This is a genomic window from Streptomyces sp. DSM 118878 (assembly GCF_052936595.1).
The window spans coordinates 5,899,817-6,015,159 of the sequence record NZ_CP193622.1 but is presented as its reverse complement, the minus strand read 5'-3'; the positions used below and the strand labels follow the sequence as shown (position 1 = coordinate 6,015,159).

Annotated in this window: 98 protein-coding genes (2 of these 98 running past the window's edge); 45 read left to right on the top strand and 53 right to left on the bottom strand. The window is 71.0% G+C overall.

Features of this window, described 5'->3' with window-relative positions; genetic code table 11:
- On the bottom strand, nt 1-927 hold the 5' portion of the coding sequence (locus ACRAKF_RS26820) for an ATP-binding cassette domain-containing protein (protein WP_447040107.1). It extends 60 nt beyond the left edge of the window; only the first 927 of its 987 coding nucleotides appear in the window; it begins with the start codon at nt 925-927; its stop codon lies off the left edge, out of view.
- A 116-nt stretch (nt 928-1,043) separates the two neighbouring features.
- Complete coding sequence (locus ACRAKF_RS26815) at nt 1,044-1,715, bottom strand: DUF4097 family beta strand repeat-containing protein (RefSeq protein WP_447040106.1); 672 nt, start codon at nt 1,713-1,715, stop codon at nt 1,044-1,046.
- Nucleotides 1,716-1,952: 237 nt separating this feature from the next.
- On the opposite strand from ACRAKF_RS26815, the gene ACRAKF_RS26810 reads away from it, so the two are divergent.
- The 3 genes from ACRAKF_RS26810 to ACRAKF_RS26800 all read left to right on the top strand — a co-directional run bounded on the left by ACRAKF_RS26810 (nt 1,953) and on the right by ACRAKF_RS26800 (nt 7,157).
- Nucleotides 1,953-2,690: a helix-turn-helix domain-containing protein gene (locus ACRAKF_RS26810; RefSeq protein ID WP_447040105.1), complete on the top strand. Its 738-nt coding sequence runs from the start codon at nt 1,953-1,955 to the stop codon at nt 2,688-2,690.
- A 430-nt stretch (nt 2,691-3,120) separates the two neighbouring features.
- Nucleotides 3,121-5,199: a M4 family metallopeptidase gene (locus ACRAKF_RS26805; protein WP_447040104.1), complete on the top strand. Its 2,079-nt coding sequence runs from the start codon at nt 3,121-3,123 to the stop codon at nt 5,197-5,199.
- Nucleotides 5,200-5,525: 326 nt separating this feature from the next.
- The gene (locus tag ACRAKF_RS26800) at nt 5,526-7,157 is read left to right on the top strand and encodes a M4 family metallopeptidase (RefSeq protein ID WP_447040103.1); all 1,632 of its coding nucleotides are present in this window, start codon (nt 5,526-5,528) and stop codon (nt 7,155-7,157) included.
- 71 nt (nt 7,158-7,228) lie between these two features.
- Here the strand turns inward: ACRAKF_RS26800 and glgP are convergent, their stop codons facing one another.
- Complete coding sequence (gene glgP / locus ACRAKF_RS26795) at nt 7,229-9,877, bottom strand: alpha-glucan family phosphorylase (RefSeq protein WP_447040102.1); 2,649 nt, start codon at nt 9,875-9,877, stop codon at nt 7,229-7,231.
- Nucleotides 9,878-10,128: 251 nt separating this feature from the next.
- Here glgP and ACRAKF_RS26790 point away from each other — a divergent pair, with 251 nt between their 5' ends.
- From ACRAKF_RS26790 to glgB, 6 genes are all read left to right on the top strand, one after another.
- Nucleotides 10,129-12,675: a protein kinase domain-containing protein gene (locus ACRAKF_RS26790; RefSeq protein ID WP_447040101.1), complete on the top strand. Its 2,547-nt coding sequence runs from the start codon at nt 10,129-10,131 to the stop codon at nt 12,673-12,675.
- Nucleotides 12,676-12,731: 56 nt separating this feature from the next.
- On the top strand, nt 12,732-15,038 hold the full coding sequence (locus ACRAKF_RS26785; RefSeq protein ID WP_447040100.1) for a protein kinase domain-containing protein: 2,307 nt from the start codon (nt 12,732-12,734) through the stop codon (nt 15,036-15,038).
- A 398-nt stretch (nt 15,039-15,436) separates the two neighbouring features.
- Nucleotides 15,437-17,458, top strand: a complete 2,022-nt coding sequence (locus tag ACRAKF_RS26780) for an alpha-1,4-glucan--maltose-1-phosphate maltosyltransferase (protein ID WP_447040099.1) — start codon at nt 15,437-15,439, stop codon at nt 17,456-17,458.
- Complete coding sequence (treS, locus tag ACRAKF_RS26775; RefSeq protein WP_447040098.1) at nt 17,455-19,173, top strand: maltose alpha-D-glucosyltransferase; 1,719 nt, start codon at nt 17,455-17,457, stop codon at nt 19,171-19,173. The genes ACRAKF_RS26780 and treS overlap by 4 nt, the downstream gene beginning before the upstream one ends.
- A 115-nt stretch (nt 19,174-19,288) precedes the next feature.
- Nucleotides 19,289-20,734: a maltokinase N-terminal cap-like domain-containing protein gene (locus ACRAKF_RS26770; RefSeq protein ID WP_447040097.1), complete on the top strand. Its 1,446-nt coding sequence runs from the start codon at nt 19,289-19,291 to the stop codon at nt 20,732-20,734.
- 26 nt (nt 20,735-20,760) lie between these two features.
- Nucleotides 20,761-23,418 (top strand): 1,4-alpha-glucan branching enzyme, encoded by a 2,658-nt coding sequence (glgB, locus tag ACRAKF_RS26765; RefSeq protein ID WP_447040096.1) that lies wholly within the window; start codon nt 20,761-20,763, stop codon nt 23,416-23,418.
- 32 nt (nt 23,419-23,450) lie between these two features.
- Here glgB and ACRAKF_RS26760 read toward each other — a convergent pair whose 3' ends face one another.
- From ACRAKF_RS26760 to ACRAKF_RS26745, 4 genes are all read right to left on the bottom strand, one after another.
- Nucleotides 23,451-25,688: a HelD family protein gene (locus tag ACRAKF_RS26760; RefSeq protein ID WP_447040095.1), complete on the bottom strand. Its 2,238-nt coding sequence runs from the start codon at nt 25,686-25,688 to the stop codon at nt 23,451-23,453.
- 203 nt (nt 25,689-25,891) lie between these two features.
- A complete protein-coding gene (gene trxA, locus ACRAKF_RS26755) occupies nt 25,892-26,224 on the bottom strand; it encodes a thioredoxin (RefSeq protein ID WP_447040094.1) in 333 nt (110 codons plus the stop codon).
- A gap of 37 nt (nt 26,225-26,261) precedes the next feature.
- Nucleotides 26,262-26,654, bottom strand: coding sequence for a MerR family transcriptional regulator (locus tag ACRAKF_RS26750; RefSeq protein WP_447040093.1), 393 nt, complete (start codon nt 26,652-26,654; stop codon nt 26,262-26,264).
- 45 nt (nt 26,655-26,699) lie between these two features.
- Nucleotides 26,700-27,653, bottom strand: coding sequence for a MerR family transcriptional regulator (locus tag ACRAKF_RS26745; protein WP_447040092.1), 954 nt, complete (start codon nt 27,651-27,653; stop codon nt 26,700-26,702).
- A gap of 156 nt (nt 27,654-27,809) precedes the next feature.
- Here ACRAKF_RS26745 and ACRAKF_RS26740 point away from each other — a divergent pair, with 156 nt between their 5' ends.
- Nucleotides 27,810-28,607, top strand: coding sequence for an alpha/beta fold hydrolase (locus tag ACRAKF_RS26740; protein ID WP_447040091.1), 798 nt, complete (start codon nt 27,810-27,812; stop codon nt 28,605-28,607).
- A gap of 20 nt (nt 28,608-28,627) precedes the next feature.
- On the opposite strand, the gene ACRAKF_RS26735 is transcribed toward ACRAKF_RS26740, so the two are convergent.
- Nucleotides 28,628-29,221, bottom strand: coding sequence for a dihydrofolate reductase family protein (locus tag ACRAKF_RS26735; protein ID WP_447040090.1), 594 nt, complete (start codon nt 29,219-29,221; stop codon nt 28,628-28,630).
- A gap of 221 nt (nt 29,222-29,442) precedes the next feature.
- Nucleotides 29,443-31,158: an MFS transporter gene (locus tag ACRAKF_RS26730; protein ID WP_447040089.1), complete on the bottom strand. Its 1,716-nt coding sequence runs from the start codon at nt 31,156-31,158 to the stop codon at nt 29,443-29,445.
- 186 nt (nt 31,159-31,344) lie between these two features.
- Between ACRAKF_RS26730 and ACRAKF_RS26725 the strand changes: the two genes are divergently transcribed.
- A complete protein-coding gene (locus tag ACRAKF_RS26725) occupies nt 31,345-31,935 on the top strand; it encodes a TetR/AcrR family transcriptional regulator (RefSeq protein ID WP_447040088.1) in 591 nt (196 codons plus the stop codon).
- A gap of 141 nt (nt 31,936-32,076) precedes the next feature.
- On the opposite strand, the gene ACRAKF_RS26720 is transcribed toward ACRAKF_RS26725, so the two are convergent.
- Nucleotides 32,077-33,480, bottom strand: coding sequence for a cation:dicarboxylate symporter family transporter (locus tag ACRAKF_RS26720; RefSeq protein WP_447040087.1), 1,404 nt, complete (start codon nt 33,478-33,480; stop codon nt 32,077-32,079).
- A 278-nt stretch (nt 33,481-33,758) separates the two neighbouring features.
- Between ACRAKF_RS26720 and ACRAKF_RS26715 the strand changes: the two genes are divergently transcribed.
- From ACRAKF_RS26715 to ACRAKF_RS26680, 8 genes are all read left to right on the top strand, one after another.
- Nucleotides 33,759-35,570, top strand: coding sequence for a sensor histidine kinase (locus ACRAKF_RS26715; protein ID WP_447040086.1), 1,812 nt, complete (start codon nt 33,759-33,761; stop codon nt 35,568-35,570).
- Entirely contained in the window at nt 35,567-36,250 is a 684-nt protein-coding gene (locus ACRAKF_RS26710; RefSeq protein WP_447040085.1) for a response regulator, read from the top strand. The genes ACRAKF_RS26715 and ACRAKF_RS26710 overlap by 4 nt, the downstream gene beginning before the upstream one ends.
- Nucleotides 36,251-36,448: 198 nt before the next feature.
- Nucleotides 36,449-37,810, top strand: coding sequence for an extracellular solute-binding protein (locus ACRAKF_RS26705; protein WP_447040084.1), 1,362 nt, complete (start codon nt 36,449-36,451; stop codon nt 37,808-37,810).
- A gap of 126 nt (nt 37,811-37,936) precedes the next feature.
- Nucleotides 37,937-38,887, top strand: coding sequence for a carbohydrate ABC transporter permease (locus ACRAKF_RS26700; RefSeq protein WP_447040083.1), 951 nt, complete (start codon nt 37,937-37,939; stop codon nt 38,885-38,887).
- A complete protein-coding gene (locus ACRAKF_RS26695; RefSeq protein WP_447040082.1) occupies nt 38,888-39,751 on the top strand; it encodes a carbohydrate ABC transporter permease in 864 nt (287 codons plus the stop codon).
- 155 nt (nt 39,752-39,906) lie between these two features.
- The gene (locus ACRAKF_RS26690) at nt 39,907-40,557 is read left to right on the top strand and encodes a hypothetical protein (protein ID WP_447040081.1); all 651 of its coding nucleotides are present in this window, start codon (nt 39,907-39,909) and stop codon (nt 40,555-40,557) included.
- Nucleotides 40,545-41,579 carry a hypothetical protein gene (locus ACRAKF_RS26685; protein ID WP_447040080.1) on the top strand — a complete coding sequence of 345 codons (1,035 nt, stop codon included), beginning with the start codon at nt 40,545-40,547 and terminating at the stop codon, nt 41,577-41,579. The genes ACRAKF_RS26690 and ACRAKF_RS26685 overlap by 13 nt, the downstream gene beginning before the upstream one ends.
- Nucleotides 41,580-41,717: 138 nt before the next feature.
- Nucleotides 41,718-42,419 (top strand): helix-turn-helix domain-containing protein, encoded by a 702-nt coding sequence (locus ACRAKF_RS26680; RefSeq protein ID WP_447040079.1) that lies wholly within the window; start codon nt 41,718-41,720, stop codon nt 42,417-42,419.
- A 22-nt stretch (nt 42,420-42,441) separates the two neighbouring features.
- Here the strand turns inward: ACRAKF_RS26680 and ACRAKF_RS26675 are convergent, their stop codons facing one another.
- Nucleotides 42,442-43,467 (bottom strand): ATP-dependent 6-phosphofructokinase, encoded by a 1,026-nt coding sequence (locus ACRAKF_RS26675; protein WP_447040078.1) that lies wholly within the window; start codon nt 43,465-43,467, stop codon nt 42,442-42,444.
- A 290-nt stretch (nt 43,468-43,757) separates the two neighbouring features.
- Between ACRAKF_RS26675 and pta the strand changes: the two genes are divergently transcribed.
- The 3 genes from pta (at nt 43,758) to pyk (ending at nt 48,611) form a co-directional block, all read left to right on the top strand.
- Complete coding sequence (pta, locus tag ACRAKF_RS26670; RefSeq protein ID WP_447040077.1) at nt 43,758-45,836, top strand: phosphate acetyltransferase; 2,079 nt, start codon at nt 43,758-43,760, stop codon at nt 45,834-45,836.
- A gap of 23 nt (nt 45,837-45,859) precedes the next feature.
- Nucleotides 45,860-47,080, top strand: coding sequence for an acetate kinase (locus ACRAKF_RS26665; RefSeq protein WP_447040076.1), 1,221 nt, complete (start codon nt 45,860-45,862; stop codon nt 47,078-47,080).
- Between the two features lie 106 nt (nt 47,081-47,186).
- On the top strand, nt 47,187-48,611 hold the full coding sequence (pyk, locus tag ACRAKF_RS26660) for a pyruvate kinase (protein ID WP_447040075.1): 1,425 nt from the start codon (nt 47,187-47,189) through the stop codon (nt 48,609-48,611).
- 84 nt (nt 48,612-48,695) lie between these two features.
- Here pyk and ACRAKF_RS26655 read toward each other — a convergent pair whose 3' ends face one another.
- The 4 genes from ACRAKF_RS26655 to ACRAKF_RS26640 form a co-directional block, all read right to left on the bottom strand.
- Nucleotides 48,696-50,081: a hypothetical protein gene (locus tag ACRAKF_RS26655; RefSeq protein ID WP_447040074.1), complete on the bottom strand. Its 1,386-nt coding sequence runs from the start codon at nt 50,079-50,081 to the stop codon at nt 48,696-48,698.
- On the bottom strand, nt 50,071-50,586 hold the full coding sequence (locus ACRAKF_RS26650) for a DUF6114 domain-containing protein (protein WP_447040073.1): 516 nt from the start codon (nt 50,584-50,586) through the stop codon (nt 50,071-50,073). The genes ACRAKF_RS26655 and ACRAKF_RS26650 overlap by 11 nt, the downstream gene beginning before the upstream one ends.
- 156 nt (nt 50,587-50,742) lie before the next feature.
- The gene (locus ACRAKF_RS26645) at nt 50,743-51,360 is read right to left on the bottom strand and encodes a DUF6230 family protein (protein WP_447040072.1); all 618 of its coding nucleotides are present in this window, start codon (nt 51,358-51,360) and stop codon (nt 50,743-50,745) included.
- Nucleotides 51,361-51,993: 633 nt separating this feature from the next.
- Nucleotides 51,994-52,977, bottom strand: a complete 984-nt coding sequence (locus ACRAKF_RS26640; RefSeq protein ID WP_447040071.1) for a tetratricopeptide repeat protein — start codon at nt 52,975-52,977, stop codon at nt 51,994-51,996.
- A 352-nt stretch (nt 52,978-53,329) separates the two neighbouring features.
- Here ACRAKF_RS26640 and ACRAKF_RS26635 point away from each other — a divergent pair, with 352 nt between their 5' ends.
- The gene (locus ACRAKF_RS26635) at nt 53,330-53,974 is read left to right on the top strand and encodes a TetR/AcrR family transcriptional regulator (protein ID WP_447040070.1); all 645 of its coding nucleotides are present in this window, start codon (nt 53,330-53,332) and stop codon (nt 53,972-53,974) included.
- 13 nt (nt 53,975-53,987) lie between these two features.
- On the opposite strand, the gene ACRAKF_RS26630 is transcribed toward ACRAKF_RS26635, so the two are convergent.
- The 5 genes from ACRAKF_RS26630 to ACRAKF_RS26610 all read right to left on the bottom strand — a co-directional run bounded on the left by ACRAKF_RS26630 (nt 53,988) and on the right by ACRAKF_RS26610 (nt 59,310).
- Entirely contained in the window at nt 53,988-55,079 is a 1,092-nt protein-coding gene (locus tag ACRAKF_RS26630; RefSeq protein ID WP_447040069.1) for an alpha/beta fold hydrolase, read from the bottom strand.
- A gap of 150 nt (nt 55,080-55,229) precedes the next feature.
- Nucleotides 55,230-56,930 (bottom strand): acyl-CoA mutase large subunit family protein, encoded by a 1,701-nt coding sequence (locus ACRAKF_RS26625; protein ID WP_447040068.1) that lies wholly within the window; start codon nt 56,928-56,930, stop codon nt 55,230-55,232.
- Nucleotides 56,931-57,004: 74 nt separating this feature from the next.
- Nucleotides 57,005-57,337 carry a DUF3817 domain-containing protein gene (locus tag ACRAKF_RS26620; protein ID WP_447040067.1) on the bottom strand — a complete coding sequence of 111 codons (333 nt, stop codon included), beginning with the start codon at nt 57,335-57,337 and terminating at the stop codon, nt 57,005-57,007.
- Between the two features lie 115 nt (nt 57,338-57,452).
- Nucleotides 57,453-57,962 (bottom strand): MarR family winged helix-turn-helix transcriptional regulator, encoded by a 510-nt coding sequence (locus tag ACRAKF_RS26615; RefSeq protein ID WP_447040066.1) that lies wholly within the window; start codon nt 57,960-57,962, stop codon nt 57,453-57,455.
- 10 nt (nt 57,963-57,972) lie between these two features.
- Nucleotides 57,973-59,310, bottom strand: coding sequence for an MFS transporter (locus ACRAKF_RS26610; protein WP_447040065.1), 1,338 nt, complete (start codon nt 59,308-59,310; stop codon nt 57,973-57,975).
- 102 nt (nt 59,311-59,412) lie between these two features.
- Between ACRAKF_RS26610 and ACRAKF_RS26605 the strand changes: the two genes are divergently transcribed.
- Both ACRAKF_RS26605 and ACRAKF_RS26600 read left to right on the top strand, forming a co-directional pair.
- Entirely contained in the window at nt 59,413-60,411 is a 999-nt protein-coding gene (locus tag ACRAKF_RS26605; protein WP_447040064.1) for a DUF5937 family protein, read from the top strand.
- Nucleotides 60,412-60,477: 66 nt separating this feature from the next.
- On the top strand, nt 60,478-61,515 hold the full coding sequence (locus ACRAKF_RS26600; RefSeq protein ID WP_447040063.1) for a glycoside hydrolase family 6 protein: 1,038 nt from the start codon (nt 60,478-60,480) through the stop codon (nt 61,513-61,515).
- Nucleotides 61,516-61,521: 6 nt separating this feature from the next.
- On the opposite strand, the gene ACRAKF_RS26595 is transcribed toward ACRAKF_RS26600, so the two are convergent.
- The 4 genes from ACRAKF_RS26595 to ACRAKF_RS26580 form a co-directional block, all read right to left on the bottom strand.
- On the bottom strand, nt 61,522-63,489 hold the full coding sequence (locus tag ACRAKF_RS26595) for a galactose oxidase-like domain-containing protein (RefSeq protein ID WP_447040062.1): 1,968 nt from the start codon (nt 63,487-63,489) through the stop codon (nt 61,522-61,524).
- A 3-nt stretch (nt 63,490-63,492) separates the two neighbouring features.
- Nucleotides 63,493-65,268: a glycosyltransferase family 2 protein gene (locus ACRAKF_RS26590; protein WP_447042193.1), complete on the bottom strand. Its 1,776-nt coding sequence runs from the start codon at nt 65,266-65,268 to the stop codon at nt 63,493-63,495.
- Between the two features lie 287 nt (nt 65,269-65,555).
- The gene (locus ACRAKF_RS26585; protein ID WP_447040061.1) at nt 65,556-65,849 is read right to left on the bottom strand and encodes an MTH1187 family thiamine-binding protein; all 294 of its coding nucleotides are present in this window, start codon (nt 65,847-65,849) and stop codon (nt 65,556-65,558) included.
- Complete coding sequence (locus ACRAKF_RS26580) at nt 65,846-66,190, bottom strand: DUF3817 domain-containing protein (RefSeq protein WP_447040060.1); 345 nt, start codon at nt 66,188-66,190, stop codon at nt 65,846-65,848. The genes ACRAKF_RS26585 and ACRAKF_RS26580 overlap by 4 nt, the downstream gene beginning before the upstream one ends.
- Nucleotides 66,191-66,355: 165 nt before the next feature.
- Between ACRAKF_RS26580 and ACRAKF_RS26575 the strand changes: the two genes are divergently transcribed.
- From ACRAKF_RS26575 to ACRAKF_RS26560, 4 genes are all read left to right on the top strand, one after another.
- Nucleotides 66,356-66,994: an AIM24 family protein gene (locus ACRAKF_RS26575; protein ID WP_447040059.1), complete on the top strand. Its 639-nt coding sequence runs from the start codon at nt 66,356-66,358 to the stop codon at nt 66,992-66,994.
- Between the two features lies 1 nt (nt 66,995).
- Nucleotides 66,996-67,646 (top strand): AIM24 family protein, encoded by a 651-nt coding sequence (locus ACRAKF_RS26570; RefSeq protein ID WP_447040058.1) that lies wholly within the window; start codon nt 66,996-66,998, stop codon nt 67,644-67,646.
- Between the two features lie 47 nt (nt 67,647-67,693).
- Nucleotides 67,694-68,449: an AIM24 family protein gene (locus tag ACRAKF_RS26565; RefSeq protein WP_447042191.1), complete on the top strand. Its 756-nt coding sequence runs from the start codon at nt 67,694-67,696 to the stop codon at nt 68,447-68,449.
- Nucleotides 68,450-68,566: 117 nt separating this feature from the next.
- On the top strand, nt 68,567-69,043 hold the full coding sequence (locus ACRAKF_RS26560) for a MarR family winged helix-turn-helix transcriptional regulator (protein WP_447040057.1): 477 nt from the start codon (nt 68,567-68,569) through the stop codon (nt 69,041-69,043).
- 78 nt (nt 69,044-69,121) lie between these two features.
- Here ACRAKF_RS26560 and ACRAKF_RS26555 read toward each other — a convergent pair whose 3' ends face one another.
- Both ACRAKF_RS26555 and ACRAKF_RS26550 read right to left on the bottom strand, forming a co-directional pair.
- Nucleotides 69,122-70,630, bottom strand: coding sequence for a sensor histidine kinase (locus tag ACRAKF_RS26555; protein ID WP_447040056.1), 1,509 nt, complete (start codon nt 70,628-70,630; stop codon nt 69,122-69,124).
- Nucleotides 70,627-71,292, bottom strand: coding sequence for a response regulator transcription factor (locus ACRAKF_RS26550; protein WP_447040055.1), 666 nt, complete (start codon nt 71,290-71,292; stop codon nt 70,627-70,629). The genes ACRAKF_RS26555 and ACRAKF_RS26550 overlap by 4 nt, the downstream gene beginning before the upstream one ends.
- 150 nt (nt 71,293-71,442) lie before the next feature.
- On the opposite strand from ACRAKF_RS26550, the gene ACRAKF_RS26545 reads away from it, so the two are divergent.
- The gene (locus ACRAKF_RS26545) at nt 71,443-72,153 is read left to right on the top strand and encodes a PepSY domain-containing protein (protein ID WP_447040054.1); all 711 of its coding nucleotides are present in this window, start codon (nt 71,443-71,445) and stop codon (nt 72,151-72,153) included.
- A 151-nt stretch (nt 72,154-72,304) separates the two neighbouring features.
- Here the strand turns inward: ACRAKF_RS26545 and meaB are convergent, their stop codons facing one another.
- Nucleotides 72,305-73,261 carry a methylmalonyl Co-A mutase-associated GTPase MeaB gene (gene meaB, locus ACRAKF_RS26540; protein WP_447040053.1) on the bottom strand — a complete coding sequence of 319 codons (957 nt, stop codon included), beginning with the start codon at nt 73,259-73,261 and terminating at the stop codon, nt 72,305-72,307.
- Nucleotides 73,262-73,309: 48 nt separating this feature from the next.
- Nucleotides 73,310-74,512: an acetyl-CoA C-acetyltransferase gene (locus ACRAKF_RS26535; RefSeq protein WP_447040052.1), complete on the bottom strand. Its 1,203-nt coding sequence runs from the start codon at nt 74,510-74,512 to the stop codon at nt 73,310-73,312.
- 135 nt (nt 74,513-74,647) lie between these two features.
- On the opposite strand from ACRAKF_RS26535, the gene mce reads away from it, so the two are divergent.
- From mce to ACRAKF_RS26500, 7 genes are all read left to right on the top strand, one after another.
- Nucleotides 74,648-75,088: a methylmalonyl-CoA epimerase gene (gene mce / locus ACRAKF_RS26530; RefSeq protein WP_447040051.1), complete on the top strand. Its 441-nt coding sequence runs from the start codon at nt 74,648-74,650 to the stop codon at nt 75,086-75,088.
- 229 nt (nt 75,089-75,317) lie between these two features.
- Entirely contained in the window at nt 75,318-79,304 is a 3,987-nt protein-coding gene (gene scy / locus ACRAKF_RS26525; protein ID WP_447040050.1) for a polarized growth protein Scy, read from the top strand.
- A gap of 180 nt (nt 79,305-79,484) precedes the next feature.
- Nucleotides 79,485-80,420, top strand: a complete 936-nt coding sequence (locus tag ACRAKF_RS26520) for a cellulose-binding protein (RefSeq protein ID WP_447040049.1) — start codon at nt 79,485-79,487, stop codon at nt 80,418-80,420.
- Nucleotides 80,421-80,504: 84 nt separating this feature from the next.
- Nucleotides 80,505-81,485 carry an ATP-binding cassette domain-containing protein gene (locus ACRAKF_RS26515; protein WP_447040048.1) on the top strand — a complete coding sequence of 327 codons (981 nt, stop codon included), beginning with the start codon at nt 80,505-80,507 and terminating at the stop codon, nt 81,483-81,485.
- Nucleotides 81,486-81,488: 3 nt separating this feature from the next.
- Nucleotides 81,489-82,259, top strand: a complete 771-nt coding sequence (locus ACRAKF_RS26510) for an ABC transporter permease (protein ID WP_447040047.1) — start codon at nt 81,489-81,491, stop codon at nt 82,257-82,259.
- A gap of 124 nt (nt 82,260-82,383) precedes the next feature.
- On the top strand, nt 82,384-83,583 hold the full coding sequence (locus ACRAKF_RS26505) for an ABC transporter ATP-binding protein (protein ID WP_447040046.1): 1,200 nt from the start codon (nt 82,384-82,386) through the stop codon (nt 83,581-83,583).
- Nucleotides 83,580-84,539, top strand: coding sequence for an ABC transporter permease (locus tag ACRAKF_RS26500; RefSeq protein WP_447040045.1), 960 nt, complete (start codon nt 83,580-83,582; stop codon nt 84,537-84,539). The genes ACRAKF_RS26505 and ACRAKF_RS26500 overlap by 4 nt, the downstream gene beginning before the upstream one ends.
- Nucleotides 84,540-84,546: 7 nt before the next feature.
- Here ACRAKF_RS26500 and ACRAKF_RS26495 read toward each other — a convergent pair whose 3' ends face one another.
- Entirely contained in the window at nt 84,547-84,879 is a 333-nt protein-coding gene (locus tag ACRAKF_RS26495; RefSeq protein WP_447040044.1) for an ATP/GTP-binding protein, read from the bottom strand.
- 222 nt (nt 84,880-85,101) lie between these two features.
- Here ACRAKF_RS26495 and ACRAKF_RS26490 point away from each other — a divergent pair, with 222 nt between their 5' ends.
- On the top strand, nt 85,102-86,136 hold the full coding sequence (locus tag ACRAKF_RS26490) for an LLM class flavin-dependent oxidoreductase (RefSeq protein WP_447040043.1): 1,035 nt from the start codon (nt 85,102-85,104) through the stop codon (nt 86,134-86,136).
- 60 nt (nt 86,137-86,196) lie between these two features.
- Here ACRAKF_RS26490 and ACRAKF_RS26485 read toward each other — a convergent pair whose 3' ends face one another.
- Complete coding sequence (locus tag ACRAKF_RS26485; protein WP_447040042.1) at nt 86,197-86,589, bottom strand: SCO5389 family protein; 393 nt, start codon at nt 86,587-86,589, stop codon at nt 86,197-86,199.
- A 252-nt stretch (nt 86,590-86,841) separates the two neighbouring features.
- Between ACRAKF_RS26485 and nucS the strand changes: the two genes are divergently transcribed.
- A complete protein-coding gene (gene nucS, locus ACRAKF_RS26480) occupies nt 86,842-87,513 on the top strand; it encodes an endonuclease NucS (protein WP_447040041.1) in 672 nt (223 codons plus the stop codon).
- 6 nt (nt 87,514-87,519) lie between these two features.
- Here nucS and ACRAKF_RS26475 read toward each other — a convergent pair whose 3' ends face one another.
- The 4 genes from ACRAKF_RS26475 to ACRAKF_RS26460 all read right to left on the bottom strand — a co-directional run bounded on the left by ACRAKF_RS26475 (nt 87,520) and on the right by ACRAKF_RS26460 (nt 92,417).
- Complete coding sequence (locus ACRAKF_RS26475) at nt 87,520-89,994, bottom strand: ATP-binding protein (protein ID WP_447040040.1); 2,475 nt, start codon at nt 89,992-89,994, stop codon at nt 87,520-87,522.
- Nucleotides 89,995-90,192: 198 nt separating this feature from the next.
- Entirely contained in the window at nt 90,193-90,516 is a 324-nt protein-coding gene (locus ACRAKF_RS26470) for an STAS domain-containing protein (RefSeq protein WP_030792181.1), read from the bottom strand.
- A gap of 229 nt (nt 90,517-90,745) precedes the next feature.
- Entirely contained in the window at nt 90,746-91,594 is an 849-nt protein-coding gene (locus ACRAKF_RS26465; RefSeq protein WP_447040039.1) for a 3-hydroxyacyl-CoA dehydrogenase family protein, read from the bottom strand.
- Between the two features lie 181 nt (nt 91,595-91,775).
- Nucleotides 91,776-92,417, bottom strand: a complete 642-nt coding sequence (locus tag ACRAKF_RS26460; protein WP_447040038.1) for a TetR/AcrR family transcriptional regulator — start codon at nt 92,415-92,417, stop codon at nt 91,776-91,778.
- A gap of 97 nt (nt 92,418-92,514) precedes the next feature.
- Here ACRAKF_RS26460 and ACRAKF_RS26455 point away from each other — a divergent pair, with 97 nt between their 5' ends.
- From ACRAKF_RS26455 to ACRAKF_RS26445, 3 genes are read left to right on the top strand one after another with little or no spacing between them, the layout of a single operon-like run.
- Nucleotides 92,515-93,297 carry an ABC transporter ATP-binding protein gene (locus ACRAKF_RS26455; protein ID WP_447040037.1) on the top strand — a complete coding sequence of 261 codons (783 nt, stop codon included), beginning with the start codon at nt 92,515-92,517 and terminating at the stop codon, nt 93,295-93,297.
- Between the two features lie 51 nt (nt 93,298-93,348).
- Nucleotides 93,349-94,104 carry an ABC transporter permease gene (locus tag ACRAKF_RS26450; protein WP_447042190.1) on the top strand — a complete coding sequence of 252 codons (756 nt, stop codon included), beginning with the start codon at nt 93,349-93,351 and terminating at the stop codon, nt 94,102-94,104.
- A 14-nt stretch (nt 94,105-94,118) separates the two neighbouring features.
- Entirely contained in the window at nt 94,119-94,706 is a 588-nt protein-coding gene (locus ACRAKF_RS26445; protein ID WP_447040036.1) for a cob(I)yrinic acid a,c-diamide adenosyltransferase, read from the top strand.
- A 3-nt stretch (nt 94,707-94,709) separates the two neighbouring features.
- Here ACRAKF_RS26445 and ACRAKF_RS26440 read toward each other — a convergent pair whose 3' ends face one another.
- Nucleotides 94,710-95,285: a hypothetical protein gene (locus tag ACRAKF_RS26440; RefSeq protein WP_447040035.1), complete on the bottom strand. Its 576-nt coding sequence runs from the start codon at nt 95,283-95,285 to the stop codon at nt 94,710-94,712.
- 235 nt (nt 95,286-95,520) lie between these two features.
- Here ACRAKF_RS26440 and ACRAKF_RS26435 point away from each other — a divergent pair, with 235 nt between their 5' ends.
- The 3 genes from ACRAKF_RS26435 to ACRAKF_RS26425 all read left to right on the top strand — a co-directional run bounded on the left by ACRAKF_RS26435 (nt 95,521) and on the right by ACRAKF_RS26425 (nt 99,443).
- Entirely contained in the window at nt 95,521-96,711 is a 1,191-nt protein-coding gene (locus ACRAKF_RS26435; RefSeq protein ID WP_447040034.1) for a sensor histidine kinase, read from the top strand.
- The gene (locus tag ACRAKF_RS26430) at nt 96,708-97,358 is read left to right on the top strand and encodes a response regulator (protein ID WP_447040033.1); all 651 of its coding nucleotides are present in this window, start codon (nt 96,708-96,710) and stop codon (nt 97,356-97,358) included. The genes ACRAKF_RS26435 and ACRAKF_RS26430 overlap by 4 nt, the downstream gene beginning before the upstream one ends.
- A gap of 279 nt (nt 97,359-97,637) precedes the next feature.
- The gene (locus tag ACRAKF_RS26425) at nt 97,638-99,443 is read left to right on the top strand and encodes a glycosyl hydrolase family 18 protein (protein WP_447042188.1); all 1,806 of its coding nucleotides are present in this window, start codon (nt 97,638-97,640) and stop codon (nt 99,441-99,443) included.
- A gap of 80 nt (nt 99,444-99,523) precedes the next feature.
- On the opposite strand, the gene ACRAKF_RS26420 is transcribed toward ACRAKF_RS26425, so the two are convergent.
- The 18 genes from ACRAKF_RS26420 to ACRAKF_RS26335 all read right to left on the bottom strand — a co-directional run.
- On the bottom strand, nt 99,524-99,973 hold the full coding sequence (locus tag ACRAKF_RS26420; protein ID WP_447040032.1) for a DUF2550 domain-containing protein: 450 nt from the start codon (nt 99,971-99,973) through the stop codon (nt 99,524-99,526).
- Between the two features lie 126 nt (nt 99,974-100,099).
- Nucleotides 100,100-100,474 (bottom strand): F0F1 ATP synthase subunit epsilon, encoded by a 375-nt coding sequence (locus ACRAKF_RS26415; protein ID WP_363253620.1) that lies wholly within the window; start codon nt 100,472-100,474, stop codon nt 100,100-100,102.
- Nucleotides 100,475-100,605: 131 nt separating this feature from the next.
- Nucleotides 100,606-102,048: a F0F1 ATP synthase subunit beta gene (gene atpD / locus ACRAKF_RS26410; protein WP_447040031.1), complete on the bottom strand. Its 1,443-nt coding sequence runs from the start codon at nt 102,046-102,048 to the stop codon at nt 100,606-100,608.
- Nucleotides 102,048-102,965 (bottom strand): F0F1 ATP synthase subunit gamma, encoded by a 918-nt coding sequence (locus ACRAKF_RS26405; RefSeq protein ID WP_447040030.1) that lies wholly within the window; start codon nt 102,963-102,965, stop codon nt 102,048-102,050. The genes atpD and ACRAKF_RS26405 overlap by 1 nt, the downstream gene beginning before the upstream one ends.
- Nucleotides 102,966-102,986: 21 nt before the next feature.
- Nucleotides 102,987-104,576 (bottom strand): F0F1 ATP synthase subunit alpha, encoded by a 1,590-nt coding sequence (gene atpA / locus ACRAKF_RS26400; protein WP_447040029.1) that lies wholly within the window; start codon nt 104,574-104,576, stop codon nt 102,987-102,989.
- A gap of 115 nt (nt 104,577-104,691) precedes the next feature.
- Complete coding sequence (locus tag ACRAKF_RS26395; RefSeq protein WP_447040028.1) at nt 104,692-105,516, bottom strand: F0F1 ATP synthase subunit delta; 825 nt, start codon at nt 105,514-105,516, stop codon at nt 104,692-104,694.
- Nucleotides 105,513-106,061 carry a F0F1 ATP synthase subunit B gene (locus ACRAKF_RS26390; RefSeq protein ID WP_447040027.1) on the bottom strand — a complete coding sequence of 183 codons (549 nt, stop codon included), beginning with the start codon at nt 106,059-106,061 and terminating at the stop codon, nt 105,513-105,515. The genes ACRAKF_RS26395 and ACRAKF_RS26390 overlap by 4 nt, the downstream gene beginning before the upstream one ends.
- A 42-nt stretch (nt 106,062-106,103) precedes the next feature.
- Entirely contained in the window at nt 106,104-106,346 is a 243-nt protein-coding gene (gene atpE / locus ACRAKF_RS26385; protein WP_447040026.1) for an ATP synthase F0 subunit C, read from the bottom strand.
- Nucleotides 106,347-106,419: 73 nt separating this feature from the next.
- Complete coding sequence (gene atpB / locus ACRAKF_RS26380) at nt 106,420-107,190, bottom strand: F0F1 ATP synthase subunit A (protein WP_447042186.1); 771 nt, start codon at nt 107,188-107,190, stop codon at nt 106,420-106,422.
- 276 nt (nt 107,191-107,466) lie between these two features.
- Nucleotides 107,467-107,916, bottom strand: coding sequence for a hypothetical protein (locus tag ACRAKF_RS26375; protein ID WP_447040025.1), 450 nt, complete (start codon nt 107,914-107,916; stop codon nt 107,467-107,469).
- Nucleotides 107,917-108,177: 261 nt separating this feature from the next.
- Entirely contained in the window at nt 108,178-109,518 is a 1,341-nt protein-coding gene (locus ACRAKF_RS26370; protein ID WP_447040024.1) for an MraY family glycosyltransferase, read from the bottom strand.
- 130 nt (nt 109,519-109,648) lie between these two features.
- Complete coding sequence (locus ACRAKF_RS26365) at nt 109,649-110,911, bottom strand: serine hydroxymethyltransferase (RefSeq protein WP_447040023.1); 1,263 nt, start codon at nt 110,909-110,911, stop codon at nt 109,649-109,651.
- A 49-nt stretch (nt 110,912-110,960) separates the two neighbouring features.
- Nucleotides 110,961-111,614: an arsenate reductase/protein-tyrosine-phosphatase family protein gene (locus ACRAKF_RS26360; protein ID WP_447040022.1), complete on the bottom strand. Its 654-nt coding sequence runs from the start codon at nt 111,612-111,614 to the stop codon at nt 110,961-110,963.
- Nucleotides 111,611-112,258, bottom strand: a complete 648-nt coding sequence (locus tag ACRAKF_RS26355) for an L-threonylcarbamoyladenylate synthase (RefSeq protein ID WP_447040021.1) — start codon at nt 112,256-112,258, stop codon at nt 111,611-111,613. Before ACRAKF_RS26355 ends, ACRAKF_RS26360 begins: the two co-directional genes overlap by 4 nt.
- Nucleotides 112,259-112,296: 38 nt before the next feature.
- On the bottom strand, nt 112,297-113,142 hold the full coding sequence (gene prmC, locus ACRAKF_RS26350) for a peptide chain release factor N(5)-glutamine methyltransferase (RefSeq protein WP_447040020.1): 846 nt from the start codon (nt 113,140-113,142) through the stop codon (nt 112,297-112,299).
- Between the two features lie 70 nt (nt 113,143-113,212).
- On the bottom strand, nt 113,213-114,289 hold the full coding sequence (gene prfA, locus ACRAKF_RS26345; RefSeq protein WP_447040019.1) for a peptide chain release factor 1: 1,077 nt from the start codon (nt 114,287-114,289) through the stop codon (nt 113,213-113,215).
- A gap of 125 nt (nt 114,290-114,414) precedes the next feature.
- Complete coding sequence (gene rpmE / locus ACRAKF_RS26340) at nt 114,415-114,636, bottom strand: 50S ribosomal protein L31 (RefSeq protein ID WP_355802802.1); 222 nt, start codon at nt 114,634-114,636, stop codon at nt 114,415-114,417.
- Nucleotides 114,637-114,823: 187 nt separating this feature from the next.
- Nucleotides 114,824-115,343, bottom strand: the end of a protein-coding gene (locus tag ACRAKF_RS26335; RefSeq protein WP_447040018.1) for an LCP family protein. It continues 590 nt past the right edge of the window; the window shows 520 of its 1,110 coding nt (coding positions 591-1,110); its start codon lies beyond the right edge, outside the window; the stop codon is at nt 114,824-114,826.

Below are 115,343 nucleotides of genomic sequence, written 5' to 3'. Positions count from 1 at the left end.
GGCGTCGCCGGTGAGGGCGAAGAAGACGTCGTCGAGGTCGGGGGTGTGCACGGTCAGCTCGTCGGCCTCGATGCCGGCGGAGTCGAGCCAGTCGAGGACGGAGCGCAGTTCTCGCTGGCTTCCGTCGCTGGGGATGGACAGCGACAGCGTCTCGTCGTCGCGGGCCGCCTCGCCCAGGGCCAGGGCCGCGGACCGGTACGCGGCGGGATCGGTGAAGCGGAGGCGGATGTGGCCGCCGGGGATGAGCCGCTTGAGCTGTTCGGCGGTGCCTTCGGCGGCGATCTTGCCGTCGTTCAGCACGGCGATGCGGTCGGCCAGTTCATCGGCCTCTTCCAGGTACTGCGTGGTGAGGAAGACGGTCACCCCGTCGGTGACCAGCTCGCGGATGATGCCCCACATGTTGTGCCGGGAGCGGGGGTCGAGGCCGGTGGTCGGCTCGTCGAGGAAGATGATGCGCGGGCCGCCGACCAGCGTCATGGCGATGTCCAGGCGGCGCTTCATGCCGCCGGAGTAGGTGGACGCCGGCTTCTTGGCGGCCTCCACCAGGTCGAAGCGCTCCAGGAGTTCGGCGGCGACCCGCCGCCCCTCACGCTTGGACAGGTGATGCAGGTCGGCCATGAGGAGCATGTTCTCCTCGCCGGTGATCAGACCGTCCACGGCGGAGAACTGCCCGGTGACACCGATCGAGGCGCGGACCGCCTGCGGGTCGGCGGCGAGGTCGTGGCCGCCGACGTGGAGGGAACCGGAGCCCGCGCCGGCGGAGACCAGGGTGGAGAGGATCTTGACGGCGGTGGTCTTGCCCGCGCCGTTCGGGCCGAGCAGGGAGAAGACCGTTCCCTCGGGGACGGTGATGTCGATGCCGTCCAGGACGGTCTTGTCCCCGTAGGACTTGCGCAGCCCGTACGCCGCGATGGCCAGGTCGGTCATGGGAAGAGCTCCTTCAGAGGGCTGTGGGATGCGGAGGGCTGTGGGATGCGGAGGGCTGTGGGGCGCGGAGACCTGCGGGGCGCGGAGGCCTGCGGGATGCGGGAGGTCCGCCGGGTTCAGAGGCTGCGGGCGGTGATGTCGCCCTGCGTGGTGGTCGCCTTGATGGCCAGGGCGGCGTCGGCGCCGTCGGTGTTCTTCAGCGCGTTGTCGATACGGCCGACGACCGTGCCGGCGTCCAGGGCCGCGGAGACCCCGCGGGCGGCGCCGACGGTGATGTTCCCCTGCTGGGAGCTCAGGGTGAGGGCACCGCGCACCGCCTCGGCGACGGTCACGTCGCCCTGCATGGTGCTGATCTCGCCGGGCCCGTTGAGCCGGCCGACCGTGATGTGGGCGTCCATACCGGTGAGGCGGGCGCTCGCGGCCTCGTCGAGCTTGACCGGTCCTGAGCCGCCGTCGAAGGACACGTCACCGAGCCGTCCCACACCGCGGAACTCCGCGGCGCCGGCCTTCGCCTCGACGTGGGAGCCGGCCGGCAGCTGGACGGTGACCTCGACGGACCCCCGGGCGCCGATGAGCCGGTTCGCCGCCTCCGGGCCCTGGATCCGCAGGACACCGTCGGTGTAGGTGACCTCGCTCCGTTCGGCCGCCTTCACGTCACGGCTCTTCGAGGCGTCCGCGGGCCGGATCTCGACCGTGGTGTCGGCGCGGTCGGCGGCGATGAACTGAATGCGTCCGGCGGAGATGTCCAGGACGGCGGAGACGGGGGCGGGGGTGGCGAACTTCTGCATGGTGTGCTCCTTGGGTTCTTGTTTCGTCCGGTCGTTTCCGGTGATGCAAACGCTACGTTGCATTTACTGATCCGGCAACGCTCATGTTGCACGCAAACCCTTTAATCGCAGGTCACAGCCAATATTTCATTGCAACGATCTACCGGTTAACGCAACAGTGCCACCACGTTCATTGCAATGAGTTGACGGTGAACGCTATGCTGAGGCCTCCAGGGACCCCAACGAGGAGAGATCGCGATGCCAGGCGGCAGGCTCACCCAGCAGGAACGTCAGCAGATCGCCCTCGGCCTGGCCGACGGCCTCGCCTACGCGGAGATCGCGAGGGGCCTGGACCGCCCGACCTCCACGGTCACGCGGGAGGTGATGCGCAACGGCGGCCCCACCTCCTACCGCGCGGACCTCGCCCACCGGGCCACCGAACACCGCGCGCACCGGCGCAGGCAGGCCGCGCCGGACGGGCGCACGGATGCCGCGCCGCGGCCCCACGGGCGCGACTCCCAGGCCGTACGCGACTTCGAGGAGGTCTTCGTCACCGTCATGATGTCTTCGGGCATGACCAAGATGACGGCCAGGGTGATGGCCTGCCTCAGCCTCACCGACTCGGGCAGCCTCACCGCGTCCGAGCTCGTCCAGCACCTCCAGGTCAGCCCGGCGTCCGTCTCCAAGGCCGTCACGTTCCTCGACGAGCAGGGCCTCATCCGCCGGGAGCGGGACGAAGGCCGCCGCGAGCGCTACGCCGTGGACGACGACGTCTGGTACCAGTCGATGATGGTCAGCGTCCGGTCCCTGAACCAGGTCGTCGAGACCGCCCGGCAGGGCGTCTCCGTCCTCGGTCCCGGCACTCCGGCCGCCACCCGCCTGGAGAACGTCGCCCGTTTCCTGGACTTCGTGTCCGAGAGCATGCTCCGCGCCACGGAGCAGGCCCGCGACATCCTCCACTCGAAGTCGCGGCCGGACACGGACACCACCGCCTGAACCTCGCGCCGCCGGGCGCGACGGCACCGCCCGGACCACGCCTCTTCGGCCTCAACGGCGAAAACCAGCCGCGTCGCGCGGACGCGCGCGGCGACCGAAAGCGTGCGCGAACCCTCGAACGCCCGCTCAACTCCGGTCGCCGCGCAGGCCCACCGCCCCGCTCCGCATACCGAACGTGCCCCACCGGCCAACGGACTGATTCCGGCCAACTCTTGATGCGCCCCTGACAGGCGCGTGGCTCTGGTGCCACTCTTCCCCTCGACCGCCGCACGACTTTCAACAACGCGACGGTTTCTCTTCACGCACCGCACTTCCCGGCAACACCTTTAGGCACCGCCCAGTTCTGCGTTCCGCCTTGCTCTGCCCGGACGGCGACCCAGCCCTCCGGTAGCTCTGGCCGCGCATCCCCGCGGCCGCGCAGAAGGAGTCCGTGTTGAGAACCACCTCCCACAGACACACCTCCCACAGCAGCCGTTCGGTCCGCACCCGTGCGACCGCCGTCGGCGCTCTCTCCGCAGTCGCCGCACTCCTGGCCGTGGCCGTCCAGGCGGGACCCGCGTCCGCCGACGACCCGGCGGCCAAGGCCGCCCCCGCCGCGGCCCAGAAGCTCGGCAAGGTCGACCCCGGCGCCCTGGCCGCCAAGCTCTCCCCCGCCCAGCGCGCGGAACTCATCCGCGACGCCAACGCCACCAAGGCGGAGACCGCCGAGGACCTCAAGCTCGGGGCCAAGGAGAAGCTGGTCGTCCGCGACGTCACCAAGGACGTCGACGGCACGGTCCACACCCGCTACGAGCGCACCTACGACGGCCTGCCCGTCCTCGGCGGCGACCTGGTGGTGGACACGGCGAAGTCCGGCAAGACCGAGGCCGTCACCAAGGCCGTGAAGACGCAGCTCAAGGGCGTCGACATGAGCGCCGACATCAAGGCGTCGGCCGCGGAGAAGCAGGCGCTGGGCGCCGCGAAGGCCGAGGGCTCCAAGAAGACGGACGCGGACCGCGCGCCGCGCAAGGTCGTCTGGATGGCCAAGGGCCAGCCCGTCCTCGCGTACGAGACCGTGGTCGGCGGGCTCCAGCACGACGGCACGCCGAACGAGCTGCACGTCATCACGGACGCCGCCACCGGCAAGAAGCTCTTCCAGTGGCAGGGCATCGAGAACGGCACCGGCAACACGCAGTACAGCGGGGCGGTCACCCTGGGCTCGGCCCAGTCGGGGTCGAACTACACGCTCACCGACACCGGCCGCGGCAACCACAAGACGTACAACCTGAACCGCGGCACGTCCGGCACCGGCACCCTCTTCAGCGGTCCCGACGACGTGTGGGGCAACGGCCTGCCCTCCAACCTGGAGACCGCCGGCGCAGACGCGGCCTACGGCGCGGGCCTGACCTGGGACTACTACAAGAACGTGCACGGCCGCTCCGGCATCCGCGGGGACGGCGTCGGCGCGTACTCCCGGGTCCACTACGGCAACAACTACGTCAACGCCTTCTGGTCCGACGCCTGCTTCTGCATGACGTACGGCGACGGCTCGGGCAACGCCAAGCCGCTCACCTCCATCGACGTGGCCGCCCACGAGATGACGCACGGCGTGACGGCCGCGACCGGCAACATGACCTACAGCGGCGAGTCCGGCGGCCTGAACGAGGCCACCTCGGACATCTTCGCCGCCGCGGTCGAGTTCAACGCCAACAACGCCCAGGACAAGGGCGACTACCTCGTCGGCGAGAAGATCGACATCAACGGCGACGGCACCCCGCTGCGCTACATGGACAAGCCCTCCAAGGACGGCGGGTCCAAGGACTCCTGGTACTCCGGGATCGGCAACATCGACGTGCACTACTCGTCGGGTGTCGCCAACCACTTCTACTACCTGCTGAGCGAGGGCAGCGGACAGAAGGAGATCAACGGCGTCCCCTACGACTCGCCGACCTCCGACGGCCTGCCGGTGACCGGCATAGGCAGGGACAAGGCGTCGCTGATCTGGTTCAAGGCGCTGACCACGAAGTTCACCACCACGACCAACTACGCGGCGGCCCGCACCGGGACGCTCGCCGTGGCCGGTGAGCTGTACGGCACGACCAGTGCCGAGTACAAGGCCGTCGCCCACGCCTGGGCCGCCGTGAACGTCGGCTCGCGCCCCGGCGGCGAGGAGCCCGGCGGCAAGACGTTCGAGAACACCGCGGACGTCAACATTCCGGACGCCGGTGCCGCGGTCACCTCGGCGGTCAACGTCACGGGCATCACCGGTAACGCGCCGAGCGCCCTCAAGGTCGGCGTCGACATCGTGCACACCTGGCGCGGTGACCTCCAGGTCGACCTGGTGGCCCCCGACGGCACGAGCTACCCGCTGAAGCCCACCAGCAGCTCGGACTCCGCCGACAACGTCAAGGAGACCTACACGGTCAACGCCTCGTCCGAGGTGGCCAACGGCTCCTGGAAGCTGAAGGTCCAGGACAAGGCGCGGCAGGACACGGGCTACATCAACGGCTTCAAGCTCACCTTCCCGTAAGCCGCACCACAGCCTGAACCGCACCACAGCCTGTACCGCACCACAGCCTGAACCGCACCACCGCGTAGTGCACGCCGCCGCCCCGGGTGAACAACTCCCCGGGGCGGCGCGCGCGTTCCCGGGCCGGTCCGTTCACACGCCGTTCGCAATGCGTATGTTGACCATCGCTCAACGGACGATTTCCGGCCAACATCCGGTCCAGTACTGACATGCACCTGACCCGAATGACACTCTTCCCAGGCATCACACGCACCACCATCGCACCGCGTCTTTCCTGCCCGGGTCGGTCCCCAACACCGCCCGGGCCCCCCACAGAAGGAGCCTGCGTGACCCCCCACATATCCCGTAAGCGTTCGTCTCTGGCCATCGCCACCGCTGTCGCCGCGGGAGCGATGCTCGCCGCCGGGCTGACCACCGGCGCGTCCGCGCAGCCCGCCGAGGACGCCGCGGCGTCCGGTGCTCCCGTCAGCCTCTCGGCCTCGACGCGCGCCGGCCTCCTCCAGGACGCGGACTCCGGCAAGGCCGCCACCGCCGACAAGATCGGCCTCGGCGCCAAGGAGAAGCTGGTCGTCCGTGACGTCGTCAAGGACGTCGACGGCACCACCCACACCCGCTACGAGCGCACCTACGACGGCCTGCCCGTCCTCGGCGGCGACCTCGTCGTGCACACCGCGAAGAGCGGCAAGGTGAAGGGCGTCACCAAGGCGACCGAGGCCACCGTGAAGGTCGCCGGCACCGACGCCGGGCTCAGCAAGGCGTCGGTCGCGAAGTCCGCCGAGTCGACGGCCGCCGACGCGAAGACCGCCAAGGCCGACGCCGGCACCCCGCGCAAGGTCATCTGGGCCGCCGAGGGCAAGCCGGTCCTGGCCCACGAGACCGTGGTCACCGGCGTGCAGAAGGACGGCACGCCCAGCCGCCTCCACGTCATCACCGACGCGGCGACCGGCAAGGAGCTGTACCAGTACCAGGCCATCGAGAACGGCACCGGCAACAGCCAGTACAGCGGCAAGGTCGAGATCGGCACCAAGAAGGGCGCGAGCGGCTTCGAGCTGACCGACGACGAGCGCGGCGGCCACAGCACCCTGGACCTGAACCACGGCCAGGGCGGCGAGGGCAAGCTCCTCACGGACGACGACGACACGTGGGGCACCGGAAAGCCGGACGACGCGCAGACCGCCGCCGTCGACGCCGCCTACGGCGCGCAGCTCACCTGGGACTACTACAAGTCCGTGCACGGCCGCAGCGGCATCAAGGGCGACGGCAAGGGTGCGACCTCCCGGGTCCACTACGGCGACAACTACGTCAACGCCTTCTGGGACGACAGCTGCTTCTGCATGACGTACGGCGACGGTGAGGGCAACAAGGCGCCCCTGACCTCGCTGGACGTCGCGGCCCACGAGATGACGCACGGCGTCACGGCGGCGACGGGCAACATGGAGTACAGCGGGGAGTCCGGCGGCCTGAACGAGGCCACCTCCGACATCTTCGCCGCCTCCGTCGAGTTCAACGCCAAGAGCCCCGAGGACGTCGGCGACTACCTCATCGGCGAGGAAATCGACATCAACGGCGACGGCTCCCCGCTGCGCTACATGGACAAGCCCTCCAAGGACGGCCAGTCCCTGGACAACTGGAGCGAGGACGCGGGCAACGCCGACGTCCACTACTCCTCGGGCATCGCCAACCACTTCTTCTACCTGCTGTCCGAGGGCAGCGGCGCGAAGGAGATCAACGGCGTCGCGTACGACTCCCCGACCGCCGACGGCTCCAAGGTCGAGGGCATCGGACGCGACAAGGCCGAGAAGATCTGGTTCAAGGCCCTGACGGCGTACTTCACGTCGACGACGGACTACAAGGCGGCCCGGGAGGGCACCCTGAGCGCCGCGAAGGACCTGTACGGCGCGGACTCCGCCGAGTACAAGGGCGTGGACGCGGCCTGGGCCGGGGTCAACGTCAAGTAGCACCGGCACGGTGGGGGCGGTATCCCGGGGTCCCGGGATACCGCCCTTTCACTCGTCACCGCATCAGCCCGTCACCGCATCAGCACCCCGGCGTCCTCCGCCACGCCCGCGGACGGCAGGGCCACGAGCCCCAGCTCCGCCCCGCTGGCCAGCAGCCGGTGCGAGGGCAGAATCCGCACGGTGTACCCGAAGGGCCCCGTCCGGTCCAACGCGAGGGGGCCCTCGTAGACCCGGCGGCCCTCGACGTCGGGCCCGCCCGTGGGCTTCAGCGGCACCGGAGAGGCGTCGGCGATGTGGTCCTCGGGGTCGACGCGCCCCGCGATGGCCTGCACCTCCACGTCGTCCGGCGTCAGCTCCCCGAGGTGCACCCGCACCCGCAGCGACAGCGTGGCCCCCAGCTCGGCCGTGGCGCCGGTGGCCGACGCCTCCACGTGGTCGACGGCCACCCGCGGCCAGGCGGCACGGACCCGCCCCTTCCAGGCGGCCAGCTCCCCGGCGGACGTGACGTCGAGCGCGCGGTGCGCCCGCGCGGCGGGAACGTACAGCTTCTCCACGTACTCACGGACCATCCGCCCCGCGAGGACCTTGGGCCCGAGCCGCGTCAGGGTCCTGCGGACCATCTCGATCCAGCGGTCGGGCAGACCGCCGGGGCCCTGCTCGTAGAAGCGGGGGGCGATGCGCCGCTCCAGGAGGTCGTAGAGCGCGGCGGCCTCCAGCTCGTCGCGGCGGTCGTCGTCGGTGGCGGCGCCGTCCGCGGTGGGAATGGCCCAGCCGAAGTCGGGCTCGAACCACTCGTCCCACCAGCCGTCGAGGACGGAGAGGTTCAGGCAGCCGTTGAGCGCCGCCTTCATGCCGGAGGTCCCGCAGGCCTCCAGCGGGCGCAGCGGGTTGTTCAGCCACACGTCGCAGCCGGGGTAGAGCTTCTGCGCCATGGCCATGCCGTAGTCGGGCAGGAAGACGATGCGGTGGCGCACCCGCGGATCGTCGGTGAACCGCACCAGCTCCTGGATGAGCCGCTTGCCGCCGTCGTCCGCGGGGTGCGCCTTGCCCGCGACGACGATCTGCACGGGCCGCTCGGAGTGGCGCAGCAGCTTCATGAGCCGGTCGCGGTCGCGCAGCATGAGCGTGAGCCTCTTGTACGAGGGGACGCGGCGCGCGAAGCCGATGGTGAGGACGTCGGGGTGGAGCACCTCGTCGATCCAGCCGAGTTCGGCGCTGGCCGCCCCGCGCTGGCGCCAGGAGTCGTAGAGGCGCCGCCTGACCTCGTCCACGAGCTGGGCGCGCAGGGTGCGGCGCAGCTCCCAGATGTCGGAGTCCGCGATGTCGGCGACCGCGTCCCAGCGGTCGGAACCGCCCACCGAGAGGGCGTCCTCGGTGCGCCGCTCGCCGATCTGCCGGGCGCCGAGCCGGAAGACCTCGGGGGCGACCCAGGTCGGGGCGTGCACGCCGTTGGTGACGGAGACGATCGGGATCTCCTCGGCGTCGAAGCCCGGCCAGAGCCCGGCGAACATGCCGCGGCTGACCGAGCCGTGCAGGGTGCTCACCCCGTTGGCCCTGCTGCCCAGGCGCAGCCCCATCACGGCCATGTTGAACAGGTTCGGCTCGCCGCCCGGGTAGGTCTCCATGCCGAGCCGGAGCACGGCGCCGATGTCGATGCCGGGCAGCTCGGCGCCGGGGCCGAAGTGGCGGGCGACCAGCTCGCGGTCGAAGCGGTCGATCCCGGCGGGCACGGGGGTGTGGGTGGTGAAGACGGTCCCCGCCCGCACCGCTTCGAGCGCCGCGTCGAAGTCCACGTCCGCCGCGATCATCTCGTGGATGCGTTCGAGCCCGAGGAATCCGGCGTGCCCCTCGTTGGTGTGGAAGACCTCGGGCTCCGGGTGCCCGGTCAGCCGGCAGAAGCTCCGTACGGCACGCACTCCCCCGATGCCGAGCAGCATCTCCTGGAGCAGCCGGTGCTCGCTGCCGCCGCCGTAGAGCCGGTCGGTGACGTCGCGCTCGCCGGGGTCGTTCTCCTCGACGTCGGAGTCGAGCAGCAGGAGCGGCACGCGGCCGACCTGCGCGTGCCAGACGTGGGCGAGCATCGCGCGCCCGCCGGGCAGGGCGAGCGCCACCTTGGCGGGGGTGCCGTCGGTCTCGCGGAGCAGGGAGACGGGGAGCTCGTTCGGGTCGAGCACGGGGTAGTGCTCCTGCTGCCAGGCGTCGCGGGACAGCGACTGGCGGAAGTAGCCGTGCCGGTAGAGCAGCCCGACCCCGATGAGCGGCACCCCGAGGTCGCTCGCCGCCTTGAGGTGGTCCCCGGCGAGGATGCCGAGGCCGCCGGAGTACTGCGGCAGGGCGGCCGTGATGCCGAACTCCGGTGAGAAGTAGGCGACGGCGCGCGGAAGTTCGGTGCCCGACCGCTCCGGGTCGTTCGGGTCACGGCCCCGGTCCTGGTACCAGCGGTCCCCGGTGACGTACTCCTGGAGGTCGTCGGCGGCCTCGTCGAGCCGCCGCAGGAAGTCCGCGTCCCCGGCGAGCTCGGCGAGGCGCGCGGACGGGACGCCGCCGAGCAGCCGCACGGGGTCGCAGCCTGACGCCGTCCACCGGTCCGGGTCGACGGACTCGAAGAGCTCACGGGTGCGCGGATGCCATGACCAGCGCAGATTGCGGGCCAGCTCGGCCAGCCGGCCGAGGGGTTCGGGAAGGACGGGACGTACGGTGAATCGTCGGATTGCCTTCACGGTCTCCACCTTCGCGGGGATTCGCCTGGATGCCACACATATTTGCCTCCGCGAGTCGAAGGTAGCGGCGGTCGGCGGTCCCCCACCACGGCGCACGCACAGGGCGCGCGGCGTGTCCGGGACGGTGCCACGGCTCCGGACGGCTTCCTTTCCCCGTTGTAATCTGCAAGCTCTCTGCGAGGAACGGGAATTGACGGCGGCACCACCCGGGGGGCGTGCGGATGATCGGCCAGTTGCGTGAGGCTTCACCCATGCGGGTGGGTCCCTACGAGACGGTGGGGCGGCTCGGGTCCGGAGGCATGGGCGAGGTCTTCCTCGCCACGCCGGACTCCGCGTCCCCCGGGCACTACGAACCGGACGCCCTCGTCGCCGTGAAGGTGATCCGCAGCGACATCGCGGGCGACCCCGCCTTCCGTGCCCGGTTCCGGCGCGAGATATCCGTGGCGGCCTCGGTGCGCAGCCCGTACGTCGCGCGTCTCGTCGACGGTGACGCCCAGGCCGCGGAGCCGTGGCTCGCCACCGAGTACGTCGCGGGGCCCAACCTCGCGGAAGCCGTGCGGGGGCACGGTCCGCTGCCCGCCGGGGCCGTCGCCGCGCTCGGCGCCGGGCTGGCCCACGCGCTGGCCGCGGTGCACGGGGCGGGCGCCCTGCACCGTGACCTGAAGCCGGCGAACGTGCTGCTCGGCGCCGAGGGGCCCAAGCTGATCGACTTCGGCGTGGCGCGGGCGCTCGGGGCGACCACGATGACCTCGACGGGCCTGCTCGTGGGCACCCCCGGGTTCATGTCCCCCGAGCACGTGGCGGGCGGGCGGCACGTGGTGGCCGCCTCGGACGTGTTCTGCCTGGCCTCGGTCCTCGCCTACGCCGCCTCCGGCAGTGACCCCTTCGGGGACGGTCCGGTGGCCGCCGTCCTGTACCGGGTGTCGCGCGCCGAGGCCCGCCTGGACGGCGTGCCCGCGGAGCTGCGGGAGATCCTCGCCGCCTGTCTGGTGCCGGAGCCCGGCGACCGCCCGGCCCCGCGGGAGGTCGCCGCCCGGCTCACCGCCCTGGAGGGCCCGGCGGCCTCCCCCTGGCCCGCGGCCGTGGTCGCCGCCATCGAGGAAGTCGGCCGCGACGCCCTGCGGTTGTGCGCCACGGGCCGGCCGCTGCTGCCGCTCCCCGAGCCCCCGCGGGCGGCCACGCCCACCCCGACGTGGACGCCCACGCAGATCCCGCGGGAGCCCACGCGGACCCCGCAGGAGCCCGTCGCGCCCGCGGTGCACGGCCTGCCCACCATGAGCTCGGCCCCGCCCGCCGCCCCGGCCCCGCTCCCGGCCCCGTCCCGATCCCGGCGCCGCGCCCTCGCGGTGATCCTCGCGGTGGCCGTGGCGGGAGGCGGCGTCGGGGCGCTGCTCGCGCTGCGGGGATCCGACGGGGGCGAGGGGGGAGGCGGCTCCGGCGGCTCCGGCGGCGGCGAGGGGCCGCCCGGCGTCTCCGCGGCCCGGCTCGCCGCCACGGCGGGCGTCGACGCGACGGGCACGCAGGACAGGAGCGGCTCCGTCCCGCAGTACGAGGAGCAGCGCCCCAAGGGCTGGAAACCCTGGCGCGGCAGGTTCCGCCACGCGCCGATGAACTGCGCGGCCGACATGGTGGCCGTGGTCTGCCTCCTCACCGACGGCACCTACGAAGCGCTCAGCGCCTCCGACGGCCGCAGGCTGTGGACCTCCGACGGCCGCACGGCCGCCGAGCGCGAGACGGGCGCAGACGCGTACGTCGGGCCGTCCGGCGCCTTCTTCACCTCGGGGGACACGGTCGAGCCGCGGGTCCGCGGCGGTACGACCGTCGTCGGGCACCGGGGCGGCGCGCAGGTGCGGGACTCCGCGTCCGGCGAGGTGCGCTGGACGGCGAAGCCGTCGCCCGGGCACTTCATCACCTCCGTACTGCTCACCGCGGACCGGCTCGTCGTCAGCGAGGAGGGCGCCACGGACGCGGCCACCGGCCGGACACCGGACGGCGCGCGGCTGCGGGCGTACACGCGCGGCGGCAGGCAGGTGTGGAAGGAGCAGCTCAGCGCCGACACCCTCGCCATGGCCGAGAAGCAGCACTACATCGCGGAACTGGCCCACGGCGGCCTCATCTACGCCCAGTCGAAGGAGGGCGTCATCGCGATCGACGCGCGGCGCGGCGGCCGGGTGGGCGGCGCCTACGCCAAGGCCCAGTGCCTCTCCTTGAAGGCGGTCGGCGGCAAGATCCTCTGCGCCCAGCCGCTCGGCGACACCAGCGACCTGTCCGACCCCACGGACGACCCGCAGACCCGGGTGGTCCGCCTCGACCCGCGCACGCTGGCCCCCGGGAAGGCGTTCGGCTTCACGTCCCCGCCCCTCGGTGACGACGGCGTCGCGGGCACCGACCCTGTGGTGAGCGCCGTCGGGAAGCGGGCCGCGCTCGCGTACGACATGACGGGCGAGCGGCTCGTGGTGGCCGACCCGAGGAACGGCAAGGTGGTGCGCGAGGAGCGCATCTCGATCGCCGAGTACAGCATCAGGCACCCGGCACCGTCGGGACCGCTGCTCGTCGACGGCCGCGCGCTGTACGCCGACAACTCCGCCCTCCTCTCCGTCCCGCTGACCTCGTCGGGCAAGGCCCGCAGGACCCCGGTGCCCGGCGCCCCCGGCGACCGCGAGCCGAAGAAGTCCGTGGAGGGCGGCCTCGTGATCGCCGACACCCCGAAGCACCCGTGGCTGCTGCCGCTCGGCGGCGTCGCGACGGTCGTGTACGACGAGGGCACGGTGGTCTCCCTGAAGATCCCGCCCTCCTGAGCCGTCACCTCCCTCGCCCGTCCCTCTTCCGCGCCACCGCATCCCCAGGAGGAGCCTTGCTCGACCCCCTGTCCGGACCGCCGCGCCACGTCGGTCCGTACCGGCTGCTGGCCGTCATCGGCGCGGGCGGCATGGGCGAGGTGTATCTGGCCCGCGAGCCCCGGCCCGGCGCGCCCCTGGTCGCGGTGAAGACCGTGCGTCCCGACCTCGACATCGACCGCGACTTCCGGATCCGTTTCCGCCGGGAGATCGCGGCGGCGCGCGCGGTCTCCGGGGCCGGCACCGCGGCGCTCCTGGACGGTGACGCGGACGCCGCGGTGCCGTGGCTCGCGACGGAGTACGTCGCCGGGCCCTCCCTGGCCGAGACGGTGCACCGGTGCGGTCCCCTGCCGGTGGCGGCGGTGCGCGCCCTCGGTGCCGGGCTCGCCCGCGCGCTCGCGGCGGTGCACGCGGCCCAGGTGCTGCACCGTGACTTCAAGCCGGGCAACGTCCTGCTCACCCCCGAGGGGCCGAAGCTGATCGACTTCGGCATCGCGCAGGCCTTCGACGCGACGGCCCTGACAGCGGCGGGCATGATTGTGGGCACCCCGGGCTTCATGGCGCCGGAGCAGATCGAGGGCAGCCACGCGGTGGTCCCCGCCTCCGACGTCTTCGCGCTCGGCGCGGTGCTCGGTTACGCGGTCTCGGGGCGCGGCCCGTTCGACGACCAGGAACTGGCCGCGGTCATCTTCCGCATCTCGCGGGGCGACGCGGACCTGTCGGCCGTGCCCGAGGAGCTGCGCGAGGTGATCGCCGCGTGCCTGAGCCCGGCGCCCGGCGACCGCCCGAGCGCGGCGCACCTCGCCGACCTGCTGCTGCCCGGCGCCACCGCGGCCTCCGGCGTTCCCTGGCCGTCCCCGGTCCTGTCGCTCTTCGCCGAGCACCGCGAGGCGGTGGCGCGCTGCGAACGGGCGGCGGCCGCCGACGCCTTCGCCACCGCGCCCACCGTCGCACCCACCGCCCCCCTCGGCCCGCCGACCGTCACGCCGGTCGCCCGCCGCCGCCGGCCGTGGGTCGTCGCGGCGGCGGTGGCGGTGGCCGGGGTCGTGGTCACGGCGGTACTGCTGCCCGACGGGGACGGCGGCGGATCCGGCGGCGGCGAAGCCGGGTCCGGACCCACCGGCGGGGCGTCGAAGAGCCCCGGCGGGGCGGGACCGAAGGGCGCCACCGGGATCGTCACGCAGTACGGCGACGCGGGCCATACGGGCGAGTTCGGCGCCGCGAACCGCCCGTCCGACCGCCCCGCCGGCTGGAAGCCATGGACCGTGCGGCGCCCCCAGAACCTGGACGACAGGGGCTACGGCTGTGTCCTCGCGAAGTCGCTCCTGGTCTGCCGCGACGGCAAGGGTGCGGCGACGGCCCTGGACGCGGCGACCGGCGAGCGGCGCTGGACGTCCCCCGGCTTCCGCGTGGGCCCGGCCGGCCTCCAGGGCATCCAGGAGCTGCCGCCCGAGAGCGACGGCACCCGCGTCTACGTGCCGAGCGAGCGCGGCACCATCGCGGTCGACCTCGCGTCGGGCGCCGAGCGCTGGCGCAAGCCGCTGCCGGCGGGCACGGCGGTGATGGGCCTGGCCCACGCCGACGGGGTCGTCCACACCGCGGAGTTCGGCTTCCCGGACGAGGCCTCGGGTACGGGCGACGCCCGGGTGCGCGCCCGCCGCGCCTTTGACGGCCGCGAGCTGTGGAGGTCACCGAAGCTGCCGGGCAAGGTCACGGGCGCGATGCCGGTCAAGGACGGCCGGCTGTACGCGTCGCTGGAGGGCCACGGAGTGGTGGCCCTGTCCGCGAAGAACGGCACGGTCACCAGGAGAGCCCCCGACCAGTCCTGCCAGGGCCTCCAGACGTACCGCTCCTCCCTCATCTGCTGGGACTACGACACCGCCGGCATACGGGAGCTCGACCCCGTCACCCTGAAGCCGCGCCGCACCCTGGCGCCCGCCGGCGAACCGGCGCTGCCGCCCGTGGTCGGCGACGCGGGCGTCCTGGTCGTCACCACCGCCAACCCCGACGCGGACCATCCCGTCACGCACCACATGACCGCCTACGACTGGCGCACCGGCAAGCGGCTGTGGCGCCACGGAGCCCCCCAGGACGCGGTGGCCGTGGGGCTCGCGGGCAAGCGGGTGCTCGCCGTCGGGGCGTACGAGATGTGGGGCAGGAGCACGGACGACGACATCAACTCCTACCGCAGGAAGGACATCCCGCGGCCCGCGGGCGACGACGAGTACGACACCGCGTCACCGCTGGGCGCCCCCCTGTACGTGGGCGGGGTCCTGTTCTCGGCCACGCGCGACGGCAGGATCCTGTCGGGGTACGCGCCCTGACGCACCGGGGGTGAGATTCCGCCATACCTGCGGCGGGACCCCGCGGCCGGGCCGAGTGGATCAGTTCGGCCGAGTCCGGCGGTCCGGCACCGCTCCAGGGGCGCGAGGGCGGTCCGAAGCGCCTGCGCCCGCCGTCGCAAGGGCCCGTACCAAAAGGTGCACTTCTCGTCGCATCAAACCGTGCATTTTCGGACCAGCCGCGCCATTCACGGCAAGGCCGGTCTTGCATGGGCCGTTACGCACTAGTAGTTAACAAAGCGCCGGATTGTTCACCCGACGGGTGTGGGAAGGCTCCTCCGGTACGCACTCCGGCACATCCCCCGGCGCACACCGGCCGGTAGCACGGCGGTACCTCTCCCCACCCCCGTATCCGTGCACGCGGACAGGAGCGGTCAGACATGCCTTTAGGCTCAACCCCGCAGCCCACCATCCCCGTATTGGACGTCCGGCCGGCGGTCCACTGCGGCCGAAAACCGGCGAAAGCGGTTCCGGGAGAAACGTTCCAGGTGAGCGCGACGGTCTTCCGCGAAGGCCATGAGGCCGTCGCGGCCAATGTCGTCCTGCGTGATCCGGAGGGGCGCGTGGGGCCATGGACACCGATGCGTGAACTGGCCCCCGGCACCGACCGGTGGGGCGCGGACGTCACCCCCGACAGAGAGGGCCGCTGGACCTACGCCGTTGAGGCGTGGGGCGACCCGATGACGACCTGGCGGCACCACGCCCGGATCAAGATACCGGCCGGCATCGACACCGATCTGGTCCTGGAGGAGGGCGCCCGCCTCCACGAACGCGCCGCCGACGGCGTCCCGGCCGCCGACCGGCCCGCCGTCCTCGCGGCCGCCGAGGCCCTGCGCGACACCGGCCGCCCGGCGGCGGCCCGCCTCGCCGCCGCCCTCACCCCCCGGGTGAACGCGGCCCTCACCCGTCACCCCCTGCGCGAACTCATCACGTCCTCGCCGGAGTTCCCTCTCCTCGTGGAGCGGAGCCGGGCCCTCTTCGGCTCCTGGTACGAGTTCTTCCCGCGCTCGGAGGGTGCGGTGGTCAGCGAGGGCGCGCCGCCGGTCACGGGCACGTTCCGCACGGCGGCCGAGCGGTTGCCCGCCATCGCCGGGATGGGCTTCGACGTGGTGTACCTGCCGCCGATCCACCCGATCGGCGGCACGCACCGCAAGGGCCCGAACAACTCCCTCTCCCCCGGCCCGTACGACGTCGGCGTGCCGTGGGCCATCGGCTCCGCCGAGGGCGGCCACGACGCGGTCCACCCGGACCTGGGCACGATCGACGACTTCGACGCCTTCGTGGCCAGGGCGGCCGGCCTCGGCCTGGAGGTCGCCCTGGACTTCGCGCTCCAGTGCTCGCCGGACCACCCGTGGGTGGACAAACACCCGGAGTGGTTCCACCACCGGGCGGACGGCAGCATCGCGTACGCGGAGAACCCGCCGAAGAAGTACCAGGACATCTACCCGATCGCCTTCGGCCAGGACATGCCGGGGCTCGTCGCGGAGACCGTACGGCTGCTGCGGTTCTGGATGGGGCACGGCGTGCGGATCTTCCGCGTCGACAATCCGCACACCAAGCCCGTGGTGTTCTGGGAGGAGGTGATCGCCCGGATCAACGGCACCGACCCGGACGTCATCTTCCTCGCCGAGGCCTTCACCCGCCCCGCGATGATGCACACCCTCGCGGCCATCGGTTTCCAGCAGTCGTACACCTATTTCACCTGGCGCAATTCCAAGGAGGAACTCACGGAGTACCTCACCGAGTTGTCCCGCGACACCGCGCACTTCCTGCGGCCGAACCTCTTCGTGAACACCCCCGACATCCTGCACGCCTACCTCCAGGACGGCGGCCGCCCCGCCTTCGAGACGCGCGCCGTGCTCGCCGCGACGCTCTCGCCGACGTGGGGCGTCTACAGCGGATTCGAACTGTGCGAGAACAGGGCCGTGCGGGCCGGCAGCGAGGAGTATGAGAACTCCGAGAAGTACCAGCTACGCCCGAGAGACTGGGCAGGCGCGGCCCGCAGAGGCGAGACCATCGCCCCCCTGATCACCCGGCTGAACCGGATACGCCGCGCCAACCCCGCCCTGCGGCAACTGCGCGACCTGCACTTCCACTCCACGGACAAGGAAGCGGTGATCGCCTACTCGAAGTCCGCCGCCGACACGCACGGTTCGAACACGGTTCTGGTGGTCGCCAACCTCGACCCCCACCACACCCAGGAGGCAACGGTCTCGTTGGACATGCCGGAACTCGGCCTCGACCGGCACGAGACCGTGCCGGTGCGCGACGAGCTGACCGGCGAGACCTACCACTGGGGCAGGACCAACTATGTGCGCCTTGAGCCGGGCCGTGCGCCCGCGCACATCTTGCGCGTCCTGCGACCGTCCTCACCGTTGATCGGAGGGTCACCCACATCATGATCTTCAATGAGCCCGTCCAGGACACCTTCGAGGACACGCCGAGCAAGGACCGCGATCCCGACTGGTTCAAACGCGCGGTCTTCTACGAGGTCCTGGTCCGTTCCTTCCAGGACAGCAACGGCGACGGCATCGGGGACCTGAAGGGCATCACCGCCAAGCTGGACTATCTCCAGTGGCTGGGCGTGGACTGCCTCTGGCTCCCACCGTTCTTCAAGTCCCCCTTGCGCGACGGTGGTTACGACGTATCGGACTACACGGCGGTACTTCCCGAGTTCGGGGACCTGGCCGACTTCGTGGAGTTCGTCGACAGCGCCCACCAGCGCGGCATGCGCGTGATCATCGACTTCGTCATGAACCACACCAGCGACCAGCACCCGTGGTTCCAGGCCTCGCGCACCGACCCCGAAGGCCCCTACGGCGACTACTACGTCTGGGCCGACGACGACAAGCAGTACAGCGACGCCCGCATCATCTTCGTCGACACCGAAGCCTCCAACTGGACCTTCGACCCGGTCCGCAAGCAGTACTTCTGGCACCGCTTCTTCTCCCACCAGCCCGACCTGAACTACGAGAACCCGGCCGTCCAGGAAGAGATCATCTCCGCCCTGCGCTTCTGGCTCGACCTGGGCATCGACGGCTTCCGCCTCGACGCCGTGCCCTACCTCTTCGCCGAGGAGGGCACCAACTGCGAGAACCTGCCCCGTTCACACGCCCTGCTCAAGCGGGTGCGCGCGGAGATCGACGCGCACTACCCGGACACGGTCCTGCTCGCCGAGGCCAACCAGTGGCCGGAGGACGTGGTCGACTACTTCGGGGACTTCCAGAACGGCGGCGACGAGTGCCACATGGCGTTCCACTTCCCCGTCATGCCGCGCATCTTCATGGCGGTGCGCCGCGAGTCGCGCTACCCCGTGTCCGAGATCCTCGCGAAGACCCCGGCGATCCCGGCCGGCTGCCAGTGGGGCATCTTCCTGCGCAACCACGACGAGCTGACCCTGGAGATGGTCACCGACGAAGAGCGCGACTACATGTACGCGGAGTACGCCAAGGACCCGCGCATGCGCGCCAACATCGGCATCCGCCGCCGCCTGGCCACCCTCCTGGACAACGACCGCAACCAGATCGAACTCTTCACCGCCCTGCTGCTGTCCCTGCCCGGCTCCCCGATCCTCTACTACGGCGACGAGATCGGCATGGGCGACAACATCTGGCTCGGCGACCGCGACGCGGTGCGCACCCCCATGCAGTGGACCCCCGACCGCAACGCCGGCTTCTCCTCCTGCGACCCCGGACGCCTCTACCTCCCCGCGATCATGGACCCCGTCTACGGCTACCAGGTCACCAACGTCGAGGCCTCCATGTCCTCGCCCTCCTCACTCCTGCACTGGACCCGCAGGATGATCGAGATCCGCAAACAGAACCCCGCCTTCGGCCTGGGCACCTACACCGAACTCCCCTCCTCCAACCCCGCCGTCCTCGCCTTCCTCAGGGAAGCGCCGCCGACGGAGGAGGAGGGCGACGACCTCGTGCTGTGCGTTCACAACTTCTCGCGGTTCGCACAGCCCACCGAACTGGATCTACAGGCCTTCAACGGACGCCATCCCGTCGAGCTGATCGGCGGGGTGCGCTTCCCGGCCATCGGTGAACTGCCGTACCTCCTGACCCTCGCGGGGCACGGTTTCTACTGGTTCCGGCTGCGCCAGGAACCGGCGTAGGCTCCGGCAGCGCGAAGCCCGCGCGGGGCGGTTTCCACCGCCCCGCCCTGGGCACCCAACGCAGACCGGCACCCCCGCACACTGCCCTGTCCGCCACGCGGAAGGACGCGACGCCATGTCGGAAGCCGCCACCCGCCCCACCGCACACGCCAGCGCGCTGCTCGCCTCTCTCGACCCGCTCCTGCGCGAGTGGCTGCCACGGCAGCGGTGGTTCGCCGGGAAGGGCCGCCCCATCAGCGGCTTCGAGCCGGTGGCGGTGACGGAACTCCTGCCGCGCAGCTCCCCCGCGGGCCTGCTGCACCTGCTCCTGCGGGTCCACCAGCAGCCGCTGGGCCCCCCGCAGGACCCCGCCCCCGAGGGCACGTCGGCCGAGGGTCCCGGCGACTGCTACCAGTTGCTGATCGGCGTACGCCGCGCCCTGCCGCCGCACCTGGCCTCCACCTTCATCGGCCACGTCACCGAGGGCCCGCTCGCCGGCCGGACGGTGTACGAGGCGCTGCACGACCCCCGGCTCGCGGCGCTCCTGCTTGAGCGGCTGCGGATGCCGGGACGGCACGGCCCGCTGCGCTTCCAGCGCGACATGGGGGTGGAGATACCCAGCGGCCTCACCCCGCGCCCGCTCAAGGCCGAGCAGTCCAACTCCTCAGTCATATATGGAGATACGTTCATTCTGAAGCTGTACCGCCGGGTCGTGCCCGGCATCAACCCCGATCTGGAGCTCCCGCTGAGCCTGGCCCGGCAGGGCTGCGCACGGGTGCCGGCGCCCGCCGCGTGGTTCTCCGCGGAGCTCGGCACCGGCCCCGGCACGGCCGAGGGGGAATGCGGGCTCGGCGTGCTCCAGCCCTATCTCGCCGCCGCCGAGGACGGCTGGGAGCTGGCCCTGCGCATGCTCGCCAAGGGTGAGTCCTTCACCGGCGAGGCACGGGCGCTCGGCCGCGCCACGGCCGATGTGCACGCGGCGCTCGCCGCCGCCCTGCCCACCGTCACGCTGGGCCGGGCCCAGGTGCGGCAACTGGCCGACGCCATGGCCGAGCGGCTCGGCGCCGCCGCGCAGGCGGTCCCCGCGCTGCGGCCGTACGCGCCGGGGCTGCTCACCGCCTTCGAGGCGCTGGCCGACCTGGGCAGCGAGGGCCAGTCGTGGACCGCCCAGCGCGTCCACGGCGATCTGCACCTGGGACAGTGCCTGCGCTCCCCCGACGGCGGCTGGTCGCTCATCGACTTCGAGGGCGAGCCCGCCCGCCCGCTCGCCGAGCGCCGGCTTCCGCAGCCGACGGTCCGTGACATCGCCGGGATGCTGCGCTCCTTCGACTACGCGGCATGCTCCACCGAGCCGTGGGCTCCCGCGTGGGCCACGGAGTGCCGGGCCGCGTTCTGCGCCGGCTACGCCGACGTCTCGGGCCGCGACCCCCGCACCGACCCCGTACTCCTTCGGGCCCACGAGACCGACAAGGCGGTCTACGAAGTCCTCTACGAGGCCCGCCACCGCCCCGGCTGGCTCCAGGTCCCGCTGGCGGCGGTCCGCCGCCTCGCCGGGACCGGCTCCGCCGACGACGCCCTTTGACCACTCCTCCACAGGAGGCTCCTCCAGTGACCCGCCGCCCCCGCAAACCGTCCGACGAAGCCGCCGAGCGGCCGTCCGGCCCCCAGCACACCGAAGAACCGCAGGCCCACGAGGGCCCACCGACGCCGGGCGGTGCGCGCCCCGAAGCGGCCGGGAAGGCCGTGCCCGCCAAGACCACCGAGACCACCGAGACCACCGAGACCACCGAGAACGCGAAGCCGACCCGGCCCGCGAAGACCGCGAAGCCCTCCGCGACCGCCAGGACCACCAAGGCCGTCAAAGCGGCCGCCAAGAAGGCGGTGCCCGCCAAGGCCGTGCGGAGCGCCAAGCCGCCGAAGCCCCCGAAGGCCGCCAAGCCCGTGAAGAAGGCCGCGGCCGAGCGGCCCCTGAAGCCGGTGCCCGCCGCCCGCAGGGAGGGTGTGCCCTCGGTCAGGTCGCGTACCGTGCCAGCGGCCAGGGCCGAGTCCGTTCCCCCGCCGGGGCCCGCGCCCCTCGCCGCGTCACCCGTGCCCGGGGACGACCGCGTACGCCTCCTCGATGGCACCCACCACGATCCGCACGGCGTGCTCGGCGCGCACCCCGTCACCGGCGGCATCGCCTTCCGGGCGCTGCGGCCCTACGCCAAGGCCGTCTCGGTGGTCGCCGACGACCTCAGGGCCGAGCTGCGCGACGACGGCGAGGGTTTCTTCTCGGCGGTCGTTCCGCTGCCGGCCGCGCCCGACGACTACCGGCTCCACATCACGTACGACGACGCGGAGTTCGTCACCCACGACGCGTACCGCTTCCTGCCCTCGCTCGGCGAGTTCGACCTGCATCTGGTCGGCGAGGGGCGGCACGAGCGGCTGTGGGAGGCGCTCGGGGCGCGCCCGATGGTCCACCAGGGGGCGACCGGCACCCGCTTCACCGTATGGGCGCCGAACGCCCGCGGGGTGCGGGTCGTGGGCGGCTTCAACTTCTGGGACGGCACCGGTTTCCCGATGCGTTCGCTCGGCGGGAGCGGGATCTGGGAGCTGTTCGCGCCGTCCGTCGGCGAGGGCGAGCTGTACAAGTTCGAGATCACCCGGCCCGACGGCACCAAGACGCTGCGCGCCGACCCGCTGGCCCGCCGCACGGAGACGCCGCCCGCGAACTCCTCGGTCGTGCACGAGTCGCACCACGAGTGGCACGACCAGGACTGGCTCGCGCGCCGCACGGAACGTCCGGTGCACGAGGCGCCGTTCTCCGTCTACGAGGTGCACCTCGGCTCCTGGCGGCCCGGCCTCACCTACCGGCAGCTCGCCGAGCAGCTCCCCGCCTACGTGTCCGACCTGGGGTTCACGCACGTCGAGCTGATGCCCGTCGCCGAGCACCCCTTCGGCGGCTCCTGGGGCTACCAGGTCACCGGCTTCTACGCGCCGACGTCCCGCCTGGGCACCCCCGACGACTTCAAGTATCTCGTGGACGCGCTGCACCGCGCCGGGATCGGTGTCCTGATGGACTGGGTGCCCGCGCACTTCCCGCGCGACGACTGGGCGCTCGCCGAGTTCGACGGGCGGCCCCTGTACGAGCACGCGGACCCGGCCCGGGCGGCGCATCCGGACTGGGGCACCCTGGAGTTCGACTACGGCCGCACCGAGGTCCGCAACTTCCTGGTGGCAAACGCCAGTTACTGGTGCGAGGAGTTCCACATCGACGGCCTGCGCGTCGACGCGGTCGCCTCGATGCTGTACCTCGACTACTCCCGCGAGCACGGCGAATGGACGCCGAACGAGCACGGCGGCCGGGAGAACCTCGACGCCGTCGCCTTCCTCCAGGAGATGAACGCGACCGTCTACCGCCGTTCCCCCGGCGTCGTCACGATCGCCGAGGAGTCCACCGCCTGGGACGGCGTGACCCGGGCCACCCACCACCTGGGCCCCGGGGGCTTCGGCGGTCTCGGCTTCGGCCTGAAGTGGAACATGGGGTGGATGCACGACTCCCTCGACTACGTGACGAAGGAGCCGGTGCACCGCAAGTACCACCACAACGAGATGACGTTCTCGATGGTGTACGCCTACAGCGAGAACTACGTCCTGCCGATCTCCCACGACGAGGTCGTGCACGGCAAGCGGTCGCTGGTCTCCAAGATGCCGGGCGACTGGTGGCAGCGGCGCGCCAACCACCGCGCCTACCTCGGCTACATGTGGGCCCACCCCGGCAAGCAGCTCCTCTTCATGGGCCAGGAGTTCGCCCAGGGCGCCGAGTGGTCGGAGGGGCACGGCCCCGACTGGTGGCTGCTCGACCCGGCGTACGGCGCCGAACCCGACCACCGGGGCGTACGGGATCTCGTACGCGACCTGAACACGGTCTACCGGCGTGAGGGCGCCCTGTGGCAGCGCGACACGGACCCCGGCGGCTTCGCCTGGGTGGACGGTGACGCCGCCGAGGACAACGTCTTCGCCTTCCTGCGCTACGACAAGGAGGACGGCCCGCTGCTCGCCGTCTCCCACTTCTCCCCGGTGGTGCGGCACGCCTACCGCCTCGGGGTGCCCGACGGGTTCGGGGCCTGGCAGGAGATCCTGAACACCGACGAGGCCCGCTACGGCGGCGGCGGCGTCACCAACCCCGACCCGCTGAAGCCGGAGCCGGTGGCGTCGCACGGCCGTCCCGCGTCCCTGCGGCTGACGCTGCCGCCCCTGGCCACGGTGTGGCTCAGGCCGGCCTGAGCCTCAGGTCGGCCTGAGCCACGGGCCCCGAGCTACGCGAGCCGCTTGAGCGCGACCGGCAGCTCCTCGGCGTAGAGCACGCCGAGGCGCTGTGTGGCCCGGGTCAGGGCCACGTACAGGTCGCTGGTGCCGTAGCGCGCGGGCTCGACGACCAGGACCGTGTCGAACTCCAGGCCCTTCGCCTGACGCGGATCGATCAGCACGACCGGCCGCGTCAGGTCCAAGGCCTCCCCGGCCGTCACTCCGGGGAGCTGTGCGGCGAGCTCCGCGTGGAGCTCGCGGGGGGCGATCACCGCGAGGCGGCCCTCGTCCCCGGCCTCGGCGGACACCGCGTCGGCCACGGCCGCGGCGAGGTCGTCCGCGCGGCGGGCCCAGGGGCGCACCCCCGTGGACCGCACCGAGCTCGGCGGCCGGAAGCCGGGCTGTTCCGCGCGCGGCACCTCCGCCGCCACGTCCATGATCTCCACGGGCGTGCGGTAGTTGACGCCGAGCCGGGTGTACTCCCAGCGGTCCTCGACGTACGGCGCGAGGATCTTCTCCCAGGAGCCGCAGCCGCCCGCCTCCGCGGTCTGCGCCGGGTCGCCGACCAGCGTCATGGAACGGGTCGGGCTGCGCCGCATGAGCAGTCGCCACGCCATGGCGGAGAGCTCCTGGGCCTCGTCGACGATGATGTGGCCGAACGCCCAGGTGCGGTCGGCCGCCGCCCGCTCGGCGGCGCTGCGGTGGTCGGCCTCCTCCTGCCGCTCGGCCATCCGCTCGGCGTCGATGATGTTGTGCGCGAGCAGGATCTCGGCGTCGTCCTCGTCCTTGTCCTCGAACTCGTACGTCCGCGAGGCCCGCGACACGTCGAGGACGCCCTGCGCGTAGGCGATCTGCTCCGCACGCTCGGCCTCGGCGAGCGCCCGCTCGGCACTGTCGTCGTACCCGAGCAGCTCGGCGGCCTCGTCGAGCAGCGGGACGTCGGCCGGGGTCCAGGCGGAGCCGCGCGGGCGCCGGATCGCCGCCGCGTCCGCCTCGTCGAGGCCCGTCGGCTCCTCCAGGAAGTCGGTGACGAAGCCCTGCGGGGTCAGCGTCGGCCACAGCTCCTCGATCGCCGCGCGGACCTCGGCGCTCTCCGCGACGCCCTTGCCGAGCTGGGCGATGTCGTCGGGGCCGAGGAAGTTGGGACCGCCGTAGGGGTCGGCGCCGATGCGGTCGGCGAGCTGTGCGGTCAGCGCGTCGATGACACGGAAGGCGAAGTAGGGGCGGCCGAGGTTGTGCGGGACGTCGGCCTCGCGGGCCGCCTCGCGCGCCGCGTCGGCGATCGTCCAGTCCAGGATGAGGTCGCCGTCGTCGTGCTCGATGACCATCGCCTCGCCCGGCTCGGGGGTCCGCTGCCGGTCGCGGACCGCCGCGGCGAGGACGTCCGCCATCTGGGCGCGGCCCTTCACCTCGGCCGCCGCGGCGCTCTCGGTGCCGGTCGCCGTGACGCCGGGGAACAGCTCGCCGACCGTGGAGAGGAGCACCCCGGTCTCGCCGAGCGCGGGCAGGACCTCGCTGATGTAGCCGAGGAAGGCGGGGTTCGGTCCGACGATCAGCACTGCCCGCTTGGCGAGCAGCTCGCGGTGCGCGTAGAGCAGGAACGCGGCGCGGTGCAGCGCCACGACGGTCTTGCCGGTGCCGGGGCCGCCCTCGACGACCATGACACCGCTGTGCGGGGCGCGGATGATCCGGTCCTGCTCGGCCTGGATGGTCTGCACGATGTCGTGCATGCGGCCGGTGCGCGCCGAGTCGAGCGCGGCGAGCAGCACCTCGTCCGCGTCGGCGCCCTCGTGGCCGGTGCGCCGGTCGTCGCCGAGATCCAGGATCTCGTCGTGCAGGGCGGTGACCTCGCGGCCCTCGGTGGTGATGTGCCTGCGTCTGCGCAGGCCCATCGGGGTATGCCCCGTCGCGAGATAGAAGGGGCGCGCGACATCGGCGCGCCAGTCGATCACCAGCGGGGTGCGTTCGGTGTCCGACGCGCGGATTCCGATGCGTCCGATGTGGTGGTCGCGGCCGTCGCGGAATTCGAGCCTGCCGAAGCAGAGCCCGTTCTCCCCCGCGTTGAAGGCGGCGAGCAGCCCGGACTGCTCCGCCACCGAGACATCACGCTCAAGGCGCGCCTGGAGACCGGTCCCGACCTGCGCCAACGACGTCTGCACCGCGACCTCGGCCTCCTCGCGCAGTGCGTCCAGGCGCGCGTACAGTCCGGAGACGAATTGCTGCTCTTCCCGCAATTCCTCGCTTGACAATTCAGCCCCTTGCCGGTTACAGTGCTCTTATAGATATTCCCGCAGAAGCCGTCATGCCGCAAATGGACAGAGCTTCGCGAAAGAATCCACTATACGCAGAGAAACGCCCCGGACGTCAATTCACGTCCGGGGCTTTTTCTCATGCCCTGCGGGTTCTCCGGTTCTCCGGTTCTCGGGTCCTCCCGGGTACGTCGTCGCCGCCGTCAGAGCACGTCGGCCAGGTCCGCGAGCAGCTTGCGCTTCGCCCGCGCGCCCACCATCTGCTTCACGGGCTCCCCGTCCCTGAACACGATCATGGTCGGCGCCGACAGCACCCGGTACGCGATCGCCGTCTCCGGGCTGCGGTCCACGTCCAACTGCACGATCTTCAGGCGGTCGGCCTCCTCCTCGGCCAGCTCGCTCAGGACCGGCGCCAATTGCCGGCAGGGCCCGCACCAGTCCGCCGTGAACTCCACGAGCACCGGCCGTCCCGCCTCCCGCAGCACCTCCCCCTCGAAGTCCGCGTCCGTCACCTCGGCCACACCTGCTGCCCTCACTGAGCCACACTCCTCATGTCGTCCGTCGCTTCCCTGGTCATCCGGTCAGTTCGCACCGCGGTTCGGGGCCACCGGGGGCCTCCGCCTCGGCGCGCGCGAGCTGCGCCCCGACCTGGGCGCGCACCGCCGACAACTCGCCGATCAGCGCGTCCAGTTCGGTGAGCTTGCGGCGGTACACGGCGAGCGACGCGGGACACGAGTCGCCCTCCGGGTGGCCGGAGCGCAGACACTCCACGAAGGGCCGCGTCTCCTCCAGGTCGAACCCGAAGTCCTGGAGGGTCCTGATCTGCTCCAGGAGCCGCACGTCGTCCTCGTCGTACGTGCGGTAGCCGTTGCCCGTGCGCCGGGCGGGCAGCAGCCCGCGGGACTCGTAGTAGCGCAGCGTCCGCGTGGTCGTCCCCGCACGCGCCGCGAGCTCGCCGATTCGCATGCCCCGACGGTATTCCTTGACGTGGGCGTCAAGGCCAGGAGTCCGCTACGCCGCGGCTCCGAGGGCCGCCCGCAGCCAGTCGTCGGCCGCGCCCGGTGTCGGTTCGGGCGGCCCGGTCGGCGGGCGTGTGACCTCGGCGGTGAGCTGCCAGTAGCGGTCGAGCCGGGGCTCGGCTGCGAGCGCCCGGCACAGCCCGCGGCGGAACCCGGGACTGTCGCGGGCGTTGAGGGCGGCGGCGTGGGCGGCGACGAAGCAGTCGAGCGCCTCGCCTTCGTGCGGCGCCCGTCCCACCCTGAGCTGCGCCGCCGCCAGCTCGAAGGCCTCGGGCAGGGCTTCGTAGAGCAGGCCGGGCCGGTATCCCTTGCCCGGCAGGTGCACCTCGGGCTGGTCACGGCCGCGCTCGGGGTGCCCCAGGCCGGGGCAGGGGCCCGCGACGAACTCGTGGAGCCGGGCGAAGGCGAGCACCTGCGCCGGGCTCGGGTCCTCCGGAAGCCGCGGGACCGCCTGTTCGACGACGGCGGAGACCACGCGGGCCGGCATCCGCATGGGCAGCCAGCGCCGCCAGAACCGGGCGAGCGCGGCCGTGTTCGGCGGCGTGCCCAGGGCCCCGACCAGGCGCAGCCGCTCGGCGCGCTCCTCCGGGGCGCTGTCGTGCAGCAGCCGGAGCGCGGCCTCGCGCCAGCGCAGCGCGGTGAGACGCGAGCCGACTTCGCGCAACTGCCCCTCGACGATGTCCTCCAGGGCGTCCTGCCCGTCGAGGACCCGCCCCACGTCCAGCACCGGCAGGTCCAGCGCGCGCAGGGACCGGATGAGCCGCAGCCGGTCGAGCGCGTCGGGTCCGTAGCGGCGGTGGCCGCCGCCGCTACGGGCGGCCTCGGGCAGCAGTCCGCGGTCGGAGTAGAAACGGACGGTCTTCACGGTGACGCCCGCCTTCTCGGCGAGCTGCCCGATGCTCCACAGGCCGTCCGACCCCGCGCCCGTACCCACCTCTGGACCCATCCCTGGACCCACCTCTGGACCCACCTCCGGTCCCATGCCTTGAACCTCCCTCAGGGGGAGTTCCTAGCGTACGGGCGAGCGCGGCGGGCCGACCGGCCGGACCGCGCGGACTCAGGGGCACCGCGACGAGGGGCCCGGGACGTACGAGGAGGAACCATGACGGCGTTCGTGCTGGTGTCGGGCGGTTACACGGGGGGCTGGCTCTGGCGGGACGTGGCCGCGCGGCTGCGCGGTGCGGGGGCGCGGGCGCACGCGGTGACGCTCACGGGCCTCGGCGACCGACGCCATCTGGCGGGCCCGCGGGTCGACCTGGAGACGCACATCGAGGACGTCGTCCAGGCGATCGACCACGCCGAGGCGGACGAGGTCGTCCTCGTCGGCTACTGCTACGGCATCTATCCGTCCGCGGGCGCCGCCGACCGGCGGCCCGACCGCGTCGCCCGGCTCGTCCACCTGGACTCGCCGCTGCCGCAGGACGGTTACTCCATGCTCGACCAGGTGCGCGAGCTGATGCCGCCCTCGCCGGCCCGCGAGCGGACGCTCGGGATGCCGGAGCGGGCCGAGGAAGGCTGGCGGGTCCCCGCGCCGACCCGGGCGGAGTGGCTGGAGCACGGGAACCTCGCGGGCGTCTCCCCCGAAGCCCTCGACCGGCTGGCGCGGCTGTCCTCGCCGATGCCGCTCGGCCCGTCCACGCAGAAGCTGCGGATCTCGGAGCGGGTCGCCGCGTTGCCGACGACGGGCGTCTTCTGCACCACCGGCGGTACGGCGGACATCGCCGCGCTCGAAGCGATGGTGGCGTCGGGCCTGCCCATGGTCCAGCACCTCACCGACCCGAGGGCGACCTTCTTCGAACTGGCCACCGGGCACTGGCCGATGCTGTCGGTGCCCGATGAGCTGTCCGGCGTACTGCTGAGCGCGGCGGCGGGAGAGGGCCGCCGCCTCAGCCCTGCCTGAGCGTCAGCTCTGCCTGAACGTCAGCTCTGCTTGTCGTAGGTGACGAACATCGTCCCGCTGTCGAGGAGCACGGCGTCCGTACGCGCGTAGTGCACCGGCTCGAAGGGCGTCTTCTGTGCGAACAGGGGCGTGCCCGAGCCCAGCGTCAGCGGGCCGATCTTGACGACGAGACGGTCGATCTCGTCCCGCAGCACCCCGGCCAGTTCGCCGCCGCCGCAGAGCCAGATGTCCTTGCCCTCCTCGCGCTTGAGCTCCCGCACCTTCTCGACCGGGTCGGAGGCGACGAGCTCGACGCCCGGGTCGGGGCTCGTGGTGAGGGTGCGGCTGAAGACGAGGTGCCGCAGGTGCGGGTAGCAGTTGGGCAGCCCGGCGTCCACGCCGATCATGTACGTCTTACGCCCCTCCAGGATCGTGTCGAAGTGCGTCCCCTCGGCGGTGACGCCGAGGGCCTCCCTGGCCGGGGCCGGCAGGGTCTCCGGGTACGTCTCCGCGAGGTGCTGGACGTAGTCCTGACCGACCGGCCAGAACCCGTCGGGCCCCGTGGGGTCGCCGCCGTCGGGGCCGGCGATGAACCCGTCGAGGCTGACGGCGATGAAGTAGACGAGCTTTCGCATGGGGCCCCCTCGTAACACTACGTTTGAAGTGGTGTGAACGTAGTACTTCACTTGCAGTGGTGTCAACAGCTTTCGACCCCTGCGCGGCCCGTCCCGCACCGCCAGCAGATCAGCCCGGTCGCCGTCCCCCGCTCTCTTCGCCTCTCCCGTACTCGTCGGCCCTGGTCATACGCCGACGCCCCGAGGTTACCCGGGGCGTCGGCGGTGATCCTGAGGCTGCGTCAGCGCTGCGGCTGCGGCTCGGCGGCCTTCTGTTCGGCGGCCTCGGCCGAGGGCTCCTCCGGGGTCTCCGGGGTCTCCGGAGCCGTCTCGCCCCGCCCCTTCCGCGGGAGCAGCACCGCGACCAGCACCGTCCCCACGCCGAGGATCGCCGCGCCGATCAGGCTGGTGTGGGAGACCGCGTCGGAGAAGGCGGAGCCGACCGCGTCGGCCATCTTGTGGGCCCCCTGCGTCAACTGCTCGGCCTGGCCCTTCAGCTCGGCCGCCTGCTGCTCCGAGCCGGCCTGCGCCGCCTTCTGGGCCGTGGCGCGGGCCTGGTCGCCGATGCCCTGGGCCACCGCGTAACCGGCGCCCACCGAGTCCTGCGCGGTGGACAGCGTGCCGTCGGGCAGCTTCGTACCGGAGGACTTCGCGGCGTCCGCGAGGTTCGAGGAGTACGAACTGGCGAGCACCGAGCCGAGGATGGCGATGCCGAGCGAGCCGCCCAGCTCCAGGGACGTGTCGTTGACCGCGCCGCCGACGCCCAGTTCGGACTCCGGGAAGGCGCCCATGATCGCGTCGGTGCACGGCGAGAGCGCCAGGCCGATGGCGAGGCCGAGGACGATCAGCGGGGCCACGAAGTCCCCGTACGAGGAACCGGCGTCCACCTGCGTGAGCAGCGCGAGCGCCACCGTGCCGGCGACCATGCCCGCCGTCACGGTGATCTTCATGCCGATGCGCGGCGTGAGGTAGCCGGTGAGCGCCGAGCCGACGAAGACCGCGCCCGCGAGCGGCAGCATGCGTACGCCGGTCTCCAGCGGGTTATAGCCGAGCACGAACTGCAGGTGCTGCGTGAGGTAGTAGAACGCGCCGAAGACCGCGAGGAAGAACAGCGCCACCGCCAGGTTCGAGCCCGCGAAGCGGCGGTCGAGGAAGCGGCGGACGTTCAGGATCGGGTGCGGGTGCCGCAGCTCCCAGCCGACGAAGGCCAGCAGGCCGACGCCCGCGACGACCGCCGCCGAGACCGCCTTGGCGTCCCAGCCGAAGTGCGGGCCCTGGATGATCATGTAGATCAGCGCGCCGGTCCAGACGACGGAGAGCAGTCCGCCCACGTAGTCGATCCGGTCGTGGTGCCCCGCCTTGGACGGCGGGATGAGCACGAAGGCGCCGACGATCGCGAGGACGGCCACCGGCACGTTGATCAGGAAGGTCGACGCCCAGCCGCGGCTCTCCAGGAGCGCCCCCGCGACCAGCGGGCCCGCCGCGATGGCGAGACCCGCGGTGGCGGTCCACAGCACGATGGCCTTGGCCCGCTCGGCCCGCGGGAACGTCGCCGCGAGCAGGGAGAGGGTGGCGGGCATGATCATGGCCGCGCCGAAGCCCATGACGGCGCGGGCCGCGATGACGCCCGTGGAGCTGTCGACCAGGGAGCCCGCGACCGATCCGGCGCCGAAGACGACGAGGCCGAGGACGAGCGCGCCGCGGCGGCTGTACTTGTCGCCGATGGCGCCGAGCAGCAGCATCAGCGCCGCGTACGGGACGGTGTAGCCGTCGATGACCCACTGGAGGTCGGAGCTGGAGAGGCCGAGATCCTCCGTCATGTCGGGCGCGGCGACGGTCAGCGCCGTGTTCGCCATCACGATGATCAGCAGGCTCAGGCAGAGCACCCCCAGCGCCCACCAGCGACGGCCGTACGGCTGCTTCATCTCCTCGACCGGTTGCTTCATGACCAGCGCCACTGAAGCCTCACCCCTTCTGACCCAGTTCCCCGTGCGTGTCCGTTCGTCGATGCGCCGCTTGCACAGCACTGTGCAAATACACACCACTGTGCAAGTTACGGCACTGCACAGTGGTGTGCAAAATCGGTGCGGGACGGCGAGGACGATGGGGACGACGGGCCCGTGGGCGCGTGCAGAATGGAGGCCATGAGCCGAGCCGACGCCAACCGCCGCCGCATCCTGGAGGTGGCCCTCGCCGAGCTCCTCCGCGACCCGGAGGCGTCGATGGACCAGATCGCGCGGGCCGCGGGCGTCGTGCGCCGGACCGTGTACGGCCACTTCCCCAGCAGGGAAGCGCTGATCGGCGCGCTCATCGACGGCGCCGCGGAGGCCGTCGCCGCGGCGCACGCCTCGGGCCGGGCGCGGTCGGACGACCCCGCGGAGTCGCTCGCGCACTCCATGGTCGCCGTCTGGGAGATCGCCGACGGCTACCGCCTGCTGATCGCCCTCGCGCAGCGCAGCGTCGCGATGGAGGGCATCAGGCAGCGCCTCGCCCCGGTGCGCGAGCAGTGCGTGAGCGTGCTGCGGAAGGGCCTCGACGACGGATCGTTCACCTCGTCGCTGCCGCCCGCCGCCCTGTCGTACGTCCATGAACAGCAGCTCTTCGGCCTGATGGAGGCCGTCAACGACGGCCTCCTGGCCCCCGGCGACGCGGGCAGGGCCGCCGCGTCGACGGCCCTGCTCTCGGCGGGCGTCCCCGCGGAACGGGTCCGCGAGATCATCGCGAACCTGCTGTAACGCGGACCGCTCCGCCCCCGGACACCCCCACGCGGGGCACTGCCCCGGAAACACCGACGCGGGGCGCCGCCCGCGACGCGGCAGCTTGTTGGCTGCTGTGTCGCGGGCGGCGCCCCGCGGTGATCCGGGTACGGGTGTTGGTTACACCTTCGCGGGCTCCTTGCCGGCCTCGCCCCGCGGCTCCGGCGCCACGGCGGCCTCGGTCGCGGCCGTGGGCTCGGGTCCGTGTCCGTCGTCGATGAGCGTCCGCTCGTCGAAGGGCAGCCGGCCCGCGAGGACCTCCGTGACCCGCTCCTTGTCGACTTCCTTGGTCCACGTGCCGATCAGCAGCGTGGCCACCGCGTTGCCCGCGAAGTTCGTGAGGGCGCGGGCCTCGCTCATGAAGCGGTCGACGCCGATGATCAGGCCGACACCGTCGACGAGGGCGGGCTTGTGCGACTGGAGGCCGCTCGCGAGGACCGCGATGCCCGAGCCGGAGACGCCCGCCGCGCCCTTGGAGGCGATCATCATGAAGAGCAGCAGCGAGATCTGCTCACCGATGCCGAGCGGCTGGTCCATGGCGTCGGCGATGAAGAGCGAGGCCATGGTCAGGTAGATCATGGTGCCGTCGAGGTTGAAGGAGTAGCCGGTCGGGACGGTGATGCCGACGACCGGACGGCTGACCCCGAGGTGCTCCATCTTCGCGATGAGCCGCGGCAGCGCGGACTCGGAGGAGGAGGTGGAGAGGATCAGCAGGAACTCGCGGCCCAGGTACTTGAGCAGCTTGAAGAGGTTGACCCCGGTCACGACCCTGACCAGCGTGCCGAGCACGACCACGATGAACAGCGCGCAGGTGACGTAGAACCCGATCATGATCGTGGCGAGCGCCTTCAGCGCGTCCACGCCGGTCTCGCCGATGACGGCGGCCATCGCGCCGAACGCGCCGATCGGGGCGGCCCACATGATCATGCCCAGTACGCGGAAGACCAGCTTCTGGATGTGCTCGACGCCGCGCAGGACGGGCTCGCCCGAGCGCCCCATGGCCTGCAACGCGAAGCCCACGAGCAGCGCCACGAGCAGCGTCTGGAGCACCTCGCCCTCGGTGAAGGCGGAGACGAGCGTCTTGGGGATGATGCCGAGCGCGAAGTCGACGAGGCCCTCGTTGGCCTCGTCGGCGGCGGTGTGGCCCGCCCCCTTCACCGACTCGGTGAGGTCCATGCCCGAACCCGGGTGCAGGATGTTGCCGACGATGAGGCCGATGGCGAGCGCGACGACGGACATCGCCATGAAGTAGGCGAGGGCGAGCCCGCCGACCTTGCCGACCTTGGCGGCCTTGCGGACCGAGCCGACGCCGAGCACGATCGTGCAGAAGATGATCGGGGAGATCATCATCTTGATCAGGTTCACGAAGCCGGTGCCGACCGGCTTGAGCTCCTTGGCGAAGTCCGGCCAGATGAAGCCGACGGCGATGCCGAGCAGCACGGCGCCGATGACGGCGATGTAGAGGTAATGCGTGCGGTCCCGCTTGGCCGCGGGTGCCTTCTGCGGGTCGGCCGTGCTGGTCACGGGGGCCCTCCTTGAACGACGACGTCGGCGTTGTGGTGCCTGGTGGCGCCTGCAGTGCGTGCGGCTCACGTCCTGGGCGGTGTACCTCGGCGATGCCCGCACCGATGTCTCATCGGTGTCCTGGGGATCCCGGCGACTATCTCCCGCCCTGCGCGGACGGTCACGCTTGCGTTCATTTAGTTCGCGCTTATACGACCACCGGTTCACTTATGCACCGCCCGCCCCGCGCGGTGTGCCGCGCCGATACGATCACTTGTACGAAGAGGCAGACTTGCACCATGTCCCCCACCCGTCCGACCGGCCGCAGCCGCCTTCCGCGCAGCCTGGCGGGCCAGCTCTTCGCCATGCAGATCGTGCTGGTGACCGCCGTGGTCGCGGGGTGCGCGCTCTTCACGTATCTGAGCGACAAGCACCAGGCGGAGGAGGGTGCGCGCAACCAGGCCACCGCGGCGGCGCGCGCGGTCGCCGACTCACCTTCCGTACGGGAGGCCATCGGCGGCCGTGACCCGTCGGCGCTGCTCCAGCCGTACGCGGCCCGGGTGCAGCGGCACACCGGCGTCGACTTCGTCACGATCATGGACCCGCGGGGCATCCGCTGGACCCACCCCGACGAGCGGCGCATCGGCGAGCACTTCCTCGGGCACACGGCGGAGGCGGTGCGGGGAAAGACCTTCTCGGAGACGTACACGGGGACGCTCGGCCCGTCCGTGCGGGTGGTCACGCCGATCTGGTCGGGCGAGGCGGGCAAGACCGACGAGACCGACGAGGCCGGTGAACGGCGGGTCATCGGGCTCGTCAGCGCGGGCATCACCATCGAGGAGATCACCGCCAAGGCGCGCGGCCAGCTCCTCGCGCTGCTCGGTGTCGCGGCGGCGGCGCTCGTCATCGGCGGCATCGGTACGTACGTCATCAACGCCCGGCTGCGGCGCAGCACGCACGGCATGAACGCCGCCGAGCTGAGCCGCATGCACGACTACCACGAGGCGGCGCTGCACGCGGTGCGTGAGGGGCTGCTGATGCTGGACGGGCAGCGGCGGGTCGCCCTCATCAACGACGGCGGCCGGGAGCTGCTCGGTGTCCGGGGCGACCCCATCGGGCGCAACGTCGCGGAGCTGGGGCTGCCCGTGCCGCTCACGGGGGCGCTCCTCGCCGCCGAGCAGCGGGTGGACGAGCTGCATCTGACCGCCGACCGCCTGGTCGTCGTCAACACCTCGCCCGTGACGGGCGGCGAACGCCGGGGGACCGTGGTGACCCTGCGCGACCACACGGAGCTCCAGGCCCTGGCGGGCGAGCTGGACTCGGAGCGCGGCTTCACGCGGGCGCTGCGTTCGCAGGCCCACGAGGCCGCCAACCGTCTGCACACGGTGGTGTCCCTCATCGAGCTGGGCCGCGCGGACGAGGCCGTCGACTTCGCCACCGCCGAGCTGGAGCTGGCGCAGGCGCTGACCGATCAGGTGGTGGCCGCGGTGAGCGAACCGGTCCTCGCGGCGCTGCTCCTCGGCAAGGCCGCGCAGGCCAACGAGCGCGGCGTCGAACTCGTCGTCTCCGACGACAGCAGCATCGACGACGGCATGCTCCCGGCGGGGCTCTCCGCCCGTGACCTGGTCACCATCCTCGGCAACCTCATCGACAACGCGGTCGACGCGGCGCAGGGTTCACTGTCGGCCCGCGTCACGGCGACGGCCCGCGCCGACGGCTCCGCCCTCCTCCTGCGCGTCTCCGACACGGGCCCCGGGGTGGGACCGGCCGAACGGGAGACGGTCTTCGAACGCGGCTGGTCGACCAAGGCGGCGACGGGCCGCGGCCTGGGCCTGGCGCTGGTCCGCCAGACGGTGGCGAGGAACGGCGGGCACCTGACGGTACGGGAGTCCGCCGAGGGCGGAGCGGAGTTCGAGGTGACGCTGCGGACGCCTGGCGCGGGCGCCTCCGCGACCGGCCGGCACCCCTCGGACGCCACGGAGAAGCCCCCCGGACCGAGCACAGCCCGCGGAAACGGAGACACGCAGAACCCGATGAAAGCAAACGAAGCCACCCCGCCCGAGGCCGAGCCCGAGGCCGACAGCAGCCGTAGACGCGGGGGTAGGGCGTGATTCGGGTTCTCGTCGTCGAAGACGACCCCGTGGCCGCTGACGCGCACGTGCTCTACGTCAACCGTGTGCCCGGCTTCGAAGCCATCGAGCGGCCCGCCCACTCCGCCGCCGAGGCCCGCCGCACCCTCGAACGCACGCACGTGGACCTGATCCTCCTCGACCTGCACCTGCCCGACGGGCACGGGCTCCAGCTCGCCCGCTCCCTGCGGGCCACCGGGCACCCCACGGACGTCATCGCGGTGACGTCGGCGCGTGACCTCGCCGTGGTCCGCGAGGGCGTGTCCCTCGGCGTCGTCCAGTACGTCCTGAAGCCCTTCACCTTCGCCACCCTCCGCGACCGCCTCACCCGCTACGCGGAGTTCCGCACGGCCGCCGCCGAGGGCGAGGCCACCGGCCAGGACGAGGTGGACCGCGCCCTCGCCACGCTGCGCGCACCCGGCCCCGCCGCCCTGCCGAAGGGGCTCAGCGGCCCCACCCTGGAGCGCGTCATCCGCACGCTGCGCGACGCCCCCGGCGGCCTGACCGCCACCGCCGCGGCCGAGACCGCCGGGCTCTCCCGCATCACCGCCCGCCGCTACCTGGAGCACCTGGTCGCCACCGCGCGCGCCGCCCGAAGCCCCCTGTACGGCCACGTCGGACGCCCCGAACTGGTGTACCGCTGGCTCACCTCCACCGAGTGAACTCACGGCCGCGCCGCGCCTTTCCCACCCCGGGCACCTCACCGACGTACGCCTGACAACAACGTTGTCACGTCGGTGACGGGCCACGGCTCCAAGCGGCCGCACAGGCATTGACCTTGCTCGGAGCACGCCCTTACGTTCACCGGGCAGAGCCCCGCGCGGCGACCCGGCCGCGTCGGCCCGTAGGAGGTCGTGCCCGTGCGCCCCACCCACCGCCCACTGCTCCTCGCCGCCGCCACCCTGCTCACCGCCGGCACCCTCTCCGCGTGCGGCGGCGGCTCCGGCGACGACCCCGACACCGTGAAGATCTCGTTCAAGCAGTCCACGGACAACGAGATCAGGGTCATGGACACCTATCTCGCGGACATCAAGAAGCAGTTCGAGAAGGCCAACCCCGGCAAGAAGGTCAAGCTGGTGCCGATCAAGGCGCCGGACTCCGAGTACTACACCAAGCTCCAGCAGATGTTGCGCTCCCCCAAGACCGCGCCCGACCTGGTGTACGAGGACACGTTCCTCATCAATTCGGACATCACCAGCGGGTACTTGAAGCCCCTCGATCCCTACCTGGCCAAGTGGAAGGACTGGGACCAGTTCATCGACACGGCCAAGACGGCGGCGAAGGCGGCCGACGGCAAGACGTACGGGGTGCCGGACGGCACGGACACGCGCGGCCTCTGGTTCAGCAAGACCATCTTCGAGAAGGCGGGGCTCCCGGCCGACTGGCAGCCGAAGAACTGGGCCGAGGTCCTGGAAGCGGCCCGCACCATCAAGAAGAAGGTCCCCGGAGTCACCCCCCTCAACGTCTACACCGGCAAGCCGGCCGGCGAGGCCGCGTCCATGCAGGGCTTCGAGATGCTGGCGTACGGCACGGGCAAGGACCCGCTGTACGACCCCGGGGCGAAGAAGTGGGTGACCGGCAGCAAGGGCTTCAAGGACTCCCTCGCCTTCGTGGAGACCGTCTACAAGGAGAAGCTCGGCCCCGACGTCTCGGACGCCCTCGACCCCAACTTCGCCACCCGCGTCCGCGGTGAACTGCTGCCCGAGGACAAGCTCGGCATCAACCTCGACGGCTCCTGGCTGCCGCAGGACTGGGGCAAGGGCGCGGGCCACGAGTGGCCCGAGTGGTCGAAGAAGCTGGGCCTCGCGCACATGCCGACGCAGCACGGCCAGGCCCCGGGCAAGGTGAGCATGTCCGGCGGCTGGACCTGGGCGATCCCCTCCAAGGCGGACAACCCCGACCTGGCCTTCACGTTCATCGAGACCATGCAGACGAAGGCCAACGCCAAGAAGTGGTACGTGGCCAACTCCGGCATCGCGGTCCGCGAGGACGTCGCGGACGACCCCGCGTACGTGAAGGCGCAGCCCGGCATCAAGTTCTTCACCGACCTGGTCGCCTCGACGCACTACCGGCCGGCGTATCCCGCGTATCCGAAGGTTTCCACCGCCATCCAGGAGGCGATGGAGTCGGTGACGACCGGCGACGCCTCGGTGGCCGAGGCGGCGAGCGGCTACGACGAAGAGGTCGACTCGGCCACGGACGGCGAGGTCATCAAGAAGTAAGGCGCCGCCCGCAAACGGAACGGCGCCGCCCGACCGAAGCGGCGCCGCCCCGGACCAGGACGGCGCCGCCCGGTGCGTGTGCCCCGATGCCGATGAGTGCCGGTACGAGAGAGTGAGTGCCCGTACGTGACTACCGCGCCCCCCGCGGGCCCCGGCGACGTCGTCAAGACGTCACGGGGCCCTGACCTCCCGCCGCCCGCCCGCCGCACGGCCGCCCGCGCCCGGCGGGGCCTGTTCCGGGCCCTGCCCGTCTCCCCCGCCGTCGTCCTCCTGGTGCTGTTCCTGGCCGGGCCGATCGGCTACTGCGGGTACATCGCCTTCACCGACCTCCAGTTGACCGGCCAGGCCGAGTCCAGCTTCATCGGGTTCGACAACTTCCGCGAGGCGTTCGGCGACGAACGGTTCCTCAACGCCGTCTGGCTCACCCTCGTCTTCACCGTCCTGTCCTCCCTGATCGGCCAGAACACCCTCGGCCTCGCCCTGGCCTCCCTCATGCAGCGCGCGTCGAAGCCGGTCCGCACGGTCACCGGCGCCGTCGTCATCACGGCCTGGGTCCTGCCGGAGGTGGTCGCGGGCTTCCTGCTGTACGCGTTCTTCCGCCGCGAGGGCACCTTGAACGCGGTCCTCGACTTCCTCCACCTCCCCGCCCAGAACTGGTTGTTCACGCTCCCGATCCTGGCGGTCTCGTTCGCCAACGTCTGGCGGGGCACGGCCTTCTCGATGCTCGTCTACTCGGCGGCGCTCAACGAGATCCCCAAAGAGATCACCGAGGCCGCGGAGGTCGACGGCGCGGGCGGCTGGCGCCGCATGTGGCACATCACGCTGCCGATGATCCGCCGCTCGATCGGCACGAACCTCATGCTCAACACCCTCCAGACGCTCTCCGTCTTCGGCCTGATCTGGGTGATGACGCGCGGCGGCCCCGGTAACCGCAGCCAGACGCTGCCGCTCTTCATGTACGAGCAGGCCTTCCAGAAGAGCATGATCGGCTACGGCACCGCCGTGGCCCTGCTCCTCCTCGTGGTCGGCTCGCTCTTCTCCCTCGTCTACATGCGCCTGCTGCGTACGGAGGTCTGAGTGTCCGCCATCAAGACCACCAGGGCCCCGCGCACCCCGCGCTCGCGCCGTGCGAAGCACCGCCTCGCGGCCGACGCGGGGCTCCTCGTCGTGGCGGGCGCGTTCGTGCTCCCGCTGGCCTGGGTCGTCCTGTCCTCGTTCGACCCGAAGGCGGACCTGCGCGTACGGCTCCCGGACAGCCTGACCCTGGACAACTACGACAAGGTCCTCACCCCGGAGATCACCTTCACCCCGCTCCTGAACAGCTTCCTGCTCTGCGGCGGCGGCACCCTGCTCACGGTGGTCTGCGCGGCCCTCGCCGCCTATCCCCTCTCCCGCTACCGGTCCCGCCTCAACCGCCCCTTCATGCTGACGATCCTCTTCGCGACGAGCCTGCCGATCACCGCGATCATGGTCCCGGTGTACGCGCTGTTCGTGCAGGTCGACCTGATCGACACCATGCAGGGCACGATCTTCTTCTTCGCCGCGTCCCAACTCCCGTTCGCCATCTGGCTGATGAAGAACTTCATGGACGGCGTGCCGAAGGAGCTGGAGGAGGCGGCGTGGACGGACGGCGCGTCGTCCTTCCAGTCGCTGCTCCGGATCGTCCTGCCGCTGATGGGCCCCGGGGTGGCGGTGGTGACCGTCTTCTCCTTCGTCATGATGTGGGGCAACTTCTTCGTCCCCTTCATGCTCCTGCTCACCCCGGAACAGATGCCGGCGTCGGTCAGCATCAACGACTTCTTCGGCAACAAGGGCACCGTGGTCTACGGCCAGCTCGCCGCGTTCTCCATCCTGTACTCGACGCCGGTGATCCTCTTGTACGTCCTGATCTCGCGGCGCCTGGGCGGCGGCTTCGCGCTCGGCGGCGCGGTGAAGGGCTGAACCAGCTCTGGCGCCGGACACGGAACTGTGACACGACTTCGCGGCGATACGTCCCCCACACCCCTTTCGTACGCACACATCTCCCTGGTACCGGCTCCTGGACGGCACTAGCGTGCGAGACCCACGACCCCTCGCCCACTTGCCAGGAGCTGACAGTGAACCGCCCCTTCCGCCTCGCGACGGCCGCGCTCACCGCGTCCGCGGCCCTGCTGCTGACGTCCTGCGGCAACGACGACAAGCCGAAGGACGACAAGATCGCGGGAGCGGAGCAGGCGGGCGGCGGTGACGAGAAGTCGGCCCCGCCGAGCGGGCCGGCGCCGGTGGCGGACCGGCCGGAGATCGAGCTGCCGTCGGACGTCTCCTTCACCTTCGACTGGGCGAAGACGGGCGACAAGGCGAAGGACGCCGTGCTGGCGGACAGGGAGCAGGCGATCCAGGCCGTCGACATGGCCATCGCCGAGAAGTCCCCGGCCCACAAGGCGCTGCGCTTCTACTACGAGGGCGAGGCCGCGGCCAACGCGCAGAAGTACGTCGAGGAATACGTGAAGGCCGAGGCCCGCACGACCGGCGCCTACCGCTACTACGAAGCGGCCGTCACGGCGGACGGCGACAGCGCGGGCCTCACGTACTGCGAGGACCAGAGCAAGGCCTACGACAAGTACCTCAAGAAGGACAAGGTCGACAAGGGACCTGCCACGAAGAACAGCTACGTGCTCTACGCCGCCCGGCTCAGCAAGAACAAGGCGGGCGTCTGGGTGACCACGAAGCTGACCGCGGATCGGGGGAGCGACAAATGCCGGCCATGACGTACAGGTCGATGGCGCTGATGGCCGCCGCGGCCATGACCGGGGTGGCCCTGTCGGCCACGCCGGCCGCCGCCGAGAAGGGCATCGGCGGCGGAACCGGGGCGGCGCCCGCGCCGGAGGTGTCGGGCGGCCAGGAGGGCGGCTCCCTCCTCGCCACAGCGGGCGGCATCAGCTACGACGACTCCAAGAACGGCGCCGGTCCCAAGGCCGGCGCCCTCGCCCCCACCGGCACCTACGCCCCGCCGCCCTGCTGGTACGGCCCCGCCTACACCCCCGCCCAGTTCAAGAAGGAGCGTGAGGCGGTCTGGGGGGCGGAGTCCACGGGGGCCCAGTGGGATCTGGAGCAGCGCAAGCGGTACGTCGACGGGGAACCGTACAAGAACTTCAACCTCGACAAGGCCGGCAAGGGCTACTGGTGGCACGGGTACGCCAACAAGGACTTCCCGCCCGGCTGGGACCAGTGCGACGAGGAAACGTTCTGGGTCGACAAGGACGAGCCGCCGCCCGCCGGTCTCCCCGTCATCGACGCGGAGATGCTCGCGAAGCTCGCGTACGCCAGGATCCGCGTACCCGGCACGAAGGTGTCGCTGGCCCCCGAGGCCGAGACCAAGGTGAACCTGCCCACCTGGGCGTGGCTGGACGGCGCGGAGTTCAAGCCGGTGTCGGTCACGGCCAGGGTCCAGGTCCTCGGCATCGAGGCGACGACGACCGCCGAACCGGTCTCCCTCAAGATCGACCCCGGCACGGCGGACGCCGAGACGTACCCCGCGGACGGCGTCTGCGAGATCGTGGACGGCAGGATCGGGCGGCCCTACACCAAGGGCAGCTCCCAGGAGGAACCGCCGTGCGGGGTGAAGTACCTGCGGTCCTCGGGAGACGGTTCGTACCCGCTGAAGGCGACGGTCACCTGGAAGATCCACTGGACGGGCACCGGCGTGGACGGTGAACAGCGGCTGCCCGACGGCGAGTTCGGCGCCGAGCAGGACGTGGTCGTCCAGGAGATCCAGGCCATCAACCGCTGAAGGCCTCCCTCCGGCCGGGATCGGCACGGTGGACGAAAGGTTCGAACCGTGGCGAAGGGGCCGGTACCTTCCCACCGATCCGCAACCTCGTAGGAACACACCGTAGTCGCGGGCTCTCCCGGCGCTTACCGTGTGCCCGTGCAATCGAGCCAACCGCCGCAGCCTCCCACGCCGCCCTTCGACTTCCCCGCCGCCCGCCGCCTGCGCGAGGCGCTGGGGATGGCGCACGGGCACGTCGCCTACGGAATGCGGGCCAGTTACGGGCTCACCCACGTCACCCCCGACACCGTCGCCTCCTGGGAGCGCGGCCTTTCGGCGCCCAGCTCCGCCGAGCTCACCGCGCTCGCGGCCACGCTCTGGTGCTCTCCCGGGGACCTCATGGGCGCCGCGAGGACCCTGCGGGAGCACCGGCTGGCGCACGGGCTCGCCCCGGAGGACGTCGCCCGGCAGTCCGGCGTGGAGCTCCAGGCGTATCTGCGGATGGAGGAGACCAACACCTGGCGCGGCAACGACCGGCAGTCCCAGGCGCTCGCCCGCGCCCTGCGGCTGACCGTGCCCGACTTCGTGGAGGTCACCGGACGCGCCGAGCCCCTCGCCGAACTGCTGCGCAGCGCCGTCACCACCCGCTGGCAGGGATACGTGCGGCCCGTGGCCAAGCTGCTGCCCGTGGAGAAACGGCACGTCGAGGACGTGCTGCGGCAGATGCACGACGACTACCAGGCACGCATGGCACGGACCCTGAGCTGGGGCTCAGGGTCCGGTTCGGACGCCTCCGGCGAGGCCGGGCGGGACTATCTGGAGCGCGTCCTCGAACACTTCTGGGGTCTCGTCCGGAGCTAGGGGGTTCTGATGCAGAAGCCCCCTAGAAGACCGACTCGGCCTCGTCCATCCGGTTCCTCGGCACCCTCTTCAGCTCCGTGACCGCCTCCGCCAGCGGCACCATCGTGATGTCCGTGCCGCGCAGCGCCGTCATCCTGCCGTAGTCCCCGTTGTGCACGGCCTCGACCGCGTGCCAGCCGAAGCGGGTCGCGAGGACGCGGTCGTACGCGGTGGGGGTGCCGCCGCGCTGGACGTGGCCGAGGATGACCGGCTTGGCCTCCTTGCCGAGGCGGGTCTCCAGCTCGTACGCGAGGGCCGTGCCGATGCCCTGGAAGCGCTCGTGGCCGAACTGGTCGATCGCGCCCACGCCGTAGTTCATGGTGCCCTCCTGGGGGTGCGCGCCCTCGGCCACGCAGATCACCGCGAACTTCTTGCCGCGCGAGAACCGCTCCTCGACCAGCTTGACCAGGTCGGCGGGGTCGAAGGGGCGCTCGGGCAGGCAGATGCCGTGGGCGCCGCCCGCCATGCCGGACTCCAGGGCGATCCAGCCGGCGTGGCGGCCCATGACCTCGACCACCATCACGCGCTGGTGGGACTCGGCGGTGGTCTTGAGTCGGTCCATGGCCTCCGTGGCGACGCCGACGGCCGTGTCGAAGCCGAAGGTGCGGTCCGTGGAGGAGATGTCGTTGTCGATCGTCTTCGGGACGCCGACCACCGGCACGCCCGCGTCGGAGAGCATGCGCGCCGCGGTGAGCGTGCCCTCGCCGCCGATCGGGATGAGCGCGTCGAAGCCGCTGCGCTCGATGAGGTCCTTGGCGTTGTCGCAGGCCGCGCGGAAGCGGCCGCGCTCCAGGCGGGACGAGCCGAGGATCGTGCCGCCACGGGCCAGGATGCCGCTGACCGCGTTCAGGTCGAGGGCGCGGTAGCGCCCGTCGAGCAGGCCCGCGTAGCCGTCCTCGAAGCCGATGACCTCGTCGCCGTAGTGCGTGACGGCACGGTGCACGACCGACCGGATCACGGCGTTGAGGCCGGGGCAGTCGCCGCCCGCGGTGAGAATTCCGATACGCATCGCGCTGTGTCTCCTGCTCGCTACAGGTACTTGTGAGCCGGTCCGATTGTTCCACGGCCGGAGGGGGGACGCCGCTCACACGTGTTTGGGGGATGTTCGTGCGACAGGGATGGAGCCCTCCGGGCCAGGGCACCCGTCCTTCGGGCGGCCGCGGGGATCCTCCACAAGCCCTCTATTCAGGCGCAGAGGTATTGTCAAGAGGGCACAGCCGCGATATCGGGTAATTTGTCCAGCTCGCTCGGCGGCCCGCTCCGGGCGTCCTGGGAGCAGCGAAGAAGGGAAGAGCACGCGTGACGCGCAGCGTGTACGTGACCGGGATCGACCGCGGCGACGGCCGCCAGGTCGTCGAACTGGGAGTCATGGAACTCCTGACGCGCCAGGTCGACCGGGTCGGTGTCTTCCGCCCGCTCGTCCACGACGGCCCCGACCGCCTCTTCGACCTGCTGCGGGCCCGCTACCGCCTCTCGCAGGACGCCGCGTCGGTGTACGGCATGGACTACCACGAGGCGTCCGCGCTCCAGGCCGAGCAGGGCACCGACGAGCTCGTCTCACGGCTCGTGGACCGCTTCCACGCGGTGGCCGCGGACTACGAGGTCGTGCTCGTCCTCGGCACGGACTTCGCCGACACCCAGTTGCCCGACGAGCTCGCGCTCAACGCCCGGCTCGCGAACGAGTTCGGGGCCTCCGTGATCCCCGTGGTCGGCGGCAGGAAGCAGACCGCCGAGTCGGTGCGCGCCGAGACGCGCAACGCCCACCGCGCGTACGAGAGCCTCGGCTGCGACATCCTCGCGATGATCACCAACCGGGTCGCCCCCGCCGACCGCGCCGAGATACACGAACTGCTCGCCCCCGACCTGCCCGTGCCCAGCTACGTCCTGCCGGACGAGGCCGCCCTCTCGGCGCCGACGGTCGCGCAGATCACCCATGCGCTCGGCGGCCGCGTCCTGCTCGGTGACGACTCCGGGCTCGCCCGTGACGCGCTCGACTTCGTCTTCGGCGGCGCCATGCTGCCGAGGTTCCTGGAGGCCCTGACCCCTGGCTGCCTCGTCGTCACCCCCGGCGACCGCGCCGACCTGGTCGTGGGCTCGCTCGCCGCGCACAGCGCCGGTACGCCGCCCATCGCGGGCGTCCTGCTCACCCTGGACGAACAGCCGGGCCAGGAGATCCTCACCCTCGCCGACCGCCTCGCGCCCGGCACCCCGGTCATCGCCGTCTCCGGCGGCTCCTTCCCCACGGCGGCCGAGCTCTTCGCCCTGGAGGGCAAGCTGAACGCCGCGACGCCCCGCAAGGCGGAGACCGCCCTCGGCCTCTTCGAGCGGTACGTGGACACCGCGGACCTCCTCGGCCGCGTCTCGGCGCCCAGCAGCGACCGCCTCACGCCCATGATGTTCGAGCACAAGCTCCTGGAGCGGGCCCGCTCCGACCGCCGTCGCGTCGTGCTGCCCGAGGGCTCCGAGGAGCGGGTGCTGCGCGCCGCCGACGTACTGCTGCGCCGGGGCGTCTGCGACCTGACGCTGCTCGGCCCGGTCGAGCAGATCCGCAAGAAGGCCGCCGACCTCGGCGTCGACCTCGCCGACTCCGAGGTCGTCGACCCGCAGACCTCGGAGCTGCGGGATCGTTTCGCCGCGCGCTACGCCGCGCTCCGCGCCCACAAGGGCGTCACCGTCGAGCTCGCCCACGACGTGGTGGCCGACGTGAACTACTTCGGCACGCTGATGGTCGAGGAGGGCCTCGCCGACGGCATGGTCTCCGGCTCGGTGCACTCCACCGCCGCGACCATCCGGCCCGCCTTCGAGATCATCAAGACCAAGCCGGAGGCCACGATCGTCTCCTCGGTCTTCTTCATGTGCCTCGCCGACAAGGTCCTCGTGTACGGCGACTGCGCGGTGAACCCGGACCCGAACGCCGTGCAGCTCGCCGACATCGCGGTCCAGGCGGCCGCGACGGCCGAGCAGTTCGGTGTGGACCCGCGGATCGCGATGCTCTCCTACTCGACGGGTACGTCGGGTTCGGGCGCCGACGTCGACAAGGTGCGCGAGGCCACCGAGCTGGTGCGCGCCGGCCGCGCCGACCTGAAGGTGGAGGGGCCGATCCAGTACGACGCCGCCGTGGAGCCCTCGGTCGCCGCCACCAAGCTGCCCGGCTCCGACGTCGCGGGCCAGGCCAGCGTGCTGATCTTCCCCGACCTGAACACCGGCAACAACACCTACAAGGCCGTGCAGCGCTCGGCCGGCGCCATCGCCGTCGGTCCGGTCCTGCAAGGCCTGCGCAAGCCGGTGAACGACCTGTCCCGGGGCGCGCTCGTCCAGGACATCGTCAACACCGTCGCCATCACCGCGATCCAGGCCCAGACCCCGGCCACCGGCTGACTTCCACAGAAAGCGCTGCGTCAGTGACCTCCACTCGTGTACTCGTCCTCAATTCCGGCTCCTCGTCGGTGAAATACCAGCTCCTCGACATGCGGGACCGCTCCCGGCTCGCCGTCGGCCTGGTCGAGCGGATCGGTGAGGCGAGCTCGCGGCTGCGGCACACGCCGCTGGCCGATGGCGGCTCGGAGCCCCGCGAGCGCGAGGAGCCGATGGCCGACCACGAGGCGGCCCTCAAGGCCGTCGCCGCGGAACTGTCCGCCGACGGCCTCGGCCTCGACTCCCCCGAGCTCGCCGCGATCGGCCACCGGGTGGTGCACGGCGGCCTGAGGTTCACCGAGCCGACCGTGGTGACGGACGAGGTGCTCACCGAGATCCAGCGGCTCGTGCCGGTCGCCCCGCTGCACAACCCGGCGAACATCACCGGCATCCGCACCGCCCGGGCGCTCCGCCCCGACCTGCCGCAGGTCGCCGTCTTCGACACCGCGTTCCACACGACGATGCCGGAGTCCGCCGCGCGTTACGCGATGGACGTGGCGACCGCCGACCAGCACCGCGTACGCCGCTACGGCTTCCACGGCACCTCCCACGCCTACGTCTCGCGCGCCACCGCCGAGCTGCTCGGCAAGGCTCCCGAGGACGTCAACGTGATCGTGCTGCACCTGGGCAACGGCGCCTCGGCGTCGGCCGTGCGGGGCGGCAGATGCGTGGACACCTCCATGGGGCTCACGCCGCTGGAGGGGCTCGTGATGGGCACCCGTTCCGGCGACATGGATCCGGCGGTCATCTTCCACCTGGCCCGGGTGGGCGGAATGGGGATCGACGAGATCGACGACCTGCTGAACAAGAAGAGCGGTCTCGTCGGGCTCTGCGGCGACAACGACATGCGGGAAATCCGGCGCCGGATCGACGAGGGCGATCGGGAGGCCGCGCTCGCCTTCGACATCTACATCCACCGCCTGAAGAAGTACATAGGCGCCTATTACGCCGTGCTCGGCCGGGTGGACGCCGTCGTGTTCACCGCGGGCGTCGGCGAGAACGCGGCGCCGGTGCGCGAGGCCGCCGTGGCCGGCCTCGAGGAGCTGGGCCTCGCGGTCGACGGCGAGCTCAATTCCGTACGATCCGACGAAGCCAGGCTGATTTCGCCGGAATACGCGCGCGTGGCCGTCGCCGTCGTTCCGACGGACGAGGAACTGGAGATCGCGAACCAGACTTACGCGCTGGTCAGTGACCCGGAGAAAGCGTGAATCCGCATTCGGCCCGGCGCCGCAACGCCTGAGCGCACTTCCGCCCATTTGTAGATTCCACCAGACGGAATATTCCGCCGCGAAACAAACCGATAGGATCGTCCCCATGCGCCGTTCCAAAATCGTCTGCACGCTGGGCCCAGCCGTCGACTCCGAAGATCAGCTCATCGCGCTGATCGAGGCCGGTATGAACGTGGCCCGCTTCAACTTCAGCCACGGCACGCACGCCGAGCACCAGGGGCGGTACGACCGCGTCCGCTCGGCCGCCGGGAAGACCGGCCGTGCCGTCGGCGTCCTCGCCGACCTCCAGGGCCCGAAGATCCGCCTGGAGACCTTCGCCGAGGGACCCGTCGAGCTGGTGCGGGGTGACGAGTTCACCATCACCACCGAGGACGTGCCCGGTGACAAGTCGATCTGCGGCACCACCTACAAGGGGCTGCCCGGCGACGTCTCCAAGGGCGACCAGGTCCTGATCAACGACGGCAACGTCGAGCTGCGCGTCGTCGAGGTCGACGGCCCGCGCGTGAAGACGATCGTCGTCGAGGGCGGCGTCATCTCCGACCACAAGGGCATCAACCTGCCCGGCGCGGCCGTGAACGTGCCCGCGCTCTCCGAGAAGGACGTCGAGGACCTGCGCTTCGCCCTGAAGATGGGCTGCGACATGGTCGCCCTGTCCTTCGTGCGCGACGCGGGCGACGTCAAGGACGTCCACAAGGTGATGGACGAGGAGGGCCGCCGGGTCCCCGTCATCGCCAAGGTGGAGAAGCCGCAGGCCGTCGCCAACATGGAGGGCGTCGTCGCGGCGTTCGACGCCGTGATGGTGGCCCGCGGTGACCTCGCCGTCGAGTATCCGCTCGAAAAGGTCCCGATGGTGCAGAAGCGCCTCGTGGAGATGTGCCGCCGCAACGCCAAGCCGGTGATCGTCGCGACCCAGATGATGGAGTCGATGATCACCAACTCGCGCCCCACGCGCGCCGAGGCGTCCGACGTCGCCAACGCGATCCTGGACGGTGCGGACGCGGTCATGCTGTCGGCCGAGTCCAGCGTCGGCGCGTACCCGATCGAGACCGTCAAGACGATGTCGAAGATCGTCGTGGCGGCCGAGGAGGAGCTGCTCTCCAAGGGCCTCCAGCCGCTCGTGCCCGGCAAGAAGCCGCGCACGCAGGGCGGTTCGGTGGCCCGTGCCGCCGCCGAGATCGCGGACTTCCTGGGCGCCAAGGCACTGGTCGCCTTCACCAAGTCCGGTGACACGGCCCGCCGTCTGTCCCGCTACCGCGCGGCCCAGCAGATCCTGGCCTTCACCACCGACGAGTCGACCCGCAACCAGCTCACGCTGAGCTGGGGCGTGGACACCTACGTCGTGCCGCACGTCGACAACACCGACGCGATGGTCGAGATCGTCGACGCCGAGCTGATCAAGCTCAACCGCTTCAACGACGGCGACACGGTCGTCATCACCGCGGGCTCGCCCCCCGGCGTCCCCGGCACCACCAACATGGTCCGGGTGCACCACCTGGGCGGCGGCAACTAGGACGCGTTGAGGGCGCCCCCTGGTTCAAGGGGGCGCCCTTCGCGCTGTCAGCCGGTTCAGCTCCGGTTCAGCCGTTCAGCCGGTTCAGCTCGTGATCGACTGGTGCAGGCCGGGAATCGTGAGGTTCCCCCCGAACTGGCCCGCCTGCTGCACCGTCACATCCGTGAAGTGGATCAGCGGGATGTTGAGCGGCGGCGGGTGCTCGGGGTCGAAGGTGACCGGGATGAGCCCGAACAGCTTGCCCGAGATCCGCTCGGTGTACATCGTGGTCTCCCCGCCCCTGATGGTGGACGTGGAGCCCTTGGCCGCCTCTACGTGGTACTTCTTGCCGCCCGGCCCCTCGACGATCTGGTGCAGGTCGCCGATGTCGGTGTTCTGCACGACGTACTTCAGGGCCTGCTTGCTCTTGCCGTTGGGCATCGTCAGGTTCACGACGCCCTGGTAGTCGGCGCCCTTGAGCGTCAGCGAGCTGGCTTCCAGGTGCCACGGCTGGTTCGGGATCGGGACGGGCGTCTGCTCGCCCTCGCCGTCGACCTTCTTCTCGACCACGCACGGGAACGGCTTCTTGCCGTTCGCGTCCGGCGCCATCGGGTCCTCGGCCTCGGCCCCGTCCTTCTCCTGGGCCCCGTCCTTCTCCTCGGCCTCGTCCGCGACGCCGTCGGTGTCCTTCTCCAGGCCGTCCTCGACGCCGTCACCGACCTTGCCGACCGTGTCCTTGACCGGGTCGGTGACCTTGCCCGTGGTCCCTTCGGCCTTGTCCTCGTCCCCGTCCTCGGGGGACTTGGTCTCCTCGGAGCCGGAGGAGGTGGGCGCCGGGCTCGCGGGCTCCTTCTTCTCCTCCTCCTTCTCCTTGCCGTCGGGCGTGAAGGCGTCCTTCAGGGCGTCGCCGAGGCCCAGCGGGTCCAAGGGGTTCCTGGTCTCGGCGGGCTCGGGCTCGTCGGCGTCGTCCTTGGCGTCCGCCCCGTCCCCGGCGGAGGGTGACGCGGTCGCGGAGGGCTTCCCCTCGCCCCGCGCGTCGTCGCCCTGCTCGTCCTGGCCGGCGCCGGACGTGTCCCCGTCGGACGTGTCCCCGTCGGACGCCTTCTTCCCGGCGTCCTGCTCGGCGGCGTCCTTCTCCGCGGGCTTCTCCGCAGGCTTCTCCGCGTCCTTCTCCGCGTCCTTCTCCGCGTCCTCTTCCTTCGCCTTTCCGGCGTCCTGCCCCGCCTCGTCCTCCGCGTCCTTGTCGGGCGCGGTGACGCAGGGGCCGTCCTGGAAGGGGTTGTCGGGGACTCCGGGCTTCGCCTGTGCGAGCGTCGGGGTCAGACCCATGCCCATCAGGACCGCGGTCGGCATGGCCGCGATGGCTATCGCCTTGCCCGCGGGTACCTGAAGCCGGGTCAGCAGCGGCTTCCTGGGTGCCGCGTGGCGCGGCCCGGTTCTCGCACGGAGCTCCCCCGAGGAGCTCTCGTGGTGCACCTCGTCAGCCGGCACGGCGCCTCCCGTTCGTCCCGTTCGTCGGGCTCGTTCCTGACAGATCGTCCTGCGCGCCGCTCACCCCACCCGCGGCCGCCGTGGCGGGAGCCCCTGGCTCACCGGCAGGCCTGGCTGCCGCCCAGGAGACGCCGAGGGCGCCGCCGATCAGGGCGAGCAGGAAGCCGATGACGAAGCCGCCGAAGTTGGACACCACGAGGGAGACCAGGGCGAGCAGGATCGCCGCGACGCCCGCGAAGACCCGGGAGTGCGGCTGGAACCACATGGTCAGGCCGAGCACGACCAACAGCACACCGATGATCAGCGACCCGGCGCCGGCGGTGGTCGCCATCCGGATCGTCATCGTGCCGAGCGTGAGGTTCGCGTACGGGAAGTACATGATCGGGATGCCGCCGAGAAGAGTCAGCAGACCACCCCAGAACGGGCGCTGACCGCGCCACCCCCGGAACGATCGGCGCATCCGGCCGAGCTTGTCGCTCAGTCCCACTTGCGCTTCGGCGCTCATGTCGTACAGCTCCTCGGGAATGGCGTTGGTTCTGTGTGTCGTGCGGATTCGGGCACGGGGACGGCTCCGTCGAGTGCCGTCGCGCCCCCGCGCCCGGCCGTTCATCGCATCGAGTGCGTACCGAACTGCGTACGACCTACCGGGGCAGCGTCGGCCCTAGTAGCACTCGTGCTTGCCCTTCTTGACCGACATGGCGAGGCCAGAGAGCTTGAAGGTGCCGGCGGTGGTCGCCCACGCACGCTGCTTGACGTCGGTGAACTGCACCGACTCCGCCTGCTGCGCGAACGAGTCCGGGGCGTACTTGTCGCCCTTGCTCGGACCCGGGCCCTTGGTGGTCCGGTCGACCGATACACCGATGTCGATCTTTTTGAAGGTCGCGTTGGCCTGCAGGTCGTCGGCGTCGATGTACAGCTTCTTCGCCAAGACCTTCGGACCACCGGGCGCACCGGCGTTGAGGGTCATCGACACATCGCCGAAGACCGGTACCGGGACGACCACGGACTGGCACAGGTTGGTGATCTTGGCCGATTCGAGGCCGACGACGGTGACCGGGTGGTTACCCGACTTGCCGCTGTCCAGGGCCCCGTACTGGACGAATCCCGTGCCGTCGAGTTTGTCGGCAGTCACCTTGAACTGCTGACCTGACACACTGAACGATGCCGCGAGCGCACCCTGGGACAGGGCGACGCCTATCGCGGCTGTCGCCGCGACGCTCGGCACCATGACCACGGCGAACCGCTTCCATCTGGTTCCGCCACGAGCCACGGACTCCATGACTTTCCTCCTTCTCGGACGTACATCTCCGGCCCTGACTGCTCCCGTTCGGGCGGCTCAGCCGGGCAGGGATGGGAGAAGTGCTACGTCCTCGGGAAGGAGAGCGCCCGTATCGGAGGCGCGTACCGCACCACACATCACCGGCGATCACCCCCGAGCGACAACCACTGGTCGCGCCTGACGCATCACGCACAACCTCACGGACAGGCCCTGCCGGAACGGCAGAGACCCCCCTGTCCAAGACCGGCGACGGCGTCACCGGTCTGCTCGGTGGGGACCTCAGGCCCGCTCCCCGAGTGGTTGTCGAGGCCGCGGGTCATTGGACCGAGCGTCGCCGATCGTGGTGCATTCTCGGTCCCCGCACAAGGGGGCTCGTTACTCGCTGGTAACGGAGGGATAACCGGGCTGCGACCGCCTGGTATCGGTCGGCCACGGACGGTGTCTCGGGCGGCGGGAGCGAAACAGACATGGACGGGCGAAAGCGCCCAGAAGGAAGTTGATGCCTTACTCGGAGTAACAGTGGCCGCGTTTACCAAGTTTTGGTAAAGCGCGGCCACTGTGTGCACCGGGGGACGAAGTTTTCACCCCGGCATCACATGCCCCGGCGTTTAACGACTGGTCAGCCGATACCGGTCAGAACAGGACACGGGCGAGGGCCGTGCGTGACGCGATCACGCGCGGGTCGTCGGCGCCCACCACCTCGAAGAGTTCGAGCAGGCGCACCCGCGCCTTGTCGCGGTCGTCGCCCGCCGTGCGGCGCACCGCGTCGATGAGCCGCCCGAAGGCGTCCTCGACGTGGCCGCCCACCAGGTCGAGGTCGGCGGCGGCGATCTGCGCCGGCACGTCGGCCGGCTTGTCGGCCGCTTCCTTGCGGACCTGCTGCGGGTCGAGGTTCTGGACGCGCTCAAGGAGCTCGGCCTGGGCGAGCCCGAGCTTGGCCTCCGTGTTGGCCGGGTCGTCGCTGAGCACGTTCTTGTACGCCTGGACGGCACCGGCGAGGTCACCCGCGTCGAGCGCCTGGACGGCCGCTTCGAGCAGCGCGTCGTACGGGCCCGCGGGCGCCTCCGGCGCCTCGGCGGGCTCCTCGCCCCCGGCCGCGGGGTCGACCGCGAGACCGGTCAGGCCGAAGCGCTCCTCGCCGACCTGGATGAGCTGGTCAAGGGTCTGGCGGATCTGCGTCTCGGGGGCCGCGCCCTGGAAGAGCGGGAGCGCCTGCCCGGCGACCACCGCGAAGACGGCCGGAATCCCCTGGACCCCGAACTGCTGCATCAGCATCTGGTTCGCGTCGACGTCGATCTTGGCGAGGAGGAAACGGCCGTTGTACTCCTGCGCGAGCCTTTCGAGGAGCGGGCTCAGCTGCTTGCACGGCTCGCACCACTCGGCCCAGAAGTCGATGACGACCGGGACCTCGGTGGACCGCTGCAGGACCTCCTGCTCGAAGCCCGCCTCGTCGACATCGATGACCAGGCTCGACGGGGAGACCGCGGCGCCCGCCGCGCCCCCGCCCTGCCGGGCCGCTTCGGCGCGCGCCTGCTCCGCCTTCGCCTTGGCCTCCTGGGCCGCCTTCACCGCGGCGAGGTCGACGACACCGCTCATGGACATGTTCCGTGGCTGCATGAGTACATCCTCCCCCAAGCCGTGGGCGAACCGCGCCCGCCTGTGACGCCCCGCCGGATTGCGGAGTCCCAGGGGCACGGCTCAAGGTCCCGAGGAGGACCGTTGCTTGGCCCGGGGTCCCCACCCCGCGCCTCGGGTCCTGCGTGATTCGTGTGCGTGGTTGCGCTCTGGTCGTACTGTGGTGTCGCTCCGGCGGCCTCTGTGTGGTGTCGCCGGTGGCGCTCGTGCACAGGGCAGCTTTCGCTACGGGTCGTAGCGTAACCGGCGCCCGGCGGACCTGGGAAGACGCCCCCGGTGATCTCTCTCACTCCGTGCTCGGGCCACGGCCGTACTGGCCGGTATGGTCGCGGGCATGCACAGTCCCCCCACTCCCTCCCACCGCACGGGCGGCCGTCCGCGGAGCCCGGCCGCCGATGCCGCGATCCTGGAGGCGACCCGGCAGGGTCTCGTCGAACTCGGCTGGTCGAAACTGACGCTCGGCGCCGTCGCCACGCGGGCACGGGTCGCCAAGACGACGCTGTACCGGCGTTGGGCGGGCAAGAGCGAGCTGGTCGTGGACGCGGTGGCCGAGCTCTTCGACGAGCTGGAGCTGCCGGACAGGGGCAGCCTCGCCGCGGACATCGAGGGCGTGGTCCTGCAATTCGCGCTGCTGCTGGGACGGCCCGAGACGAAGACGGCCCTCATGGCGGTCGTCGCCGAGTCGACGACGGACGAGCCGCTGCGTGACCGCATCAAGGCGTCCATCGTGGACCGTCAGAAGCGGCTGGTCCTCGCCGGGCGGAAAAGGGCGCAGGAGCGGGGCGAGCTCCCCGCGGAGCCGGACGACGCCGCGGCGGCCCGCACGGCGGACCTCATCTTCGACGTGATCGCCGGCGCGGTGGTCCACCGGGCGCTGGTCAGCGCGGAACCGGTCGACGAGGAGTGGGCCCGCCGCTTCACCCTGCTGCTGCTGAGCGGCCTGGCCACGGCGGCGGGTACTCCGGGCGAGCCCGGCTGACTGCTTCGGCTGACTACTTCTTGGCCCAGGCGCAGCTACCGAGCGTGGCGTGGCCCTTGTCGACGAGCCGGTCCGCCTCCCTGGCGACGAGCACGCGCGTGTGCTTGCCCTTGCAGACGACCGTGCGGTCGTCGTGCCCGGCCATGTCGACCAGGATCTGGTCCCAGTGCCGGTACTGCACGTCGTGGCCGGAGTCGACGTACGTCCGCACCTTGCGCACCTCGGGCAGCTCCCGCTGCCAGGTCTTCAGGGTCTCCGGCGGGACGGTGGTGTCCTTCTTGCCGCCGTAGAGGTGGACGGGCGCGTCGAGCTTCGACAGGTCGGGGCCGGGGCGCTCGCAGTACAGCCGCTGCTCGTGGACCTGGGGCGCCGGGTCGGACTGCTGGCCGCGCTGGTTGTAGGTCCGCGCGCCTTCCTCGTACGCGGTGTCGGCGAAGCCCGGAATCGACTTCACGGGGCTGTCGTCGGGGAAGGCCCACCACTTGCGCGGGTCCTTGATCTGGTCCCGCACGGCGTCGGCGAGCGCCTCGTCGCTCATGCCGCAGAACGCGGGCTCCGTGCCGTAGGGCGGCAGGGCCGCGGCCAGGTGCAGCGCCGAGACGCGCTCGGGGGCCTTGGCGGCGAGTTCGGCGGCGTACGGGCCGCCGCCGGAGATGGCGACCACGGTGAAGTCCTTCACCTTCAGCCGGTCCATGACGGCCAGGGCGTCCTCGGCGTAGTCGCCCTTGTCGAGCCCGGCGTCGTACTCCGTGTCGCCGAAGCCGTTGCGCTCCACGGAGATCAGCCGCAGGCCCAGGTCTTCGCGGGTGGTGCGGAAGAAGTCCGTCATGTGCGAGGCGCGGGCGCTCGTGCCGGTGCCGCCGATGTACAGGACGGGGCGGCCGTCCGTGTTGCCGGTGTCCGAGTAGTGCGCCGTCCGCCCGTCGGCGAGCTTCGCCGCCCGCACCTCGGGACCGAGCGAGTCGAAGTCGTCCTGCACCTTCGGCTCGGGCGGCGGGCTCGCGCTGACCTCACCGGAGCCTCCCACGAACAGCGCACCGAGAACGGTGAGGGTGGCGGCTCCTATGGCGATGGCGGCGGTGCGGGCGTGGCCGGACGAGCTCACGGAGTCTCCTGGGTCGGGGGCGGTGAACCCGGCGCCTGCCCTGGCCTGGGGGCCTTAAACCTGCGTTCTTCTCACGTTTGCCCGGAAACCCGCGGGCCGGTGGGGGCTTGTCGCGCAGTTCCCCGCGCCCCTTACGGGGCGCGGGGCGAGCTAGAACCCCGGCGGCTCCACGTACACGCCCCACTCGTCGCGGAGCACCCCGCAGATCTCTCCGAGGGTCGCCTCGGCCCGTACGGCCTCCAGCATGGGGGCGATCATGTTGGAGCCGTCGCGCGCCGCCGCGAGCATCGCGTCGAGCGAGGCACGCACGCGTGCGTCGTCCCGTCCCGCCTTGCGTCCCACGAGGTCCTTGACCTGCTCCCGCTCCACCTCGTGGCTGACCCGCAGGATCTCCAGGTCACCGGTGACCGAGCCTTCGAGGCAGTTGACGCCGACGACGCGCTTGTCGCCCTTCTCCACCGACCGCTGGTACTGGAAGGCGGACTCGGCGATCTCGCCGGTGAACCAGCCGTCCTCGATGCCCCGCAGGATGCCGGACGTGATCGGCCCGATGGGGTGCTGCCCGTCGGGGCACGCCCGCCGCCCGCGCTCCTTGATCTGCTCGAAGATCTTCTCGGCGTCGGCCTCGATGCGGTCGGTGAGCTGCTCGATGTACCAGGAGCCGCCCAGCGGGTCCGCCACGTTCGCGACGCCGGTCTCCTCCATGAGTACCTGCTGCGTGCGCAGCGCGATCTCGGCGGCCTGCTCGCTGGGCAGGGCGAGGGTCTCGTCGAGGGCGTTGGTGTGCAGGGAGTTCGTGCCGCCGAGCACCGCGGCGAGCGCCTCCACCGCCGTGCGCACGACGTTGTTGTACGGCTGCTGGGCGGTGAGGGAGACACCGGCGGTCTGGGTGTGGAAGCGCAGCCACTGGGCCTTGTCGGTCTTCGCCCCGTACTCCTCGCGCAGCCAGCGGGCCCAGATGCGGCGCGCGGCGCGGAACTTCGCGATCTCCTCGAAGAAGTCGACGTGCGCGTCGAAGAAGAAGGAGAGGCCGGGCGCGAAGACGTCCACGTCGAGACCGCGGGAGAGGCCGAGCTCCACGTACCCGAAGCCGTCCGCGAGGGTGTACGCGAGCTCCTGCGCGGCCGTCGCCCCGGCCTCACGGATGTGGTACCCGGAGACGGAGAGCGGCTTGTACGCCGGGATGTCGCGCGCGCAGTGCTCCATCAGGTCGCCGATGAGGCGCAGGTGCGGCTCGGGCTGGAAGAGCCACTCCTTCTGCGCGATGTACTCCTTGAAGATGTCCGTCTGGAGCGTGCCGTTGAGGACGCCGGGGTCGACGCCCTGGCGCTCGGCCGCGACCAGGTACATGCAGAAGACGGGCACGGCGGGCCCGCTGATCGTCATGGACGTCGTCACGTCGCCGAGCGGGATGTCCTGGAAGAGGACCTCCATGTCGGCGGCGGAGTCGATGGCGACACCGCAGTGGCCGACCTCGCCGAGCGCGCGCGGGTCGTCGGAGTCGCGGCCCATGAGGGTCGGCATGTCGAAGGCGACCGAGAGGCCGCCGCCGCCGTTGGCCAGGATCATCTTGTAGCGCTCGTTCGTCTGCTCGGCGTTGCCGAAGCCCGCGAACTGGCGGATGGTCCAGGTCCGGCCGCGGTACCCGGTGGGGTAGAGCCCGCGCGTGAAGGGGTACTCCCCGGGCCAGCCGATCCGCTCGAACCCGTCGTACGTGTCGCCGGGCCGCGGCCCGTACACCGGGTCGACGGGGTCGCCGGAGAGCGTGGTGAAGTCCGCGTCGCGCTTGCGGGCCTTGTCGTAACGGGCCTGCCAGCGGCGGCGGCCTTCCTCGATCGCGTCAGCGTCCATACCTTCGAATTTACTAGGACGTCCTAGTAAATGTCGATGGGAAACCGCCACGAGCTTGCCCGTGGCGGCGGAGGCTACGCCTTGGCGGTGACCGGCGAGCCGTCGGTGATCAGCGGCTCCACGTCTCGGACGACGCTGCGCTCGACGAAGAAGGCGGCGGTCGGGATGGTGCCGGAGACCAGCACCCACAGGAGCTTGCCGAACGGCCACTTCGCCTTGGAGCCCAGGTCGAAGGCGAAGATCAGGTAGATGATGTAGAGCACGCCGTGCACCTGCGACACGACGAGCGTCAGACCCTCACCCTTGTCGAAGCCGTACTTGAAAATCATGCACACGCACAGCACGAGCAGCATTACGGCGGTGACGTAGGCCATCACCCGGTAGCGGGTCAGCACGCTTCGCTTCATGACTACGAGCGTAACGGCCCGTTGCGCGCGATCTTCGCCGACCCCGCCCCGGGCGGAACGAACCGCTTCGCTTCGCCGCCCCGCGGTACGTGGCGTGCGCCGCGCCACTTCTCCGCTACTTCTCCTCGAAGTCCTCCGCGGCGATCCGCAGGGGCCGCAGCATCGCGAAGATCTCCCCGCACTCCTCCGCGTCGTACGCCCCGAGCCCGAAGTCCATCGCCATCAGCTCGTGCGTGGCGGCCTCGACGACCTCGCGTCCCTTCTCCGTGATGGAGGCGAGCGTGCCGCGTCCGTCGTTCGGGTTCGGCCGCTTGTCGACGAGGCCCGACTTCACGAGGCGGTCGACGGTATTGGTGACGGAGGTGGGATGCACCATGAGCCGCTCGCCGATCTTCGACATCGGCAGCTCGCCGGCCTGCGAGAAGGTGAGGAGCACCAGCGCCTCGTAGCGCGCGAAGGTCAGTCCGTACGGTTTGACGACGGCGTCGACCTCGGCGAGCAGGATCTGGTGCGCGCGCATGATCGAGGTGATCGCGCCCATGGCCGGCACCGATCCCCAGCGCTGCTTCCAGAGCTCGTCGGCGCGGGCGATGGGATCGAAGGGAAGGCTGAGCGGCTTCGGCACGCCAAAGACCTTACCCGCCGGTCATATGCTGGTCCGCCCCGTCTCGCGATCCGGGCGCACGTTCCTCCGGAGCGGGCGCGGCGGCCACGTCCGGAGCGGGTGCGGCGGCCGCCGTGCGCCGCACCTCCGCCGCGAGGAACAGACAGCAGACCGCGCCGAGGAGGCCCGCCCCCGCGACGACCGTGCTCACGGCGCAGAACTCGGCGGCCAGGCCCGCGAGCGCCATGCCCACGCCCTGCACGGTCATGAGCCCCGCCGTGTGCACGGTCATCGCGCGCCCCCGCAGCCCCTCCGGCACGGCGTCGACGAACCAGCGGTCGAGCCCCAGGGTGTACGCGGACCCCGCCCCCGCGAGGGCCAGCGCGGCCACGGCCCAGCCGAGGCCCGGCGTGCACACGTACACGGCGAGCGGCAGCAGGGTCAGGGAGGCGAGCGGCAGCACGATGCGGGCCCGCGAACCCGCGGACAGCGCGGACCCGGCGTACAGCTCGCCCGCGATGGTGCCCACCGGCAGCGCGCACATCAGCAGCCCCACACCCGCGACGCCGACCCCGATCTGGTCGGCGTAGGGAGCGGCGAGCGCCTCGGGGGCGACCATGAACATGGGCGGCACCCAGAAGAGCAGCAGCAGGGCCCGCACCCGGCGGTCGCCGAGCACCTGGCGCGCGCCGCTGAGCGAGTAGCGGACCAGCGCCGCGCCACCGCCCCCGCGCGCGGGCCGCTTCCGGGTGCCGAACCGCAGGAGCAGCGCCGACGCGGCGAACGTGGCGACGGTGATGACGAGCGCCCCGCGCGGCGGCACGAACGTGAGCAGGATGCCGCCGAGCCCGAATCCGGCGAGGACCGAGCTCTGCGAGACGATCCGCAGCAGGGAGCGGCCGAGGACGAACAGGTCGCCGTCGCCCAGGATGTCGGTGAGGGTGGCCATCCGGGTGCCGCTGAAGACGGGCGCGACGAGGGCGATGACGCAGCGCAGGGCGAGCAGCCCGAACACGGGTGTCATGGGTGACGCCATGAGTGCCGCGCACCCGGCGCACACCACGTCGCAGACGACGAGCACCCGCCGCGGCGGGAACCGGTCGGCGATCCCGGAGAGCAGCGTCCCGCCGACCAGGTAGGGCAGCATGCCGAGCGCGAACGTGAGGGCGCCGAGCAGCGGGGACCCGGTGAGCCCGTAGACGAGCACGGTCAGGGCGATCTCGCTGATGACGACGCCGAGCAGGGAGAGCGCGTGCGCGACGAAGACGGCACGGAACTCCCGGACGGCGAAGACCCGGAGATAGCCGGTGGCGGGCTCGGCGGCGGGCTCAGTGGCGGGCCCGGCGGTGGACTCGGCGGTGTCTTTCATGACCGCAGACTGACGCGGGGCCGCCGACGGCCCTAAAGTTTCGGCCCCAGGCGAATCTCCCGGCCCGGAGCGGCCGGAGCAGGCCCCGCGAGGGAGGTGTGCGTGTCGTTCCGTCTGCGGTTCGGCCGGGATGATCTGCTGCGCTGCCGGTTCGCGGTGTCGCCCTTGTGGGAGACCCAGGAGGCCGTGCGCACCCTGAAGCGGCCCGATCGGCACGGCTACCACCCGCAGTGGCTGCGCCGCATCCGCGAGGCGGCCCGCGAGGTCGACCTCGGCGCGGTGTGGCTCCTGATGCCGCAGCGGGGCCACTCCCCCGACTTCCTCGGACCGCCCCCGATCGGGCCCGCCGCCCGCTTCGAGGAGGAGATCGCCGCGGTCCGCGCGACCGACCCCGGGGCGGCGCGGGACGACATGGCGCGGGCGCTCGCCTGCACGCCGGGCGCCGCCGCCTCGCCGAAGGGGCGGGCGCTGCTGGCCGATCCCGCCCGTGCCGTCGCGGAGCTCGCGGACGCCATGGAGGCCGCCTGGCACGCTCTGATCGAGCCGGAGTGGCCACGGCTGCGGGCCCTCCTCGAAGCCGATGTCGCCCACCACTCGCGGCGGCTCGCGGAGGTCGGCCTCGGCGGGCTGCTCCCCGAGATCGACCGGCGGCTCTCCTGGAACTCGGCGACGCTGACCGTCGAGTGGCGGGACGAGTCCGTGCGGCAGCTCGCGGGCCAGGGCCTCGTGCTGGTCCCGAGCGTGTTCTCCTGGCCGGATGTGATCAGCGGCTTCGATCCCCCGTGGCAGCCCTCGCTCGCCTACCCGGCGCGCGGCATCGCGGGCCTGTGGAGCGAGCCCGCCGAACGCACGCCCGAAGCGCTCGTACGCGTCCTCGGCCGGGGCCGCGCCACGGTGCTCGCCGCGCTGGACGTGCCCGGCACCACGACGGAGCTGGCCCGGCGGCTCGGCCTCGCCGCGTCCTCCGTGTCGGCGCACCTCGGCGCGCTGCGGGACGCGGGCCTGCTCGACGCGCGGCGGTACGGCCACCAGGTGCTGTACGAGCGGACCCCGCTCGGTATCGCGCTCCTCGACGGCGGTGTGGCACGAGGCCAGGAATAACCCCATATGCAACGATTGCCGGGCTGACTGACCATCAGAGCTCCCACCGTCGCCCAAGGGGTCTGGATGCACCGGCTGCTCCGCACGTTCACGGCACTCACGGCTCTCGCCGCACTCGGCCTCACGGCGGGCTGCTCGTCGGGGTCCGGTTCCGAGGCCGGCGCCACGCGGCCGGAGGGCGCCGCCGCGACCGGCCCGTCCGCCGCGGCCTCGAAGGCGCCGCCGAACACGTTCTGGGTCGACCCCGACAGCCCCGCGGCCCGCCAGGTCCAGGAGTGGCGGCGCGAGGGGCGCGAGCGGGACGCGGAGGTGCTCAGGCGGATCTCCGAGCAGCCCGTGGCCGTCTGGCCGGCCGGTGACGACCCGGCGTCCGACGTCAGGGCGGCCACCGAGGGCGCAATGAAGGAGGGCCGCACGGCGGTGCTCGTCGCCTACAACATCCCGCACCGCGACTGCGGCCAGCACTCCGCGGGCGGCGCGGGCAGCGCAGAGGCCTACCGCGGCTGGGTGGACAGCTTCGCCGAGGCCATCGGGGACGCCCCCGCGGTGGTCATCCTGGAGCCCGACGCGATCCCGCACATCGTGGACGGCTGCACCCCGCAGGAGTACCACGCCGACCGCTACGACCTGCTCTCCGGGGCGATCCAGCGGCTGAAGCGGCAGCCGTACGTCAAGGTGTACCTCGACGCGGGCAACCCCGGCTGGATCACCGACGCGCACAAGCTCTCCGAGCCGCTGCGGCAGGCGGGCGTCGCCCGTGCCGACGGCTTCTCGCTGAACGTCTCCAACTTCCAGAGCGACGCGACCACCAAGTCGTACGGCCGCACCCTGTCGGCGACGGTCGGCGGCAAGCACTTCGTGATGGACACCAGCCGCAACGGCAAGGGCCCACTGGCGGGCGACCGGCAGGACGCCTGGTGCAACCCGCCGGGCCGCGGCCTCGGCACCCCGCCGACCGACCGCACGGACGACCCGCTGCTCGACGCCGTCCTGTGGATCAAGCGCCCCGGCGACTCCGACGGTCCCTGCCGGGGCGGCCCGGCGGCGGGCCAGTGGTGGCCGGACTACGCGCTCGGCCTGGCCCACAACGCCAAGGACGCGTAGCCCCCGTCACCCCTTCGGCCCCACGTGGATCCACTTGGCCTCGGACGACGTCCCGTCCTTGTCCGTGACGAACAGCATGTACCAGCCCGGCGGCACCAGCGCCGCGTCGTCGCGCGGCACCTCGACCGTCACCTCGCCCTTGCCGGGGGTGAACCGCAGGGCGATGGAGCGCTGTTCGACGTCCGTCGTGTGCGTCACGGCGCTCGGGCGCATCAGGCGGGCGGACGCGATCTCGCCGGGGCGCTCGGCACGGAACGTCGCGCGGCCGTCGGCCGCGAGTTGCTCGGGGCCCGCGCCGAGCACGGGGCGGGTCTTGGCGCCCTTGTGCAGCGTGGGCGGCGTGAAGACCTCCATGCGCTGCTCGAAGTGGCCGAGCTTGGTGTTCTGCTCGTTGTCGTACAGCGGGTCCGAGCCGAAGGTGACCACGCGGCCGTCGGGCAGGAGCAGCGCCTCGGAGTGGTAGTTGCGGCCCACCTTGGGCGACGCGGCGGCGCGGAAGGAGTTGGTCCTCGGGTCGTAGAACTGCGCCTTCAGGATGTTGCTGGCGCCGCGCCCGCGGTAGTCCGACGAACCGTTGGAGGTGAAGACGGAGTCGTCCGGCATGATCACGCTGTTCAGGTACCGCGTGCCCTGCGGCAGTTCGGGGCCGGTCTTGAAGGACGGGTTCTCCTCCTTGAGGTCGATCACGGCCGTGCGGCCCGTGGCCTTGTCCGACTCGCCCACTCCCCCGCCGCCCAGGATCATCACCTTCTGGTCCTGGGCGGGCGGCAGCAGCACGGAGGCCGATGTCTCGGTCTGGTCCGTGTCGGTCAGCCCGGGGACCTTCTCGAACGTGTTGGTGTCCAGGTCCCAGAGCCCCGGGTCGCGGCCCTTCTCGGCCGGGCCGTAGCCCGCGTTGGACGCCGGGTAGAAGAGCTTGCCGCCCTTGGTGAGGAAGAGGGCGGGGTAGGTCGGGAAGTACCGCTTGGGGCCGTCCGTCCACTTCTTGGTCTTCGGGTCGTAGATCTCGTTGTCGCCGGGGTCGATCACGCCCACGTCGTCGAGCCCGGAGACCGCGAGCACCTTGCCGTCCTCCAGGCCGACCAGCGTGGGATACCAGCGGGCCTTCTTCATCGGCTCCACCGGGATGTACTTCTCGGCCCGCGGGTCGAACTCGTACGCCGCCTTGATCCCCTGGAAGTCCTGCTTCTCCATGTCGATCTTCTCGGCGATGCCGTAGGTGTTGACGGCCTCGTCGCCGGTCAGGCCCTGGATCTCGTACTGGGCCGACTTGTCGTTGACCGACTGCGCGCCCGGCTCCAGCGCCTCGACGAAGACCCGCGCCTCGCTCGCCTTGACCTTCGTCTTCCAGGGCTGCATCACGCCGGACTTGGAGTACTTGATCTCGTAGTCCCGCTTGGCCTTGGGGACGTGCACGTCGAACTTGCTGACGTACTCGATGCCGGACGGCGAGCGGAACTTCGTGCCCTTCTTGAGGACGACGGCCCGGTCGGGGTTCTCGTTCTTGACCCGCATGCCGCCGCCGGCCCGCTCCACCTCGCCGTCGAGCAGTTCGTAGCGCGCCGTGCCGCCCGCCACCAGGAGCCGGCCGTCGGGGAGCTGGGCGTGCCCGGAGCAGAAGAAGTCCTCGGGTGTCGGGATCTTCTTGAAGGTGTTGTTCCCGGGATCCCACAGGATGGTGTCGAAGGAGCCCGCGTCGAACTTCTTCTGCTCGTTGCCGGAGCCCGCGACGATCAGCACCTTGCCGGTGTGCAGGAGCGCGGCGTGAATGGCGTTGGTGCGGAACTCCTCGGGGATGTCGACCTGCTGCCAGGAGCCGTATCTCGCCTTGTAGCCGGGCTGGGCGATCTTGTACTCGTAGTACTGCTCCTCTGCGAAGGAGAGCGCGGCGGGAGCGTTCAGCCCCACGAGCAGGGTGCCCGCCCCGACTCCGATGAGCGTCTTCCTGGTGCGTCGCGAGGGCCGGTAGGCCATGGCTCAGTTCCCTCCTGTGGTCGTGCCGGTGGCGAACGCCGGCTCCGGCTCTCCGTCCGCCTTCGCCGCCGGCCGCGCGGCGGTGTCCCGCAGCTCCTGGCCGGCCCGCCGGTCCGCCCTGCGCTCCATGGCCCGGGTGAACGCCCAGACCGAGACCGGCGCCAGCGAGATGACGAGGGCGAGGACCGTCCAGGTGCGCATGGCGGCGTGGGAGTGGCCGAGGACGAAGGAGGCGACCAGCGAGCAGGCGAGCACCGCCGCCCAGGAGAGGTGGATGCGGAAGGTCAGCAGCCGGTCGGGGCTCGCGTCGCCGCCCTTGGGGGTGACGACGAAGCGGCAGGGGCGGCGCACGACGGCCGCGCCGAGGGACTTGGCGTAGACGGGCGCGGAGAGCGCCGACATGGCCATGCCGGCGAGGCCTCCGGAGCCCTCGGGCTCGTGCGGGGAGACGTTGTGCCTGCGGTTCCAGAGGTAGAGGCAGATCTGGAGGGCGGCGGCGTCGCTGTAGAGCATGAGCCAGACCGAGGCCGCCACCTGTGTGCCGGACGCGCCGAACCAGAGGAAGAGGACGCAGCTCAGGACGCCGAGCAGCCAGTTGACCGCCGTCATCGGGTAGTAGACGAGCATCAGGGTGTACGAGAGGAGCCGTCCCGGCGGCATCGAGAAGGGCGCCCGCCAGTACTGCTTGAACAGCGTCTCGTACGTGCCGCGCGACCAGCGCAGCTGCTGGGTGAAGAAGTCCGTCCAGGAGGCCGGTCCCTCGCCCACGGCGAGGACGTCGGGGGTGTAGACCGAGCGCCAGTGCCTGTTGGTGAGCGGGTTGCGGCGGCGGTGCAGCTCGAAGCCGGTCGCCATGTCCTCGGTGATCGAGTCGTACAGGCCGCCCACCTGGGTGAGCGCCTTGATGCGCACGACGTTGTTGGTGCCCACGAACATGGGTGCCCGGTAGCGGTTGCCCGCGCGCTGGATGAGCGCGTGGAAGAGGAACTGCTGGGACTCGGCGGCCTTGGTGACGGGCGCCTCGTAGTTCCCGTAGACCTGCGGTCCGACGACGAACGCCACGTCCGGGTCGCGGAAGTAGCCCATCATCCGCTCCAGGAAGTTGGGGAGCGGTACGTGGTCGGTGTCGACGGAGGCGAAGAAGTCGTACTCCGTGTGGTGCATCGCGAGCCAGGCGTTGTAGTTGCCGTGCTTGGTACGGGTCTTGTGGGGGCCCTTCTCGCGGTTCCACTCCGGTACGCCGAGGCGGGTGAAGTGCCGGACGCCCAGCTCCTCGCAGAGCGCCCTGGCACCGGAGTCGTTGCCCTCGTCCAAGAGCCAGACGTCGAGGGGGCCCGTGTGGTGCAGCCTGACCGCGCCTTCCAGGGTCGCCCGGACCATGGAGAGGGGCTCCTTGCCGGGGACGTACGTGGTGAGGAACGCGACGCGGGTGCCCTGCTCGGGGAAGACCGGGACCGGGTCGCGCGCGACCATCGTGGCGTGGGCGATCGATATGACGTTGACCAGCATGAACAGCTCGATCAGCCCGATGGCCACGAGCATCGTGACGTCGAGGCCGACGAGCCAGCCGTCGGCGCCCTCGCGCTCGGTCCAGTGGGTGGGCCAGACGAGGTAGACGAGCAGGATGCCGGTGAGCACCGGGGCCAGCGCCATCAGGAGCACGGCCCGTATCCGGTGCGGCTCGCCCGCGAGCAGCTTGCGGTACTGGACCTGGTAGCCGCCTCTGCCGCCGTCCTCGCGCTCGCCCCGGCCCGGCTCGGTGAGCGCTCCCGCGAGCATGCTGTGGGTCTCGTAGTCGTACCCCTCCGGCTGCCGCACAGCACCCTCCAGGTTCGCGTCGTCGAACGTCGATTCAGCACGTGCCGATAACCACACAGAAGTGGAGTTTCTCTGGCGTGTCGAACGGGGTGCGTCCGTGCGAGGGGTTTTAGGTTGAGGGGTTTTGAGCGGTTGCGGACGGCGTCGGGTTCTGCTGGCCGCCGTGGGGCACCCTGCCCGGACACACGGAAAAGCCCCCGCCCTCGGAATTCACCCGAGAGAGGGGGCTTCGCCAGGTACCGCGGGTGTCACTCGGAGAGGTGACGCTCCACGGTCGCGACCTTGGAGGAGAGGCCGTCCGTCACACCGGGGCGGATGTCCGCCTTCATGACGACGGAGACCCGGGGCGCCCGCGCCTCCACCGCGGCCACGGCGCGCTTGACGACGTCCATGACGTCGTCCCACTCGCCCTCCACGGAGGTGAACATCGCGTCGGTCCGGTTCGGCAGCCCCGACTCGCGTACGACGCGCACCGCCTCGGCCACGTACTCCCCGACGTCCTCGCCGACGCCGAGGGGCGTCACGGAGAAGGCGACGATCATGCGTTCACGACCCCCTCGCGGCGGGCGCGCGAGGCGATGACCGCGGCCTCGGCCTCACGCTTGAGCTTGCGCTCGGCGAAGAGGCCGCCGAAGGGCGGGATGGCGAGCAGGAAGTACACGGCGGCCGTCTTCCACGGCCACTTCGTGCGGTTCCAGGCGTCGAGCAGGAAGACGACGTAGGCCATGAAGAGGATCGCGTGGATCCATCCCATCACCGGGACACCGTTGAAGTCGGTGGTGCGCTTGAGCACCGAGCAGACCAGCAGGATCGGGAACGAGATGGCTTCCGGGATCGAGACGAGTCGGAGTCGGTGCAAGGCAGCGGCGGTCTTGATGTCCACGGGTCACCTTCGGTGAGGGGCGGCGGAAGAGGGGCGGGCGCTCGGCGACCTGATCTTGTGAATGGACGCACAAGCGACCCCCATTGTGACATCGGGGTCCTCTCGGGGTTCGTTCAGGGCCCTTCACCCTGTTCCGCGTCGGTACGCGACGGCTACCGTCGATTCGTGGCTACGTTCCGGCTCCAAGGGAGCAGAGTGCTCGCCGTCGACATGACCGGCGACGCCGTGAAGGCGAAGAACGGCTCGATGGTCGCCTATGAGGGCCAGATGGCCTTCAAGAAGATGTCCGGCGGCGGCGAGGGCATCCGCGGCATGGTGACGCGCCGCGTCACCGGGGAGCAGATGACGGTGATGGAGGTGAAGGGGCACGGCACCTGCTGGTTCGCCGACCGGGCCACCGAGATCAACCTCGTGGACCTCCACGGCGACAAGCTGTTCGTCGAGGCGAGCAATCTGCTCTGCGCCGACGTCGGCCTGCGCACGGGCACGAGCTTCACGGGGCTGCGCGGCGCCTCGCAGGGCAACGGCCTGTTCACCACGACCGTCGAGGGCACGGGCCGGGCGGCGATCGTCTCCGCCGGTCCCGCGGTGGCGCTGCGCGTCTCCCGGGAGTATCCCCTGACGGTGGACCCGGGGGCCTACATCGCCCACCAGGGGGACGTGCGCCAGAGCTTCCAGTCCGGCGTGACGTTCAGGACCTTCATGGGCGAGGGCGGCGGCGAGGCCTTCCAGATCCGCTTCGAGGGCGAGGGCCTCGTCTATGTACAGCCCAGTGAGCGCACCACGATGGCGGGGGACGTCTGACATGCCCTTCCGAGAGATCAACTCCAAGATGGTCGAGGCGACGGTGGGGCCCGGCGCCAAGATCTTCAGCCAGCGCGGCGCCATGCTCGCCTACCAGGGGGACGTCTCCTTCACCCCGAACGTCCAGGGCGGCCAGGGCGGCCTGATGTCGATGATCGGGCGCAGGGCGGCCGGCGAGGCGACGCCCCTGATGACCGTGGAGGGCGCGGGCACGGTCCTCTTCGGGCACGGCGGCCACCACATCCAGGTGATCGGCCTCTCCGGAGACACGCTCTACGTGGAGGCCGACCGGCTGCTGGCCTTCGACGGCACGCTCCAGCAGGGCACGATGTTCATGGGCTCCCAGGGCGGCGTCATGGGCATGGTGCGCGGCCAGGTCAGCGGCCAGGGCCTGTTCACCACGACCCTGAAGGGACACGGCGCGGTGGCCGTCATGGCGCACGGCGGAGTCATCGAGGTGCCGATCACCCCCCAGCGCCCGGTCCACGTCGACCCCCAGGCCTACGTGGCGCACCACGGCGAGGTGCGCAACAAACTGTCCACGGCGCTCGGCTGGCGCGACATGGTGGGCCGCGGCTCGGGCGAGGCGTTCCAGCTGGAGCTGTCGGGGACCGGCTCGGTGTACGTCCAGGCCTCGGAGGAGAAGCTGTGAACCCGAACGTCTCGACCCCCGCGGGCGCCCCGGCCGTCTTCGACCCGATGACACTGCCGAGCGACGACAACGTGAACGCGTACACCTTCTGCGTGGAGCTCAAGGGAAGCCAGTGGTTCCTCCAGAAGGGGAAGATGATCGCCTACTACGGCCGGATGGAGTTCAACGGCATCGGGCACGGCCGTCTGGACCGCTTGGTCCGGACCAGTTTTCATTCGCCGCTGCACGCAAGTGACTGGGTGGTGGCGGACGGCCAGGGCAAGATGCTCCTCGCCGACCGGGCCTTCGACGTCAATTCGTACGACCTGGATGAGGGCAACCTGACCATTCGCTCGGGCAACCTCCTCGCTTTTCAGCCAACTCTGGCACTCAAGCAATCGATCGTCCCCGGCTTCCTGACACTCATCGGAACCGGAAAGTTCGTCGCCGCGTCGAACGGTCCGGTGGTGTTCATGGAGCCGCCGATCCGGGTCGATCCCCAGGCCCTGGTGGGCTGGGCCGACTGCCCCTCGCCCTGCCATCACTACGACCACGGGTATCTCACGGGCGTGATCGGAGGCGTGCGGGCACTGACCGGCATCGGGGGGACCTCCGGGGAGGAGCATCAGTTCGAGTTCGTCGGGGCGGGCACGGTGCTGCTTCAGTCCACCGAGGCGCTCGTGCCCGAGCAGTCCGCCGGGGAGGTGCCGCGGCAGGCGGGGGTACCGGGCGCGCGGGGCGCGTCGGGTCAGCCGGGGCAGCAGACGGGCGCACCGCGTCTTCCCGGACAACTGGGGGACCTCCAGCGTCGCTTCGGGCTGTGAGCGGTAGTCTGCGGAGTGTGACGGCGAACGCCTGTGCGCTTCCGTGTGACCAGGGGTGCGAGGCGCGTCACATTCCCTGTTCGTTCACCTTTCAACTTCTTAGGTAGAATCGATTCCATGGAGACCGAGACGGCCCCGCAGTGGCTGACCGACGAGGAACAGTGCGCCTGGCGCACCCACGTAGAGGTCAACAGGATGCTGACGTATCAGCTCGAAAAAGACCTTCAGCCGTTCAACCTGACCATGAACGACTACGACATTCTCGTGCACCTCTCCGAGTCGGACGACCTGCGGATGCGCATGAGTGACCTCGCCGCGGCCACCCTTCAGTCCAAGAGCCGGCTGTCCCACCAGATCACCCGCATGGAGAACGCGGGCCTGGTGCGCCGCGAGAACTGCGAGTCCGACCGGCGCGGCCTCTACACCGTCCTCACCGAGGACGGCATGGAGACCATGCGCAGGGTCGCCCCGCACCACGTCGCCTCCGTGCGGCGGCACTTCGTCGACCTCGTCTCGCCCGAGGCGCTCGGCGAGCTGCACAAGGCCCTGACCCCGATCGCGGAACACCTGCGCTCCCAGCGCGGCAAGCCCTGACCCGTCCGGCCACCGCGCCGGCCCCGGTCCGCCGCAGCCCGCCTCAGTCACCTCAGTGCCTCAGTCGACTCAGTCGACTCAGTCCACCGAGGGGTGACGGTCGGGGCCGGGCAGCCGGAGTTCGAAGAGCGCACCACCGGACGGCGCCTCCCCGACCACGAGCGTGCCGCCGTGCCGTGCCGCCACGTCCCGCGCGATCGCGAGACCGAGGCCGGCCCCGCCCTCGTCGCGTGTCCGGGCGTCGTCGAGGCGCACGAACCGCTCGAAGATCCGCTCCCGTTCGCCGGGCGGCACACCCTCTCCGTCGTCGGACACCTCCAGGACCGCCCACGCGCCATCGGACCGGGTGGTGACCGTGACCCGGGAGCGGGCGTGCCGCTGGGCGTTGTTCAGCAGGTTGCCGAGCACCCGGGCCAACTGGCTCCGGGAGCCCGCGACCTCCGTGCTCCGCAGGTCCGTGCGCACCTCGGTACGGTCCCGCGTCCGCTGCGACAGCTCCTCGCGGACGAAGGCCGCCAGATCCAAGCGCGTCTCGCCGGGCTTCTCCCCCGCGTCGAGTCGGGCGAGCAGCAGCAGGTCGGCGGCGAGTTCCTGGAGCCGCACGGTGTCCTCGACCGCCCCGTCGACGTCGAGCAGCTCCGGATGCGCGGCGCCCACCTCCAACTGGGTGCGCAGCGACGCGATGGGGCTGCGCAGCTCGTGCGAGGCGTCGGCCACGAAGCGCCGCTGCCGCTCCACCGAGGTCTGCAGGGCGGTGAGCGTCTCGTTCGTCGTACGGGCCAGGCGGGCGATCTCGTCGTGCGTGTCCGGCTCGGGCACCCGGCGTGCCAGGTCCTCCGAGGCCGTGATCGCGGACATCTCCGCGGTGATGGCCGCCACCGGGCGCAGCGCGCGGCGCGTCACCAGCCAGGTGACGCCCGCGACGACCGCGAGCAGCAGCGGGAAGCCGATCAGCATCGACGTCAGCGCGGTCGACACCGCGCTCTTCTCGTCGGCGAGCGAGCCGCCCGCGTAGACCGTGAAGTCGCCGCGCTCCTCCGTGCTGACCTCGACGGCGGCGAAGCGGTAGTCGTCGCGGTCGCCGTCGACGGTGGCCGACCCGGAGCTGTAATCGGCGTCGTCGATCTCCCCGGGCTCGGACGCCTCGCCCTTGTCGCCCCCGTCGCTCCGGTCGTCCCCGTCGGCCTTCTCGTCCGCGTCGGCGCTGTCGTCCCCGTTCCCATTCCCTTCGCCGTTGGCGTCGCCGCCGGGGCGCGCGGTGGCCGCCACCGGCTTGACCGCGGTGGTGCCGGTGCCGCTGATCCGCTCCAGGTCCTCGCTCGCGGCGACCAGCCGGTCCTCGTCGTCGACGACCTGTACGGGGTTCTCGTCCTCTTCCGGCAGGTCGAGTTCCGCGTACGGGCGGCCCGCCACGAGCTGCGCGGCGACCTCACGGGCCGCGGAGTCGGCACGGCCGTCCGCCTGCGCGGTCAGATTGGCGCGCAGCGCGAGCAGCACGGCGGCGCCCGCCGCGACCAGGGCGAGGGCGACGACCAGGCTCGCGCCGAGCGTGGCCCTGGCCCGGACGGAGCCGAACAGCCGCCTCATCGCGGGACCTCAAGGCGGTAACCGGCGCCGCGCACGGTCTTGATGAGGGCCGCGCCCAGCTTGCGGCGCAGGGTGCTCACGTACACCTCGACGATGTTGGGGTCCCCCTCGTAGGCGAAGTCCCAGACGTGCTCCAGGATGTCGCCCTTGGAGACGACCTCCCCGGCCCGCAGGACGAGCTGTTCGAGGACCGCGAACTCCTTCGCCGTGAGGGTGATCTCCTCCTCGCCCCGCAGGACCCGCCGCGCGGCCGTGTCGACCCTCAGGTCGCCCAAGGTGTGGACCGGGGAGGGGCCCGCGGTGCCGCGGCGGCGCAGCAGCGCCCTCACGCGGGCCACGAGCACCACGTACGAGAACGGCTTGGTGAGGTAGTCGTCGGCGCCCGTGTCCAGGCCCTCCGCCTCGTCGTACTCGCCGTCCTTCGCCGTGAGCATCAGGATCGGCACGTCGTGGCCCGCCGCGCGCAGCGTGGAGCAGACCCGGTAGCCGTTCATGCCGGGGAGCATGATGTCGAGGATGACCAGGTCGTACGTGCCCTCGCTCGCGCGGTGCAGCCCGTCGAGGCCGTCGTGGACGACGTCCACGGCGAAGCCCTCGGCGGTCAGACCCTTGGCGAGCGACAGGGCAAGCCGCTTTTCGTCCTCGACGATCAACAGGCGCATGTCCTCAGGGTCGCAGAGCGAACCTGAAGAGTCCTTCAGGCGGCTTCAGCTTCGGTTCAGGGTCGGTCCGCCAGATTGGTCCTTGTCGAAAGCGAACGGCAGCGGCCCCCGGCCGCCACCGGCACCGCCATTTTCTCGGGAGGACCTCTCATGAAGCGCAACATCGTCATCGCCACCGTCGCCGCCGCGGCCCTGATCGGCGGCGGCACCGCCACCGCCTTCGCGACCGGCGGTGACGACGACAGCGCCGCGGGCAAGTCGAGCGTCCAGCTCCAGGAGAACGACCGCAAGGACGACGGCCGCGACGACGACTCCGACGACCGTGCGGACGACCGCGACGACGCCGCGGAGAACACCGCGGAGGCGAAGGCCGCCGAGGTGACGGCCGCGGACGCGATCAAGGCGGCCCTCGCCGACACGTCCGGCACCGCGGTCTCCGCCGAGCTCGACGACGAGGACGGCGGCCTGGTCTGGGACGTCGACATCCTGAAGGGCAGCACCTGGCACAGCGTCGAGATCGACCCCGGCACCGGCAAGGTGCTCGGCTCCTGGGTCGACAAGGACGACGACGGTGACGACGCCGCCGACGCAGCCCGGGTGAACTCCGCGCTCAAGGGCGCGTCCACCAGCGCCGCCGACGCCGCGCGGGCCGCCGCCGACAAGGGCACGGTGACCTCCGTGGACCTGGACGACGACGGCAAGGCCGGTGCCTGGGACGTGGAGACGACCGGCGCCAAGGGCGCCGAGGCCGACTGGCACGTCAGCCTGACGAACGGCAAGGTCACCGCCGACCGTTCGGACGACCACGACGACCACGACGGCTCGGACGACGACGGCTCCGACGACGGCTCGGACGACTGACGGCCCCGCCCGAGGGAGCCGGCACCGAGCCGGGCCTGTCAGGCCTGCCCGACGGAACAGCACCACCGCCACCGCCCCCGGGGCGGCGTCACCGACGCCGCCCCTGGCCCATGTCCGGGCCCATGCCCCGGCCCCATGTCCGGGGCCCGCGTCAGCCGGTGGTGACGCCCTCGACCAGTTCGTCCGCCGCCGCGTACGGATCGAGCTCTCCGGCCACGATCCGCTCCGCCAGCGCGGAGAGCCTGCGGTCGCCGTGCAGCGAGCCGACCCGCTCCCGCAGCGCGGTGACCGCGATGGTCTCCACCTCGTGGGCGGCCCTCGCGGTCCGCCGCTCGGTGAGGACGCCCCGCTCCTCCATCCACGCCCGGTGCTTCTCCAGCGCCTCGACGACCTCGTCGATGCCCTCGCCGCGTGCCGCCACCGTCTTCACGATGGGCGGCCGCCAGTCGCCGGCGCCGCGGGACTCCCCGAGGCCGAGCATGTGGTTCAGCTCGCGGGCGGTGGCGTCGGCGCCGTCACGGTCGGCCTTGTTGACCACGTACACATCGCCGATCTCCAGGATTCCGGCCTTCGCGGCCTGGATGCCGTCACCCATGCCGGGCGCGAGCAGGACGACGGAGGTGTCCGCCTGCGAGGCGATGTCGACCTCGGACTGGCCGACGCCGACGGTCTCCACGAGCACCACGTCGCAGCCCGCCGCGTCCAGGACGCGGATCGCCTGCGGGGCGGCCCAGGCGAGCCCGCCGAGGTGGCCGCGCGTGGCCATGGAGCGGATGTAGACGCCGGGGTCGGAGGCGTGGTCCGACATCCGCACCCGGTCGCCGAGGAGCGCGCCGCCGGAGAACGGCGACGAGGGGTCCACGGCGAGCACGCCGACCCGCTTCCCCGCCCGCCGGTAGGCGCTGACCAGCGCGGACGTCGACGTGGACTTGCCGACGCCGGGCGATCCGGTGAGCCCCACCACGTACGCGTTGCCCGCCAGCGGGGCCAGCGCCGCCATCACCTCCCGGAGCTGCGGCGACGCCCCCTCGACCAGGGAGATCAGCCGCGCCACGGCCCGCGGCCTGCCCTCGCGGGCCTGCGCCACCAGGGAGGGGACGTCCTGCATGTGACAGCTCCGTTCACTTCACTTCGTACGGGACGGCGGAAGGGCGGTTCAGCTCTTGCCCACCTTGATGATCAGGGCGTCGCCCTGGCCACCGCCGCCGCACAGCGCCGCCGCGCCCACGCCGCCGCCGCGGCGCTTCAGCTCCAGGGCGAGGTGCAGGACGACGCGGGCGCCGGACATCCCGATCGGGTGGCCCAGCGCGATGGCGCCGCCGTTGACGTTCACCTTTTCCGGGGAAACCCCGAGGTCCTTCATTGACTGCACCGCGACGGCGGCGAACGCCTCGTTGATCTCGATGAGGTCCAGGTCCTCGACCGTCATGCCCTCCTTCTTCAGGGCGTGGTTGATGGCGTTGGACGGCTGGGACTGGAGGGAGCTGTCCGGACCGGCCACGTTGCCGTGGGCGCCGATCTCGGCGATCCAGTCCAGGCCGAGCTCCTCCGCCTTGGCCCTGGACATGACGACCACGGCCGCGGCGCCGTCGGAGATCTGCGAGGAGGTGCCCGCGGTGATCGTGCCGTCCTTGGCGAAGGCCGGGCGCAGCTTGCCGAGGGACTCGGCGGTGGTCTCGGGGCGGATGCCCTCGTCCTTGGCGAAGAGCACCGGGTCGCCCTTGCGCTGCGGGATCTCCACGGGTGTGATCTCGGCCTCGAACAGGCCGTTCTTCTGGGCGGCGGCGGCGCGCCGGTGCGAAAGGGCGGCCACCTCGTCCTGCTCGGGGCGGGCGATGCCGAGGCGGGTGTTGTGCTTCTCGGTCGACTCGCCCATCGCGACGCCGTCGAAGGAGTCGGTGAGGCCGTCGTACGCCATCGAGTCGAGCACTTCGATCGCGCCGTACTTGTGGCCCTCACGGGACTTCGGCAGCAGGTGCGGGGCGTTGGTCATCGACTCCTGGCCGCCCGCGACGACGACGTCGAATTCGCCGGCGCGAATGAGCTGGTCGGCGAGGGCGATGGCGTCGAGGCCGGAGAGACAGACCTTGTTGACGGTGAGCGCGGGGACGTTCATGGGGATGCCGGCCTGGACGGCGGCCTGGCGCGCCGGGATCTGCCCCGCCCCGGCCGTCAGCACCTGACCCATGATCACGTACTGGACCTGGTCGCCGCCGATGCCGGCACGGTCGAGCGCGGCCTTGATCGCGAAGCCGCCCAGGTCGGCGCCGGAGAAGGACTTCAGGGAGCCGAGCAGGCGGCCCATGGGCGTGCGCGCGCCCGCGACGATCACTGAGGTGGTACCGGTCGTTCCAGACATGTGCCACGGCCCCTTGGAGAGGAAGTTAACGAGGGTTTATCTGAATGTACTGAGCGGTACCCCGCCCGTCACCGGGCCACGAGTGTGATCGCGCGCACGTTGCGTAATCAGTGTGTGAGGCGCTGCACTTGAAACATGCTGACGCGAATCGATCACATCGGGATCGCCTGTTTCGACCTCGACAAGACCGTCGAGTTCTACCGGGAGACATACGGGTTCACCGTCTTCCACACCGAAGTCAACGAGGAGCAGGGCGTGCGCGAGGCCATGCTCAAGATCAACGAGACCAGTGACGGAGGGGCTTCCTACCTGCAACTGCTCGAACCGACCCGCGACGACTCCGCGGTCGGCAAGTGGCTGGCGAAGAACGGCGAGGGCGTGCACCACATCGCCTTCGGCACCGCGGACGTGGACGGCGACGCCGCGGCGATCAAGGACAAGGGCGTACGGGTCCTCTACGAGGAGCCGCGGACGGGTTCCATGGGGTCCCGCATCACGTTCCTCCACCCCAAGGACTGCCACGGCGTGCTCACCGAACTCGTCACTTCGGCGCCCTCCGAGTCCCAGGAGCACTGACCTCCGTATATCCGGGCCGGTAGGGTTAGCGCCTGGCCGTCCGAAGTCGGGGCGGCAGGCCGTCCGAAGGCTGGGCGGTCGCGTGCCGGGGTCCGGGTTTCGGGGGACGAGCGTCGGGGCAGCAACTCATGCTCCGCCGTTGATCTGACACCATTCCCCCGGGGGCCTCGTCCGTCGGATGGACGAGGCTCGTTGGAGACTTCGACCAGGGGACGGATGGGACCGCGCAGTGCGGGGCTACGAACGCCAAGAGAACTCGCGGGCTGAGACCGACAGTCTTTCGCGGTTCGAGGCCGAGATGGACCGGCTGAAGACCGAGCGGGAGAAAGCCGTCCAGCATGCCGAGGACCTCGGCTACCAGGTCGAGGTGTTGCGCGCCAAGCTGCACGAGGCGCGCCGCAGCCTCGCGTCACGCCCTGCCTACGACAGCGCGGACATCGGCTATCAGGCCGAGCAGATGCTCCGCAACGCCCAGGTCCAGGCCGACCAGCTGCGCGCGGACGCCGAGCGGGAGCTGCGCGACGCCCGTGCGCAGACGCAGCGCATCCTCCAGGAGCACGCCGAGCAGCAGGCCAGGCTCCAGTCCGAGCTGCACGCCGAGGCCGTGTCGCGCCGGCAGCAGCTCGACCAGGAGCTCTCCGAGCGCCGCAGGACGGTCGAGTCGCACGTCAACGAGAACGTGGCGTGGGCGGAGCAGCTCCGGGCCCGCACCGAGCAGCAGGCCCGCCGTCTCCTCGACGAGTCGCGCGCCGAGGCCGACCAGGCCCTGGCCGCCGCCCGCGCCGAGGCCGAGCGCGTGGCCGAGCAGGCCCGCCGGCGTCTCGCGAGCGACGCCGAGGCCGCCCGTGCCGAGGCCGAGGCGCTGCTGCGCCGGGCCCGCACCGACGCCGAGCGCCTCCTGAACGCCGCTTCCACCCAGGCCCAGGAAGCCACCGACCACGCCGAGCAGCTCCGCTCCACCACCGCTGCGGAGTCCGAGGAGGCCCGCCGCAGGGCCGCCGAGGCGAGCCGGGCCGCCGAGCAGCGCATGACCGAGGCGGACGCGGCGCTGCGCGAGGCGCGGGCGGAGGCCGAGAAGGTCCTCGCCGAGGCCAAGGACGCCGCGGGCAAGGAGATCGCGGCGGCGGAGTCCGCCGGTGAGCAGCGCACGCGTACGGCCAAGGAGCAGGTCGCGCGGCTGGTCGGCGAGGCCACCAAGGAGGCGGAGGCCGCCAAGTCGGAGGCCGAGCAGCTCGTCGCCGACGCCCGCGCGGAGGCCGAGAAGCTGATCGCGGAGGCCGCCGAGAAGGCGCGCACGATCACCGCCGAGGAGACCGCGGGCCAGCTCGCGAAGGCGGCGCGGACGGCCGAGGAGGTCCTGGACAAGGCCTCCAAGAACGCCAAGGAGACGACGAAGGCCGCCACCGACGAGGCCGAGCGCATCCGTACGGAGGCGGAGACCGAGGCGGACCGGCTGCGGGCCGAGGCGCACGACATCGCCGAGGAGCTCAAGGGCGCGGCGAAGGACGACACCAAGGAGTACCGCGCCAAGACCGTCGAGCTCCAGGAGGAGGCGCGCAGGCTGCGCGGCGAGGCCGAGCAGCTCCGCGCGGACGCCGTCTCCGAGGGCGAGCGCATCCGGGGCGAGGCGCGGCGCGAGGCGGTCAAGGAGATCGAGGAGGCGGCCAAGTCCGCCGAGGAGCTGCTCGCCAAGGCGAAGGCCGACGCCGAGGAGCTGCGGACGGCGGCGGCCGCCGAGAGCGAGCGGGTCCGCGCCGAGGCCGTCGAGCGCGCCACGACCCTGCGCAAGCAGGCCGAGGACACCCTGGAGCGCACCCGCGCGGAGGCCGAGCGGCACCGCGAGGAGGCCGTCGAGCAGGCCGACGCGACGAAGTCCGCGGCCGAGGAGGCCGCCCGGGCGCTGCACGAGGAGACCGAGCGGGCCATAGCGGCGCGGCAGGCCGAGGCCGCCGAGGAGCTGACCCGGCTGCACACGGAGGCCGAGGAGCGCCTGACCGCGGCGGAGCAGGCCCTCGCCGACGCCCGTGAGCAGGCCGAGCTCATGCGCAAGGAGGCCACGGAGGAGACCGAGCGGCTGCGTTCGGAGTCCGCCGAGCGGATCCGCACCGTGCAGGCGCAGGCCGAGACCGAGGCGGAGCGGCTGCGCACGGAGGCCGCCGCGGACGCCTCGCAGTCCCGCGCGGAGGGCGAGGCGCTCGCCGTGCGGCTGCGTTCGGAGGCCGCCGCCGAGGCCGAGCGGCTGAAGACCGAGGCGCAGGAGTCCGCCGACCGGGTGCGCGCGGAGGCCGCCGCGGCCGCCGAGCGCGTGGGCACGGAGGCCGCCGAGGCCCTGTCCGCCGCCCAGGAGGAGGCCGCGCGGCGCCGTCGCGAGGCCGAGGAGACGCTGGGTTCCGCGCGCGCCGAGGCCGACCAGGAGCGTGAGCGGGCCCGCGAGCAGAGCGAGGAGCTCCTCGCCTCGGCCCGTAAGCGGGTCGAGGAGGCGCAGGCCGAGGCCGTGCGCCTGGTGGAGGAGGCCGACCGCAGGGCGACCGAGCTGGTCTCGGCCGCCGAACAGACGGCCCAGTCCGTACGGGACTCCGTCGCGGGTCTGCACGAGGCGGCGCAGGAAGAGGTGGCGGGCCTGCGCTCGGCCGCCGAGCACGCCGCGGAGCGCACCAGGACCGAGGCGCAGGAGGAGGCCGACCGCGTCCGCTCCGACGCCTACGCCGAGCGGGAGCGCGCCGCCGAGGACGCCAACCGCACCCGGCGCGAGGCGACGGAGTCCTCGGACGCCGCCAAGGAGCTGGCCGAGCGCACGGTCGCCGAGGCGATCGCGGAGTCCGAGCGGCTGCGCTCGGACGCCTCGGAGTACGTCCAGCGGGTGCGCACGGAGGCCTCCGACACCAAGGCGACGGCCGAGCAGGACGCGGCACGTACGCGTGCCGACGCCCGTGAGGACGCCAACCGCATCCGCGGCGACGCCGCGAGCCAGGCCGACACGCTGATCGGCGAGGCGCGCAGTGAGGCGGAGCGGCTGCAGAACGAGACGATCGCGGAGGCCGAGCGCGTCCGCACGGAGGCCATCGAGCAGGCCGAGCGGCTGCGGGCGGAGTCGACGGCCGAGGCCGAGCGGGTCCTCGCGGAGTCCACGGCCGAGGCCGAGCGGCTCAAGGCGGAGACGACCGCCGAGGCGGAGCGGGTCCGTGCGGAGTCCGTGGCCAAGGCCGAGAAGCTCATCTCGGACGCGACGGGCGACGCCGAGCGGCTGCGCGCCGAGGCCTCGGAGACGGTGAACTCCGCGCAGCAGCACGCCGAGCGGATCCGCAGCGACTCCGAACGCGTCAAGGCGGACGCGGCGAGGGAGGCCGAGCGGCTCACCTCCGAGGCGCGCGAGGAGTCCGAGCGCACCCTGGACGAGGCCCGCAAGGAGGCCAACAAGCGTCGTCAGGAGGCCGCCGAGCAGGTCGACACGCTCATCACGGAGGCCGCCGCCGAGGCGGAGAAGCTGACGGCGGACGCCCAGGAGAAGGCGCTCAAGGCGACCGCGGACGCCGAGGCGCAGGCCGACACGATGGTCGGCGCGGCCCGCACGGAGGCCGACCGCCTTGTCGCGGAGGCGACCATCGAGGGCAACTCCCGGGTGGAGAAGGCGCGTACGGACGCGGACGAGCTGCTCGTCGGCGCCCGGCGCGACGCGACCGCCATAAGGGAGCGTTCCGAGGAGCAGCGTGACCGGATCACCACGGAGATCGAGGAGCTGCACGAGCGTGCCCGCCGCGAGTCCGCGGAGGCGATGAAGACCGCGGGCGAGCGCTGTGACGCGCTGGTGAAGGCCGCGGAGGAGCAGCTCGCCGAGGCCAAGGCGAAGGCGAAGGAGATGGTCTCGGACGCGACGTCCGAGGCGAGCAAGGTGCGGATCTCCGCCGTCAAGAAGGCCGAGGGGCTCCTGAAGGAGGCCGAGGCGAAGAAGGCCTCGCTCGTCGGCGAGGCCGAGCGGATCAAGGCGGACGCGGAGGCCGAGGCCACCCGCATGGTCGAGGAGGGCAAGCACGAGCTGGAGGTACTGGTGCGGCGCCGCGACGACATCAACGCGGAGATCTCCCGTGTCCAGGACGTCCTGGAGGCGTTGGGTTCCCTTGAGGCCCCGTCAACCGTCGGGGGTTCCGCGTCGAGTGGCGTCAAGGCGGGAGCCGCGGCAGGGTCGACTCGTTCGGGTGGCAAGCAGTCAGATAGCTAGCCAAAGCGCGACAACCATGCTTGTGAGGACCTTTGGCCCTGTCGCTGGCAAGTGCTCTGACGGTTAGCCACTCAAAAGGGGTGTCATTCTCCAGATCAAACGGGCATCTGCTCGATGACACGCCGCCTTGACCCCTAGGATTCCCTTATCACCTCACCGGTCTCATTCGACAGGAACCCCATGAGCGACACTTCCCCCTACGGCTTCGAGCTTGTGCGGCGTGGGTACGACCGCGCTCAGGTGGACGAACGTATCTCCAAACTCGTCTCCGACCGTGACAGCGCCCTCGCCCGCATCACCGCCCTGGAAAAGCGCATCGAGGAGCTGCACCTCGAGACGCAGAACGCCCAGGCCCAGGTGTCCGACGCCGAGCCGTCGTATGCCGGGCTCGGCGCCCGCGTCGAGAAGATCCTCCGCCTCGCCGAGGAGGAGGCGAAGGATCTGCGCGAGGAGGCCCGTCGCGCGGCCGAGCAGCACCGCGAGCTCGCCGAGTCCGCCGCCCAGCAGGTGCGCAACGACGCGGAGTCGTTCGCCGCCGAGCGCAAGGCCAAGGCGGAGGACGAGGGCGTCCGGATCGTCGAGAAGGCCAAGGGCGAGGCGGGCGCACTGCGTTCCGAGGCCCAGAAGGACGCGCAGTCCAAGCGTGAGGAGGCCGACGCGCTCTTCGAGGAGACCCGCGCCAAGGCCGCCCAGGCCGCCGCGGACTTCGAGACGAACCTCGCCAAGCGCCGCGACCAGTCCGAGCGTGACCTGGCGTCCCGTCAGGCCAAGGCGGAGAAGCGCCTCGCGGAGATCGAGCACCGCGCGGAGCAGCTTCGGCTGGAGGCGGAGAAGCTGCGCACCGACGCGGAGCGGCGCGCCCGCCAGACGGTGGAGACCGCGCAGCGCCAGGCCGAGGACATCGTGGCCGACGCGAACGCCAAGGCGGACCGTATTCGCAGCGAGTCCGAGCGGGAGCTCGCGGCGCTCACCAACCGCCGGGACAGCATCAATGCGCAGCTCACCAACGTGCGGGAGATGCTGGCCACGCTCACCGGTGCGGCCGTCGCCGCCGCCGGGACGCCGGCCGAGGACGAGCCGGCCTCTCGTGGGGTGCCCGCGCAGCAGACCCGCTGAGGTACGCGGACCGGGTACGCGAGCACGTGGGAGCCCCCCGCCACTCCGGTGGCGGGGGGCTTTGTCGCGTTCTAGCGTGGCCGCATGATCACGCTCGACGGGCTGACCAAGCGATACGGCGAGAAGGTGGCGGTCAACAATCTGACCTTCGCCGTTCGGCCCGGCATCGTCACCGGCTTCCTCGGGCCCAACGGCGCGGGCAAGTCCACGACCATGCGCATGATCCTCGGGCTCGACAATCCCTCGGCCGGTGCCGTGCACATCGACGGCAAGCACTACTCCCGGCTCAAGGACCCCCTCACGTGCGTCGGCGCGCTCCTCGACGCCAAGGCCACGCACGGCGGGCGCAGCGCCTTCAACCACCTGCTCTGCCTCGCGCAGAGCAACGGCATCCCGCGCGCCCGCGTCCATGAGGTGCTGGACACCGTCGGGCTCACCGCCGTCGCCAGGAAGAAGGCCAAGGGGTTCTCGCTCGGCATGGGCCAGCGGCTCGGCATCGCGGGGGCACTGCTCGGCGACCCCGAGATCCTGATGTTCGACGAACCGGTCAACGGGCTCGACCCCGAGGGCATCCACTGGATCCGGAACCTGATGAAGTCCCTCGCCGCGCAGGGCCGCACGGTCTTCGTCTCCTCGCATCTGATGAGCGAGATGGCACTGACCGCCGACCACCTCGTCGTCATCGGGCAGGGCCGGCTCCTCGCGGACACCTCCATGTCCGACTTCATCCGGCAGAACTCACGCTCGTACGTACGACTGCGCTCCCCCCAGCGCGAGCTGCTCCTGGACGTCCTGCACGAGGCGGGCATCGGGGCGGTCGAGGCGCGTGACGGTGCCCTTGAGGTGGACGGCACGTCGTCCGAGCGGCTCGGCGAACTCGCCGCGAGCCGCCGGCTCGTCCTCCATGAACTGAGCCCCCAGCAGGCGTCCCTCGAAGAGGCCTTCATGCAGCTCACCGCGGAGTCCGTCGAGTACCACGCGCACTCGGGACCGGCGGGCGGCGCGGTCCCCGCGGACGAGCGGCCCGCCTGGGGCGAGGGCTGGCAGCAGCGGAAAGGGGCCTGAGCGATGGCCGCGGCACAGGTACTGAAGTCGGAGTGGACCAAGATCCGCTCGGTCTCCTCGACCGTCTGGACGCTCGGCCTCGCCGGGGTCGTCACGATCGCGCTCGGCATGTTGATCAGCATCCTGTCCAAGAACGACTACGACAGCCTGAGCACCAGGGACCGGCTGACCTTCGACCCGACGTACATCAGCTTCGCCGGGATGTCGCTCGGCCAGCTCGCGATGATCGTCTTCGGGGTGCTCGTCGTCTCGAACGAGTACAGCACCGGCATGATCCGCACCTCGCTCGCGGCCGTGCCGCAGCGCGGCACGTTCCTCTTCGGCAAGATCCTCGTGGCCACCCTGCTGGCCCTCGCCGTGGGCCTGGCCACCAGCTTCCTCACGTTCTTCGTGGGGCAGGCGGTGCTCGGCCCGTACAGGGCGGACATCGGGGACCCCGGTGTGCTGCGCGCGGTCATCGGCGGAGCGCTCTACATGACGCTCATCGCGATGTTCTCGATGGGCGTCGCGACGATGCTGCGCAGCCCCATGCTCTCCCTCGGCATCCTGATGCCGTTCTTCTTCCTGATCTCCAACATCCTCGGCAACGTGTCGGCGACGAAGAAGATCGGCCGCTTCCTGCCCGACCAGGCCGGCGGCAGGATCATGCAGGTCAAGGAGCCGTTCGACGACGACACCCCGTACGGGCCCTGGGGCGGTCTGGCGATCATGCTGGCGTGGGTGATTCTCGCGCTGATCTGCGGGTACGCGCTGCTCAAGAAGCGAGACGCCTGACCCAGGTCACAGCGGTCCCAGGGTTTTACCCGCTCTTGGCTGGAACCGTCAGCGCGGCGTTATCCTCCTAACCCTTACGGGGGCGTGTGCCCCGACGTCCTGAACCATTCGATGGGTGCGGAGAATGATCGAGGCAGTCGGCCTGACGAAGCGCTATGGCGCCAAGACAGCCGTGTACAACCTTTCCTTCCAGGTGCGGCCCGGTACCGTCACCGGCTTCCTCGGGCCCAACGGCTCGGGCAAGTCGACGACGATGCGCATGATCCTCGGGCTCGACGCACCCACTACGGGGCAGGTGACGATCGGCGGTTACCCCTACCGCAAGCTCCCCAACGCCCCTCGCCAGGTCGGCGCACTGCTCGACGCCAAGGCGGTGCACGGCGGCCGGCACGCCCGCAACCACCTGCTGTGCCTCGCGCAGCTCTCCGGCATCCCGGCCCGCCGCGTGGACGAGGTCCTCGGCGTCGTGGGCCTCCAGGACGTGGCGAAGAAGCGCTCCAAGGGCTTCTCGCTCGGCATGGGCCAGCGCCTGGGCATCGCGGCGGCGCTCCTCGGCGACCCGCAGGTGCTGCTCTTCGACGAGCCCGTCAACGGCCTCGACCCCGAGGGCATCCTCTGGGTGCGCAACCTGATGAAGGCGCTCGCGGCCGAGGGGCGCACGGTCTTCGTGTCGTCCCACCTCATGAGCGAGATGGCCCTCACCGCCGAGCACCTGATCGTGATCGGCCGCGGCCAGCTGCTCGCCGACATGAGCGTCAAGGACTTCATCTCGGCGAACTCCGCGGACTTCGCGCGGGTGCGCACGCCCGACAGCGAGCCGCAGCACCGCGAGAAGCTGACGGCCGCGCTGACCGAGGCGGGCGGCCAGGTCATGCCCGAGCAGGACGGCGCGCTGCGGGTGCTCGGCCTGCCGCTCCCCCTCATCAGCGACCTCGCGCACGGCGCCGACGTACGCCTGTGGGAGCTCTCCCCGCACCAGGCCTCGCTGGAGGAGGCGTACATGCGGATGACGCAGGGCGCCGTCGACTACCGCTCCACGGTCGACCAGCGCGCGGGTCTCCAGGAACAGCTGCCGCCCGGCGCCGTGCCGCCCGGCGCCATGCCGCAGGGCCAGGTGCCGGTGCCCGGCCAGGGCCAGCCCGGCTGGTACGCGCCGCCGTCGCCCCAGCAGGGCGGTCAGCCCTTCGCGATGCCGCAGCCGCAGGGCCCGCCCCAGACGCCGAACCCGTACGCCGCCGCGCCGCAGCAGCCGCCCGCCGCCCCACCCGCTCCCGCGCCCAGCCTGACCAAGGGCGCCACCGACAACGAGGACGCCGCCCGATGACCACGCCTCCGACTCCGCAGCAGCAGCCGCAGGCGCAGCAGGCCCCGCAGCAGCCCCAGCAGCACCCCCAGCAGGCGTACGCGCAGGCCGGCGCCCCGGCGGTGGCTTTGCCGCCGCCGCCCGCGCCCGCCGCGCCCGCGCCGCCCTCGGCGTGGCAGCAGGCGATGAACAACGCGTACGCCTCGCCGATCCCGGTCAGGAAGACCCACCTCGGCAACGCCCTCGCCTCCGAGTGGACGAAGATCAAGTCGGTGCGCTCGACGGTGTGGACCCTGGGCATCTTCGTCGCCCTGGTCGTCGGCATCGGCCTGCTCGCCGGCGCGAACACCGACCCGCGCGACTACAGCGACGTGCCGTTCACGTTCCCCGCCTTCTTCGGCCTGATGCTGGGCCAGATCTGCCTGATCACCCTCGGCGTCCTCGTGACCTCGTCCGAGTACGGCACGGGCATGATCCGTACGACGTTCACGGCGTCCCCCCAGCGGCACCGCGTCCTGGCGGCGAAGATCCTCGTCTTCTTCGCCGTGGCGTTCGTCGTCTCCGCGGGCTCCATCCTGCTCGTGGGCCTCGCGACCTCCTCGATGAACAGCGGCCCCGAGGCGGGCGACGTCCCGTGGGCGGGCACGGTCCTCAAGGGCGGCCTGTACGTGTCGCTGCTCGGCGTGGTCGCGCTCGCCGTCGGCTCCATGCTGCGGCACTCCGCCGGTGCCATCACCGCGATGCTCGGCGTGGTCCTCGTACCGGCGATCCTGCCGGCGTTCCTGCTGATCTGGGACAGCACGCAGGCGCTCGGCGAGAAGATGACGGACTACAACGCCATCAACTCGCTCGCCAAGATCTTCGGCCTCGACGACATGGACGGCTCCAACGGCACGTCGCAGCTCGTCGTGCTGATCGTCGTGGCGGTACTCGCGGTCGGCGGCGCCTTCGCCCTGCTGGAGAAGCGGGACGTCTAGCCGGAAGCTAGTACCTCGGCGCGTTACGGGACCGCTGCACCCGCGTGGTGCGGCGGTCCTTCGCGTTCCAGCACGCCTTGTGCCAGTGTCTGCGCTCGTCCACGCCGGAGTACTCGGGCCAGGCCACCACGTGCGGCAGGCTCGCGGGGATCTCCTGGTCGCAGCCGGGGCAGCGGTACCGCTTGCCCGCCGTGCTCGTGCCCGCGACGTGCCGCACGCTCCACTCGTCGCCCTGCCAGCTCTCGGAGCTCTGGAAGCCGCCGTAGCGGCCCGACGGCTCCGCGCCCGCGGACGCCCTCGGCTCTCCGGCGCCCTTGGGGCGATTACGACGCGGGGACACGTGACACCTCACGGCTGTACGGCGATCAGGGGTGCACAAGCCTACGCGCCGGACCCCTGGGTACCCGCCCGCCACCGGCGCGCGGGCCTTCGCGCACCGCACGGACACACGCTGCACGGAAAATCCAACAATCTTCTCGCCAAGCCGTGCCTTTGGCACGTGTCACGCGTTGTTGCCCGGTAGGGGGAGTGCCTGCGTCGGCGTCAAGGAGGCAGGAGTTCGATGCGTGTAGGTAGTTTTGTTCTGGCCGCCCAGTTCCCCGGACAGGGGCAGGGGGAGGCGCTGCACCGGGCGGTGCGGTCCGCGGAGGTGGCCGAGGAGGCGGGGCTCGACTCGGTATGGCTCGCCGAACACCATTTCGTTCCGTACGGCACCTGTCCGTCGGCGACGACCCTGGCGGCACTGCTGCTGGGGCGTACGCGACGGCTCCGTATCGGCACCGCCGTCAGCGTGCTGCCGACCGTCCACCCGGTGGCACTCGGCGAACAGGCCGCGCTGCTGCACATCACGTCCGGCGGCAGGTTCTCGCTCGGCGTCGGCCGCGGCGGCCCCTGGGTGGACCTGGAGGTCTTCGGAGCGGGCCTCGGGGCGTACGAGAAGGGGTTCCCCGACTCGCTCGACCTGCTGCTCCGGTGGCTGCGCGAGCCCCGGGTCGGGAGCCGCGACGAGCGGTTCCCCTTCCGCGAGGTCGACGTCGTGCCCAGGCCGCAGGAGGCCCTCAACGGCCAGGGTCCGAGCGGCCCCGAAGTGATCGTCGCCTGCACCTCGCCGTCCAGCGTGCGGCTCGCCGCGCGGCGCGGACTGCCGATGCTGCTCGGCATGCACGTGGGCGACGACGAGAAGGCCGAAATGGTGGCCTTGTGGAACCGGCACGCACGTGCAGCCGGGCACCCCCCGGACGTGCCGGCCGCGGCGTGCCACGTCTCCGCGGGTGTCGTGCAGATCGCGGACCACCGCCCGGAGGCCGTGGAGACGTTACAGAAAGCGATGCCGGGCTGGCTCAAGCAGGGCCTGGAGGCGCATGTCACGGTGGACGGCCGCAAGCGCGCCATGCGGGACCCGCTGGCCTACACCGAAATGCTCTGCGGGCTCCACCCCGTGGGCACCCCGCAGGTGTGCGCCGACCGCATCGCCGCCACCTCGGAGCGGACGGGCATCACACGCTTCGCGCTGCTCGTCGAGGGCTCGGGCGATCTCGCGACCACGGAGGAGAACGTCCGAAGGCTGGGGGCCGAGGTGCTGCCACAGCTCGGCTGAGACGGGAACTGCCGCTCCGGACCGTCACACCTCCCGCGTACGGAGCGGCAGCAACAAACGTCAGCAGTCCCGGAGTTCGGGTGACTGGTTGAGCAGCTGACCCCGGATCGAGGTGAATCGGGCGAGCCGGTCATCCACCGCCGAGTCCAGCGGGAAGACCGCTACACGGTGACAGTTCTGGAACGCCAGACGTACTCCGAAGTGCCGCTGTAGCGCGCCGCGAATCGCGTCACTCGCGAGCGCGCGCAGCAGCTGCCCACGTGCCTGCTCGTCCGGCGGCGGCGTCTGGTTGTCGGCGAACTCTCCGCCGTCGACCTTCAGCTGAGCCACCAGGGAGCTGATCATCTCCCATGCGTAAGGCAGGGAGGTCCGGACGCAGTCGACGAATGCTGCTTCGTCGACCTCGCCTCGCTCGGCCTGTTCCAACAGTGCCGGTGAGACGTCGAGCGACATGGGTTCTCCTCTCACACCCCCGGGGAGCGGGGGCCCACGGACAGGGACGGAGTCCGCATACGCAGCGTGCGCGGATGGCGACCTCCCGCTTCTACGGTAGGCACCGGTCGGGCGCCGCACCAGGAGATTGGACGCATAACCGGCCAGGATCGAACAGGGCCATCGCCGGACAAGTGGTACGGGCGCTCGTCGACCGCCCGCGGCCGAGGGCGAATCGCGTGCACCACCCCGAGTCGAGTAGCGTTGCGCCCCATGCGTCTCGTCATTGCCCGATGCTCCGTGGACTACGCGGGCCGGCTCACCGCCCACCTCCCGTCGGCCCCCCGTCTGATCCTCGTGAAGGCGGACGGCAGCGTCTCGATCCACGCGGACGACAGGGCCTACAAGCCCCTGAACTGGATGTCTCCGCCCTGCACGCTGAAGGAGGGATCAGGGGACGACGCCGGTGTGTGGACCGTCGTGAACAAGGCGGGCGAGAAGCTCATCATCACGATGGAGGAAATCCTCCACGACTCCTCGCACGAACTCGGCGTGGACCCCGGCCTCATCAAGGACGGCGTGGAAGCGCACCTCCAGGAGCTGCTCGCCGACCGCATCGAGACACTGGGCGATGGTTTCTCGCTCATCCGTCGCGAGTACATGACGGCGATCGGCCCGGTCGACATCCTCTGCCGCGACGCCGACGGGCAGACCGTCGCCGTCGAGATCAAGCGCCGCGGCGAGATCGACGGCGTCGAGCAACTGACCCGCTACCTGGAGCTGTTGAACCGCGACCCGCACCTCGCGCCGGTCCGGGGCATCTTCGCCGCCCAGGAGATCAAGCCGCAGGCCCGCGTCCTCGCCACGGACCGCGGCATCGGCTGTGCCGTCCTCGACTACAACGCGATGCGCGGCATCGAGGACGACAAGCTGCGGCTGTTCTGAACGGCCCTACAGCGTCCCTGGCGCCGTCGACCCACCGGTGGGGTCGACGGCGCTTCTCGTCGCCGGTGAGCCCGTCGGCCGGCTCGCCGAGTCGGAGCCGTCGGGCGAGGTGGGCGGGGAGTCGCTCGTCGGCGGCTGCGACGTCGGGGGCTGGGAGGTGGGCGGCTTCGTCGTCGGAGGCTTCGTCGTGGGCGGCTTCGTCGTCGGGGGTTTGGTCGTCGGAGGCTTCGTCGTGGGCGGCTTCGTCGTCGGCTTGTCGCTCGGCTCGTCCGAGGGCTCGCCGGACGGCTCACCGCTGTCGCTCGGGTCGGCCGACGGCTCGCCGCTCGGCGTCGGGTCGTCGGACGTGCCGGCGGCGCTGTCATCGCCCGAGCCGGGGCGGCTGGTGGAGTCCTCCTGCGGCTTGTCGGCGGTCAGGCCGCCGTCGCCCTGGTCCTCCGTGGCGGACTGCTCCGTCGTGACCCGGTCGCTGGGGTCGTCGTCGGACGTGGCGCCCAGCGTGACGACCGTGCCGAGGACGGCGACGAGCAGGGCTCCCGCGCCCGCGGCGACGAGGTTGCGCCGGGTGCCGCTGAGGATGGAGCGGCGGCTCGGCGCCCTGGCGGGCACGACGACCGGCGTGACCCTGCTGCTCACCAGGGTGTCCGGCTCCGCGGACGGCACCGCGGGCGGCACCGGCGGCGCGAAGGCCGCGGGGACGCCGCCGGGCGGCGACGCCGACTCCTCGTAGCGCGCGTCGGGGACCTCTTCCCCCGCGGCGGTGCGCCCGCCGGGCAGTGCGCCGCCCGAGCGGTCGGCGACCAGGGCGAGGGCGCGGCGTCCGGAGATCATGCCGCGCTTGTCGGCGAGGGCGCCGCGCAGCCCGATGGACGCCTCCAGCTCGGCGCGCGCCCGGTCGAGCCGTCCGCCGCAGAGCGCGAGGATGCCCAGCTCGTGGTGGAAGTACGCCTCCTCGGCGACCTCCCCGGCGTTGCGCGCCGCCTCCTGGCCGGACCGCAGGGCGCGTTCCCAGGCGCCCCAGGCGAGTCCCCCGGCGAAGGCGGGCGCCGCGGTGCGGGCCAGCAGGACCGCGGTGCCGCTCTCCGCGGTGACCAGCGCGGCGAGCGCCGCGAGGACCGCGTCCGCCTCGGCGGCCACCCGCCCGGGGGCGACCGAGGGGTGCCCGGCCCACCAGGCGTAGTGCTGGGCGGCCGCGCGGGCCCGGCCTGCGCTGTCGTCGGCGTATCCGGCGCTCTCCAGCTGCGTGCGCACGCCGGGGGCGAGGCGGTAGTGCGCGCCCACCGCGGTGACCAGGGCGCAGCCGACCAGCTCGGCGAGGGCGGCGTCGGCGTGGGTGTCGCCGACCAGGGCCGGCAGGTGTGCCTGGTGCGGCAGTTCACCGCCGAGCGCGACGGCGAACTCCAGGGTGGCGCGGGCCGACGGGCTCAGCCGGGAGGCGAGCAGGGCCGCGGGCGCGGCGCCGTCGGCGAGGGAGGGCAGCGGGACCTCGGCGTCGTCGGCGTCGAAGGGCGCGTCGACCGGGGCGTCCGCGACGTATCCGTTGTCCTCGAAGGCGTGCGGGTCGGCGCGGAGCTGGTCGCGCTGGCGGAGCAGGGCGCCCGCCTGGACGAAGCGCAGCGGCAGGCCCTCGGACTCGAACCACAGGTCGCCCGCCCAGCCGGCCTCCTCGTCGTCGAGGACGCGGCCGACGACGCGCTCCAGGAGTTCGAGGCTGCCGCCGCGGCCGAGTCCGCCGAGGAAGACCTCTTCGAGGTGGGAGTCGGTGGACGGGGCGGCGACGTCGGGCGTCGTGGCGATGAGGAAGGCGCACTCGGGCGTCGCGTCGAGCACCTCGTCGAGGCCCGCGCCGCCGAACTCCAGGTCGTCGAGGACGACGACGGCACCGATGCCGTTGACGAGTTCGAGCAGCGAGGCGTGGTCGGGCCGCTGCGAGGGTGCGTCGTAGACGGCCGCGAAGAGGTCCTGGAGCAGTTCGCCCGGCGTCCTGCGGCAGCCGGAGAGCCGGACCACGCCGTCGGGCGCGAGATCGGCGCAGTCGTCGGCGACGGCGTTGAGCAGCGCCGTGCGTCCCGATCCGGCGGGCCCGGTGAGCCGTACCGACCTGCCGCGTGCGAGCAGCCGTACGAGGCGCTCACGCTCTTCCTGGCGCTCCAGGAGCGGCAGCCTGGGGAGCGCGGGTCCCGGCGGCACGGGCGGCACGGCGGCGCGGCGCAGCTCGGCACGTTCGCCGGCGGTGCGCTTGGCGGGTGTGCCCGGCCGCTCCCCGGGCGGGCAGGGCTCGATCTCGCTGCCGTCGACGGGGTTGACGGTCAGCAGGAAGTCTCCGGACACCAGTTGTACGGTGCGGGCCTGGGCGGGTGCCTGCTGGCCGAAGTCCGGAGTCAGAGGATCGCGTGGACGCTGCGCTCGCGCCGAGCCGTCGTGGTCGTCGCCACCTTGCCCGTGGCCGTACTCTTCGGGTTCCCGGTTCATCGGGTCCATGGTCCCAGCCCCCCAGATGCGTGATGTGCAGAGCCCCCTCCGGCCTTCGTGCACACTGCGCTGTCGCTTCTGGTCCGGTGCCCCCGCGCGGGTTCGTATATCGGTGGGCGACCGAACCCTAGACCTTCGTCCAGTATCTACGAGAGAGCGGGGTACCGCCCCGTCCGAGACGTCACAGTCTCATGAGGAATGCGTGCTTCAGGCCCTGGGGAGCGATTCGACGCCGATGCCGCCCTCGATCGCGAGAATGCGGTGGAGCCTCGTCGCGACGAGCAGGCGCTGCATCTGCGGCGGCACGTGGCGCAGGACGAGCCTGCGTCCGCACCGTCCGGCGCGGCGGTGCGCGCCCATGATGACGCCGAGTCCCGTGGCGTCCCACGAGTCGAGTTCGGACAGGTCGAGCACGAGGTCGCCGGCGCCGTCGTCGACGGCCGAGTGCAGGACCGTACGGGCGTCCGCCGCGCTGCGTACGTCGAGGCGTCCCCCGACGACCAGCTGGGCCTGGTCGCCCCTGATGTGCATATGCGCTCCCCGAGAGTGCTGTGTGCAGAGTGCTGCGTCTGCTGTGACGGATGGTCCGTAGGCGTCTGCTGATCCTTGCGGCGATCTGCGTATGTCACAGCAACTGACTGCCGCTTGGGCCAGGAAGTTGCCGTCCGTAAGCGAACCGATACCGAATTCACTCCGAGGGGTGACCCTGAGGCCATGGAAAGGTCAGACGGGGCGTCAGACGGCGTACGTCAGTGCTGGTTCAGTGCTTGTAGAAGCCCTGCCCGCTCTTGCGGCCGATGTCACCGGCGTCCACCATCCGGCGCATCAGCTCCGGTGGGGCGAACTTCTCGTCCTGGGACTCCGTGTAGATGTTGTCCGTGGCGTGGAGCAGGATGTCCACGCCGGTGAGGTCGGCGGTGGCGAGCGGCCCCATGGCGTGGCCGAAGCCGAGCTTGCAGGCGATGTCGATGTCCTCGGCGCTGGCGACGCCCGACTCGTACAGCTTGGCGGCCTCGACGACGAGCGCGGAGATCAGACGGGTCGTCACGAAGCCGGCGACGTCGCGGTTGACGACGATGCAGGTCTTGCCGACGGACTCGGCGAACTCGCGGGTGCGGGCGAGGGTTTCGTCGCTGGTCTTGTAACCGCGCACGAGCTCGCAGAGCTGCATCATCGGGACCGGCGAGAAGAAGTGGGCGCCGACGACGCGCTCCGGGCGGTCCGTCACGGCCGCGATCTTGGTGATCGGGATGGCGGAGGTGTTGGAGGCGAGGACGGCGTCGTCGCGCACGAGCTTGTCGAGGGTGCGGAAGATCTCGTGCTTGACGTCGAGCTTCTCGAACACGGCCTCGACGACGATGTCCGCGTCGGCGACGGCGTCCAGGTCGGTGGTGGTCGTGATGCGCCCGAGCGCGGCCTCGGCGTCTTCGGCGGCGAGCTTGCCCTTGCCCACGAACTTGTCGTACGACGCCTTGATCCCGTCGGTGCCACGGGTCAGGGCCTCATCGGTGACGTCGCGCAGGACGACGTCCCAGCCCGCCTGGGCGGAGACCTGAGCGATACCGGACCCCATGAGTCCGGCTCCGATGACGGCGAGCTTCCGTGCCACTGTTCCGACTCCCCTACCGCTTATCACGCTTGGCTTACACGCGGCTTACGCATGCCTCTGCGGCGGACATTAGCGGTCGGGGGCGCACCTGTGGCCGTGAAGAGATGCGCGTCACGTCTCAAATGACGGACATCACACTGGTACGGGCCGCGCTGTGCGCCGCGTCACGCGGGAGTACGGGTCATCCGGCGGGCCGGGTCGCGTAGTTGAGGACCTTCTCGCCGAGGAGATCCTCCATCTCGTCCAGCAGGCAGAGGGCCTCGCGCGACACTTCGGCGACGTCGCGGCGCTCGACCATCTCGTCGCCGATCCACGCCATGAGCGTGGCGTGGAGCCAGGAGAGCTGACCGGCGACCAGGCCGGGCAGCGGGTCACCGGGGGCGGCGCCGGTCTCCTCGGCGAGCGTCCCGGTGAGCCGGGCCAGCGCCTGCTGCTGGATCTCCCAGAGCCGGGAGCGCAGGGGGTGCGCGTCGGTGATGACCTTCATGAAGTCGGCCCATCCCGCGAAGAGGCCGATGGAGGGCGAGACGCTCTCCACGTCCGAGCGCAGCTCGCGCAGGACGGCGGTGGCCGCCGACTCCCCGCCCCTGCGCCCCCGCACGTACCCGGAGAGCCGGTCGACGACGGCCTCGCCCCGGTCGAGGAAGAGGTCCTCCTTGGCGGGGAAGTAGTTGTACACCGTGTTGACGGAGACGTCCGCCGCGTCCGCGATCTCCGCGACGGTCACCGCGCCGAAGCCGCGCTCCAGGAAGAGCCCCGTGGCGATGTCGGAGATCCGCTGCTTGGTCTGCCGCTTCTTGCGCTCCCTGAGCCCTTCGGTCATGCGGTCATCGTATGCGTCGCTGGTCGCCCTGGAACTTTGCTGAGCATGAAAAATTGGTGACGTTGCAAAATTTAAGGGACTCTGTTTTTGTGGGGCCATGGCAATCATCAGCACGTCCGGGCTCGCCCGGACCTTCCGGACCAAGGGCGGTCCCGTCGAGGCCGTCCGCGGCATCGACCTGAGCGTGGAGGCGGGCGAGATCCTCGGCTTCCTCGGGCCGAACGGCGCGGGCAAGACCACCACGCTGCGCATGCTGACCACGCTCCTCCCGCCCACCGGCGGCACCGCCACCGTGGCGGGCCACGACCTGACTCGGGACCCGGCGGGCGTGCGCGGCCGGATCGGTTACGTCGCCCAGTCCGGCGGCGTCGACCTCAGCGTCTCCGTACGCGAGGAACTGATCACCCAGGGGCGCCTGTACCGCCTGCCCAGGGCGCGCGCCGAGGCCCGCGCCGAGGAGCTGGCGCGCGACCTCGGCCTGACCGCGCTGATGGAGCGGCCCTGCGCGGCGCTCTCCGGCGGCCAGCGGCGGCGCCTGGACATCGCGATGGGGCTCACGCACCGACCCGAGGTGCTCTTCCTCGACGAGCCGACCACCGGTCTCGACCCGGGCAGCCGGGCCGACCTGTGGACGCTGGTGCGGCGGCTGCGCGACGAGTACGGCACGACGGTCTTCCTCACCACGCACTACCTCGACGAGGCCGACGCGCTCTCCGACCGCCTGGTCGTCGTGGACCGGGGCGTCGTGGTCGCCGACGGCACGCCGAGCGCGCTCAAACTGCGGTACGGCGGCTCGATCGACGCCACGCTCCAGGACACCTTCCTCGCCATCACCGGCCGCGACCTCGCCCCCGAGGAACAGGCGCCGGTCGCCGTCTGACCCCGGACGCCCGCCCCCCTGTCCGACCCTGGACCCTTGATGAGGACCCCCATGCCCGCCCTGCTCTCCGACACCGCGCTGATCTTCGGGCGGTACGCCCGGCAGACCCTGCGCTCCAAGTTCCAGATCCTCTTCGGCGTCCTGACGCCCCTGCTCTACCTGCTCTTCTTCGGGCCCCTGCTCACCGGTCTGCCGCTCGGCTCACGGGGAGATTCCTGGCAGGTGCTCGTCCCGGGGCTGCTGCTGCAACTGGGCCTCTTCGGGGCGACGTTCAGCGGCTTCGCGCTCATCATCGAGAAGCAGTTCGGCGTGGTGGAGCGGATGCGGGTGACGCCCGTCAGCCGCCTCGCGCTGCTGCTCGGCCGCATCCTGCGCGACGCCGCGCTCTTCGTCTTCCAGGCGGTGCTGCTCGTGCTCGCCGCGCTGGTGATGGGGCTCAGGGCGCCCCTCGCCGGCGTCCTCATCGGGTTCGCGTTCGTGGCGCTCCTGACCGCGGGGCTCGCCTCGCTCTCGTACGCGCTCGCCATGAAGGTCGGCAAGCCGCAGGAGTTCGGGCCCGCCGTGAACGCGGTGAGCATGCCCGCGATGCTGCTCTCCGGACTGATGCTGCCGATGGCGCTCGCGCCGGCCTGGCTGGACGTCCTGTCGCACTTCATGCCGTTCCGCTACCTGGTCGACGCGGTGCGGGCGGCGTACGTGGGCGAGTACGCGACCGCCACCATGCTGTACGGGGTCCTGATGGCCGTCGCCTTCGTGCTGTTCTCCGTGACGGTGGGCACACGGGTCTTCAAGCGGGCCGGTGCCTGACTACGCTCGGACGCATGGTCAATCTGACGCGCATCTACACCAGGACCGGCGACCAGGGCACGACCGCCCTCGGGGACATGAGCCGGACCGCCAAGACCGATCTGCGGATCTCCGCGTACGCCGACGCCAACGAGGCCAACGCGGCCATCGGCACGGCGATCGCGCTCGGACAGCTCGACGCGGAGGTCGTGAAGGTCCTCGTACGGGTCCAGAACGACCTGTTCGACGTGGGCGCCGACCTGTCGACGCCGGTCGTCGAGGACCCGAAGTACCCGCCGCTGCGCGTCGAGCAGTCCTACGTCGACAAGCTGGAGGAGGACTGCGACCGCTTCCTGGAGGAGCTGGAGAAGCTGCGCAGCTTCATCCTCCCGGGCGGCACGCCGGGCGCGGCCCTGCTGCACCAGGCGTGCACGGTGGTGCGGCGGGCCGAGCGCTCGACGTGGGCGGCCATCGAGGTCCATGGGACCAGCGCGGACAACGGCAGCATCAACCCCCTGACGGCCACCTACCTCAACCGCCTCTCCGACCTCCTGTTCATCCTGGCGCGCACGGCCAACAAGGCGGTCGGCGACGTGCTGTGGGTGCCGGGAGGCGAGCGGTAGGGCCTAACGCTTGCTGAAGAGGTCCTCGCGGCGTTCGGTGGGCGGCGTCGCGGGAGCCTTCTTCGGGAAGAGGGTGTACCCGACGGCGATGGCGACGTTGATGCTGATCAGCCACAGCATCCGCTGCTGCCACACCTGGAGCGACCCGGTGTCGCCGTCGTCGCCCACGTACCAGGCCGCGCCCTGGAGCAGCGCGATGGCGATCAGCGCGGCGAGCACCCAGCGCGCGGCGTTCTTCCACTCGTGGATGGCGCGGGGGGTGCCGTACTTGGGTTTCACGGGGGCGGGTCCGCCGGCGAAGCGGTGGGCGACGCGGACGTCGACCCACTTGACCGTGTAGTGCCCGAGCGCGACGGAGTAGCCGATGTAGACGGCGGCGAGCCCATGCTTCCAGTCCGGCTCCGCCCCGTTTCTCAGGTCGATCGCGGTGGCCACGAACAGCAGCACTTCCAGGAGCGGCTCACACAGCAGCACGGCGACACTCGCACGCGGCATCTTCGCCCAGTAGCGCAGCGCGAGGCCCGCGGCGAGCAGCACCCAGAAGCCCACCTCGCAGATGATGATCAGTGTGACGATCACGGCTTGCTCCTCATGGTCTCTTCCTCGTTCACCCTTCAAGGCTGCCGTCCCGCGAGCCGCCGGTCGTCGTCGTCAGTGACGAAGCCGGGCTGCATCCTTCGATGTAGCGGCGGCCCCGGCCCTGGCCATGGGGCGTCCGCAACCAGCGCCGTACCCAGTTCGATGTAGTCGCCACCGGCCGGGCTCCTCCCCCAGGACCAGGCAACGGCCCGGCCCCACCGTGTTGGATGGGGGCATGGCCCTGTCCCTCGCCCGCCCGCACCGCGTCGACGTCTGGATCGCCACGGTCAGCCTGCTCAGCGGGCTCGCGCTGTGGGCGCTCGGGCTGCACGCACAGCCGGGCAGGCACTTCAGCGGCGCCTGGGCGCTCATCCCGCTGGCCGTCCTCGCCTGCCTGGAGCTGGTGCGCAGGACGGCCCCGCGGGTCGCTCTCTCCGTCGGCACGCTCGCCCTGGTCGCCGACCAGTTCACCGAGGGCAACCTCGCCTCGATCGTGATGTTCACGGACATCGTGTACGCGGCCGTCGTGTACGGCACGCCCGCCGCCGCACGCCGCATCCCGGTGACCACGGCCCTGACCACCGTGGCGGTGACCGTCGGCCTGCTCGCCTGGTTCAGGGGCCCCGAGGCCATCCTGCTCGGCGTCGTCACCGGGGCGATCTCCTTCGCCCCCGCCACCACGGGCGTCCTGGTGCGCAACCACCGCGAGGCCGCGGAGGCGGCGAGGCTGCGGGCCGAACAGACGGCGCTGCTCTCCGAGATGGACCGCGTCCAGGCCGTCACGGCCGAGCGCGCGAGGATGGCCCGCGAGCTGCACGACATGGTCGCCAACCACCTCTCGGCGATCGCCATCCACTCCACGGCCGCGCTCTCCCTCGACGACCCGAGGACGAGCACGGACGCGCTCGTCGTGATCCGGGAGAACAGCGTCGAGGGCCTGGCCGAGATGCGCCGCCTCATCGGCATCCTGCGCGACGACAGCGGTGACCTGGAACCGGCCGTCGCGCCCACCCTCGACGGACTCGCCGCCCTGGTCACGGGCGCCCGCACCAACGGCCTCGACGTCACGTTCGACGACGCCCCCACCTCGCGGGACCCGAAGCTGCCCGCGCCGGTCGGGCTCGCCGCGTACCGCATCGTCCAGGAGTCCCTGACGAACGCCCTCAAGCACGCCTCGCCCGGCCGGGTCACCGTGAGCATCGTCCAGGAGCCCCGCGCCCTGAAGGTCCGCGTGAGCAGCCCGTACGGTGATCCGTCCGGACCGCGCGCCCCCGGCTCCGGATCCGGACTCGTCGGCATGCGCGAGCGCACCGAACTGCTCGGCGGCGCCTTTGAGTCGGGCCCCGAGAACAGCCCTGACGGCAAGGTCTGGATCGTCTCCGCGACCCTGCCCGTCGACCCCGCAGACGAAGGAGCCGAGGAATGATCCGGGTGCTTGTCGCCGAAGACCAGTCAGCCGTACGCGCGGGCCTCGTCCTGATCCTGCGCAGCGCACTCGACATCGAGGTGGTCGGCGAGGCGGGGGACGGCGAGCAGGCGGTGGCCCTCGCCCGCGAGCTCCGCCCCGACCTCGTCCTGATGGACGTGCAGATGCCGCGCATGGACGGGGTCGCGGCGACGCGGCAGGTCGTCGCCGAAGGGCTCGCGGACGTCCTCGTCCTGACCACCTTCGACCTCGACGAGTACGTCTTCGGGGCGCTGCGCGCGGGCGCCAGCGGGTTCATGCTGAAGAACACCGAGGCGAAGGACCTCATCGAGGGCGTCCGCACGGTGGCGCGCGGTGAGGGCCTGATCGCCCCCGCCGTCACACGCCGCCTGATCGCCGAGTTCGCCGCCCCTGCCAGGGCCATGCGCGGCGGGAACGCGCCGGACCCCGCGATCCTGGAGAGCCTCACGCGCCGCGAGCGCGAGGTCTTCGCCTGCATCGGCGGGGGCCTGTCGAACGCGGAGATCGCGGGCCGTCTCTCCATGGCGGAGGCCACGGTGAAGACCCATGTCAGCCGGCTGCTCGGCAAGCTCGGCCTGCGCAGCAGGGTGCAAGCGGCCGTGCTCGCGCAGGAGTTGGGCGTCTGATTCGCGCCGGCGGGAGGGCCGGATCAACACGCGCATCACACCCGTATCACGCCTGACCGGCGCGATCCGGCCATTGGTTCAGACCTCTTGACCGATGGTCCAGACCTTTCTATTCTCACCGCACTGCGGTGAGCACTCCCCCACGTGTTCCACGTGCTCACGGGCGGCGCAGGGATCTACCCCTATGACCCCCGGAACTCACCCGAGGAGCACCTCGTGCGCTTCACACAGACCGACGCACGCCCAAGACTCAGGCGCAGACACAGAGCCGTGGCCGCGATGACCACGCTCCTGCTCCCGCTCGCCACCCTCGTCGCGCTCGGCGGCTCCGCCGAGGCTGCCCCCGATGCCGCCGCCGAGGCCACCGCCACGTACGCCAAGACCCAGGACTGGGGCAGCGGCTTCGAGGGCAAGTGGACCATCAAGAACACCGGCACCACCACGCTCAGCTCCTGGAACGTCCAGTGGGACTTCCCCTCGGACACCAAGGTGACCTCCGCCTGGGACGCCACCGTCACCAACTCCGGCGCCCGCTGGACGGGCAAGAACCTCGGCTGGAACGGGACGCTCGCCCCCGGCGCCTCCGTCTCCTTCGGGTTCAACGGCACCGGCTCCGGCTCCCCCAGCGAGTGCACGCTCAACGGCAACAGCTGTGACGGCGGCAGCGTCCCCGGCGACAAGCCGCCCACCGCGCCCGGCACCCCGAAGGCCTCCGGCATCACCGACACCTCGGTGAAGCTCGACTGGAGCGCCGCCACCGACGACAAGGGCGTCAAGAACTACGACGTCCTGCGGGACGGCGCCAAGGTCTCCACGGTGACCGGCACCTCGTACACCGACAAGGACCTCACCGCCGGCACCGACTACTCGTACAGCGTGCAGGCCCGCGACACCGCCGACCAGACGGGCCCGGCGAGCGAAGCCGTCAAGGTCCGCACCACCGGCGGCGGCGGTCCCGGTCCCGAGCCCGGCGACAAGGTCAAGCTCGGCTACTTCACCGAGTGGGGCGTCTACGGCCGGAACTACCACGCGAAGAACATCGCGTCCTCCGGCTCCGCCGGGAAGATCACGCACATCAACTACAGCTTCGGCAACGTCCAGGGCGGCAAGTGCACCATGGGCGACGCCTACGCGGCGACCGACAAGGCGTACACCGCCGACCAGAGCGTCGACGGCGTCGCCGACACCTGGGACCAGCCCCTGCGCGGCAACTTCAACCAGCTCCGCAAGCTGAAGGCCAAGTACCCGGACATCAAGATCCTCTGGTCCTTCGGCGGCTGGACCTGGTCCGGCGGCTTCACCGACGCCATGAAGAACCCGGCGGCCTTCGCCAAGTCCTGCCACGACCTGGTCGAGGACCCGCGCTGGGCCGACGTCTTCGACGGCATCGACCTGGACTGGGAGTACCCCAACGCCTGCGGTCTGTCCTGTGACACCTCGGGTCCGGCCGTCTTCAAGAACATGATGCAGGCCTTCCGGTCCGAGTTCGGCTCCAAGAGCCTGGTCACCGCCGCCATCACCGCGGACGGCTCCAGCGGCGGCAAGATCGACTCCGCCGACTACGGCGGCGCGGCGCAGTACTCCGACTGGTACAACGTCATGACGTACGACTTCTTCGGCGCCTGGGCTGCCAAGGGCCCGACGGCCCCGCACTCCCCGCTGACGTCCTACGCCGGCATCCCGCAGGACGGCTTCAACTCCGCCGCCGCGATCTCCAAGCTCAAGGCCAAGGGCGTGCCCTCGGAGAAGCTGCTGCTCGGCATCGGCTTCTACGGCCGCGGCTGGACCGGCGTCACCCAGAAGGAGCCGGGCGGCACGGCGACCGGCGCGGCGCCCGGGACGTACGAGGCAGGGATCGAGGACTACAAGGTCCTCAAGAACAGCTGCCCCGCGAACGGGACGGTCGCCGGGACCGCGTACGCGCACTGCGGCACGAACTGGTGGTCCTACGACACCCCGACGACCATCAAGTCCAAGATGACCTGGGCCAAGGACCAGAAGCTCGGCGGTGCCTTCTTCTGGGAGTTCAGCGGTGACACCAGCAACGGTGAGCTGGTGAACGCGATCAACGACGGTCTGAAGTAACTCGGGACCGCCCCACGAACGAAGCCGGGAAGACGGGATCGCCCCCTGTCTTCCCGGCTTCTGCGTACGTGCCGGAGGAACTACGCCACGTTCACCCGCTGGCCGGGCGGCGCCGCCTCAAGCCACGCCAGGAACCCCGTCAGGGCGTCCTCGCTCATCGCCAGCTCCAGGCGCACCCCGCGGTGGAGGCAGCCGAGGACTATGGCGTCGGAGAGCAGCGCGAGCTCTTCCTCGCCGTCGGGGGCCCGGCGGTCGACGACCTCGATGGCCGAGCGCTCCAGGACGCGGCGGGGCCGGGGGGCGTAGGAGAAGACGCGGTACCACTCGACGCGGTCACCGTTGTAGCGGGCCACGCCGTAGCCCCAGCCCTTGCCGGAGGTGTCGCCCTTCTCGGGGGCGTCCCAGCGCAGGCTGCAGTCGAAGGTGCCGCCGGAGCGCTGGATCAGCCGGCGCCGCAGCCCGAAGACGAAGAGCCCCACCAAAACCAGCGCGATCACAGCAAGTCCGCACACGAGCAGAGTGAGGATCATCGGCACCGACCTCCTCGCCTCTTCGAAAACGGACCGACATTGCACCCGCATTGCCTCAGCCGCGACCCGGTCCGGGATGTTCCCGGACCTGGCCGCGGCTGAGTCACGTTACGCCGCGCGCTGGGGTCAGCGCGCCGCCACCGCACGCAGTCGGACGTCGGCGCGCCGCTCGGCCGAGGCGTCGGCCTCGCCCTTCGCGCGCTCCAGCGCCCGCTCCGCACGCTGGACGTCGATCTCGTCGGACAGCTCCGCGATCTCGGCCAGCAGCGACAGCTTGTCGTCCGCGAAGGAGATGAATCCTCCGTGGACGGCGGCGACGACCGTGGAGCCGTCGCTCGTACGAATGGTCACAGGGCCCGACTCCAGCACACCGAGCAGCGGCTGGTGACCGGGCATGACGCCGATGTCGCCGGACGTGGTGCGCGCGACGACCAGGGTCGCCTCACCGGACCAGACACTGCGGTCCGCCGCGACCAGCTCGACATGCAGCTCAGCAGCCAAGGGTGGCTCCTCGGGTCACCACCCGGCGGCTTCGCCGGGTGTTGGGTCAAATTCTAGTGGGCGTGCGGAGAGGGGCGGGACACCACCCCTGCGCGGGGTGCTCCCCGCCCCTCTCCATCGGAGCAGCCGGCTCAGGAGACGCCGAGCTCCTTGGCGTTCTTCTTGAGGTCCTCAAGACCACCGCACATGAAGAATGCCTGCTCCGGGAAGTGGTCGTACTCGCCGTCGCAGATCGCGTTGAAGGCCGCGATCGACTCGTCGAGGGACACGTCCGAACCGTCCACACCGGTGAACTGCTTGGCGGCGTGGGTGTTCTGGGACAGGAAGCGCTCCACGCGACGGGCACGGGCGACGACGAGCTTGTCCTCTTCGCCGAGCTCGTCGATACCGAGGATCGCGATGATGTCCTGGAGGTCCTTGTACTTCTGCAGGATCGTCTTGACGCGCATGGCGGCGTCGTAGTGGTCCTGCGCGATGTAGCGCGGGTCCAGGATGCGGGACGTGGAGTCCAGCGGGTCCACGGCCGGGTAGATGCCCTTCTCCGAGATCGGACGGGAGAGAACCGTCGTCGCGTCGAGGTGGGCGAAGGTGGTGGCCGGGGCCGGGTCGGTCAGGTCGTCCGCGGGGACGTAGATCGCCTGCATCGAGGTGATCGAGTGACCACGGGTCGACGTGATGCGCTCCTGGAGGAGACCCATCTCGTCGGCCAGGTTCGGCTGGTAACCCACCGCGGAGGGCATGCGGCCGAGCAGGGTCGAGACCTCGGAACCGGCCTGCGTGAAGCGGAAGATGTTGTCGATGAAGAACAGCACGTCCTGCTTCTGCACATCGCGGAAGTACTCCGCCATGGTCAGACCGGCCAGGGCGACGCGCAGACGCGTGCCCGGCGGCTCGTCCATCTGGCCGAAGACCAGCGCGGTCTTGTCGAGAACGCCGGCCTCCTCCATCTCGACCATGAGGTCGTTGCCCTCACGGGTGCGCTCGCCGACACCGGCGAAGACGGAGACACCGTCGTGCAGCTTGGCCACACGGACGATCATTTCCTGGATCAGAACGGTCTTGCCGACACCGGCACCACCGAACAGACCGATCTTTCCACCCTTGACGTACGGGGTGAGAAGGTCGACGACCTTCAGGCCGGTCTCGAACATCTCGGTCTTGGACTCGAGCTGGTCGAAGGCCGGGGCCTTGCGGTGGATCGTCCAGCGCTCGGCGTCGGCGACCGTGGACGGGTCGTCGTTCAGGACCTCACCGAGCGTGTTGAACACACGGCCCTTGGTCACGTCGCCGACCGGCACCGAGATGCCCTTGCCGGTGTTGGTGACGGGCGCCTGGCGGACCAGGCCGTCGGTGGGCTGCATCGAGATGGAGCGGACCACGCCGTCGCCCAGGTGCTGGGCGACCTCGAGGGTCAGCGTCTTCCGCGCGCCTTCGGTCTCCGGGTCGTCGACCTGGACGTGCAGGGCGTTGTAGATCTCCGGCATCGCGTCGACGGGGAACTCCACGTCGACGACCGGGCCGATGACCCGGGCGACGCGGCCCGTGGCAACGGCCGTCTCAACAGTGGTCGTCATTACTTGTCACTCCCCGCGGTCGCGTCGGCCAGCGCTGCTGTGCCGCCGACGATCTCGCTGATTTCCTGGGTGATTTCGGCCTGGCGGGCCGCGTTGGCAAGCCGGGAGAGGCTGTTGATCAGATCCCCGGCGTTGTCGGTGGCCGACTTCATCGCGCGGCGCGTGGCGGCGTGCTTGGAAGCAGCCGACTGGAGCATCGCGTTGTAGATACGGCTCTCGACGTAGCGCGGCAGCAGGGCGTCGAGGACGTCCTCCGCCGACGGCTCGAAGTCGTACAGCGGAAGGATCTCGCCCTTGGTGGGAGACTCCTCCGCTACCTCTTCGAGGCTGAGCGGCAGCAGGCGGCCGTCGGTGGCCGTCTGCGTCATCATCGAGACGAACTCGGTGTAGACGATGTGGAGTTCATCCACGCCGCCCTCCGCCGTCTCCTTCTCGATCGCCTCGATCAGCGGCGCCGCGACCTTCTTGGCATCCGCGTACGTGGGCTCGTCGGTGAAGCCCGACCACGACTCCGCGACCTTGCGCTCGCGGAAGTTGTAGTGAGCCAGACCGCGGCGGCCGACGACGTACGTGTCGACCTCCTTGCCCTCGGCCTGAAGGCGCGCGGTCAGCTGCTCCGCGGCCTTGATGGCGCTCGAGTTGAAGGCGCCGGCCAGACCGCGGTCGCTCGTGAGGAGCAGAACCGCGGAACGGGTCGCCGTCTCCGCCTCGGTCGTCAGCGGGTGCTTCGTGTTCGAGCCAGTACCGACCGCCGTGACCGCGCGGGTGAGCTCGGTCGCGTACGGCGTGGAGGCCGCCACCTTGCGCTGCGCCTTGACGACGCGCGAGGCGGCGATCATCTCCATCGCCTTGGTGATCTTCTTGGTCGCGGTGACGGATCGGATGCGACGCTTGTAGACCCGGAGCTGAGCTCCCATGAGTCAGGTCCCTTCCTTACGTCACTTGGCCGCGGCCGGAGCGTCCTCGCCGAGAAGCTTCCCGTCCGAGGTCTCGAACTGCTTCTTGAACTCCGCGATGGCGTCGCTGACGGCCTGAAGCGTGTCGTCGGACATCTTGCCGCCCTCCTTGATGGAGGTCATGAGGCCCTGCTCCTTGCGGTGCAGGTACTCCAGGAGCTCCTTCTCGAAGCGGCGGATGTCGTTGACCGGCACCTCGTCCATGCGACCGGTGGTACCGGCCCACACGGACACGACCTGGTCCTCGGTCGCCATCGGCTCGTACTGCGGCTGCTTGAGCAGCTCGACCATGCGCTGGCCGCGCTCGAGCTGAGCCTTCGACGCGGCGTCCAGGTCGGAACCGAAGGCGGCGAACGCCTCCAGCTCACGGAACTGGGCGAGGTCCACGCGCAGACGTCCGGAGACCTGCTTCATCGCCTTGTGCTGCGCGGAACCACCGACTCGGGAGACGGAGATACCGACGTTCAGCGCGGGGCGCTGACCGGCGTTGAAGAGGTCCGACTCCAGGAAGCACTGGCCGTCGGTGATGGAGATGACGTTGGTCGGGATGAACGCCGACACGTCGTTCGCCTTGGTCTCGACGATCGGAAGACCGGTCATCGAGCCCTTGCCCAGCTCGTCCGAGAGCTTCGCGCAGCGCTCGAGCAGACGCGAGTGCAGGTAGAAGACGTCACCCGGGTAGGCCTCGCGCCCCGGCGGGCGACGGAGCAGCAGGGACACGGCGCGGTAGGCGTCGGCCTGCTTCGAGAGGTCGTCGAAGATGATGAGGACGTGCTTGCCCTCGTACATCCACTGCTGGCCGATGGCCGAACCGGTGTAGGGCGCCAGGTACTTGAAGCCCGCCGGGTCGGACGCCGGGGCGGCGACGATGGTCGTGTACTCCAGCGCGCCGGCCTCTTCGAGGGCACCTCGCACGGAGGCGATGGTGGAGCCCTTCTGACCGATGGCGACGTAGATGCAGCGCACCTGCTTGTTCACGTCGCCGGTGCGCCAGTTGTCGCGCTGGTTGATGATCGTGTCGACAGCCAGGGCGGTCTTGCCCGTCTGGCGGTCACCGATGATCAGCTGACGCTGGCCACGGCCGATCGGGGTCATCGCGTCGACGGCCTTGTAGCCGGTCTCCATCGGCTCGTGCACCGACTTACGGGCCATGACGCCCGGAGCCTGCAGCTCGAGGGCGCGACGTCCGCTGGTCTCGATGTCGCCGAGGCCGTCGATCGGGGTGCCGAGGGGGTCGACGACGCGGCCGAGGTAACCCTCGCCCACGGCGACGGAGAGAACCTCACCGGTGCGCTGCACCGGCTGGCCCTCCTCGATACCGCTGAACTCGCCGAGGACGACGGCGCCGATCTCGCGCTCTTCCAGGTTCAGCGCGAGACCGAGGGTTCCGTCCTCGAACTTCAGCAGCTCGTTCGCCATCGCCGAGGGGAGGCCCTCGACCTTGGCAATACCGTCGCCGGCGACGGTGACCGTACCGACCTCCTCGCGCGAGGCCGCGTCCGGCTTGTACGCCTGGACAAAGTTCTCCAGCGCGTCCCGGATCTCCTCCGGCCGGATCGTGAGCTCCGCCATCTGGGTTCCCTGCTCTCCTTGTTGGGCCCGAAGTTTTCTTGGGGGGTCTGGGGTCAGCCCCCAGGAATCCTCTGCACGGCCCAACTAGGGCCGTAGGTCATGCTCTTCGTTTGCGTTACTTGCCGGCCACGCGGCGGCCGGCTTCCTCGATGCGGTCCGCGATGCTGCCGTTGATGACCTCGTCGCCCACCTGCACCGTGATCCCGCCGAGGACCGCGGGGTCCACGTCGAGGTTCAGGTGCATCGGGCGTCCGTACACCTTGGCCAGGAGGGCGCCGAGACGCTGCTTCTGCGGGTCCGAGAGCGGAACAGCGGAAGTGACGACGGCGACCATGCGGTTGCGGCGGTCCGCTGCCAGCTTGGAGAGGGACTCGATGCCCTCTTCCAGGCTACGTCCACGCGGCGCGGTCACCAGGCGCTCGACGAGCCGCACCGTCACCGACTGGGCGCGACCGCCGAGCAGGCTGCGCAGCAGCTCGCTCTTGGCCGTACCGGAGGCGGCGCGGTCGGTCAGCGCCGAGCGCAGCCCGGTGCTGGACGCGACGATCCGGCCGAACCGGAAGAGCTCGTCCTCGACGTTGTCCAGCGCGCCGGCCTTCTGCGCACCGGTCAGGTCGGCGAGGTTGGCGAGCTCCTCGAGGGCGTCCACCAGATCACGCGACCGCGACCAGCGCGAGCGCACCATGCCGGCCACCAGGTCGGCGGTCTCGCCGCCCACCTGGCCGGTCAGCAGGCGCCCTGCCAGCTCGGCCTTGGACTCACCGGACTGCGCCGGATCGGTCAGGACCCGACGCAGCGAGACCTCACGGCCGAACAGCGCGGTGACCGCGGCCAGCTCGTCCGCGAGACGCTCGGCGTCGACCGCGGTGTTGTCCGTCAGCGCGTCGAGGCGCTCGCGCGCGGCGGCCAGGGCCTCGCGGCTAGCTCCGTGCGCTGTCATCGAGCCGCCTCGGCCTTCTCCTCGAGCTCGTCGAGGAAGCGGTCGATGGTGCGGCTCTGCCGGGCGTGGTCCTCGAGGGACTCACCGACGAGCTTGCCTGCCAGGTCGGTGGCCAGCTGGCCCACGTCCTGTCGCAGCGCCTGCGCGGCGGCCTTGCGGTCGGCCTCGATCTGCGTGTGGCCGGCGGCGACGATCTCCTCGCGCTGACGCTGGCCCTCGGCCCGCATCTCGGCGATGAGCGTGGCGCCCTGCTCCTGCGCCTCCTGGCGCAGACGCGCGGCCTCGTGCCGTGCCTCGGCGAGCTGAGCCTTGTACTGCTCAAGAACGCTCTGGGCCTCGGTCTGAGCGGCTTCGGCCTTCTCGATACCGCCTTCAATCGCCTCCCGGCGCTCTTCCAGAACCTTGTTGATGTTCGGGAGGAGCTTCTTCCAGAAGAAGAAGAAGACGATGGCGAAGGCGATGGCGCCGACGAGCAGCTCGGGACCCGGCGGGATGAGCGGGTTCTGCTCTTCCTCGGCCGCCAGCTGAACCAGGTTGGCGATCACATCATTGCCTTTCGTCTAACGGAACGGATCGTCTTCAGAGGATCACTTGTAGACGAACGGCATGACGATGCCGATGAGGGCGAGCGCCTCACAGAAGGCGAAACCAAGGATCTGGTTGGCACGGATCAGGCCGGCAGCTTCGGGCTGACGGGCCAGGGCCTCGGTGCCCTTACCGAAAACGATACCGACACCGATACCGGGGCCGATCGCGGCGAGGCCGTAGCCGACCGAGCCGAGGTTGCTGAGGTCACCGGTGACGGCGGCGAGTTCGAGAGTCGCGGACATGCCGTTACTTCCTTCTCTTTCATGGACCGGTGGGGGTTGGCCACCGGGCGCTTAGGGGGTTCTGCGGAGGGGCTCAGTGGTGCTTGGCGAGAGCGCCCTGAATGTACGAGCAGGCCAGGAGCACGAAGACGTACGCCTGGACGGCCTGCACGAAAAGCTCGAAGACGATCATGGCCATGGTCATCACGAAGGAGACACCGGCGGCCGGGATCAAGAAGCTGTTCAGCAGGTACCAGGAGGCGACGGTGAACATCACCAGCATCAGGTGACCGGCGAACATGTTGGCGAAGAGCCGGACCGCGTGCGTGAACGGCCGGACGAGCAAATTGGAGAAGAGCTCAATGGCTGATACGAGCCACTTGATCGGCCCGAGCGAATTGTCGTAGCCGGTGATGTTCTTCCAGCCACCCGCGAAGCCGTGTGTCTTGAAGGTGAGCGGGACCCAGACCAGGTAGACGACCGCCGCGAGCACCGCCGGGTAGGCGATGACCGACGAGACCGGGAACTGGCTCAGCGGGATCACGGACCAGATGTTCATGATCCAGATGAAGAAGAAGAGCGAGACCATGAGCGGGACGTACTTCTCGCCGTCCTTCTTGCCCATCGTCTGGTAGACGATTCCACGGCGTACGAAGTCATAGCCGGCTTCGCCCATCATCTGCAGCTTGCCCGGGACCATCTTGGCCTTGCCGAACGCGATGTAGAAGAAGCTGACCACGACGAGCGTGGTGAGCAGGGCGAGCAGCATGACCTTGTTGAACTCGAACCCGCCGACGGTGAACATCGGCTTGAAGAGGAACGAGTGCAGGCCCGGAGCCGGGAAGCCACAGCCGTTGTCGGACATGATCCGACAGCTCCAGTCAAAGGCGAGCTCAGTTTGGTCAGCACTCACCGCGGGCTCCTTCGGCGTGACGCATAGGTACGGCAACCTCGTTGTCGTGTCGGCGCGGCGCGCAGCCGCGGGTCGGCACCGGACTGGTGTTTCGGAAGTGTGAGCGGCATTCAGGCATCGAGCCTCGCGATCGTGCAGGCGTCAGCTCAGATGCCCGCGCCCGCTGTGCCGCAGTTGGCACCGGACGATAGCAGGATCTCGAACGGCTATTTATCCCGGCCCTACCCTTCACGTCGAGGACCCCGACTTCTCCGGCTTGCCCTTCTTCGAGGAGCCACTGTCGGAGTCGGGATCGACGTAAAGGATCTTGGCCTTCATGTACGCACGGGCCTGAGCGGCCATCCACACGACGGTCCCCGCCACAAGAGCGGCGGCGAAGGCCCGCGGGTTGAAGAGCGTGGTGTCCTTGAACAGCCCCATGAAGATGAGCAGCAGCAACAGCTGGGCGACGTAGAGCATCATGCCCATCGCCTGGAACAGGTGCGGAAGCGATTTCGCCGTCCGTTGCAGCACGACCATCCCGAGCCCCATGAAAGCGATGACGACCGCGGCGCCGACGACAGCTCCGATGGCCCCCTTGCCGCCCGCGACCACACCACTGACGACGGCGACGATCGCGCCGACGGCAGCTGTGGGCACAGCGCACTGAAGGAGAATTCGGGTGTCTTGAGACGGCATGGCGGCAGCTCCGCTAACTGATGGGGGCAGGGTGTCGTCATGGACGAGCGTAGACCCGGATCGAGATGACACTCGGGCCGGATGGACCGTCGCACTACGGTCCTTCGGCTCTATCCCGGGCTTTCGTGAACGGTATCACAAACTATTTGATGAGGTCTTTACCTGCTGAGTGTGCTCGCCGTCACACATGAGAAGTATTCCGCGCGCATGTGCACTCCACGGGGCGAGTTGTCTGGTAATGGGGCGTTTCGGCGTCGCGTGTCAATGCGACGAAGGCGCCTCTCCCCGGTCCTGGAGGCGCGAGCGGGCACCGAGAGCGGTAGCTCCGTTGACGCCCGCGCCGACCGGAGACTTCACCTCCGCGTCACTCGCGCCCCGTTCACCCTCACCCGTCCCGTACGCAGCCTGCGCGGCGTCCTGTCCGGTGGCCGCGCGACGGCGGCGGTAGCGCGGCGGCACGAACCCCTCGGCCCACCGCGGGGTGCGCGGCCTGAAGCGTGGCAGCAGGAGCAGCACGAGGCCGAGCGCGCTCAGCGCGACGATGACGAAGAGGATCCACACGCTCGTGGAGTGCACCGAGTACGCGACCGTGCCGAAGGCGATGAGCGCCGACCAGAAGTACATGATCAGCACCGAGCGGCTGTGCGAGTGCCCGATCTCCAGGAGCCGGTGGTGCAGGTGGCCCCGGTCGGCGGCGAACGGCGACTTGCCGTTCCAGGTGCGCCGGACGATCGCGAGGACCAGGTCGGCGAAGGGGATCGCGATGATCGTCAGCGGCATCAGGAGCGGGATGAAGACCGGCAGCATCGCGTGCGTGGCATCGCGTCCCGTACCGAAGTTGAGCTTCATCGCCGCCGGGTCCACCTGCCCCGTGACGGAGATCGCGCCGCCCGCGAGGATCAGGCCGATCAGCATCGACCCGGAGTCGCCCATGAAGATCCGGGCGGGGTGCATGTTGTGCGGCAGGAAGCCCAGGCACATGCCCATCAGGATGGCGGCGAAGAGCGTGGCGGGCGCCGCGGCCTCGATGCCGTAGCCGTACCAGATCCGGTAGGCGTACATGAAGGACGCCGCCGAGGCGATGCAGACCATGCCCGCGGCGAGGCCGTCGAGGCCGTCCACGAAGTTCACGGCGTTGATGGTGATGACGACGAGCGCCACCGTGAGCAGGGTGCCCTGGCCCGAGGTGAGCGACACCGTGCCGACGCCCGGGACCGGGATCCAGAGGATCGTCAGACCCTGCATGACCATGACGCCGGCGGCGATCATCTGGCCACCGAGCTTGATCAGGGCGTCGATCTCGAACTTGTCGTCCAGGACGCCGATGAGCCAGATCAGCGCCGCCCCGGAGAGCAGCGCGCGCGGTTCGTTGGAGTTCTCGAAGACCGCGTTGAGGTTCGGCAGGTGGTCGGCGACCAGGAGGCCCGCGCACAGGCCGAAGAACATCGCGATGCCCCCGAGCCGGGGCGTGGGCTCCCTGTGCACGTCGCGGGCGCGGATCTCCGGCATGGCGCCGGCCACGATCGCGAACTTCCGCACCGGCCCGGTCAGCAGATAGGTCACCGCGGCCGTGATGCAGAGCGTCAGGAGATATTCACGCACGGGCTTCCCCACAGATATCGCTGGCCATCTCAGCCCCACAGCCTAGCTTTGCGCGCATACGGTTGGGGACTTACGGGTAGCGACGATGGTTGCACGAGTACGCGCGAGTCACCGACGCGCCTGCCCCGTCCTATGCCGGATACGGCGGAAATCGTCCCACCAGTTCGCGCACCTCTTCCCGTACGTCGGGCTCGTCGCGCACCGCCGAGGCCAGCAGGCCCGCGAGCCGCACCATCTCCTCGCCCGTCATGCCCTGGGTGGTGACGGCGGCGGTGCCGAGCCGCAGGCCACGGGTGTCGCCGTCCGGCAGGACGCAGGTGTCGAGGATGATCCCGGCCGCGGCGAGTCTGCCGCGGGCGTCCCGCGCGCCCACTCCCAGGGGCGACGGGTCGGCGAGGACGAGGTGGGTGTCCGTGCCGCCGGTGGCGATCGCGAACCCGGCGGCGGCGAGGCCGTCGGCCAGCGTCCGGGCGTTGGCGACCACCTGATGGGCGTACGCGGTGAAGGCCGGCGTGGACGCCTCCCCGAACGCGACGGCCTTGGCGGCGATCGTGTGCATCTGCGCGCCGCCCTGCGTGAACGGGAAGACCGCCCGGTCGATCCGCTCGGCGAGGTTCGCCCCGCACAGCAGGAGCCCGCCTCTGGGGCCGCGCAGGACCTTGTGCGTGGTCGCGCAGACCACGTCGGCGTACGGGACCGGGCTGGGCGCCGCTCCCCCGGCGATCAGGCCCATGGGGTGCGCCGCGTCCGCGATGAGGTACGCGCCGACGTCGTCGGCGATCTCGCGGAAGGCCGCGTAGTCGAGGTGGCGTGGGTAGGAGATGGAGCCGCAGACGATCGCCTTCGGGCGGTGGGCGCGGGCCAGGGCGCGCACCTCCTCGTGGTCGATGAGGCCGCTGTCGGCGTCGACGCCGTACCCGACGAAGTCGAACCACCGCCCCGAGAAGTTCGCGGGCGAGCCGTGCGTGAGGTGGCCGCCGTACGGCAGTCCCATCGCGAGGACCGTGTCGCCGGGCCGCAGCAGCGCGGCGTACGCGGCGAGGACCGCGGAGGAGCCGGAGTGCGCCTGCACGTTGGCGTGCTCGGCGCCGAAGAGGGATCGGGCGCGGTCGACGGCGATCCGCTCGGCGACGTCCACCAGCTCACAGCCGCCGTGGTGCCGGGCGCCCGGATAGCCCTCGGCGTACTTGTTGGCGAGCGGCGAGCCGAGGGCGGTGAGGACCGCGGGCGAGGTGAAGTTCTCGGCGGCGACGAGCTGGACCCCGTCGGCCTGCCGGGCGGCCTCCGCCACGAGGATCTCGGCCAGCTCGGGGTCCTGACGGCGCAGCGCGTCGAGATCGGTGTACGACGTCCCGCGGGAGGTGGGTGCGGTACTGACCGTGCTGAGCGACATCGTGGGCTCCGGGGCCTGGCAGGGGTGACCTCAGATCCAATGTAGGCCGCTACGTGTGCGCGGGCACCCCGGTCAGCGCCGTCACCACGGGGTCGAGCGCCTGGTTGATCTCGTCGCCCACCGAACGGAAGAACGGCAGGGGTGCTCCGTAGGGGTCGTAGACCTCGTCGGCCTCGACGTTCGGCGCGAGGAGCCAGCCGCGCAGCGCGGCGGCGGCGCGCACCAGGGCCCGCGCGCGCTCCACCACGCCGTTGCCGTCGGGCTCCGGCAGGGTCGTGGGGTCTATGGCCCGTACGAGGCGCGTGAACTCCTTCAGCGTGAAGGTGCGCAGGCCCGCCGAGTGGCCCATCGAGATGACCTGCGCCCGGTGGTCGCGGGTGGCGGTCAGGACCAGGTCGGCGCGGATGACGTGGTCGTCGAGGAGCTCGCGCCCCATGAAGCCGCTGGCGTCCGCGCCGAAGTCGGCGAGGACCGTCTCGGCGTTGGTCTCCATGGGCGCCCCCTCGTGGCCCCAGGTGCCCGCGCTTTCCACGATCAGCCCGCCGGTGAGCGGATCGCCGAGGCGGTAGGCCAGGGCATGCCTGGTCAGCCGCTCGGTGATCGGCGAACGGCAGACGTTGCCGGTGCTGACGTGGAGGATGCGGAAGGCGCCCGCAGAGCCCGGGAAGCCCGCTATGCCACGCCCCGTCTCAGGGGCTGTCAATTCGCCACCTCGAGGTCGGGTACCACCTTGCGCAGCTCGTCCGCGTCCAGGGCACCCGCGCGCAGCAGTACCGGCACCTTGCCCGTGACGTCGACGATGGAGGAGGGGACGATGCCGGGGGTCGGGCCGCCGTCGAGGTAGACCGAGACGGAGTCGCCCAGCATCTCCTGAGCGGCGTCGCAGTCCTCGGGGGCGGGGTGCCCGGTGAGGTTCGCGGAGGAGACGGCCATGGGGCCGACCTCGGTGAGCAGTTCGATGGCCACGGGGTGCAGCGGCATGCGGATGGCGACCGTGCCGCGGGTGTCGCCGAGGTCCCACTGGAGGGACGGCTGCTGCTTGGCGACCAGGGTCAGCGCGCCGGGCCAGAAGGCGTCGACGAGCTCCCAGGCCATCTCGGAGAAGTCGGTGACCAGGCCGTGCAGGGTGTTCGGCGAGCCGATGAGGACGGGGGTCGGCATGTTGCGGCCGCGGCCCTTGGCGTCGAGCAGGTCGCCGCACGCCTCGGGGCTGAAGGCGTCGGCACCGATGCCGTAGACGGTGTCGGTGGGCAGCACGACCAGCTCGCCACGGCGGACGGCGGACGCGGCCTCGCGCAGACCGGTCGTGCGGTCGGTCGCGTCATTGGTGTCGTATCGCCGTGCCATCTAGCGGGCCTCCTCGTACACGTACTGCTTCTTGGTCGTCACGGCATCGCCTTGCGGGCGGTCGCGAAGCGCGGCCGGTTGTTGAGGTCGGGGTGGTCGGCCGCGTCGGCCCAGCCCCGCATCTCGGTGAAGATCCAGGGGACCTGGCCGCCCTGGGTGTCCGCGTGCTCGATGACGACGACGCCGCCGGGGCGGAGCAGCCGGTGCGCGGTGCGCTCGATGCCGCGGATCAGGTCGAGGCCGTCCTCGCCGGAGAACAGGGCCAGGTCGGGGTCGTAGTCGCGGGCCTCGGGGGCGACGTACTCCCACTCGGTGAGCGGGATGTACGGCGGGTTGGAGACCACCAGGTCGACCTGGCCGTCCAGCTCGGGGAACGCGTCGCGGGCGTCGCCCTGGGACAGCTTGACCCTGGACCCCTCGACGTTCTTCCGCGTCCATTTCAGGGCGTCCTCGGACAGCTCCACGGCGTGCACGCGCGAGCGCGGCACCTCCTGGGCGAGGGCGAGCGCGATGGCGCCGGAGCCGGTGCACAGGTCGACGATGAGCGGTTCGACGACGTCCATGGCGCGGACCGCGTCTATCGCCCACCCCACGACCGACTCCGTCTCCGGACGCGGCACGAACACACCGGGGCCGACCTGGAGCTCCAGGTACCGGAAGTAGGCGCGTCCGGTGATGTGCTGGAGCGGCTCACGGGCCTCCCGGCGCGCGATCGTCTCCCAGTAGCGGGCGTCGAAGTCGGTGTCCTTGACGGAGTGCAGCTCGCCCCGCTTCACGCCGTGCACGAACGCGGCGAGCTCCTCGGCGTCGTTGCGCGGCGAGGGCACGCCGGCGTCGGCCAGCCGCTGGGTGGCCTGGGCCACTTCCGCGAGCAGCAGGTTCACGCTGGTCCTCCGGGGCTGCGGGAGATCGGGGCGTCGTACGGGTGATCGGGCGTCGTGCGGTGCGGCGGGATCAGGCCGCCGCGAGCTTGGCCGCGGAGTCCGCGTCCACGCAGGCCTGGATGACCGCGTCGAGGTCACCGTCCAGCACCTGGTCCAAGTTGTACGCCTTGAAGCCGACGCGGTGGTCCGAGATCCGGTTTTCCGGGAAGTTGTACGTCCGGATCTTCTCGGAGCGGTCGACCGTGCGGACCTGGCTGCGGCGGGCGTCCGCGGCCTTGCTCTCCGCCTCCTCCTGCGCCGCCGCGAGGAGCCTGGAGCGCAGGATACGCATGGCCTGCTCCTTGTTCTGGAGCTGGCTCTTCTCGTTCTGGCAGGAGGCGACGACGCCGGTGGGGACGTGCGTGATGCGCACCGCGGAGTCGGTGGTGTTGACGGACTGGCCGCCGGGGCCCGAGGAACGGTAGACGTCGATGCGCAGGTCATTGGCGTGGATCTCGACGTCGATCTCCTCGGCCTCGGGCGTCACCAGGACACCGGCCGCGGAGGTGTGGATGCGCCCCTGGGACTCGGTGGACGGCACACGCTGCACACGGTGCACGCCGCCCTCGTACTTCAGACGGGCCCACACGCCCTGGCCGGGCTCCGTGGCGCCCTGGCCGCCCTTGGTCTTCACGGCGACCTGGACGTCCTTGTAGCCGCCGAGCTCGGACTCGGTGGCGTCGATGATCTCGGTCTTCCAGCCGACGCGCTCCGCGTACCGCAGGTACATGCGCAGGAGGTCGCCCGCGAACAGGGCGGACTCGTCGCCGCCCGCGCCGGCCTTGACCTCCAGGATGACGTCCTTGTCGTCGGACGGGTCACGGGGCACCAGGAGCAGCCGCAGCTTCTCGGTGAGCTCCTCGCGCTGCCGCTCGAGGACCTTGACCTCGGCGGCGAAGTCCGGGTCGTCGGCGCTCAGCTCGCGGGCCGTCTCGATGTCGTCCCCGGTCTGCTTCCAGGAGCGGTACGTCCCGACGATCGGCGTCAGCTCGGCGTAGCGCTTGTTGAGCTTGCGCGCGTTGGCCTGGTCCGCGTGGACCGAAGGGTCGGCGAGCCTCTTCTCGAGATCGGCGTGTTCACCGATCAGTTCCTCGACCGCCTCGAACATCGGGGACTCCTGGTTTTCTCCGCGGGGTTTCACGCGAGTTGGCTGCGACTTGGCTGCGGGACGGCAAAAGCGCCGGTCCCGGCCACCCCCTCCCGGGAGCGGCCGATGACCGGCGCAGTGGCTCGCTACTTCTTGGCGGCGGCAGCCTTGCCGAAGCGGGCCTCGAAGCGGGCCACACGGCCACCGGTGTCGAGGATCTTCTGCTTGCCCGTGTAGAACGGGTGGCACTCGGAGCAGACCTCGGCACGGACGGTGCCGCTGGGGATCGTGCTGCGGGTGGTGAACTCCGCGCCGCAGGTGCAGCTGACCTGGGTCTCGAAGTACTCGGGGTGGATGTCGCGCTTCAAGGTGTCTCCTAGTTTCGGGAGGGCGCCGGGTCGTACGCGCGGATTGCTCGTACGTGAACCGGGGCCGACGTACCAGTCTGCCAGGACTGGTCGTATCTCCCAAAACGGGGGTGGGCCGGGATCTATTCCTGGAGCCGGCGGCCCGCCACCGTGACCGGCCGACGGGTCCGTCACGGTGACCGGCCGGCTACTCGCTGCTGACCACGTCACCCACGTCGCCCTTGTCACCCGCGGACTTCTCCGTGGCGGACCTGGGGATGGCCTTGTCGGCCTTCAGGGCGTCCCACACCTGCTGGTCGGCCTCTTCGAGGGGCAGGACGCGGTTGGGGTCGGCCGGGTCGTACTGGATGGGCATCGTGACCATCTTCATGTCGCCCGCGCCGATGCCCTTGAGGCCGCCCGCGAAGCCCACGAGGCTCTTGACGTCGTTCAGGTCGGAGTCGGTGGTGATGGCGCTGGTCGCGTCGTTCGCCAGGTCGTACAGCTTCTTGGGGTTGCTGAAGACCCCGACCTGCTTGACCTGGTCGAGCAGGGCCTTGATGAACGCCTGCTGGAGCTGGATGCGGCCCAGGTCGCTGCCGTCGCCGACGCCGTGCCGGGTGCGGACCAGGCCGAGCGCCTGCTCGCCGGTGAGCGTGTGCGTCCCCGCGTCCAGGTCGAGGTGGCTGTCCTTGTCCCGTATCGCCTTCTTGGTCGTGATGTCGACG

Bases quoted from the DNA above. Each gene is read 5' to 3' on its own strand.
- ACRAKF_RS26815 (WP_447040106.1), bottom strand. From the start codon at position 1,715: ATGCAGAAGTTCGCCACCCCCGCCCCCGTCTCCGCCGTCCTGGACATC.
- ACRAKF_RS26810 (WP_447040105.1), top strand. From the start codon at position 1,953: ATGCCAGGCGGCAGGCTCACCCAGCAGGAACGTCAGCAGATCGCCCTC.
- ACRAKF_RS26790 (WP_447040101.1), top strand. From the start codon at position 10,129: ATGCGGGTGGGTCCCTACGAGACGGTGGGGCGGCTCGGGTCCGGAGGC.
- ACRAKF_RS26780 (WP_447040099.1), top strand. From the start codon at position 15,437: ATGCCTTTAGGCTCAACCCCGCAGCCCACCATCCCCGTATTGGACGTC.
- treS (WP_447040098.1), top strand. From the start codon at position 17,455: ATGATCTTCAATGAGCCCGTCCAGGACACCTTCGAGGACACGCCGAGC.
- ACRAKF_RS26770 (WP_447040097.1), top strand. From the start codon at position 19,289: ATGTCGGAAGCCGCCACCCGCCCCACCGCACACGCCAGCGCGCTGCTC.
- ACRAKF_RS26750 (WP_447040093.1), bottom strand. From the start codon at position 26,654: ATGCGAATCGGCGAGCTCGCGGCGCGTGCGGGGACGACCACGCGGACG.
- ACRAKF_RS26745 (WP_447040092.1), bottom strand. From the start codon at position 27,653: ATGGGTCCAGAGGTGGGTACGGGCGCGGGGTCGGACGGCCTGTGGAGC.
- ACRAKF_RS26740 (WP_447040091.1), top strand. From the start codon at position 27,810: ATGACGGCGTTCGTGCTGGTGTCGGGCGGTTACACGGGGGGCTGGCTC.
- ACRAKF_RS26735 (WP_447040090.1), bottom strand. From the start codon at position 29,221: ATGCGAAAGCTCGTCTACTTCATCGCCGTCAGCCTCGACGGGTTCATC.
- ACRAKF_RS26725 (WP_447040088.1), top strand. From the start codon at position 31,345: ATGAGCCGAGCCGACGCCAACCGCCGCCGCATCCTGGAGGTGGCCCTC.
- ACRAKF_RS26715 (WP_447040086.1), top strand. From the start codon at position 33,759: ATGTCCCCCACCCGTCCGACCGGCCGCAGCCGCCTTCCGCGCAGCCTG.
- ACRAKF_RS26685 (WP_447040080.1), top strand. From the start codon at position 40,545: ATGCCGGCCATGACGTACAGGTCGATGGCGCTGATGGCCGCCGCGGCC.
- ACRAKF_RS26675 (WP_447040078.1), bottom strand. From the start codon at position 43,467: ATGCGTATCGGAATTCTCACCGCGGGCGGCGACTGCCCCGGCCTCAAC.
- pyk (WP_447040075.1), top strand. From the start codon at position 47,187: ATGCGCCGTTCCAAAATCGTCTGCACGCTGGGCCCAGCCGTCGACTCC.
- ACRAKF_RS26650 (WP_447040073.1), bottom strand. From the start codon at position 50,586: ATGAGCGCCGAAGCGCAAGTGGGACTGAGCGACAAGCTCGGCCGGATG.
- ACRAKF_RS26645 (WP_447040072.1), bottom strand. From the start codon at position 51,360: ATGGAGTCCGTGGCTCGTGGCGGAACCAGATGGAAGCGGTTCGCCGTG.
- ACRAKF_RS26640 (WP_447040071.1), bottom strand. From the start codon at position 52,977: ATGCAGCCACGGAACATGTCCATGAGCGGTGTCGTCGACCTCGCCGCG.
- ACRAKF_RS26635 (WP_447040070.1), top strand. From the start codon at position 53,330: ATGCACAGTCCCCCCACTCCCTCCCACCGCACGGGCGGCCGTCCGCGG.
- ACRAKF_RS26625 (WP_447040068.1), bottom strand. From the start codon at position 56,930: ATGGACGCTGACGCGATCGAGGAAGGCCGCCGCCGCTGGCAGGCCCGT.
- ACRAKF_RS26620 (WP_447040067.1), bottom strand. From the start codon at position 57,337: ATGAAGCGAAGCGTGCTGACCCGCTACCGGGTGATGGCCTACGTCACC.
- ACRAKF_RS26610 (WP_447040065.1), bottom strand. From the start codon at position 59,310: ATGAAAGACACCGCCGAGTCCACCGCCGGGCCCGCCACTGAGCCCGCC.
- ACRAKF_RS26600 (WP_447040063.1), top strand. From the start codon at position 60,478: ATGCACCGGCTGCTCCGCACGTTCACGGCACTCACGGCTCTCGCCGCA.
- ACRAKF_RS26595 (WP_447040062.1), bottom strand. From the start codon at position 63,489: ATGGCCTACCGGCCCTCGCGACGCACCAGGAAGACGCTCATCGGAGTC.
- ACRAKF_RS26590 (WP_447042193.1), bottom strand. From the start codon at position 65,268: ATGCTCGCGGGAGCGCTCACCGAGCCGGGCCGGGGCGAGCGCGAGGAC.
- ACRAKF_RS26585 (WP_447040061.1), bottom strand. From the start codon at position 65,849: ATGATCGTCGCCTTCTCCGTGACGCCCCTCGGCGTCGGCGAGGACGTC.
- ACRAKF_RS26570 (WP_447040058.1), top strand. From the start codon at position 66,996: ATGCCCTTCCGAGAGATCAACTCCAAGATGGTCGAGGCGACGGTGGGG.
- ACRAKF_RS26565 (WP_447042191.1), top strand. From the start codon at position 67,694: ATGACACTGCCGAGCGACGACAACGTGAACGCGTACACCTTCTGCGTG.
- ACRAKF_RS26560 (WP_447040057.1), top strand. From the start codon at position 68,567: ATGGAGACCGAGACGGCCCCGCAGTGGCTGACCGACGAGGAACAGTGC.
- ACRAKF_RS26555 (WP_447040056.1), bottom strand. From the start codon at position 70,630: ATGAGGCGGCTGTTCGGCTCCGTCCGGGCCAGGGCCACGCTCGGCGCG.
- ACRAKF_RS26550 (WP_447040055.1), bottom strand. From the start codon at position 71,292: ATGCGCCTGTTGATCGTCGAGGACGAAAAGCGGCTTGCCCTGTCGCTC.
- ACRAKF_RS26545 (WP_447040054.1), top strand. From the start codon at position 71,443: ATGAAGCGCAACATCGTCATCGCCACCGTCGCCGCCGCGGCCCTGATC.
- meaB (WP_447040053.1), bottom strand. From the start codon at position 73,261: ATGCAGGACGTCCCCTCCCTGGTGGCGCAGGCCCGCGAGGGCAGGCCG.
- ACRAKF_RS26535 (WP_447040052.1), bottom strand. From the start codon at position 74,512: ATGTCTGGAACGACCGGTACCACCTCAGTGATCGTCGCGGGCGCGCGC.
- mce (WP_447040051.1), top strand. From the start codon at position 74,648: ATGCTGACGCGAATCGATCACATCGGGATCGCCTGTTTCGACCTCGAC.
- ACRAKF_RS26520 (WP_447040049.1), top strand. From the start codon at position 79,485: ATGAGCGACACTTCCCCCTACGGCTTCGAGCTTGTGCGGCGTGGGTAC.
- ACRAKF_RS26515 (WP_447040048.1), top strand. From the start codon at position 80,505: ATGATCACGCTCGACGGGCTGACCAAGCGATACGGCGAGAAGGTGGCG.
- ACRAKF_RS26510 (WP_447040047.1), top strand. From the start codon at position 81,489: ATGGCCGCGGCACAGGTACTGAAGTCGGAGTGGACCAAGATCCGCTCG.
- ACRAKF_RS26505 (WP_447040046.1), top strand. From the start codon at position 82,384: ATGATCGAGGCAGTCGGCCTGACGAAGCGCTATGGCGCCAAGACAGCC.
- ACRAKF_RS26500 (WP_447040045.1), top strand. From the start codon at position 83,580: ATGACCACGCCTCCGACTCCGCAGCAGCAGCCGCAGGCGCAGCAGGCC.
- ACRAKF_RS26490 (WP_447040043.1), top strand. From the start codon at position 85,102: ATGCGTGTAGGTAGTTTTGTTCTGGCCGCCCAGTTCCCCGGACAGGGG.
- ACRAKF_RS26485 (WP_447040042.1), bottom strand. From the start codon at position 86,589: ATGTCGCTCGACGTCTCACCGGCACTGTTGGAACAGGCCGAGCGAGGC.
- nucS (WP_447040041.1), top strand. From the start codon at position 86,842: ATGCGTCTCGTCATTGCCCGATGCTCCGTGGACTACGCGGGCCGGCTC.
- ACRAKF_RS26475 (WP_447040040.1), bottom strand. From the start codon at position 89,994: ATGGACCCGATGAACCGGGAACCCGAAGAGTACGGCCACGGGCAAGGT.
- ACRAKF_RS26470 (WP_030792181.1), bottom strand. From the start codon at position 90,516: ATGCACATCAGGGGCGACCAGGCCCAGCTGGTCGTCGGGGGACGCCTC.
- ACRAKF_RS26460 (WP_447040038.1), bottom strand. From the start codon at position 92,417: ATGACCGAAGGGCTCAGGGAGCGCAAGAAGCGGCAGACCAAGCAGCGG.
- ACRAKF_RS26455 (WP_447040037.1), top strand. From the start codon at position 92,515: ATGGCAATCATCAGCACGTCCGGGCTCGCCCGGACCTTCCGGACCAAG.
- ACRAKF_RS26450 (WP_447042190.1), top strand. From the start codon at position 93,349: ATGCCCGCCCTGCTCTCCGACACCGCGCTGATCTTCGGGCGGTACGCC.
- ACRAKF_RS26445 (WP_447040036.1), top strand. From the start codon at position 94,119: ATGGTCAATCTGACGCGCATCTACACCAGGACCGGCGACCAGGGCACG.
- ACRAKF_RS26435 (WP_447040034.1), top strand. From the start codon at position 95,521: ATGGCCCTGTCCCTCGCCCGCCCGCACCGCGTCGACGTCTGGATCGCC.
- ACRAKF_RS26430 (WP_447040033.1), top strand. From the start codon at position 96,708: ATGATCCGGGTGCTTGTCGCCGAAGACCAGTCAGCCGTACGCGCGGGC.
- ACRAKF_RS26425 (WP_447042188.1), top strand. From the start codon at position 97,638: ATGACCACGCTCCTGCTCCCGCTCGCCACCCTCGTCGCGCTCGGCGGC.
- ACRAKF_RS26420 (WP_447040032.1), bottom strand. From the start codon at position 99,973: ATGATCCTCACTCTGCTCGTGTGCGGACTTGCTGTGATCGCGCTGGTT.
- atpD (WP_447040031.1), bottom strand. From the start codon at position 102,048: ATGACGACCACTGTTGAGACGGCCGTTGCCACGGGCCGCGTCGCCCGG.
- ACRAKF_RS26405 (WP_447040030.1), bottom strand. From the start codon at position 102,965: ATGGGAGCTCAGCTCCGGGTCTACAAGCGTCGCATCCGATCCGTCACC.
- atpA (WP_447040029.1), bottom strand. From the start codon at position 104,576: ATGGCGGAGCTCACGATCCGGCCGGAGGAGATCCGGGACGCGCTGGAG.
- ACRAKF_RS26395 (WP_447040028.1), bottom strand. From the start codon at position 105,516: ATGACAGCGCACGGAGCTAGCCGCGAGGCCCTGGCCGCCGCGCGCGAG.
- atpE (WP_447040026.1), bottom strand. From the start codon at position 106,346: ATGTCCGCGACTCTCGAACTCGCCGCCGTCACCGGTGACCTCAGCAAC.
- atpB (WP_447042186.1), bottom strand. From the start codon at position 107,190: ATGTCCGACAACGGCTGTGGCTTCCCGGCTCCGGGCCTGCACTCGTTC.
- ACRAKF_RS26375 (WP_447040025.1), bottom strand. From the start codon at position 107,916: ATGCCGTCTCAAGACACCCGAATTCTCCTTCAGTGCGCTGTGCCCACA.
- ACRAKF_RS26365 (WP_447040023.1), bottom strand. From the start codon at position 110,911: ATGTCGCTCAGCACGGTCAGTACCGCACCCACCTCCCGCGGGACGTCG.
- ACRAKF_RS26355 (WP_447040021.1), bottom strand. From the start codon at position 112,258: ATGGCACGGCGATACGACACCAATGACGCGACCGACCGCACGACCGGT.
- prfA (WP_447040019.1), bottom strand. From the start codon at position 114,289: ATGTTCGAGGCGGTCGAGGAACTGATCGGTGAACACGCCGATCTCGAG.